Genomic DNA, 110377 nt, shown 5'->3' on the forward strand with positions numbered 1-110377 from the left:
CGGGCTTCGGCAACGAGTACGCGAGCGAGCTGCTGTTCCTGCGGGGCGTCCACCCCGAGACGCCCGCGCGCGATGTGGACGTGGTCGCGCTGCTCGGACTCGGCGTGCGCACGATCCGGCGCAACGTCGAGCTGCCGGTGCGCAACTTCACCGGCATCGCCCGTCGCGGCCAGGACCGCTGGGTCTACGGCCGCGAGCACCAGCCGTGCCGGCGCTGCGGCACCCCGATCCGCCGCGGCGCCCTCGGCGCCGACCCCACGCGCGAGCGCGTCGTGTACTGGTGCCCGCGCTGCCAGCCGGCCGCGCCGTAGCGCCCGGCCCGCGCCGGACGCGCGCTCGGGCGGCCAGGTCGCGCGCTTCGGGCGGAGATCCCCACTCCCGAGGACGAATCCCGCGCAAACCCTCCGCCCGAGCGCAAATCCCCGCGCCAAGCGCACAATCCCACCGCCGCCCCGCGCGGATCCGACGCACCGCGCACTCCGGCGGCCACACCCCACGCCCCGCGAGGAGATCCCCACTCCCGAGGACGAATCCCGCGCAAACCCTCCGCCCGAGCGCGGATCCCCTCGCCAAGCGCGCAATCTGGCCGCCGCACCGCACCACCGCGCCGATCCGACACACCGCGCACTCCGGCGGCCACACCCCACGCCCCGCAAGGAGATCCCCACTCCCGAGGACGAATCCCGCGCAAACCCTCCGCCCCAGCGCGGATCCCCTCGCCAAGCGCGCAAACGCCCGCCGCACCGCCGACCCGCGGCTAGTGCCCGATGTAGCGGCCGGGCCGGTGATTCAGGGCGAGCACGAGGTTGAGGATCACGGCACCGGCCGCCGAGAGCAGCACGAGCGGCCAGGGGGCGGCGACGAACGCGGCCGCGATGATGAGCACGTCGACGATCATCTGCGTCCACCCGGCGCGGAAGCCGGTGCGCTCCTGCACGAGGATCGCGATGATGTTGACGCCGCCCACGCTCGCCCCGTGCCGGAAGAGGATCAGCAGGCCCACGCCGACGAGCAGGTTCCCGCCCACCACGGCGTACACGGGCTGCAGGCCGGCCGCCGGCATCCAGGCCGCGTTCACGACCGACAGGCCGGCGACGCCGCCGACGCAGAGGGCCGTGAGCACCGTGAACCGCACGCCCTTCTTCCACAGCGCCAGTGCCACGAACGGCGCGTTGACGAGGGTGAAGATGAGCCAGAACGGGATGTCCGAGAGCTGATCGATCAGCAGGGCGAGGCCCGCCGTGCCGCCCGTGACCGCGCCGACGGCCTTGAGCAGGTGCAGGCCGAGCGCGACCACGAACGTGCCGGTGACGATGCCGAGCACGTCCTCCGCGATGCTGTGCCGCGTCTGCTCCCACTCGAACACGAGCTGCTGCGGGGCGGGTCGGGGCGATGCGGTCACCCGTCAACGATAGATCGCCGGCGCCTCGGCCCCGCGACGCCGGGGCTCACAGGCGACGTGAAGGCGGCTCCCGGGCGGGGAATAGCCCGGGGAGGCATGGTGTTGTCGTGATCAGCGGCCTCAACCGCTGGCCGCGGAGGAGCACTGTGGGCAAGAACTACGTCGACATCGAGAACGACCACGGCGAGACGCTGCGCTACCGCAAGCACGCCAACGGCCGAGGGCTCGTCGCGCACGGAGCCAAGGTTCACCCCGACGCCATGGTCGAATCGGGTGCCTATATCGAGCCGGGAGCACGCATCGCCGCCGGAGCGCGCATCGCGCGCGGAGCGTGGGTCGAACCGCACGCGCAGATCGGCCCGGGCGCGATCGTCGATGCCAACGCGCAGATCGGACCCGGCGCGATCGTCGGATCGCACGCACACATCGGCGTGCGCTCGCACATCGGCGCGGAGGCGCTCATCCCCGACGGCGCGATCATCCGCGACGACGAGTCGATCCCCGACGGCGCGCGCATCAAGACCGATCGCCGCGGGTTTCATCTCGCCGCCTGACACCCGGCGCTGACGGGCGTCAGCGCGAGGAGCGGGCGGTGCGGCCGCGCGTGATCCCCACGAACGTCTGCACGTCGTCGGAGTCGCGGTCGCGCCGCCACGCCAGCGCCACCGTGCTCGCCGGTCCGCCCGACAGCGGCCGGTAGTCCACGTCGCGGCGGTGATGCAGGCGCGCGAGCGACATCGGCATCACCGCGATCCCGACGCCCGAGGCGACGATCGCGATGGCGTCCTCCGTCGTCTCCGGCGCCTCGAACCGCGGCGGTTCGGTGGGCAGCCCCAGCGGGCCGAGCACGTCGTCGCGCGGCGTGATGAGCACCTCGCCGGCGAGGTCATCGGCCGTCAGCTCGTCGGCCGCGAGGAGCGAGGAGTCCACGGCCGCCACGACCACGGGCACCTCGTCGTAGAGGCGGATCACGTGCACCGCATCGGCGTCGCCGGGCAGCGGCAGCCGCACGAGCGCGGCGTCCACCTCGCCGGCGTTGAGCGCCGCGCGCTGATCGGCCACGGGGATCGGCACGAGCTCCAGCGGGACGCGGGGCATCCGCTCGCGCCACCGCTCGATCCACTTGCCGGGCATGGCGCCCGGGATCGCGCCGAGACGGAACGTGCGCGGCGGGCCCGCGGCGTCGCCGACCTCGGGACGCGGGGCCGGCTTCGGGCGCTTCTGCGGCGTCGGCTGCGGTCGCGCCGGGCGCGGTCCCCTGCGCGCGCCGCCCGCGGCCTTCCCCTTCGCCATACCGACAAGGCTATGCGCTCGGCGTGCGCGTCACCCGTGCGCGCGGCGGGCGCGCTCGCCGCGCAGCAGCACCACGCGCATCGCGACCGACACCGCCGCGAGCAGCGCGGCCATCGCGAAGGCCACCACGCCCACGGGCGCGCTCGCGGGCTCGGCCGTCAGGCGCGCCACGCCGATCCACACGGCACCCCACGCCATCGCGAGCGGCGCGGCGACGCTCCACGCCGTGCGCGCCGACACGACGATGCCCGCCGCGCCCAGCAGCACGAGCGCCAACACGCCCGCCCCGTCGCCGGCCCATCCGCCCAGGTGCAGCCCGGCGATCCACGCGCCGGCGTTGGCCGCGCCCGCGACGGTGGCCCAGCCCAGGTGAGCCCCGGCGAGGCCGTCCAGCAGGATCCCGCCCCGCAGGCTCCGCCCCGTCCGGCTCGCGAACGCCGCGCGGTGCGCGCGATAGGCGACGAACACGAGCAGGGCCATCACGACGACGGTCGTCCACAGGGGCAGCAGCTGCGCGGCGAGGATCCACAGCCCCTCCAGCACGGCGATGGCTGCGAGCCACCAGCCCACGGCCCGGTGCCGGGGGCTTCGCCGCTGCGACGGCAGCAGCTGCCAGACGGCATACGCCACGAGCCCGGCGTACAGCGGCGTCCAGATGAGGAACGCCGGCGACGCGGGCGCGAGCAGCGACCCCGCCGGTCCCAGCGCGCCGCCCTGGGTCTCGTCCACCGATCGCCCACCGAGGGCGCCCGATCCGATGAACCCGCCGATCAGCGCGCCCGCGACGGCGATCGCCACGGCCACCTGCCGCAGCACGTCGCGGCCGTTCGCGGTGCGATCCCCGGATCCGCGGGGCGCGGCGGTCGGGGCATGCTCGGTACGACTCATTCCCCCACCTTCCGCGCTCGCGGGCGGCGGCACGAGGGGCTTGCACGCCGGCGCGCGGGTGTGCTCGCGGCGGTCAGCCGCCGAGGATCATGTCGATCCGCTCGCGCAGGTACGTCTCCAGCGGCATCCGCGCGCCGCCGGAGGTCCACCGCACCGTCACGGTCTCGCCGCGCCCGTCGAGCGGCCCGGATGCCCCGCCGGCCGCGACCGCGGCGAGGTCGATGCGGGTGTGGTCGACGTTGACGGTCGCACCCTCCGCGAACCCGCCGCGGATGCACATCGCGGCGGCCTGCGCCCGCTGCCGAGCGGATTCGGCCGTGAAGCCGCGGCGCCGCTCCGGCGCGGCGCGCAGCACGTCGCCCACCTCGTATACCGCGTCGTCGGCGAGGAGCAGCACGCCCACCCGCCAGGCCTCGCCGTCCGGCACGATCCGCGGCTGCCCGCCGAGCGCCCGCCGCAGCCCGCCGGGCACGACCAGCCGGCCGAGCCCCTCGCGCGGCACCGGCGCCAGCCGCTCCCGCGCCCGCGCGAACACCGACTCGAGGTCCATCAGTCGCCCCGCGGCGCGAGGGCGCGCTCGATGAGGGCGATCGCGCGCCCGGCGTCGGCATCGCGATCGCCCGAGAGGAACGCCGCATGGAAGGCGATCATGCTCACCGCGGTGGCGACGTCGTCCACCTCGACGGCGGCATCGACGCGCCCGTGACCGCGCTCGTGGTCCAGCACGCCCTCGATCACGCCGCGCAGCCGCTCCTCGAGCGCGCGGGCCGCGGGGTCCTCGCCGAGGGTGAGCGCCTCGAGGAGCGACGTCGACATGCGCGCCTGCGCGACGATCAGCTCGAGGAAGCCGCGCAGGTCGTGCGAGCGGCGCTCCAGATCGGCGAGGTTCTCGTCGAACACCGCGACGGCGAGCGCCTGCTTGTCGGGGAAGTGCCGGTACAGGCTCGCCTGGCCAACGCCGGCGCGCTTGGCCACCTGGCTGAAGGGCACCGCGAAGCCCTGCTCGGCGAACAGCTCCCGCGCCGCGTCGATCAGCGCACGGCGGTTCTCCGCGGCGGCGGCGGGGCCGCGATTGCGCTTGGACGGGGCCGGCATGCTCACTAAACTAGTGGGCGAATCCGGACAATCCTGTCCGGATCGCGCCGCCGCCTGACGACGCACCCTCGGTCGCCGGAGACCACACCGGTCGGCCGCGTAACGAAAGGACGCTCGCCATGAGCGATGCAGCTGCCGCCGCAGCCATGGGCCCCCAGATGGCCCAGTGGACCGAAGTGATCACCCCCGGCCGCTTCGACGGGAAGACCATCATCGTCACGGGAGCCGGCTCGGGCATCGGCCGCGCCACCGCGTCGCGCATCGCGCGCGAGGGCGGCACCGTCGTCGCCGTGGACATGAACGAGGCCGGACTCGACGCGTTCGTCGCCGAGCTGCCCGACAGCGCGATCGTCAAGGTCGTCGCCGACATCACCGACGACGCCGCGATCGCCGAGATCGTCGCCGCCGCGGGCGGCACCGTCGACGGCCTCGCCAACGTGGCGGGCATCATGGACAAGATGCAGCCGGTTCACGAGATCGACCCCGCGCTGTGGGAGAAGGTCTTCGCGGTCAACGTGACCGGGTCGTTCAAGCTCATGAAGGCCGTGCTCCCCGGCATGCTCGAAGCCGGCAAGGGCTCGATCGTCAACGTCGCGAGCGAGGCGGGCCTGCGCGGCTCGGCCGCCGGCACGGCGTACACGGCATCGAAGCACGCCGTCGTCGGCATGACCAAGAGCTCGGCGTACCTCTACGCGCTCACCGGCGTCCGGATCAACGCGGTCGCCCCGGGCGCCGTGGCCACCGGCATCGAGGCGCCGTTCGCGAGCGAGTTCGCGGCGCCCCGCATCCAGCGCGGCATGGCGGCGATCCCCTCGATCGCGCAGGCCGCCCAGCTGGCCGCGTCGATCACCTTCCTGCTCACCGACGACGCCACCAACCTCAACGGCGTCATCCTCCCCTCGGACGGCGGCTGGTCGGCCGCCTGATCCGCGCGGCTCGATCCGCGAGACTGCACGCCCGCGCCGAGACAGCTGACACCGCATGCTGTCTCGGCGCGGGGCTGCAGTCTCGCGGGAGGAACGCGGCAGCGCGCGGCAGCGCGGGGCGGCGGCCTAGAGGTCGTCCTCGTCGCGGTCGTCGTGGGCGATGCCGCCGTCGGGGTACGACGCCACCTCGGGCCGGCGCGCGAGGAACACGATCGAGGCGACGAGGCCGCCCCACACGAGCACCGTCGCGATGACGAGGAACAGGATCGCGATCGGGGTCATCGCACTCCTCCCTTCAGGGCGAGCTGATCGGGTCGCGGCCAGGCCTCGAACCGGTCCGGGTCATGCCGCCACCGCAGCTGCGGCAGCAGCACCGCGCCGATGATCATCAGCGCGACCGAGCCCCAGCCGGCCACGCCGAGGTACCAGGCGGGATAGCCCTCGTAGCCGTTGACGAGCAGGTCGATGATCTTCGTCACGAGCATGTACGCGAGCACGGCCGGGGCGAGGATCGAGGTGAACAGCAGCCACGTGCGGCCCACGCGGAACGTCGACACGGCGCTGAGGTGCCGCGCGAGCTCGCGGCCGCGTCGGCGCACCCAGAGCACGATCACCGCCATCGCCACGGCCGAGCCGACGATGCCGATGTTGTTGGCCCAGTTGTCGATCGTGTCGAGGGCCGTCAGGCCCGAGGTCGAGCCGAACAGCACGAGCGAGACGACGGCGAGGATGCCGCCGAAGCCGAGCACCGCCTGCGCCCGCGTGAGCGCGAACTTGTCGCGCAGCGCGGCGATGATCACCTCGAGGATCGAGATGAGCGAGGTCAGGCCGGCCAGGGTGAGCGAGCCGAAGAACAGGGCTCCCACCCACGCGCCGCCGGGCATCTCGCTGACGATCGCCGGGACGGTCATGAACGCCAGGCCCACGCCGGTGAGGCCCTCGAGGTCGCCGATCTCCACGCCCTGCTGGAACGCGAAGAAGCCCAGCGTCGCGAACACGCCGATGCCGGCGAGGATCTCGAACGACGAGTTGCCGAAGGCCACGACGAGTCCCGCGCCGGTCATGTTCGAGCGGCGCTTGCGGTACGAGGCGAAGGTGATCATGATCCCGAACGCCACCGACAGCGAGAAGAAGATCTGGCTGTAGGCCGCGATCCACACGTTGGGATCGGCGAGCGCGGCGAAGTCCGGAGTGAAGAACTCGTTCACGCCCTGCGCGGCGCCCGGAAGCGTCAGGGCATAGATGACGATCGCGACGAACGCGACGACCAGGAGCGGGATGATGATGACGTTCGCCCGCTGCACGCCCTTGACCACACCCGCGGCGAGGATGCCGAGGGTGATGACCCACATGATCACGAGCGGGATCGCGACCGCCGGCACGTAGTCGAGCGTGAACGGCTCACCCGCCGCGCGCAGATACTCGCCCGTGAAGAACGCCGTCGTGTCGTCGCCCCAGCGCAGATCCCACGAGAACACGAAGTAGCTCGACGACCACGCCAGCACGGCCGTGTAGTAGATCGCGATGAACACGCTGATGAGCACCTGGAACCAGCCCAGGCCCTCGCCGAGCCTGCCGCCCAGGCGGCGCAGGGCGAGCGGTGCCGAGCCGCGGAAGCGGTGCCCGATCGCGTAGTCCAGGAACAGGATCGGGATGCCCGCGGTCACGAGCGCGACGAGGTAGGGGATCAGGAACGCGCCGCCACCCGATTCGTACGCGACACCGGGGAAGCGCCAGATGTTGCCCAGGCCGACGGCTGATCCCAGCGCCGACAGGATGAACCCGATCTGCCCGGACCATTGCTCCCGTTCGGGGACGGCCGTGGCCTCGCCATGTGCTCGCGCCATGATGCTCCTCGCTCGCGGTGGATCGTCGGCTTTCGCCGATCACCGAGGTTACGCGGCGCGGGCGCGAGGGCAAACCGACCCGCGTGTCAGGCGACCTGCTCGCCACCGCCCTCCAGCGCGCGCAGCGGACGCACCGGCTCGGGCGTCGCGCCGTGGATCTCGCGGTGGATGCGCTCCATGCGCTCGTCGAGCTCCGCCGCGGTGTAGGCCGCGTCGCGCAGGCTGTCGGTGAGCCGGCGCGGCACCTGGCGCTCGTACTTGTAGTAGATCTTGTGCTCGAGGCTGGCCCAGAAGTCCATTGCGATCGTGCGGAACTGCACCTCGACCGGCACGCGCACGGTGCCCGTCGAGAGGAACACCGGCACCTCGACGATCGCGTGCAGGCTCTTGTAGCCGTTCGGCTTCGGCTGGGCGATGTAGTCCTTGACCTCGAGCACCGTGACGTCGTCCTGGCCGGCGAGCAGCTCGAAGAGGCGGTACACGTCGCTCACGAAGCTGCACGTCACGCGCACGCCGGCGATGTCGGTGATCTCCTCGCGGATCGACTCGAAGTCCGGCTCGATGCCCTTGCGCATCACCTTGGCCAGGATCGAGTCGGGCGTCTTCAGCCGGCACGAGACGTTCTCGATCGGGTTGTACGCGTGCGTGTGCTCGAAGTCCTCGCGGAGGATCAGCATCTTCGTCTCGATCTCGCGCATGCCGAAGCGGTACTCCGACAGGAACCGGGCGAGATCGTCGCGCAGCTCGCGGGCGTGCTCGAGCACCTCGTCGTCGATGGTGAGGGCGTCCGCCGCGTCGCCGGTCATCGGCCGGTCGGCCGCTGAGCTGGTGGTCATGGCCTCACGCTAGGCACGCGCCATTTGGAACGGCTGTGAGATCGGCGCGAGCGCGCGTCACTTCCAGACGTCGGCGGCGATGTCGACCACGTGGCGGACCTTGGCCCACTGCTCGTCCTCGGTGAGCACGTTGCCCTCCTCGGTCGAGGCGAACCCGCACTGCGGGCTCAGCGCGAGCTGGCCGAGATCGGCGAAGCGCGAGGCCTCGTCGACGCGGCGCGTGATCTCGTCGGCCGGCTCGAGCTCGCCCGACTTCGAGGTGACGAGCCCCAGGACGACCGTCTGCTCCCCGGGGGCGAGGAAGCGCAGCGGCTCGAATCCGCCCGCGCGCTCGCTGTCGTACTCGAGGAAGTAGGCGTCGTACGGCACGCTGAAGAGGTTCTCGGCGATCGGCTCGTAGCCGCCGGAGCTGATCCAGGTGGAGCGGAAGTTGCCGCGACAGATGTGCGTGCCCACCACGAGGTCGTCGGGCTTGCCCTCGAGCACGCGCGTGAGGATCGAGGCGTAGCGCTCGCCCAGCCCGTCGGTCTCGATGCCGCGCTCGGTGCGCGCCCGCTCCAGCTCGGTGTCGCTGCACAGGTACGCCCAGGCCGTGTCGTCGAGCTGGAGGTAGCGGGCGCCCTCGGCGTAGAAGGCGGCGATGGCGTCGCGGTAGGCCTGCACGAGGTCGTCGACGTAGTCGTCGCGCGAGCCGTACTCCGCGGCGACGAGGTTGGCCGGCTCCACCCGGAAGTCGAGCACGGTCGGCGAGGGCAGCGAGAACTTCGGCTGCACGCCCGCCGCGTCGGCGAGGGGCTTGAGCGCGCGCCAGTGGGCAAGCATCGGGTGCGCGGAGAACCCGATGCGGCCGTTGACCTGCACGGCCTTCTGCTTGGTGGCCGCGCCCTGGAACGGCAGGCCGTGGTCGGTGTCGATGACCGAGACGCCGTCGAGCCCGTCGAAGAAGTCGAAGTGCCACCACGAGCGACGGAACTCGCCATCGGTGGCCACGCGCAGGCCGCTCTCGGCCTGGCGCGACACGAGCGCGGCGATCTCGCGGTCCTCGACGGCGCGCAGCTCATCGGGCCCGATCCGGCCGGCCTCGGCATCGGCGCGGGCGGCCTTGAGGGACTCGGGACGCAGGAACGATCCGACGATGTCGGCGCGGTACGGGGGGTTCACGGTCACCCGTTCAGCGTAGGCCCGCGCCGGCGGCCGCCCGCAACCCGGCGTCACGCGGCGTCACAACCCCTTCCGCCACGCGGCGCGGCCCGGCAGGGATGGGCCCGCACGGCTACGGTGTGGATATGGGCATTCTCTATTACGGCGGATCAGCCGTCCCGATCCACATCGAGGACCGCGCGCTCGCACACCTGAAGGTCGTGATCATCGCCAAGCTGCGCCGCAACGAGAGCTTCACGGTGTCGTGGCGGCACCCCGAGGGCGAGCCGCAGGGCCGCAGCACCATCTGGATCCACCCGTCGCTGCCGCTGCGCTTCGTGTTCGACGAGCCGGGGGCGCCCGAGCTGAACCGGGCCTGGGTCGAGGAGCTCGCGCACTCGGCGAACGCCCTGGGCGGGATCACGCTCGTCGATGAGCACATCGAGGCGCCCGACGAGTGCGACGACGAGGACCAAGACTCGGGCAAGTGACGCCCGCGCATGAGGAAGGGCCGGTCCCCATCGGGGCCGGCCCTTCCTCATGCGGTCACTCCTCGGGAAGCGCCGACGACGGCTCGGGCGGCTCGGGCGTGATCGTGAGCCCGTTCGGCCCGCTCGCGGCGACCATGAGGTCATCGAGCCAGGCCCGGTTCAGCCGCGGCGCGCGACCGCCGGAGAAGTGGAACTGCAGCGGCACGGCCGGGTGCAGCCAGAAGCTGCGTCGCCCCTCGCCTTCGCCCATCTTCGTGTCGAACATGAACGGCTCGCCACGGCGGAGCTTGTTCATCACGACGAGGCGGAGGTGCGCGAGCGTCCGGTCGTCCAGCTCGACGCTTGTGGCCGTCGCACCGTAGAGGAAACGTCCCATACGGCGACCCTAGCCCACATGCCTGGCAGGTGATATACCGCCTTCCCGGTCGGGCTACCCGGGCCCTCCGGGAAGGCGGTACGTCCGGTCACGCCCCCACGCTGCCGGACTGCTCACCGGGTCGAGAATCCTCGACGCCCCCGTGGATCTCTCCGCGCCACTCCCCGGTCGCGGAGCCACGGTTCTCGATGAACTCCTTGAAGCGGCGCAGATCCGTCCGCGCCTGCGCGTCGTCGATGCCGATCGCCGCGCCCGCCGCCTCGAGCAGCCCCTCCGGCTCCCACTCCATCTCCAGCGCGACGTGCGTGCCCTCGGCGTTGGGGGTGAAGTCCACGCGGCCGGTGTGGAACTTGCCGTCGGTGCTCTGCCACGCGATCTGGCGATCGGGCACCTGCTCGACGATGTCGGCGTAGAAGCTGTGCTCCCGCCCCGCGATGCTCACGTTCCAGAGCGTCCGGACGTCGTCGATCTGGTCGACCGACTTGACCGCCCCGAGGAACTCCGGGAACGACTCGAACTGGGTCCACTGGTTGTACACCTGGCTGACCGGTGCGTCGACGTCGACCTCGGCGCGGAGCTTGGTCATGGTCATGTCGCTGCCTCCCTGCGATTGCTGCGGATGTGTCCGTCGTGCGGGCCACGTTAGGCGCGCCCTTCTGCGCAGCGAACGGGCTTGACCTCGGCGGCACCAGCGGTTATGACCAGACGTCTCGAGAACTCAACCCCTGGCGGAGGGCGCCGCGGCGCGAGAGGGTCTCGTCATGAGCCGACATGATCGACCCACGCCGGCGATGCGATTCGCCTTCAGCATCTGGATGACGATCGTCGTGGCGGGACTGGCCGCGATGATCCTGATCCCCGCGCTGGGGAGGTGACGATGAGCCGCTTCGTGAAGGACGCAGGGCTGAGTCTGTTCTTCCTCGCGATCTTCGTCCTCGCGCTGGTCGGGCAGGCGTTCGCCGGGCACGCGCAGAACAACGAGGAGCTGCTGCGCCACGGGCAGCCACCGGAGTCGATGTGGCAGTTCGTGACCTCCAGCGAGTTCGCCGTGGACGTGGCCGAGAACTGGCAGAGCGAGTTCTTCCAGTTCTTCCTCTTCATCCTCATGACCGTCTGGCTCGTGCAGCACGGCTCGCCCGAGTCCAAGAAGCCCGGCGACGAGGGGCTCGGCTCAGACGCCGATCAGCTGCTCGGCCCCCACGCCCGGCCGGACTCCCCCGCGTGGGCCAAGGTCGAGGGCGCGCGGCGCTGGCTGCTGTCGAACTCGCTGCTGCTCGTGATGGGGGCCGTATTCGTGTTCTCATGGCTGGCCCAGTCGCTGGCGGGCGCCGCCGTCGCGAACGAGGAGGCGATGCAGCACGGCGAGCCACCGATGACCTGGCTGGCCTACCTCGGCACCGCGGACTTCTGGAACCGCACGCTGCAGAACTGGCAGTCGGAGTTCCTCGCGGTCGGGTGCATGGTCGCCTTCTCCATCTACCTGCGCCAACGGGGATCGGCCGAGTCGAAGCCCGTGGGCACCCCGCACCACGTCTCGTCGGAGGAGTCGCAGTAGCGGCACACAGAACGGCCCGGGCCCCCTCGGACCCGGGCCGTTTCCCGTGCGGTGTCAGCCGGCGACGAGCGCCTTCAGGCGCGTCGACAGCTCCTCGCTCGTGTGGATCTCCTGATCGCGGTTCTCCACGAGCAGCTTCACCGCGTCGGGAACACCCATCGCCTCCAGCGGCGTGATGAGCCCCTCGTAGGCGGCCATCTCGTAGTGCTCGTTGCCCAGCGCCGCCGAGAGCGTCACCTGATCGCGCAAGGCGGGGGCGCTGCGGGCAATGAGCGACTCGGCCTGCTTGCCGATCCCCTTCGTGCTCGGCGAGGCGGCGGTCGACTCGGGGATCTCGAGGATCCGGAACACCTCGCGCAGGTTCTCGATCTGCTGCTTGGTCTCATCCATGTGATGCCGGAAGAGCTTCTTGATGTCGGCGGTGACCGCGGCCTCCGCCAGCTCGCCGAGGGCGGCGAGCGAGTCGTCCTCCATGGTCCGCGCGGTGCGCAGCTGCATGCGGAGCAGGTCGTCGGGGGTCTCGAGCTGAAGCTGACTCATGTCCATCCTCCTTCGCGTGCCTCCGGTCCGTCACCGGAGGATCGTCTGCTCCGACGCTAGGAAGACGCGCGCCCGCGCGCACGGGGATTGCCCGGGCGCGGGATCCGCGATATGACGGGGCGACCTTCCCCGCCGCGCGCGCTTTGTCAAGCGTCTACCGGCCGCGGCGGGAGGCGCCCTACCGTCGTGCCCACCACGCACTTCTCACCGGCTGGACAACCAGGAGGTCGGGACATGACGACTGCACGCAGGCGGGGACGCGTCCTCGCCACGATCGCCGGCATCGGGCTGCTCACCACCGGGTGCGCCGTCGGCACCGGCGGGTCGGCCGACGACGCCGACGCGACCTACGACGCCGACGCGTCGCTCGAGGGCGAGCTCTCGGTGATGGGCTTCTCCGGGGTCGACGAGGTGGCCACGAGCCGCATGGACCTCGCGGAGCAGGAGCTCGGCGACGGCGTCGACCTCAACCTCATCGAGGGCGAGCTCGATCTGCAGCAGTTCCTGTCCACGGTCGCGACCGGCGATCCGCCGGACCTCATCTACGCCAACCGCGACCAGATCGGCTCGCTCGCCGCGCGCGATGCGATCCTGCCGCTGCAGCGCTGCATCGACGGCGAGGGCATCGACACGTCGGCGTTCGTCGAGTCGGCGCTCGCGCAGGTGACCCTCGACGGCGAGGTGTACGGGATCCCCGAGTTCAACGTCGTGCAGCTGACCATGGCGAACGGTGACCTGCTCGCGGACGCCGGCCTGTCGATCGACGACGTCAACGGATCGGATTGGGACGCGATGTCGGCCGCGAACGAGGCGCTCGTGAAGCGAGGCTCGACCGGGCTCGAGGTGATCGGGATCGACAGCAAGCTGCCCGAGTTCTTCCCGCTGTGGGCCAAGGCCGCCGGCGTGGATCTCATCTCGGAGGACGGGCGCGAGGCCAACCTCGACGACCCGGAGGCCGTGCGGGCGCTCGAGTGGGCGGTGTCGATCTACGACGCGCAGGGCGGCTTCGCCGACGTGAAGGCGTTCCGCGATTCGGCCGACTTCTTCGGCGAGGGCAACCAGTTCGCGACCGGCGTGCTGGGCGCGATGCCGATGGAGCAGTGGTACATCAACGTGCTCAACGACGTCTCGCCCGACGCGCCGCTCGTGTTCGACACGGTGCGCGACCTGCAGGGCGAGCCGATCGCCTACGCCTCCGGCTCGGCCTGGGCCGTCCCGGCCGGCGCCGACAACCCCGAGGCCGCGTGCCGGTGGGCGCGCGCGATGACCTCGGTCGACGCGTGGGAGGCGGCCGCCCAGGCGCGGCTGGAGCTGCGCGAGGAGGAGGGCAAGCCGTTCACCGGCATCCTCACGGGCAGCGCCGAGGCCGACGAGCTCGTCCGCGGCATGGTGACCTCCGGCGGCGAGCCGTGGGACGCCGGCGTCGAGGCGATGTACGAGGCCAACGAGCACACCTTCACGCTGCCGGCCAACCCCGCCGACGCCGAGTTCGAGCAGGCCATGCAGGACGCCGTGAACGCGGTGCTCACGGGCGAGGCCGAACCGGCCGACGCGCTCGCCGAGGCGCAGCAGGTGGCCCAGGAGGCGCTCGACGAGGCCTGGGCGAGGGTCGAGGGCGAGGGATGAGGCGGCGCGAGTCGCTCGCCGCGTTCGGCTTCCTCAGCCCTTGGCTCATCGGCTTCGCGGTCTTCACCGCCTGGCCGATCCTCTACAGCGCCTACCTGTCGCTGACCGACTACGACGTCATCAACGACGCCCGGTTCGTCGGGTGGAGCAACTACCAGGAGCTGTTCTCGGATCCGAAGGTCTCGCTCGCCCTGGGCAACACGCTGTTCTTCACGATCGTGCAGGTGCCGCTGTACGTGATCGTGTCGCTGGCGCTCGCCCTGCTGCTCAACCGGGCGGGCCGGGCGTCGGGTTTCTTCCGCACGGTGTTCTTCCTGCCGAAGATGACCCCGCCGGTCGCGGTGGGCATCCTCTTCCTGCTGCTGTTCAACGGGCAGAACGGCGTGATCAACTCGGGCCTGGGCGCCGTCGGCATCGACGGACCGTCGTGGACGACCGATCCGGCGTGGGTGAAGCCGGGCCTGGTGATCATGAGCCTGTGGACGGTGGGCTCGTCGGTGCTGATCCTGCTCGCGGCGCTGCGCGGCGTGCCGGAGGAGCTGTACGAGTCCGCGACGCTCGACGGGGCCGGCGCGTGGCGGCGGTTCGTCAGCGTCACCCTGCCCATGATCAGCCCCGCGGTGTTCTTCATCGTCGTGGTCAACACGATCGCGGGCCTGCAGACCTTCGACGAGGCGTACACGGCCTTCTTCGGCGCCGGGAACTCCACCTACAGCAACGACGCCGCGCTGTTCTACGTGATCTACCTGTTCCAGCAGGCGTTCGAGTTCCTGCACATGGGATACGCCTCGGCGATGGCCTGGGTGCTGTTCGTCGTCATCATGGTGATCACGGCCATCCAGATGGTGGTCTCGCGGCGCCTCGTGCACTACGAGGGGGCGGCGTCGTGAGCGCCGTGACCGAGCGGCTCGGCTTCGCCGCACCCGCCGACGCCGCCGTCGGCACCGCGGAGGCCGTGCGCCGGGGGCCGTCGCGCCGGCGCCGGTCGCGGATCGCCGCGGCGGTGTCGATCGTCCTGCTGATCGCCGTGGGGATCGTCTTCGTCTACCCGTTCGTGTGGCTGGTGAGCGCCTCATTCAAGCCCCGCGGCGAGGTGTTCGACAACCGGCTCATCCCCGAGACCTTCACCCTCGACAACTACGTCGCCGTCTGGCAGGAGGCGCCGCTCGCGCTCTGGCTGCTGAACACCGTGATCGTCACGGCGCTCGCCGCGACCGCGGTGACGATCTCGAGCGCCATGGTCGCGTGGGGCTTCAGCCACTTCCGCTTCCGCGGCCGCGGCGCGCTGTTCGCCCTCGTGCTGGGGTCGATGATGCTGCCCGGCGCCGTCACGATGATCCCGACGTTCCTCATCTGGAACGCCCTCGGCCAGGTCGGCACCCTCACGCCGATGTGGGCGCACAACCTCTTCGGCAGCGCGTTCTACATCTTCCTCATGCGGCAGTTCATGATGTCGCTGCCTCGGGAGCTGTTCGACGCCGCGCGCGTGGACGGCGCGGGACCGTGGCAGGTGTTCTGGCGGATCGCGCTGCCGCTGAGCCGGCCCGTGATCGCCGTCACCCTCGTGTTCGAGGTGCAGGCGGTGTGGACCGACCTGATGCGCGGCCTGATCTATCTGCGCGACAACGCGACCTTCACGGTGCCGCGAGGCCTGAAGTCGCTCGTCGACGCCTTCGGCTTCGGCGGCGAGTGGCACTGGGAGATCCTCGTCACCGCGAGCGTGGTGACGACCGTGCCGATGATCATCCTGTTCTTCCTCGCGCAGCGCCACATCATCCAGGGCGTCGCGACGACGGGCCTCAAGGGCTGAGGCCGATCGGTCGTCGACCGGAGCGGCGCAGCCGCGGAGCGGAGACGGGTCGAGCGCAGCGGCGCAGCCGCGGAGCGGAGGCCTGCGATCATCCGAGGGCCCTCACGCCAGCGCCGCGAGCTTCCGCTCGAACACCGCCCGCTCGCGGGCGTTGCCGGTGAGCCGGGACGCGCGTTCGAGCTCCGCCCGCGCCTCCGCCGTGCGCCCGAGCCGGATGAGCAGCTCGGCGCGCACCCCCGGCAGCTGCGCGTAGCCGGCGAGCGCGCCCGACAGCCCGTCGACGATCGTCAGCGCGGCCGCCGGGCCCTCGGCCATCGAGACCGCCACGGCGCGGTTGAGCTCCACGATCGGCGACGGCGCCACCCGGCCGAGCGCCTCGTACAGCAGCACGATCCGCTCCCAGTCCGTGTCGTCGACGGAGGGCGCCACATCGTGGCACTCCGCGATCGCCGCCTGCAGCGCGTACGGACCGCGGCCCCGGCCGAGGGCATCGCAGCGCGCCAGGGCGTCGCGGCCGAGCCGGATGAGGCCGCGATCCCACCGGGTGCGGTCCTGATCGGCGAGCAGCACGGGCTCGCCCGCGGCATCGACCCGCGCCGGGAACCGCGCGGCCGTGAGCGCGAGCAGGGCGACGAGCCCGTGCGCCTCGGGCTCCCGCGGCGCAAGCCCGGCGAGCACGCGAGCCAGTCGCAGCGCCTCGCGGCCGAGGTCGGGGCGCATCCACTGCGGCCCGGCGCTGGCGGCGTGGCCCTCGTTGAAGATCAGGTAGAGCACGCTGAGCACCGCCGACAGCCGCGCGGGGTACGCGTCGGGCGCCGGGACCTCGAAGGGGATCGCCGCGGCGGCCAGCGTCTTCTTCGCGCGCACGATCCGCTGCTGGATCGTCGACACCGGAACGAGGAACGCCCGCGCGATCTCCTCCGTCGTCAGACCGCCCACCACGCGCAGCGTGAGCGCGATGCTGGCCTCGCGCGAGAGCACGGGGTGGCACGCGACGAAGATCAGCCGCAGCACGTCGTCCTCGATCGCCTGGGGGTCCCACTCCCCCGCGTCCGCGTCCTCGAGGTCGCGGGCGAGGGCCGCGAAGCGCTCGTCCTGCCGCGCCTGGCGCCGCCAGTGATCGATCGCCCGCCGCTTGCCGACCGCCACGAGCCACGCGCCGGGGTTGGCGGGGACCCCCGCCTCGGGCCACGACTGCAGCGCCTCGGCGAGGGCCTCCTGCGCGACGTCCTCGGCGAGCGCGAAGTCGCCCGTCACCCGGGTGAGGGTCGCCACGATGCGGGCGGCCTCGATGCGCCACACCGCCTCGACCGCCCGGCGTGCCGAATCGGGCGCGGGGGTCGAGGCGGTGCGCTCGCCGGTCACCGCTGCTCGCGCGCGGCCTGCTCCTCGCGCCAGCCCTCCTCCTTCTGGATCCACTCGTTGTCGGCCGGGAAGTCCTCGGGCCCGGTCACGCGGCGGATCTCGAGCTTGTTGCCGGGCGTGAGCGGCGCCCGCTTCGCCCACTCCGCGGCCTCCTCGATCGTCGGCACCTCGAGCGTCCAGAAGCCGTTGAACAGCTCCTTGGTCTCGCCGTAGGGGCCGTCGGTGACCACGGGCGGCGTCGCCGAGAAGTCCACGACGAGCCCGGGCTCGGGCGCGAGGCCCTCGCCGGCCACGAGCACGCCGGCCTTCATCATCGACTCGTTGTAGGCGCCCATGGCGGCGATGATCTCCTCGAACGGCTTCTCCTCGTACGAGGCGACGGCTTCGTCGGTGGCGCGCATGATGAGCATGAACTTGGACATGACGGTTCTCCTTGGATCAGGGGTCCTGATCAGACCCTTTCACCCAGGCGTCGAACGGGGAACGCCGAGATCGACACGACGACGCGAAATCGCGCCACTCAATTTCTCGATCGGCTCCACCTAGTCCTCTCCGCGGCCGCCGGCGCGCGCGTAGCGTGAGATCGACATCCGGATCACAGGGAGGCGTCGCCATGAAGGCCTGGCAGTTCACGAACACTCACGAGATCTCGTTCGACGAGATCCCCGCCGGCCTCGAGAGGCTGCGGCGCGGCGAGGTGATCGGCCGGCTCGTCGCGATCTTCTGACCCACAACTGAATACCGATTCCCTTTCGGCAACACCTTTCGGCGTGATCGGCCGGGAGCGCGCGGACCCGCCGGGTCCCGCCTCCCGGCCGATCGCCGTCTGGGGTCTGCGGACTGGTCAGTGGTCACTGTATAGTCAGCGTGTGCTGACCCTTGCCTCTCGCCTCGACGTGCTCCATCGCCTCGGGCGGGCGATGGCGGATCACTCCCGGTCGCGCATCCTGCTCGCCCTGCTGGAGGCGCCCGGCTACCCCGCGCAGCTCGCGCACGATCTCGGCCTCACCCGCACGAACGTCTCGAACCACCTCGCGTGCCTGCGCGGATGCGGCCTCGTCGTCGCCGTGCCCGAGGGGCGGCGCACACGCTACGAGATCGCCGACCCGCACCTCGCGGCCGGCATCCGCACGCTCATGGACGCGATGATCGCGGTGGACGAGTGCGCCCCCTGCCTCGACGCGGACTGCGCCTGCTGCGCCGTGGAGGCACCGTGAGCGCCGCGGCGATGCCGGAGCGCGTCCTCGTGCTGCGGCGGCGGATCCGCTGGATCGTCGCGATCACGATCGCGTGGAACGTCATCGAGGGGATCGTCGCGCTCCTGGCCGGGGGTGCCGCCTCGTCCGCGGCGCTGATCGGCTTCGGCCTGGACTCCTTCGTCGAGGTGCTCTCGGCGGCCGCGGTGGCCTGGCAGTTCGCGGCGCCCGACCCCGAGGGGCGCGAGCGGACCGCGCTGCGCGTCATCGCGATCGCCTTCTTCGCGCTCGCGGCGTACGTCACCATCGATGCGATCCTCGCCCTCACCGGCGCACGCGAGCCCGAGCACAGCCCCGTGGGCATCGCCCTCGCCGCGCTGAGCCTGGTCGTCATGCCGATCCTCAGCGCGATCGAGCGGCGCACGGGCCGCGAGCTCGGCTCGGCGTCCGCCGTCGCGGACTCGAAGCAGACGCTGATGTGCGCCTACCTGTCGGGTGCCGTCCTCCTCGGCCTCGTCGCCAACGCCGCTCTCGGGTGGGCGTGGGCAGACGCGATCGCGGCCCTGGTGATCGCCGTCTTCGCCGTGCGCGAGGGCGTCGAGGCGTGGCGCGGCGATGCCTGCACCACCCCCGTCGCCGCCCTCACCGGCGAGCTCGCCGATCACGACGCGCACCACGCCTGACGCCCGCCGCCTGTCAAGCCCCGTGACCGGCCGAGGCGCGCGGGACGATCCTGATCCTGGATCGAAGGAGGAATCATGAGCGATCAGAACATCTTCCGCGACAAGCCGAGCCAGGCCGAGGGCGAGGACCCGGACCGTCTCGACGAGGGCTTCGTCGAGGAGGCCGGCGGCCACCCGTCGCAGGCCGAGGGCGAGGACGAGGACGACCTCTGACCCGCGCGTGACGCCTGAGCGCGCCCGCGCGCACTCGGGCGGACGCGCGGCGCACAACCCCGGAGATCCACGCTCCGGCGGCCGAATCCGGGCACACCCCTCCGCCCAGACGCGGATCACCTCCGCAGCGCGGAAAAGGTCCTCCGCAACGCGCGGGGAAGGCCCCGGTTAACCCCGGCGCGCGGGCGTGAGCCACACGGCGAGCGCGGCGCCCAGGGCGGCACCGACGAGCTGGGCGGCGATGAAGGGCAGCACCGAGGCGGGCGCGATGCCGGCGAAGGTGTCGCTGAAGGCGCGGCCGATCGTGATCGCCGGGTTGGCGAAGCTCGTCGACGCGGTGAACCAGTAGGCCGCACCGATGTACGCGCCCACCGCCGGGGCGGCGAGCGCGCCGCGGCCCGAGCGGACGAGCAGCAGGATGACGAGCAGCAGCCCGGCGGTCGCGACCACCTCGGCAAGCAGGTTCGGGCCGGTCGCCCGGCCGGTGGTGGACCACGACACCGGGGCCGCGCCGAACATCGCGTTCGCGAGGATCGCGCCGCCGATACAGCCGATCACCTGCGCGGCGATGTACGGGACGACGTGACGCCAGGACCGGCCGAGCGCGGCGTCGGCCAGCGTGACGGCGGGGTTGAAGTGCGCCCCGGAGATCGGACCGAGGATCGCGATCAGCACCGCAAGCCCCAGCGCAGTGGCGAAGGCGTTCTCGAGCAGCTGGAGGCCGACGTCGGCGGACAGCCGCTGCGCCATGATCCCGGAGCCCACCACGATCGCCGCGAGCAGCGCGGAGCCCAGGAACTCCGCCACCCACCGGCGCGCGACCCCCGGGCCCGAGACGAGGGCATCGCCCCCGCCCTCGTGCGATTCCACGGGAAGCGCCCTGCCCCCTGGCGATGCCCCTGCGCTCGGCAGCGATCGGGAACCGCCGCTCACGGCGTGAGCACCAGGGCGACGCGCTCGAGCGCGCCCGGCACGAGCGCGAAGTACGCCCAGGTGCCGCGCTTGCTGCGGGTGAGGAAGCCGGCGTCGGTGAGGATCTTCAGGTGGTGCGACACGGTCGGCTGGCTGAGGCCCACCGGCTCCGTCAGGTCGCACACGCACGCCTCCTGCCCCTCGCTCGCGGCGACGATCGACAGCAGCCGCAGGCGCGTGGGATCGGCGAGCGCCTTGATCGTGTGGGCGAGGTCGACGGCGTCGTCGGCCGAGATCGGCTCGCGCACGAGCGGCGCGCAGCACGCGGCACCCGGCGCATCGAGCAGAGGAAGAACCGTGGTCATACATCGACAATAATCGATATTGACAAACTTCGATAGATGGCGACAGGATCGGTCCATCGACATCCTTCGATGGAACCAGGAACGGACCATGACTCTCCTCGACATCACTCCCCGCACCGCCCCGAGCGGCCGCCTCGACGGGCTGCCCGTCGCCATCGTCGGCGCCGGGCCCGTGGGCCTCGCCGCCGCGGCGCATCTGGTGGAGCGCGGGATCGACTTCGTGATCTACGAGCGGGGCGAGTCGATCGCCGACGCGGTCCGATCGTGGGGGCACACCAGGCTCTTCTCGCCCTGGGAGCACCTGATCGACGACGTCGCCGCGCGCCTGCTCGCGCAGACCGACTGGCAGGCTCCCGCCGCCGGGGTGGCGCCCTCGGGCGCGGAGCTCGTGCGCGACTACCTCGCGCCCCTCGCCGCACACCCGGCGATGGCGCCGCACATCGTGCTGGGCACGCGCGTGACGGCGATCACCCGCGAGGGCATGGACCGCACGCGCACCGCGGGCCGCTCGCAGGCGCCGTTCCTCGCCCGCACGTCGGGCCCCGACGGCGTCTCCGAGCACGCGGCGCGCGCGGTGATCGACGCCTCCGGCACCTGGGCGAATCCCGGCCGCCTCGGCTCGCACGGGCTCGACCCCCTCGGGTTCGAGGCCGTCGCCGACCGCGTGACGCCGGCCCTGCCCGACGTGCTCGGCGCCGACCGCGCGCGGTTCGCGGGGCGCCACACCACCGTCGTCGGCGCGGGGCACTCCGCCGCCAACACGCTCATCGCCCTCGCCACCCTCGCCCAGCTCGAGCCGGGAACGCGCGCGACCTGGCTGATCCGCAACGCGAAGGCCGCGCGGGTGAGCACGGCCGAGGACGAGCTCGAGGGCCGCGGCAAGCTCGGCTCGCGGCTGGAGGCGCTCATCGCGAGCGGGCGGATCGCGGTGGTCGACTCGTTCGAGATCGCCCGCCTCGAGCCCGCCGGCGACGGGGTGCGGATCCATGGGCGCCGCGGCGACGGCATGCAGACGCACGAGACCGACCTGATCGTCAACGCCACCGGCTTCCGCCCCGACCTCGACATGCTGCGCGAACTGCGGCTCGGCCTCGACGAGATCGTCGAGGCGCCGCGACGACTGGCGCCCCTGATCGATCCGAACCTCCACTCGTGCGGCACGGTGGAGCCGCACGGCTACCGCGAGCTCGCCCACCCCGAGTCGGGCTTCTTCATCGTCGGAATGAAGAGCTACGGACGCGCGCCGACCTTCCTGCTCAAGACCGGCTATGAGCAGGTGCGCTCGGTCGTGGCCTGGCTCGCGGGCGATGCCGAGGCGGCGGGCCGCGTGGAGCTCGTGCTGCCGGCGACCGGCGTGTGCAGCACCGACGCGGGCGGGTGCTGCGCGTGACGGGCGGCGTCGCGATCCGGTCGATGACGCCGGAGGACTGGCCGGAGGTGGAGCTGATCTACCGCGCCGGAATCGACACCGGCAACGCCACCTTCGAGACCGAAGCCCCCGCGTGGGACCGCTTCGACGCCACCCGCCTGCCCCATCCGCGACTGGTCGCCGAGGTCGACGGCGCGGTCGCGGGCTGGGTGGCGGCCTCCCCGGTGTCGGCGCGCCCGGTCTACCGCGGCGTCGTGGAGCACTCGATCTACATCGATCCCGCCGCCCAGGGGCGCGGCGTCGGACGGGCGCTCCTCGAGGCCTTCATCGCGCAGGCCGAGGCGGCCGGGATCTGGACGATCCAGTCGTCGATCTTCCCCGAGAACGAGGCGAGCCTGCGGCTGCATCGGGCCGCCGGGTTCCGCGAGGTGGGCCGCCGCGAGCGCATCGCCCAGGCCACCGCCGGCCCGTACGCCGGCCAGTGGCGCGACACCATCCTCATCGAGCGCCGCTCCGCATGACGGACGCGCCGGCGATCGAGGCGCCCGCCGCCCATCCGCATCGCCGCCGCGGACTCGTGGCGCTGTGCCTCACGCAGATCGTGATGTGGGGCGTCCTCTACTACTCGCTGCCGGTGGCGACCGCCGAGATCACGGCCGACACCGGCTGGCCCGACTCGCTCGTGATGGGCACGCTCAGCGCGGCGATGCTCGTGCAGGCCGCGGCGGCCATCCCCGCCGGGCACGCGATCGCGCGATTCGGGCCGCGCACGGTGATGACCGGGGCGACGATCGTGGCGGCCGGCGCGCTCCTGCTCAGCGCGTCGGCCGCCCATCCGGCCGCGTTCGTCGGCGGGTGGCTGATCGCCGGTGCGGCGATGGCGGGCACGCTGTACCAGGCCGCGTTCACGGCGATCACGGAGTGGTTCGCGCCGCGCGCGATCGGTGCGCTCACGGTGGTGACGCTCGCGGGAGGCCTGGCCAGCACGGTGTTCGCACCCGTGGTGAGCGCGCTGCTCGACGCGACGGACTGGCGCACGGCCTACCTCGCGCTCCCCGCCATCATCGCCGCCGTCGCCCTGCCGCTGCACGCGACGCTGCCCGCCCGACCACGCCGCGCCCACGCTCGCGCCCGCGGCGAGCGCGCCCCGGCGGCCGAGACGGCCCGCATCGCGCGGTCGCCGCTGTTCCTGGCGCTGGCCGCCGCGATCTCGCTCTCGACCCTCGGCGTCTCCGCCGCGCACCTCAACATCATCGCGTTCCTGCAGGAGCACGGCTTCGACCACGCGGTGGGCGCGCTCGCGCTCGGGCTGGTCGGACTGGGGCAGGTGCTCGGCCGCCTGGGCTACCCGCGGCTGTCGGCCGCCGTGCCCGTGCTGCCGCGGGCGATCCTCTCGATCGCGGCGTCGGCGATCGCCCTCGCGCTGCTCGTGGCGCTGCCGATCTCGGTGGCGCTCGTGATGACCTTCGCGCTGCTGCTCGGCGCGGCTCGCGGGCTGACGACCCTCATCCACGCCAGCGGCCTGTCGGAGCTCTGGGACGCGCGGCACTACGCCGTGCTCGCCGGCCACCTGTCCCTGCCGGTCACCGCCGCCGGGGCGATCGCGCCGTGGGCCGGCGCGTTCCTCGCCGAGACGACGGGCGGCTACGGCCCGGCGTTCGTCATCCTCACGGCCGTCACGGCGCTGTCCGCCGTGGCGCTGCTCTTCGCCCTCCGCGGCTCCCGCCACGCATAGACTCGGGTCTATGGAATCGCTGGCGGCCCTCGCGGATCCGACCCGCGCGCGCATCGCCCGGCTGATCCTCGACGCGCCCGATCGCCGCGCATCGGTGACCGCCCTCGCCGAATCGCTCGGCCTGCGCCAGCCGACCGTCAGCCACCACCTCGCCACCCTGCGCGAGGCCGGCCTCGTGGTGTCCGAGAAGGAGGGGCGGCGGGTCTGGTACTCCGTCCCGCAGGAGCGGATCGATCGCGTGCTCAGCATCATGGGCGACGCAACCCCGGACGCGCCGCACACCTTCGACATCGAGCGCACGGTGGATCGACTGGCCGAGCGCTTCCGCGGCGTGCATTCGCGCGAGACGATCGACGCCTGCCTGCGCGAGAGCATCGAGCTGCTCGCGCCGCAGGGCGCGGCGCCGCGCGAGCTCGGCTCCCGCGCCGCGGCGTTCACGACCACGCGCCTCGAGGCCCTCGCCCGCACGCAGGACCGGGCGGCGGACGGGCCGCTCGAGGTGCTGTACGTGTGCGTGCGCAACGCCGGTCGATCGCAGCTGGCCGCCGCGCTCACCCGGCAACTGGCGGGCGAGCGGGTCCGGGTGCGCTCCGCCGGCTCCGCCCCCGCGTCGTGGCTGTCGTCCGGCGTGGTCGCGAGCCTCGACGAGATCGGCGTGCCACTGGGCGGCGAGTTCCCCAAGCCGCTGACCGACGAGGCAGTGCGCGCCGCCGACGTCGTGATCACGATGGGCTGCGGCGACGCCTGCCCCGTCTACCCCGGCAAGCGCTATGAGGACTGGGATCTGCCCGACCCCGCCACGCTCCCGATCCACGGCGTGCGCGAGGTCCGCGACGAGATCGAGCGGCGGGTCCGGAACCTCCTCACCGAGATGGGCGCGCTGGCGCGATAACTCCCGGTAGCGCGATTCATAGATCGCGGTCTATGCTTTAGCCATGACCGAGACCTCGAAGCCCACCGTCCTGTTCGTCTGCGTACACAACGCGGGCCGCTCCCAGATGGCGGCCGGCTGGCTGCAGCACCTGGCGGGCGACCGCGTCGAGGTGCTGAGCGCCGGCTCCGAGCCCAAGGACCAGATCAATCCCGTCGCCGTCGAGGCGATGGCCGAGGTCGGCGTCGACATCGCGGGCAACACCCCGAAGATCCTCACCGTCGACGCCGTCAAGGAGTCGGACGTCGTCATCACGATGGGCTGCGGCGACGCGTGCCCGATCTTCCCCGGCAAGCGCTACGAGGACTGGGCGCTGCAGGATCCGGCCGGGCAGGGCATCGAGACGGTCCGCCCCATCCGCGACGAGATCCGCGACCGCGTCGAGGCGCTCATCGCCGAGATCGCCCCCGCCTGAGACGAGACGCGCCATGACCATCCAGCCGCACGGCCTGCTCGACCCTCACGCCGCGCTCACCCGCGCGGCCGATCGCCTCGCCCACCGCTTCGCCGGCATCGTGAACGCCGAGACGGTCGAGCGCGTGGTGTTCGAGTCGTACGCCACGCTCGGCCGGACGGCGAAGGTCACCGATCTGCTGCCCCCGCTCGCCGAGCACTTCGCGAACGAGCGCCTCACGGCGCTGGCGCAGTCGAAGGGCCTGATCGCGAAGCCGCACCCCGAGATCCTGTTCGTCTGCGTGCAGAACTCCGGGCGATCGCAGATGGCGGCGGCGCTTGCGACGCTGCTCGCGGGCGATCGCGTGCACGTACGGTCGGCGGGCTCGCAGCCGGGCGAGTTCATCCTCCCCGCGGTGCGCGAGGCCCTGCTCGAGATCGGCGCCGACCTGTCGCAGGAGTACCCGAAGCCGCTCACCGACGACGTGGTGCGCGCGGCCGATGCCGTGATCACGATGGGCTGCGGCGACGCCTGCCCGCTGTACCCCGGTAAGCGATACGAGGACTGGCAGCTGGAGGATCCGGCCGATCTCGACCTCGACGGGGTCCGGCGCGTGCGCGACGAGATCCGCAGCCGCGTCGAGAAGCTGGTGTCGGAGATCGCGCCTTCCTGAAGGGATCTCGGTCCACGACGGCCGATTCGGCACGAAGTACTGGTAGCGCCGATTGTTGATTAGTCGCGAATTGACCAAATACCGACTGATCTTCTGGATGGCGGCGGGGTGCTGATGCATCCGTGATTGATCAGCGCACACTGTATAGTGCAGTGCATGCTGACCATTGCTTCGCGCCTTGACGTCATGAACCGGCTCGGCCGGGCCATGGCCGACCCGACGCGCTCCCGAATCCTGATGACCTTGCTCGAAGGCCCGAGCTACCCCGCGATGCTGTCGCGGGGGCTTGAACTGACCCGCTCGAACGTGTCGAACCATCTCACGTGTCTGCGGGATTGCGGGATCGTGGTCGCTGAGCCGGAGGGCCGTCAGACTCGTTACGAGATCGCCGACCCGCACCTCGCGGCGGCGCTCATCGCGCTCGTGGACGTGACGCTGGCTGTCGATGAGCACGCGCCCTGCGTGGACGCAGCGTGCACGGTGGCTGGCTGCTGCGGGACGAGGGCTGACGCGTGAGCGCGGCGTGCGGTTGCGAGCACGAGCCTGCCTCGACGGCGGGCGAAGAGATCGAGGAGGCGGAGCGGCCCTGGTGGAGAGACCGCGGGGTCATGGTGCCGGTTTTCTCCGGCGTTGCGCTTCTGGCCGGTCTGATCTTCGAGTGGTCCGGGCTCGAGGTCCCGGCGTTGGTGCTGTTCTGGGTCGGGCTGTTGCTGGGCGCGTCGACGTTCACGCCCGGCGCGATCCGGAAACTGTTCAAGGGCAAGCTCAGCATCAGCTTGCTGATGACGATCAGCGCGATCGGCGCAGTCATCCTCGGCTACGTCGAAGAGGCCGCCGCGCTGGCGTTCCTGTACTCGATCGCTGAGGCGCTCGAGGACAAGGCGATGGACCGCGCCCGCGGCGGGCTGCGGGCACTGCTGAAGCTCGTGCCGGAGACCGCGACCGTGATACAGGGTGGCGTCTCCGCGCAGGTGCCGGCGAGGGAGTTGACGGTCGGCCAGGTCATGGTGGTCCGCCCGGGTGAGCGGATCGCGACTGATGGGGTCGTGCGTTCTGGTCGTTCGAGCCTCGACACTTCGGCGATCACTGGGGAGTCGATCCCCGTCGAGGTTGAGCCCGGTGATGCGGTGTCGGCCGGTGCGATCAACAGCGCTGGCGTGCTGGAGGTCGAGGCGACTGCTGCGGGCACCGACAACTCACTCACGACGATCGTGGAGCTGGTGGAGAAGGCGCAGACCGAGAAGGGCGAGCGTGCTCGTCTGGCGGACAGGATCGCCCGCCCGCTCGTGCCCGGCGTTCTGATCCTCGCTGCGCTCGTCGCGATCATCGGGTCGCTGCTGGGCGACCCGGAGGTGTGGATCACCCGTGCACTCGTCGTGCTGGTCGCCGCTTCTCCGTGTGCGCTGGCGATCTCGGTGCCGCTGACGGTCGTCGCGGCGATCGGTGCGGCGAGCAAGTTCGGCGTGATCATCAAGTCCGGTGCCGTCTTCGAGCGCTTCGGCACGGTCCGACACATTGCCGTCGACAAGACCGGCACCCTTACCCGCAACGAACCGGCGGTCACCGCCGTGCTCACTGCGAACGGCGTGACCGAGGCTCAGGCGCTGGCGTGGGCGGCCGCGTTGGAGCAGCACAGCACGCATCCTCTCGCCTCAGCGATCACCGCCTCGGCCCCGGGGACTCCGGCAGCTGCAGATGTGACCGAGCAGGCCGGGCACGGCATCGACGGCACCGTCGACGGATCGAGAATCACCGTCGGCAGTCCCCGCTGGCTGGACGCCGGCGACCTCGCGGAGCGGGTCGCGACGCTGGAAGAGCAGGGCATGACCGTCGTGATCGTCCACCGCGACGGATCCCCCGTCGCCGCGATCGGCGTCCGTGACGAGCTACGCCCTGAAGTCCCCGAGGTCGTCCGGACACTCACCGGCCAGGGCATCGGTGTGACGATGCTCACGGGCGACAACGCCCGCACTGCGCGCGCGCTGGCGGCGCAGGCCGGGATCAGCGACGTGCGTGCGGAGCTGCGTCCCGAGGACAAGGCGACCGCGATCGGGGAGCTGTCGAAGGCGGGGCCGGTCGCGATGATCGGCGACGGCATCAACGATGCCCCGGCCCTTGCTGGCGCGGACATCGGTATCGCGATGGGAGCGACCGGCTCCGACGCGGCGATCGAATCCGCGGACGTGGCGTTCACCGGTCATGATCTGCGTCTCATCCCGCGGGCATTCGACCACGCCCGCCGGGGACGGCGGATCATCAACCAGAACATCATCCTGTCGCTGCTGATCATCACCGCACTGCTCCCGCTCGCTCTCTTCGGAATCCTGGGACTCGCCGCTGTCGTCCTGGTCCACGAGGTCGCGGAGGTCATCGTGATCCTCAACGGACTGCGCGCCGCCCGCACCCGCACGCCACGGTTGGAGAGCTGATGCTCGCGACCATAGGGTCAGCGATCGGCCTGTTCGCGGCAACCAATATCGACGACATCGTCGTGCTCACCGTGCTGTTCCTCGCCTCCAGTCGAGGGAAACCCCGGCAGTGGCAGATCGTCGCAGGCCAGTACCTCGGGTTCATCACCCTCGTCGTGATCAGCGTGATCGCCGCCCTCGGTCTCACCATCGTCCCGGACGAATGGGTAGGCTTCCTCGGTCTCATCCCGCTCGGCATCGGCATCTGGACGCTCATCCGCGGCCTGCGCCGCAACGGCGATGACGATGACGACGACTCCAAGATCACCGCGGTCGGACTATGGGGCGTCGCAGGGATCACGATCGCCAACGGGGCCGACAACATCTCCCTCTACACGCCGATCTTCCGCACCAGCACACCCGGCGACGTCGCGATCATGATCGTCGTGTTCCTCATCCTCGTCGCTGTCTGGTGCGCGGCCGGACGGCTGATCGGGACCCACAAGGCCGTCACCGAGACGCTCGAACGCGTCGAGCACTGGCTCGTCCCGGTCGTGTTCATCGGCCTGGGCCTGTTCATCCTGATCGAGTCCGGCGTCATCGTCCGCCTCGTCGAGGTCCTCACATGATCCCGGACGCGAACACCGACGTCGAGCCGACGTCGGGAGAGCCGCCGCAGAGAGGTCGCTGGCGGCTCACGGCTTGGGCTCTCCTGATCGCCGTGGTCGTCGTCCTGATCGATCAGGGGTCGAAAGCATGGGCGGAGGCCGTTCTGTCGGAGCACGAACGCATCCCGTTGATCGGCGACCTGCTGGGCTTGCAGCTCGCGTACAACCCCGGAGCAGCGTTCTCCTTCGGCGAGGGCTCCACCTGGGTATTCGCTCTCATCGCCGTCGCCGCCACTGTCACCGCCATCGTGTTCGCGTTCCGGGTCCGACGCCCTGGGTGGGCGATCGTGATCGGAGCGCTCGGCGGTGCTGCCGCGTCACATGCCGGCGACCGGCTGTTCCGCCAACCAGGATTCGCTCGGGGGCACGTCGTGGACTTCCTCGCCTACGGCAACTGGTTCATCGGGAACGTCGCCGACATCGTGATCGTCACCGCCGCGATCGCCGGAGCGCTCCTGATGCTCCGCAGTACCGAGAACTGAGAGGACCAACCATGGAGATCACCCTGCAGTACTTCGACGGCTGCCCGAATTGGGAGATACTCGACCGCCGGCTTGCTGAGCTGCTCGATGGGCGATCAGATGTCCGCGTCACACGTCAGTTGGTCGAGAGCTTCGAGGATGCCGAGCGCCTCGGGTTCCATGGGTCACCGACCGTCCTCGTCGACGGCGTCGATCCCTTTGCCGACGAGCACGCCCCCGTCGGGCTCGCCTGCCGGGTTTTCCGTATCCCTGCCGGGCTGGCGGGGTCTCCGACTGTCGAGCAGCTGCGCGAAGCGCTATCCGGGCCGGGCTCGGACGGCTGATGCTCGATCAGGCGAGAGCGGAACGGAGAGCCGGGTAATCGGACCATTCGCCGCCGGCGAGACGCGACCATGAAGCGGCGGACGCCGTTGTGATGCCAAGGAGATCCGAGACGATCCGGGGATGCAATTGCCGAGTGAGCTCGATGAGCGCTGTCGTACGGGCGCTCCCGGCAAGCAGGCCTTCGGCGCGAAGGCGACGGCTGAGCGGCCCCGGGGTGAGGTGACGGCCCGGGTTCCTGCCGGGGAACAACCACCCTTCGGGATGGTGCTGGGCAGCATCGACAAGTTCGACGATGGCGTCGCCGAGGATCTCGGGGAGCTCGATCGGCTCGGCTCCGACGGTGAGTGTCACGGGCTGCGAGCTCGTATCGACCTGTGTCCGTGTGATCGTGACGATGCGGGTCAGTTGGATCCCGTAGAGCAACACGAGGAGACCCGCGGCCCGGGTCTTCGGATCCAGGTCGGGATCGGACAGGAACCAGCGGGCCATCTGCCAGCGGTGGTCGGAGGCGTAGTCTCGCCCTTCGAGGCGATGGGCTCGGAATTCGACCCGAAGGGTGCTCAGTCGGTGCTTTCGGAGCCAGCGAGTGAACGGTGCCAGCGCGTCGCGTTGGCTGGGCGAATCGGTCAGATAGGCGTCGAGCCGGCGCTGCGGGAACGTGGCCAGCGTCTTCTGCTGCGCCCGGATCTCCCTAAGGAGCGCGGCACAGTACTTCAGCGCGGCCCGTTGCCTTTGAAAGCCGGCGGCGGGGCTGGATTGACTACGTGTTCGAGTGGACCGGAGGAGCTCCCAGGTGCAGTAGCGACGAAGGATCAGCCGGTCCTCGGAGTGGTCGATGTCGTCGAGCCAGTCGTTGAACCAATGGTTGAAGCGTGTTGCTTCGACGTCGAGCTCCGGGAGCACTCCCGAGCGGACCAGAAGCGAGAGGAGGAACGCGACGGCCTGTCCTGACTGGGCTCGGGTAATGATCGCCTCGGCGGTGAGCGGCAGTGCTCCGTCCGCGAGCTCGCGGAGCACGCTCGCGCACTTGCTCCTGTGCAGCCAGCGTTCGAGCGATGCCGCCTTGCTGTGATGCGTGAGCAGGTAGTCCGCAAGGGGGTGAAGGTCCGTCCGAATCTCTCCCGCGTCGTCGGCGAGCAGCTGCTGGATTGCAATGGGCCGGCGGCATTCGACGCAGAGGTGATGCTTGCGGATCTCCTCGATCGAGCCGCAGCCAGGACAAGCCATCGTCACCGGCGCACCCGCGCAGTCAGCACAGACCTTCTGGTCATTCATGAACCCGGTGAGGAACACCCTGCGCCCACACTCGGGGCAGGGCTGGGGTCTGCGCATCGCGTAGTAGCAACGCGCGCAGACCCGTCGCCCGTCAAGGTGGGAGGCGACGCGGCCAGGCTCTCCGCAGAGCCCACAGGTCTTGATCGGTGCGGTGTAACAGGCCAAGCAGACAAGTTCCGGGCGGCGGACGATGATCGTCGCATGCTGACCGCACCGCGAGCAGTCGCCGAACGATCGAGGGTCGGCTCGCCAGCAGTCGCGGCAGAAGCGCTGCCCGTCGATCGTGCGCTGCACGGGTCTGACCCGGCCACAGGAAGCGCAGGATACCGACCGGGCGTTCCGCTCGCATCGGGAGCAGTGCCGACCACCGTTCGGTGTCTTGTGTGGAAGACGGACCGCGCGGCTGCACGACTCGCACGTGGGCAGCACAACCCGGCCTGCTCCTTCGTCGACCAGCGCGTGGGCCAGGTCCTGGACGGTCGCCGGCACGTTCGCATGCCGCCCCTCGAGAACGCCGGGCTGCTTGAGCAGCGCGAGCTCGAGAAGCCGCTGCGTCAGCGGTACCGGCGCGACCGAATGCACGATCTCAGCGAGACGCTCGGACGAGATCTCGGGAACAAGGGGGTGGATGAGGTCGACGACTTCCGCGACTCGCGGCTGCTGCGGAGGCTTCGCCACCATCGCTACTTCGTACGTGGCCGGCGGATCGTCGCGCGAACGGGGCGGAGATCGCCGATCGACCCGCGCGTCGCTTCTTCGCCCACGGCCACAGGGGCCGATGCCTCCCGGCGAGTGATCGTCACGAGATCGTCGAGTGAGCACTCCAGTGCATCGCACAGAGCAGCGAGGACGTCGAGACGCACCCGCTGGGGTGGCTGCGTCACCAGCCGATACACCTGCTCTCGGGACAGGTCGATGCCACGCTCCTCGAGCAGAGGCTTCAGCTTGGAGGTCTGGAAGATCCCACGCGAGGCCATCACACTGCGAAGATTCCATCCGGTATCGAGCTCAACGGTCATCAGCTTCTCCTTCGATGAGGGCCTTCAGGGCTTCGGCGAGCACCCGGTTCTTGTAGTCCGAGCTGACAGAGGCGTAGATCGAGGTCGTCGACGCGTGCATGTGTCCGACCTGCTCCTGGACGAATCGATCGGCGTAGCCGAACTCCAGCAGATGCGTCACATAGGAATGCCGGAGGCTGTGCAGCGTCAGATCCTTCGACAGGCCGGCCTCGTCCCGCAGCTCCGCGAATCTTCGGTCGAGATAACCGGCGGACAGACGAGTGTGGCGCTCGGTCACCCAGAGCGCGTCGAGGTTATCTCCGGGCGCGAAGCGCTCCCGGGCCTGCTCGAGCCATTGCTGCATGCCGGGCACCCACCAATCGAACTCCGGCACCAGCAGCACGGTGCGCCGTCGTGGCGCGCCGCCGCCCGCGGCCTTCGCCCACCGCACGTGGATCGCACCAAAGTGCCCCCACTGGCGCATCTTCGCGTTGTGGTGCAGATCGACGGTATCGAGCATCACCGCCTCGGTGCGGCGCAGACCGAACGCGTACACCGTCTTCAGCAACTGGGCATCCCTCAGCGCGCCAAGCGCACCCTTGCGACCCGACGCCACGAGTAGCTCAACGCGCGCATCGGCGTGTCGAACAGGCGCTCGATCTCCTCATAGGTGAACGGGCGACGCTTCCCATCGCCTTCGAACTCGAACCGGTGCGCCACCGTGTTCCACGGCAGACACACTTGCGAGGGGACGTCCCCAAACTCGCGATCGCAGATCTCCATCCAGTCGTACAACGGGTTCGTGAGGTAGTCGCAGAACCCACGGATCGACCCATGATTGGCGCGCATCGTCGATAGCGTCCGAGTGCGGCCACCGGACTCCGCAGTGAACTCATCCACATCGGCCACCGTCCACCTCCACGGCGGCTTGTCCACGAAAGCACGGAACCGGGTCACCGTCGCTGTCCGATTTCGGATCGTCTGCTCACGAAGCCCCCGGGACAACTGCTGGTTCTGCCAGCCCTCGATCATCGCGTTGAAGACCTGTGCCTCAGGGTTCGCCATAGCGACGTTCGAGGCTGAAGTGATCAGTCGAAGCGCCGCTGGAGAAGCCCCAAAGTCTTGCATTAGATGCAACAAAGTATGGGACAGTGCATCACCATGTCAACCCCGCACTCGGCATCCGCAAGATCGCGCTGTTATTGTCAGAGCAGTTCGGCACCAAGCAAGACGAATAGGCGTCGTTTGCAAGCGTGAACAGTTGCATTCACTGCAACACGCGATGGTTCGCCGCACTTCCTTTCTCACCACCGTAAATCCGCAACTTCTTTACGCGGGATTTCGGTGTTTCGCCTCTTGCGCCCGGCGCATCCTGGAGGCAGGACAGGAAGGAGGCACATCATGTCCATGACCGTGAATCTGATCGAAGACGAGGATGCCCTCGACCACGTCGGTCGCCCCTACTGGTTCGACCGTCACCCGTCGCAGGCCGAGGGCGAAGACGTCTGAGCGCACCGCGAACGACAGAGACCCCGCCGACGTCGGCGGGGTCTCTTCGCGTGCGGGCGGAGCCGATCAGGCGCTCACGGCGCCGAGCACCTCTCGCTCGAGGCGGGCATAGCTGGTCTCCATGCCCTCGACCATGCCGGTGTCGAGGATCATCTGGCGCGTGTCGGCGTCGGGATAGGTGATCACGATCGACAGCAGCGTGCCGCCCTCCACCGGGGTGAGCGTCAGCTCGTTGCGCGTCGGCTCGCCGGGCATGCCGATCATCGCCTCCGTGGTGACCTCGCGATGCGGCGAGGCGGACTCGATGAGCTCGCCCTCGAAGCCGAAGCCGTCGGATCCGTCCTCGCGGGTCCACTCCTGGCGGTAGCGGTCGCCCACGTTCTGCGCGACGTCGGCGACGGTCATGACCCAGCCGTCGGGACCCTTGAGCCACTGCTTCACGAGCTCGGGTTCGTGGTGGGCCCGCCAGACCTGCTCGACCGTGCCGCGAATCACCCGGGTGACGCGCGCCTGGGTGTCGCCGATCAGCTGCAGCGAGGCCGGCAGGTCGGCGGCGAAGCTCTGCAGGTCGGCGAGGACGTCGTCCATCTGCCCCATCGCCTCCTTCGTGCCCTCCTCCATGCCCATCTCGATGAGCTGCTCGAGTTCCTCGAGGGACGGGAAGGTCGTCACGCTCACGACCCGCGACCCGCCCGGGGTCTCCTCGAACGAGAAGGTCATGAGCATGGTGGGCATGTCGGTGTTGAGCGATCCATCCTCGCGGGCGAAGCCGTCGCGCACCGTGAACGATCGGCCCTCGTCGACCGCCTGGAAGTGCCACAGGCCGCCCGAGCGCTCGCCGTCGGGGCCGGTCATGTAGTAGTTCGAATAACCGCCGGGGAACACGTCGTGCCGGGTGAAGGTGGCCGGCCATCCGGGAGGTCCCCAGAACCGCTCGATCTGCCGCGGATCGACATACGCGTCCCACAGCCGGCGGACCGGCACGGGGAAGTCGGCCGTGATGGTCATCGTGAGTGCGTCGAGGTCCTTCTCGACGGAGGTGAGGGGCATGATGCGCCTTTCGTGGATTCTGTGATCAGTCTTCGGCGAGCAGGGCGTCCAGCCGGGCGATGCGGCCCCGCCAGATCTGCTCGTATCGGTCCAGCAGCGCCTGCGCGCGCCGGATCCGGTCGGGGTCTCCGCGGACGATGCGTTCGCGGCCCTGCGGGTGCTTCGTCACGAGGCCCGCTCCCTCCAGCACCGCGACGTGCTTCTGCACGGCCGCGAAGGACATGTCGTAGGCGGCGGCGAGCTGCGACACCGTGGCCTCACCCTCGAGGGTGCGGCGGAGGATGTCGCGGCGCGTCGCGTCGGCGAGGGCCCGGAAGATCCGATCCACCTCGTCGTCGGAGAGCTCAAGTTGTGCAACCATTTGGTTGTAGGTTACTCCGTCCGGAGCGCTTGTCAAGAGGGGATCTCGCGCCCCGGAGATCCCTCTGATCAGCCGCTTTTCGCCGCCCGTTTCCGCGACCGCCCAGGAACGCGGCCTACCCTGGAAAGGTTGGCATCGCCCCACGGGCGGTGCCCGAGAGGGGGAGACAGATGTCCGACCAGACCGATTTCGAAGCCCGCGGCGACGAGCGCCCCACCCCGACGGCGGCCACGATGCCCGCCTGGCGGCGCGTGCTCGGGCGCTTCATCCCGGCCCTGCGCGGACCGCGCCGGCTCACCGTCGACGACGTCACGGTGGTCGACCGTCCGATGCTGCGCCGCGCAGTGGCGGGCACCGTGGTGGGCAACCTCATGGAGTGGTACGACATCGGCATCTACGGCTACCTGGCCGTGATCATCGGGCGCATGTTCCTGCCCGACGCCTCGGAGGGCGCGCAGTCGCTGTTCTCGCTCGGCGTGTTCGCCGTCACGTTCGTCGCCCGCCCCGCCGGCGGCGTGATCCTCGGCCAGCTGGGCGATCGCCTCGGCCGCCAGCGCGTGCTCGCCTTCACGCTGATCATGATGGCCTCGGCCACCTTCCTCATCGGCGTGCTGCCGGACTACTCGGTGATCGGTGCGTGGGCGCCGATCCTGCTCATCGTGCTCAAGCTGGCGCAGGGCTTCTCCACCGGCGGCGAGTACGCCGGCGCGACCACGTTCATCACCGAGTACGCACCCGACAAGCGCCGGGGCTTCTACGCCTCGCTGCTCGACCTGGGCTCGTACATGGGCTTCGCGATCGGCGCCGCGTTCGTCTCGGTGCTGCAGGTCACGCTGTCGGAGGACGCGATGGAGGGCTTCGCTTGGCGCATCCCGTTCCTCGTGGCGCTGCCGCTGGGCCTCATCGCGATCTACTTCCGCCTGAAGATCGAGGACACCCCGGCCTTCCAGGACGCCAAGACGCACGCCGACGAGGCCTCGGCGGCCGCGCAGGCCTCGCCCGATGCGCCGAAGGGCGTGCTCGACCTCATCCGCTCCTACTGGCGCGAGCTGCTGACCGCCTTCATCCTCGTGGCCGCCGCCAACACGGTCGGCTACGCGCTGACGTCGTACATGCCGACCTACCTCACCGGCACGCTCGGCTACGACGAGGTGCACGGCACGCTGCTCACGCTGCCGGTGCTCGTGCTCATGTCGCTGTGCATCCCGCTCACGGGCGCCCTGTCCGACCGGATCGGCCGCCGGAAGGTGCTGTTCATCGGATCCGTGTCGGCGATCGTGCTCGCGGTGCCGTCGTTCCTGTTCATGATGCACGGCGCCATCTGGTCGACCCTGCTCGGCCTCGTGCTGCTCGCGATTCCCGTGACGTTCTACGTCGCGAACCTCGCGTCGTCGCTGCCGGCGCTGTTCCCCACGTCGTCGCGCTACGGCGGCATGGGCATCTCGTACAACGCCGCGGTGGCGATCTTCGCGGGAACCGCTCCCGTGATCATGGAGTCGCTCGTGCAGCTGACCGGCTCGTCGCTGGCGCCCGCGTTCTACGTGATCGGCACCTCGATCGCCGGCTTCATCGCGGTCGTCGTGCTGCGCGAGTCGGCGCGCCAGCCGCTGCCGGGCGCGATGCCGAGCGTGGCCACCGAGGAGGAGGCGATCGAGCTCGTGCGCACGCAGGACGACAATCCGGATCTCGACCTCGACGAGCTGTTCCCGGAGCGCCGCGAGGGCTGATCGGGACCGGCGGCGAACGTTACGCCGCGTTTCGCGCGGCTTCGCCCTGACGGGCGGGCGGCCTAGCGTGGTCGGAACGTCATCGATCCGAGAGGAACCGCCGTGTCCACGCCGCTGCCGCACATCCGCCCCGCCGAGGTGCGTGAGCGTGTGGCGTGCATGTGCGCGACCGGCGGCGCCTGCTCGTCGTACGCGCCCGGCCATGCGCTGCACCTGATCCAGGCGCGCATCGCGTCGGCCACGCCGGCCGAGTGGGTCGACGGGATCGTCGAGGCCGCGGATCCGCTCGCGGGCACGCTCGTCGTTCGCTCGCTCGACGGCGACGTGCTCGAACTGTGGAACGGATCCGGCGCCGCGCTGGAGGCACCGGCCGGCACCCCGGTCGCGGTGCACCGCCGGTACAGCGTGCTCGCCGCGGGCCGGGCGCGCTTCAACGTCGCGGCCGCGTGACCCGGAGCGCGGCGGGCGCGTGAGCGGGCTAGCCGCGTGATCCGGAGCGCCGCGGGCGCGTGAGTGGGAGCGGGCTAGCCGCGTGATCCGGAGCGCCGCGGGCGCGTGAAAAAGGCGGCCTACAGCCGCTCTTGACGGGCTCCGCCGCCGGGCGGATCATGAGAGCCACATCGGGCCGTTCGGCCCGACTGCCCACGGCGCACCACCCGGATGACTCCCGAGGCACACGATGACGGACCCCGAACCGCATGATGAGCAGGAGGGGGCGGCCGCGGTCGCGGAGCAGTTGCGCGATATGAGCCGCTCGCTCCGGAACACCGACGACGAGATCGACACGGATGCGCTCGCCGGCGAGCTGGATCGTCTCGCCACGTTCGTGGGTACCGGCGCGAGGTGGGAATGCCAGGTGCAGTCCCCCTTCGCCGAGATCTATGCGGTGGGCCTGAAAGACCATGGGCCCCTCGCGTACCTCTGCCGCCACCCCGAACCTCACACGTTCACGGGATGATGACGACGGCGCTGCTGTCGACTCCCGCTCTCGGATTCGCCTTCGCGGCGGGCGGGGCAGGACTGGCGTGGCTGTGGTTCACCGGGCTGGGCTCCGTCGCCCTGATCGTGGTCGTCGCTCTGCTGCTGCTCGGATATCTCTTCGGCCGGTGGGCGGATGAGGCGCTGCCGGAGCACCCGGTGCGGGCGGTCAGGCTCATGGACGGGCAGGTGCTGGCGATTGCGGCCCTTACTGCCGCGGCGACCGCGATCGCGATGGTTGCGGCGGCGAGCATCGTGGCGCCGGAAACGCCGGCGGGAGCCGGCCCCGACGTCGCGCGGGCAGCCGCCGAGCTCCGGTCCGTGCTCACCGCGCTCGCGACGGCGCTCACCGCCTTCATCACCGGGCTGGCGTATCGGGCCGAGAACGTCGATACGTCCATCGGCAACCGCGTGCGGGCGATGTTCTACGACGCGTACCCCGGCGAGAACCCCACACCGGAAGCCCGCGAGGCCGCGGCCCGCCGCGTGCGGAGGCGGCGCGTGCTGCCGGCGGGGTCCGCGGCTGAGACGGCCGTGTACTCCGATGGCGCGATCCCCGACTGGAGTCGCGCCAACCGGCTCCTGCGGGCGCAGCGACTGGAAGCCGCGCTCCGCCCCGTCCCCGAGCCCCCGGCGGCCTGAGGACGGACACGAAAAAGGCGGCCTATGCGGCCGCCGTCATCTTGTCCTTCATCGCCATGCAGGCGTCCATGCACGCCTGGCACGCCTGCATGCACATGCGGCACACGTCGCTGTCGGTGTGCGGCGCGCAGGCATCCATGCAGGCCTGACACATGGCGATGCACGCGTCGAGCATCGCCATCATCGAGTCCGCGGTCATGCCCTGCATGCGCAGCATCGATCGCATCGTCGTGTGGCACATGTCGGCGCAGTTCATGCACGTCGGCGCGCAGTCCATCATCTGCGTCGCGCAGATCGTCGTGGCCTGCTCGGCGGCCGCGCACGCGTCCATGCACTCCTGCATGGTGGCCATGTCCATCGACGCCATTCCGGGCATCGACATCATGTCCTTCGACATCGCATCCATCATCATCGCGTCCATCTCGCACCTCGTTCCTTGTGGTCGCAAGGCGAGCGGGAGCGCCCGTCTCGCGGCCAGGATAGAGCGGGCCGGCGCGGGTGCGGAAGGGGTTGCGGCGGGGCGCTCAGGTCGTGGGCGCGGCTGGCCCGATGCTCGCCGACCGTGGTGTCAGATCGACGCGACCATCGAGATCACGAACCCGCGTCGAGGCGGTGATCGTGCACGGCGGAGCTCAGGTGCGTGCCGTTGATCTCGAGGTAGAGCTGACCCTCGGTGACCGAGAGCGAGACGGTGTTGCGGCGGGCGAGCGCGGCGACGGCGTCGTCCACGAAGCCGGCGTCGAACGCGCGCACGAGGAGCTCCTCGGCGCGGTGGATGCGCTTGCCGGCCCACGCGACCATGAGCTTCTCCGGGTCCCGCTGCGTGTAGACCACCGCGCGGTCCGCGAGCTTGCTGCCGAAATGGAGGCGCTCGGCGTCGGGCGCACCCACCTCGATCCACGCCGTGACGCGGCCGGTCAGGTCGCGCACGAGCACGGCCGGCTCATCCGTCGAGGAGATGCCCTCGCTGAAGGCGATTCCCTCCTCGAACTCGAGGCAGTACGCCAGCAGGCGCATGATCATGTTGGCGTCCGTCTCGGACGGATGCCGTGCCACGCGCAGCGTGAGGTCGTCGTAGACCCCGCGATCCACGTCCGCCAGCTGCACGTCGAACGTGTACATCGTCGCTCCGAGGGCCATGAGGTTTGAGCCTACGCGGCCCGATCCGGCACGCGGCGCTACGCCGCGAAGGCGGCGGGCGTGGTGCCGAGGGTGCGCCGGAAGTGGCGCGTCAGGTGCGCCTGATCGTGGAAGCCGACGGCGACGGCCGTCTCGGCCGGCGACAGTCCGCCCAGCAACAGCCGCCGCGCGCGATCGACGCGGCGGCCCGTCACATACCGGTGCGGCGCGATCCCGTAGGCCCGCGAGAAGGCGCGCACGAGGTGGCTCGGGTGCGCGCCGAGGATGCGCGCCGCCTCGGCGATCGTGAACGACTCCGTCAGGCGGTCATCGAGCAGCACGCGCAGCCGCCGCGCGAGGGGCGTGTCGCGGGCCGATCCGCTCGGCGACCCGAACCGATCGCGCACGATGTCGGCGAGCGCGAGCACGCCTCCCTCGGCGGCCATCGCGTCGCCGGGATTCCGCAGCGCCTCGTGCACGCCGCGGACCACGCGGAGCGCGCGCGGATCACCTAGCGCAGGACTGTGCACCGCGGCATCGACCGCGGAGGCCGGGAGCCAGTCGGCGTCGAGGTACAGCACGCGCTTGCGGAACGCGGTGCCCGCGATCGCGGATCGGCCGTCGTGCGGCACGTGGGGCGGCAGGATCGTCAGCGCGGACGGTTCGGCATGGTGCGTCGCGTGACCCAGGTCGTACACGACGGCGCCGGAATCGATCAGCAGCACCGCCCAGTCTCCGTGGGTGTGGGCGGGGTAGCTGTGCTGCTCGAAGCGGGCGTGCAGCACCTCGCTCACGAGCGGCACGTCGGGATGCCACGCCTCCACGCGATCGGCCATGCAAGAAACGTACAAGACCCCCGGGTGGGGGCGGCAACGGTACCGTGGGCGCATGCCGAACGAGAAGCTCGCGAGATCGTTCGAGTCCACGGGCGAGGACTATGACCGATACCGCCCGGGGTTTCCGATCGAAGCCGCGGACGCGATCGCACCGATGGGAGTGCCGGTCGCCCTTGACCTCGGAGCCGGTACCGGCAAGTTCACGGAGCGGCTGGTGGATCGCGCCGACCGAGTGCTCGCGGTCGATCCGTCGGCACGGATGCTCGCGGTGCTCCGCGCGAAGCTGCCCTCCGTCGAGACGCACATCGGCACGGCCGAGCACATCCCGGTACCGGATGACTCGGTCGATCTCGTGACGGTCGCGCAAGCATTCCATTGGTTCGACCGAGAGCGGGCATGCGCCGAGATCCTCCGAGTGCTGGTGCCGCACGGTCGGCTGGCATTGCTGTGGAACGGCCCCGATCCCGCGTGCGCCTGGGATCAGGCCTGCTATCGCGTCGCTCACCCATGGGTGAGCGACTCATCGCTCGCGCCCGCCCCGGCCGACGATTCGCTGCCCGGATTCGAGCTGCGGGCTCGCACGGCGATCTCCTGGACGGATCAAGTGACCCGCTCGGACTATCTTGCGCGCTGGCAGACCGTGAGCACGTTCCTCGCTGCGGAGCCTGCGGAGCGCGACGCCATGACCAGCGAGATCGAACGGATTCTCGACACGGATCTCGACGTCGCGGGGCGCGAGACCTTCGACCTCCCGCACGTCACCGACGTCTACGTGTACGGCGCGCTCTGACGGCCGGGCGTCCGGCGGCCATGCAAGAAACGTACAAGACCCGCGGGCAGGCGCGGCGCGAGACTGACGCCATGACCGATCCCTCCGTCACCACCGATGCGCCCGCTGCCGTCCGCTTCGACACGAAGGTCGTCGTCGTCCTCCGCGCCGGCCTGCTGCCGTGGCAGGAGCTCAATGTGACCGCGTTCCTCATGAGCGGGATCTCGACGAGCGCCCCGGGCCTCACGGGCGAGCCCTACCGCGACGCCGACGACACCGAGTACCTGCCGATGCTGCGCCAGCCGGTGGTCGTGATGACCGCCGACGCCGCCACGCTCGCCGCCGCCCGCGCCAAGGCGATCGCGCGCGAGATCCCCGCGGCGATCTATACGGAGGAGCTCTTCGCGACGGGACACGACGCCGCCAACCGCGCCGCCGTCGCCACGGTCCCCGCCGCCGACCTGAACCTCGTGGGGATCGCGCTGCGCGGCCCTCGGAACGTCGTGGATCGGATCGTGAAGGGCGCCCGGATGCACGACTGACCGGGAGTCAGCCGCGCTTCCGGGACAGCTCTCCCCAGGATCCGAGGGGCATGTCGATCGCCCTCTCGTACGTGGCGACATCGATCAGCCCGCGGTCATGCAGCACGTGCAGCGCGATCGTCCGCTCCTTGAGGCGAAGGGCCTCCTCCCGGCTCGCCTCCTCGGCCTCACGCTCCACCGCCTCCTCGGTCTCCGGTCGCGACGCGAGGAACACCAGCGCACACAGGATCACGCTCAGCACGGCGCTTGCGAGGTTTCCGACGAACACCGCGGTCGTCACCGGCAGACCGGGGGTCCACAGCAGCGCCGTCGCGGCGATCGACACCACCGGCGCGACGACCGCGACCGTGGTCACGAACACGCTGCGCCGACGCTTCTGCGCCCACAGCATCAGCGCGGTCAGCGGGAAGGCGACACCCGCGGGCGACGCCACACCGGCCCCGATGAGCAGCGCGTCGGCGACATCGGAGTCGGTCTCGCGCGACGCGCCCCACAGCAGCCCGAACGCCAGAAGCGGGGCGACCGCCGGCACCAGCATGAAGAACACTCCGGCGACGAACTGAGCGACCGGCATCCCTTCGCGCGACCGACCCCTCGCCTCGGGCAGCGGGCGCGCGAGGATCTGCTGCTCGACGAGGCCCAGATCGATCGGCTCATCGAAGCGCGCCGTCCGCGCCCACGCGCCGACGGACTCGGTTCGCTGCATCGGGGTTCCTTTTGGTGTCCTTTTCGGGTGTGCGGCTACGCCTGTGCCGATTCGAGCATGTCATTCACGATGCGAGTCGCGGCGATCAGCTGGGCCACGGAAAGGTCGGGAACCTTCACGTACCGGTAGACGAAGGCGGGTGCGAAGTGTCCGAATCGGTCCGGGGGCCGCACCACGTCGTCAAGAGGCGCGAGGGCCTCTCGCAGGGGCGAGAAGTCGAACAGCTCGGGGTGGGCGGCCGCGAACTCCTCGCGTGCGCGCTTGTCCGAGTCGGAGCGCCCCGCAAGGTGGGGGGTCACGACGAACAACCGGAACTGCCCCTCCTGGTACTGCCAACCGGCTTCGATCGGGACGTCGTCGCCGACGCCATCAAGACGGACGACGCGCTGCCACTCGACGAGTGGATGCCCATGGGTGATGGTGGCGCCGGTCCATCCGATCCGTGGACCTTCGACGGCGATCCTCTCCTCCACCCGCCGCGCCCGCAGCTTTCGAAGTGCCATGCGGGTCTGCTTCGAATCGATCTCGGCGAGCTCCGAGTCGTCGAGCCACGCGGATTCGTCGGGCGCGCGAACGATCGTCGTGTCGAGCAGAGCGCTCAAGAGCCGGACGACCCGCGAATACCGCCTGACCGATTCGATCTCGTAGCTGCTCCGGTCGCCGCTCTCGGCGAGAGCAACGTCGATCCGCTCGGACAGCTCCTGATAGCTGAGGTACGTCCAGCCCTCCACCGTTTCGCGCGGCGGCGACATGCTCAGGAGCACGTGCTGCGCAGGCGCGCCCTTCCATCGGGCGGTCTTGCCACGGTATGCGTCGAGCTGTGCCCGCTCGGGCAACGAGAACACCTTGTTTTCGATGACCAGCGGCGCAGCACCGGGCCAATGCATCACGAGGTCGAGATTCTCGCGCTCCCGTTCGACGTGCCTCTCGGTGATGGCGCTCGAGGGGTCGTCGGTCGTCAGGTCCCGGAAGACGGCAGCCGCCAGGTCTGGGAGCGCGTCGAAGAACCAGGCGAGGAAGTTGCTGTGGAAGAGTTCCCGCTGGCCGTACATGATCCGTGCGAGCGGCTCGAGGTTGAGCTCGTGAGCGATCGCCGCCAGCGGCTTCTTCTGTGCCCGAGGGATGCCATCCAGATAGAGGCGCACCGGGTTCGCCGCGCCGCGCGGCGGCGCGAGCCGCTCAACGCTCGTGCCGACGACGCCCAGTTCGGGAGCCGGCACACCATCGAAGCCCCATCGCCCCTTCTCGGGCCCCGCGTGCCACGCCTCGATCCGGTACGCGCCGCGGACGACACCACCCGCGACTCCGAGCGCGTACACGGCCCGCTCCCGCGTCTCTGCTCCTACTCGCCAGTACATCCGGGTCGCGTCGTACGTTGCCCGCGCGTCCGCGTCCGGCGACCAGGCACGGTTGATCACGAACATCACGGTGGGCTCGGAGATCGCGGGGATCGGGTCAGGCGTCGCCACGATCGCAATCTATCCGGCCCGGGTCAGGCCCGCCTCAACGCGACCCTTCCGCCGCCATCTCCGCGCCGGCGTCGGAGCTGGTGCGCGGCGTCCGCGCCGGCGTCGGAGATCTGCGGGTTGCAGCCCCGGCAGACGCGCCCCGGGGGCGAATTCTCCGACGCTGGCGCAGCGCCGCACCAGAGGCTCCGACGCCGGCGCGGAACGAGCGCAGCTCCCGGACAGCAGAAAACCCCTGGCGAGCCAGGGGTTTTCGGTGGCGGTGACGGTGGGATTTGAACCCACGGTAGGGGGTTACCCTACACAACTTTTCGAGAGTTGCACCTTCGGCCGCTCGGACACGTCACCGGGATCGAGTTTACGCGACGTTCTCCTGCGACGCCAATCGACGCCTGCCCGCACCGATGTCGCCGGCCCGGCGTAGCCTGAGCGCATGTCGCCCACGCCCACGCGAGTGCTGTGGATCGCCGTGCTCGCGTCGTTCGTCGCGTTCCTCGACGGGACGATCGTGAACGTCGCGCTGCCGGCGATCGATCGCGAGCTGGGCGGCGGGCTGTCGACGCAGCAGTGGGTGGTCGACGGGTACCTCGTCACGCTCGGCGCGCTGATCCTCGTCGCCGGCTCGGTGAGCGACGCGTTCGGGCGGGCGCTCGTGCTGCGGATCGGACTGATCGGGTTCGGGATCGCCTCCCTGGCGATCGCGCTGGCGCCGGATCCGCTCATCCTCGTGATCGCGCGCATGCTGCAGGGCGCCGCGGGCGCGTTCCTCGTGCCGAGCTCGCTCGCCCTCATCACGTCGACGTTCGAGGGACCGGCGCAGTCCCGGGCGATCGGCACGTGGACGTCGCTGACCACGGGCGCGATGATCGCGGGTCCGCTCATCGGCGGGCTGCTCGTCGACCTCGCCAGCTGGCGGCTGGCGTTCCTCATCAACGTCATCCCGATCGGCATCACGCTGTGGCTCATGCGCGACCTCGCCGATCCCCCGCGGCACGCCGATGCCCGCATCGACCTGATCGGCGCCGCGCTGTGTGTGCTTGGCTTCGGCGGGCTCGTGTTCGGGCTCATCGAGCAGCCCAACCTCGGCTGGTCGCATCCGGCGATCATCGGCTCGCTCGCCGCCGGCACCGTCCTGTTCGCCCTCTTCCTGTTGCGCCAGCGCACCGCGCGCCACCCGATCATGCCGCTCGACGTATTCCGCGTGCGCAACTTCTGGACCGGCAACGTCGCGACCGCCCTCATCTACGGCGCGCTCTCGCTCAACGGCTTCGTCGTGGCGATCTACCTCCAGCAGGGCGCCGGCCTGTCGGCGACGCTCGCGGGCCTCGCCAGCCTGCCGACGACGATCCTCATGATCCTGCTGAGCTCGCGGATCGGTGCCCTGTCGGGCCGCTGGGGCGCGCGGATCTTCATGACGGTCGGGCCGATCGTCATGGGCGTCGGATCGCTCCTGCTGCTGAGCGTCGCCCCCGCGTTCGACTACTGGTGGCAAGTGCTGCCGTCGATGATCGTCTTCGGCCTCGGCCTGTCGATCACCGTGTCACCGCTGACCGCCGCGATTCTCGGGGCGATCGAGCCGGCCCGCAGCGGCATCGCGAGCGCCGTCAACAACGCCGTCTCGCGCGTCGCGGGGCTCGTGGCCGTCGCGGCGATCGGCACGATCGTGGGCGGCACGCTCGACCTCGACGGCTTCCACCGCGCCGCGATCGTGGTGGCGGCCCTCATGGTCGCCGGCGGCGTGGTGTCGTGGCTCGGGATCCGCGACCGGGGGTCCTCGCCCGTCGACGGCTGACGGGAATGTCGGAGGGCGACCGTAGCCTGGATCCATGGCCTCGAAACGACCCGCCCCCGCCGCCTTCCGCTGCACGGAGTGCGGCTGGACGGCCGCCAAGTGGGTGGGCCGCTGCGGCGAGTGCCAGCAGTGGGGCACGGTCGTCGAGGCGGCGCAGCCGCAGGGGATCACTCGCCGCGTCGAGTCGATGATCCCCACGGCCGCCGCGATGCCGATCACCCGCGTCGAGACCAAGGACGCCCCGCGCCGGCCCAGCGGCATCGGCGAGTTCGATCGGGTGCTCGGCGGCGGCGTCGTGCCCGGCGCGGCGATCCTGCTGTCCGGCGAACCCGGCGTGGGCAAGTCGACGCTGCTGCTCGAGGTCGCCGCCCGCGCCGCGGTCGAGGGGCGCCGCGTGCTCTACGTCAGCGCCGAGGAGTCCCCGGCACAGGTGCGACTGCGGGCCGAGCGCACCGGCGCGCTCCACGATGAGCTCTTCCTCGCCAGCGAGACGGATCTCGCCACCATCCTCGGTCACATCGACTCCGTGCAGCCGGAGCTCGTGATCGTCGACTCCGTGCAGACCGTGTCGTCGTCGCTGTCGGAGGGCGCGGCCGGCATGCCGGGGCAGGTGCGCGAGGTCGCCTCCACGCTCATCCGCGTGGCCAAGGAGCGCGATCTGCCGATCATCCTCGTCGGGCACGTCACGAAGGACGGCCAGGTGGCCGGCCCCCGGCTGCTCGAGCACCTCGTCGACGTCGTGTGCCAGTTCGAGGGCGATCGGCAGACCGCCCTGCGCTTCGTCCGTGCGCTGAAGAACCGGTTCGGCCCGACCGACGAGGTCGGCTGCTTCGAGATGACCGGCGACGGCATCGCGGAGGTGCCCGATCCGAGCGGGCTGTTCCTCTCGCAGGGTTCCCCCGAGCCCGGCACGTGCGTCGCCATCGCCCTCGAGGGCCGCCGCGCGCTCCCGGTCGAGGTGCAGGCGCTCACCATCCCGACGAGCGCCCCGAACCCGCGGCGCGTGGTGCACGGCGTCGACTCCTCGCGCGTGGCCATGGTGCTGGCGATCCTCGAGCGACGGGCGGGCATCAAGACGAGCGATCAGGACGTGTACGTCTCCACCGTGGGCGGGGTGCGGTTCACCGAGCCGGCGGCCGATCTGGCGATCGCGGTTGCCGTGGCCGGGTCGGTGCTGGGCTTCAAGGTCGCGCGCGAGGTCGCGGCCGTCGGCGAGCTCAGCCTCGCGGGTGAGGTGCGGCCCGTGACCCAGGCGGCGCAGCGGCGCACCGAGGCCGCGCGCCTGGGCTATCGGCACGTGGTTGACGACGGCGCCAAGCGCCTGCGCGCCGCGCTCGAGCAGATCCGCGCCCACGCGCCGCGGACCCTCGACGACGTGCCCGCGTTCTGACGGCGGGCGGCCACGGCCGGGAGCCGCTTAGCGGGAGCGGCGCGCACGCCCCCGGCGCGACGTCCAGAACGTCAGCAGCGGGATCAGCACGCCGGCCAGGCACACGGCGAAGACGAGCCAGTCGTTCATGCCGTCAGTGTCTCAAAGCTCGAGCGCACGCAACAGGTCGTCGGGCGAGGCCTGCATCGGGTGCGGGCCGGCGATGTCGATGAACACCGTGGTGATCTCGTCGCCGTGCACCGTGAGGAAGGTGCGCAGCCAGTCGGGCGAGTACACGCCGAACGCCGGCGGCAGGTTGGCGGGCTTGTGGCGCACGTCGCTGAACAGCAGCAGCGCCACATCGCCGGTGGCCGGATCGCGGAAGGTCCAGACCTCGCCGCCCTCGAGGGGGTTGTCGCGCGGGCCGGCCTTGATGAGCGGCACGATCGTGTTGCCGTGGCGCAGCGCGAGCGCGACGGCGGCCATGTCCTGCTTCTCCAGGGCGAGCGCGAGGGCCTCCGAGCGGACGTCCTTGTCGGTCAGCTTGGCGGGCTTGCGCTTCTTGGCCATGCGTTCCAGCGTACGCGGCGGGCGCGGCGATCCCTCAGTACGTGGCAGCCGACGGCAGCCCGAAGAACTCCTCGAGCGTGTGGTATCCGCCCTCGTGGTAGGCCGTGGCGAGCTCCACGCCCACGTACCGCAGGTGCCACGGCTCGGCCACGTAGCCCGTCGTGCCGGTGGCGCCGTCCTCGTAGCGCACGATCCAGCCGAAGCGCCACGCGTTCTGCGCCGTCCACTCCGCCTGCCGCGTGCCGCCGAACTCCCCCAGCGTGCCGCAGCCGGGATCGCACGCCACCACGTCGGCGGCGAGCCCGGTCTGGTGCTCGCTGTACCCGGGGCGCGCCGAGACGTCGTCGGCGCCGTCGCGTCCGCGCATCGCCACCTGCGAGCCGTAGGCCGACACCTGCGTCTGGTACGAGCGGAACCCGCTGTCCAGCGCGATGCGGCCCGCCCCCTCCGCGGCCGCGGCCTGCACGAGCGCATCGAGCGCACCGGCCGCCTCAGCGGCGAGGGAGCGGCCCGACACGGCGGGCGCCGCCGGGTACCCCATCGCGTCGGGGGCGTAGTCGATCGGCACGAGCGGGCGCTGCTTGTTCACCACCACCCACGGCCAGCGCGCGTCGTCGAGCGGCACACACGGCGCCGCGCCGGCCGCCACCTGCTCGCGGAACGACTCGGCCCCGCCGAACGCGGCGACCACGGCCGGGGCGTCACCCGACTGCAGTGCGTCGGTCACGGCCGTCTGCGCGCACGGCTCCACCGCCGCGACCTGCGCGATCGCGGGCACGGGCAGCTCGCCGACCCCGACCGGTGCGGGCGGCGCCGCGACCTCCGCGTCGGCCCCGGTCGTGCCCATCCCGCCCGCGACGCCCGCGCCGAGCACGACCCCCGCCACGGCCGACAGCGCCAGCGCGCCGAGCAGCCAGCGGCGACCGCCGCGCGGGGCGCGGTGCTGGGCCAGCGGAGAGGTCATCGGCGCTCGGTCACCCCAGGATGAAGTACGCGGTCCACGGCGAATCCACGCCGCCGATCGAGACGTTCAGGTGATACGACGCGCCCCCGCCCGGCGCCCGCGGCCGGTCGGCGGAGTCACACGTGTCCTCGCGCGAGCGGGTGCGGTCCCACACCAGCGGCTCGGAGCTCGTGACCTCCTGGCCCGCCGCGAGCGTGACGATCATCTCGGCCGGGTCGCTCTGGCAGTGCGTGGAGTTCCACCACAGGTCGCTGCCGCTGGTGATCTCGAACCGCTGCTGGTTGGTGCCGACGTTGAAGGTGCAGTCCACCGATCCCGTGTTCTTCAACCGGATCGACAGCTGCGGATTCTCATCCCAGGCGTACCACTCCTTGTCGGTAACCGGAGAGACCTCGATCACCTTGGGGTCGCACGGCTTCGGCCCCGTATCCTCCGTCTCGGTCGGCTTGGGCTCGGGGGTGGGCGAGTCGGTCGGCGCCGACGTCGGATCGCCCGTGGGCAGCGGCGTGCTCACCGTCTCGTCGCCCTCCGGCGCCGCGAACATATCGGCGATCAGCCGCCACGGCTGCGCGATCACCGCCCACACGATGCCGCCGATCAGCGCGAGCGCGATGAGCAGCACGAACAGCCGTCTGCGCCGGTAGACGGCGGGGGTGGGACGGCGGGTGGCGGTCACGGTTCCAGGGTATGTCGGCGGCTCGACCGGCGAGCCCTACAGCCGCTTGAGCATGCGCGTGTTGCCGAGGGTGTTCGGCTTCACGTGCGCCAGGTCGAGGAACTCCGCCACGCCCTCGTCGGGACTGCGCACGAGCTGCGAGTACACGTCGGGGTCGACGATCTGCTCGGCGATCGGCGCGAAGCCGCGCCGAGTGAAGAAGTCGACCTCGAAGGTCAGGCAGAACAGGCGGGTCACGCCGAGCTCGCGCGCGTTGTCCTCCAGGCGCTCCACGATCCGCCGGCCGACGCCGCGGTGCAGCCAGTCGTCGCGCACGATGAGCGTGCGCACCTCGGCCAGGTCCTCCCACATCACGTGCAGGGCGCCGCAGCCGATGACGCGCCCCTCGGCCTCCGCGACGACGAACTCGTGCGTGGCCTCGTACAGCACCACGAGGTCCTTGCCGAGCAGGATGCGTCGCTGCACGTACGGCTCGAGCAAGTCGCGGATCTGCACGATGTCGGCCGTGCGGGCGGGCCGCACCAGGAACTCGGTCATCGTTCCAGCGTATTGGCCGGATCCTCGACGCCACCTGCGCGGGGCCGGGGGATGTCGCGGATAGAGTCCTCGGGTACGTCCCCGCCGTCGAAGAGGTCTCATGTCGTCACCGGAACCGCAGCCAGGGCAGCGCGTGGTGATCCGCTATTCCGACAACGGATCGCCGACCGATGCCGTCGGCTCCGTCGCCGGGACGTCCGCGGACGCCGTCACGGTCACCACCAAGCGGGGGCCGGTCACGATCGCCCGCGACGCGATCCTGCTCGTGCACGAGCTGCCGCCGGCGCCGACCCGGCCCGGCGCGCTGCACCAGATCGTCTCGGCGGAGGACCTGCAGCGCATCGCCGCGAGCACGTGGCTGCCGGCGGACTCCGCCTGGCTCAACGCCGAGAACCTGCGCCGCGAGGAGCTGGACGACGATGCCACCCCGCTGCAGGCGGGCTGGCTGCTGCGCGCCAACGGCGGCGTCACCCATCGCGCGAACTCCGCGCTGCCGCTGGCCGATCCCGGCCTGCCGCCGGAGACCGCACTGGATCTCGTCACGGCCTGGTACGCCGAGCGCGACGCGAAGCCGGCGTTCCTCATCCACTCCTCGGCCGGCACGACCGATCTGGCGCCGGCGTGCGCCGCGATCGCCGGCCACTTCCGCGGCGCGGGGCTCGTGCCCTCGACGCCGTCGCTCGTGCTCACGGCCGCGACCCGCGAGGTCGCCGCCGGCGCCGGCCGCCCCTCGGAGGCCGCGCCGTCGGGCCTGGAGATCGTCGAGCACGACGAGCCGCACGACCTGCACTTCGCGGCCTGGGGCCGCCCCCGCGGGTCTGCGGAGCACGACGCCTACCGCACGCTGCTGCTCAGCCCCGAATCGCGCACGTTCTTCTCGGCCGTCGCGCGCCGGCCCGACGGATCGTCGTCGCTCGTCGGCGTGGTCCGCCTGGCCGTGTCGCACAAGTGGGCCGTGATCTCGGATCTCGTGGTCGCGCCGGAGCTGCGGCGGCGCGGCGCCGGCCGGGCGCTCGTGCGCGCGGCCGCGGCCGGGGCCGCCGTGCGCGGGGTGCGGTCGGCGCTCGTGCAGGTCGACGCCGCGAACGAGGCCTCGCTCGGGCTGATGGCCTCGCTCGGCTTCACGGAGCACCACCGGTACTGGTACGCCGTCGCGGGGTGAGGCCGGGCGGTCTCGACTCGCTTCGCTCGCTCGACCCGTCTCCGCTCCGGCGCTGCGCGCCTCCGGTCGACGAGCCGCGGGTCCCGGTGCCGTCGACCACCGGAGGCCCGGGGAACGCCGAAGGGCGGCCCCGGATGGGACCGCCCTTCGTGCGTGCGGGTGGGATCAGCCGTTGACGGCGAGGTCCGGCGTGCCGCTGATGCCACCGCGGGTGTCGACGCCCACGGCCACGCGCTCACCGCGGGGCGCGTTCTCGAACGTGAAGGCGTTGTCGGCGACATCGACCTTGACGTGGTGACCGGCCTCGAGCGTGCCGGCGAGGATCCGCTCGGAGAGCTGGTCCTCGATCTCGTGCTGCATCGCGCGGCGCAGGGGGCGGGCACCGAGGGCCGGGTCGAACCCGATCTCGATGAGGCGCTCCTTGGCGGCCAGCGACAGCTCGATCGTCATGTCGCGGTCGAGCAGGCGGTCGTTGAGGCGCTTGGTGAACAGATCGACGATCTGCACCAGCTCGTCCTTCGACAGCTGCGGGAACACGATGATGTCGTCCACGCGGTTGAGGAACTCGGGCTTGAAGTGCCGCTTGAGCTCCTCGTCGACCTTGCCCTTCATCCGCTCGTAGGTCGTCTGCGCGTTGCCCTCGATCTGGAAGCCGACCGGGCCACCGGCGATCGCCGACGAGCCGAGGTTCGTCGTCATGATGATCACGGTGTTCTTGAAGTCGACCACGCGGCCCTGACCATCGGTCAGACGACCCTCCTCGAGGATCTGCAGCAGCGAGTTGAAGATGTCGGGGTGCGCCTTCTCGATCTCGTCGAACAGCACGACCGAGAACGGCTTGCGGCGGACCTTCTCCGTGAGCTGGCCGCCCTCCTCGAAGCCGACGAACCCGGGAGGGGCACCGAAGAGACGCGAGACGGTGTGCTTCTCGCCGAACTCGCTCATGTCGAGCGAGATCAGCGCGCCCTCATCGTCGAACAGGAACTCGGCGAGCGCCTTGGCGAGCTCGGTCTTTCCGACGCCCGTGGGGCCGGCGAAGATGAACGAGCCCGAGGGACGCTTCGGGTCCTTGAGGCCGGCGCGCTGGCGGCGGATCGTCTTGGAGAGGGCCGCGATGGCCTCCTCCTGGCCGATGACGCGCTCGTGCAGCGCCTTCTCCATGAAGACCAGGCGGCTGGTCTCCTCCTCGGTGAGCTTGAACACCGGGATGCCCGTGGCCTGAGCCAGGACCTCGGCGATCAGGCCCTCGTCGACGACCGCGTGGGACTCGATGTTGCCCGAGCGCCACTGCTTCTCGAGGCGCAGGCGCTCGCCCAGGAGCGCCTTCTCCTCGTCGCGCAGCGCGGCGGCCTTCTCGAAGTCCTGCTCCTCGCTGGCGGCCTCCTTCTGCTCGCGCACCTTGGCGATCTTCTCGTCGAACTCGCGCAGCTCCGGCGGGCTCGAGAGGATCGACAGGCGCAGGCGGGCGCCGGCCTCGTCGATCAGGTCGATCGCCTTGTCGGGCAGGAAGCGGTCGCTGATGTAGCGGTCGCTGAGGTTGGCCGCGGCGACGATCGCGCCGTCGGTGATCTGCACCTTGTGGAACGCCTCGTAGTGGTCGCGCAGGCCCTTGAGGATGTTGATCGCGTGGGGCAGCGACGGCTCCGCGACCTGGATCGGCTGGAACCGGCGCTCGAGCGCGGCGTCCTTCTCGAAGTGCTTGCGGTACTCGTCGAGCGTCGTGGCGCCGATCGTCTGCAGCTCGCCGCGGGCGAGCAGCGGCTTCAGGATCGACGCGGCGTCGATCGCACCCTCGGCGGCACCCGCACCCACGAGGGTGTGGATCTCGTCGATGAAGACGATGATGTCGCCGCGCGTGCGGATCTCCTTGGTCACCTTCTTGAGGCGCTCCTCGAAGTCACCGCGGTAGCGCGATCCGGCGATCAGCGATCCCAGGTCGAGCGAGTACAGCTGCTTGTCCTTGAGCGTCTCGGGCACCTCGCCCTTGACGATCGCCTGCGCGAGGCCCTCGACGACGGCGGTCTTGCCGACGCCGGGCTCGCCGATCAGGACGGGGTTGTTCTTGGAGCGGCGCGAGAGGATCTGCATCACGCGCTCGATCTCCTTCTCGCGCCCGATGACGGGGTCGAGCTTGTTCTCGCGCGCGGCCTGCGTGAGGTTGCGGCCGAACTGGTCGAGCACCTGCGAGCCGCCCTGGCCCTGCACCTGCTCCTGGTTGCCGCCGCCCACGGCTGCGGGCTCCTTGCCCTGGTAGCCCGAGAGCAGCTGGATGACCTGCTGGCGCACCTTGTTCAGGTCGGCGCCGAGCTGCACGAGCACCTGGGCCGCCACGCCCTCGCCCTCGCGGATGAGGCCGAGCAGGATGTGCTCGGTGCCGATGTAGTTGTGGCCGAGCTGCAGCGCCTCGCGCAGCGACAGCTCGAGCACCTTCTTGGCGCGCGGCGTGAACGGGATGTGGCCGGTCGGCTGCTGCTGACCCTGGCCGATGATGTCCTGCACGCGCTCGCGGACGGCGTCGAGCGAGACCCCGAGCGACTCGAGCGCCTTGGCGGCGACGCCCTCGCCCTCATGGATGAGACCGAGCAGAATGTGCTCGGTGCCGATGTAGTTGTGGTTGAGCATCTTCGCCTCTTCTTGGGCGAGCACAACCACACGACGAGCACGGTCGGTGAATCTCTCGAACATGTCACTCCTCCGGGCACTAAGCCATATCCGGCACTTGGCCTTCGGGACGAGGGGTGCACGACACGCACCTCACGCCATGGATCCACCGTAACCACGGATCATCAGGCGGGCGCTCGTGTTCGCCGTGGGCATATCCAGGCTCGATCCTGCGTTGAGGGTCCACGCAATGTTCCGTCACATGGCGCCGACAGGCCGTGATCGGATCTACCGTTGTCGATCGTGCCCTTGCGCACGTCCGTGCCTCTGCGCACTTCCCGAACCAGGAGAACCATGAGCACCACCACCACCGCGAGAAAGGCGCGCGCGAAGCGGCCCTTCTACGCGTCCTTCGGATTCCAGGTCATCGCGGCCCTCGTCGTCGGCATCGCGCTGGGCCTGCTCGCCCGCCAGCTTGGAGCGACGGCGGAGAACCCGAACCCCCTCTTCACGACGCTCGACACGATCGGCAGCTCGTACGTCACGATCCTGCGCGCGGCCGTCGTGCCGCTCGTGTTCACGGCGATCGTCGCGAGCATCTCGAACCTGCGTCGCGTGCAGAACGCCGCCCGCCTGGCCGGCCAGACGCTGCTGTGGTTCGCGATCACCGCGTTCATCTCGGTCGTCATCGGCATCGCGCTGGGCCTCGTGATCCGCCCGGGCGAGCGCGCCGGCGGCGACCTCGAGGCCGCCGAGCCGAGCCACGTCGGCACGTGGTGGGACTTCCTCATCGGCCTCGTCCCGCAGAACTTCCTCGGCCTGGGCGTCTCCGGTGGCGTGGACCCCGAGACCGGGGCCTTCAGTGGCTCGGTGTCGTTCAACATCCTGCAGATCATCGTCGTCTCGGTCGTCGTCGGCCTGGCCGCGCTGCGCGCGGGCCGCAAGGCCGAGCCGTTCCTCGCCTTCACCGAGTCGCTGCTGCGCGTGATCCTGCGCGTGGTGTGGTGGATCATCCGCATCGCCCCGATCGGCACGCTCGGCCTCATCGGCGCCGCCGTCGTGAAGTACGGCTGGGAGCGCCTCACCTCGCTCGCGTGGTTCGCCGGCGCGATCTACATCGGCCTGGCGCTGGTGTTCTTCGTCGTCTACCCGCTGCTGGTGAAGTTCCACGGCCTGTCGGTCAAGCAGTACTTCTCGGGCGTGTGGCCGGCGACGCAGTTCGGCTTCGTGAGCCGCTCGTCGCTCGGCACCCTGCCGCTCACGCAGCGCGTGGCCGAGCGCAACTTCGGTGTGCCGCGCGAGTACGCGTCGTTCGCCGTGCCGTTCGGCTCGACGACCAAGATGGACGGCTGCGCCGCGATCTACCCGGCGATCGCCGCGATCTTCGTGGCCCAGTTCTTCAACATCGAGCTGTCGTTCATCCAGTACGTGCTCATCGCGCTCGTCTCGGTCGTCGGCTCGGCGGCCACGGCCGGCACCACCGGCGCGACCGTGATGCTCACGCTCACGCTGTCGACGCTGGGCCTGCCGCTCGAGGGCGTCGGCCTGCTGCTGGCGATCGACCCGATCCTCGACATGGGCCGCACCGCGGTCAACGTCACGGGTCAGGCGATCATCCCCGCGATCGTCGCCAAGCGCGAGGGCATCCTCGACCTCGACCTCTACAACGCTCCGCGGGAGGGCCTGCCCTTCCAGGACGAGGACGAGGACGAGTCGGAGGCCGTCTCGGACGCCGAGGCGACCGGCACCGCGGAGCCCGTCGCGGCCCGCTGATCCCGCTCACGCCGATGGCCCGTCTCCTCCGGGAGGCGGGCCATCCGCGTTCCGGGCGGGGGCCGGAGGGGCGGGTTCGCGATCCCTGCCCGAGAACCGAGATCTCTCTCGATCCGTCGCACGCCGGCACCGATCCGGTTTACTGGCTCGATGGATCCGTTCGTCATCCGCACGGGGCGCCTCCTCCTCGATCAGCCCGAGGAGTCGGACATCGACGCCATCGCCGAGTATTGCGCCGACCCGCTGTTCGAGCGCTACATGGTGACCCCATGGCCCTATTCGCGTGACGATGCGGAGCGCTTCGTCCGCGAGTTCGTCCCCGCCGGGTGGCGCGCCGATGACGAGTGGACGTGGGCGGTTCGTCCAGGCCACGGTGCTCCCCTGATGGGGATGATCGGCGTGCGCTTCGCGCTCCCGGACGTCGGCTACTGGCTCGGAGCGCCGCACCGCGGGCGCGGCGTGATGAGCGAGGCGCTCAGCGCCGTGGTCGACGCGGTCCTCGAGCGAGGATCGGCGGACCGGATCCATTGGGAGACGCGCATCGGCAACCACGCCTCCGCGCGCACCGCGGAGAAGGCAGGCTTCGCCTTCACCGGCTCCGGCCCCGGACATGTGCCGGGACGCGACGGCCGTCGCGTCGACTCCTGGCACGGCATCTACTCGCGGGGGATGACGCACGAGCCGAAGCCCGGATGGCCGCCGGCCCCGTGACCCAACGCCACCGCCGCCTCGCGGAGGACCGGGGCGCCTCCGGCGATCTGCTCGTCCGCGCCGACTGATCACTCACCGCGGAGGAAGCTGCGGGTGTCGAGGGCGAGCTCCTCGGCGTCCATAGCGACGAACAGCTCGCGCATGACCTCCTCGCTGAGGTTGCCCGCGCGGCACTCGTCCAGCAGCACGCGGCGTCGCACGGCGAGCCAACCCTTCGACAGCTCCACGAGGTCGTCGTAGCCGACGGCGCCGGCCTTCTGCGCCGCCTCGAGGTCGCGATCGGCGTTGTCGGCGCCGCGCTCGACACGCACCATGGCGCGGGCGAAGCGCTTGAAGCCCTCGACGCTGTCCTCACCATGCCGATCGATCCACTGCTGCTGCTGCTCGCGCAGGTACTCGAGACCGGCGTCGCGCGAGAGCTTGCGCATGCGGGCGACCTCCGCCTCGTCCGATCGCCGCTCGGCCTCGGCCGTGACGCCGAGCCCGCGGATGAGCGGCGTGAGCGTGAGCCCCTGCAGCAGCAGCGTGCCGACCGTGACGACGAACGCGACGGCGACGAGAACCTCGACGTGCCCATCGACCATGCGGTGCTCGGTCAGGTCGGGCAGTGCGGCCGCCATCGCGAGCGTGACCACGCCGCGCATGCCCGCCCACGAGATCACCACGCGCTCGCGCCGCGACAGCACCGGCTCGACCACGCGCCGCCGCAGCGCCTCCCTCGTCGGGGTCGCGCCGCCGAGCCGCGCGAGCGCCCGCTCCTTCCGGCGGCGGATGGCGCGGGCCCGCGGGCTGTCGGGGTTGGCACGGTACTCCTCGGCGGCGTGCTTGAAGCGCATGAGCCGCATGCGCTGCCACAGCTGGCCCCAGGCGTACGAGGCGAAGACGAAGATCGGACGCACGACGATCACGACCAGCAGCACGGCGATCGCGATGAGGATCGTCCGCGATCCGCTGGTGCTGGACAGCTCGGCGATCACCGTGGGCAGCTGCAGGCCGACGTACGCGAAGACGAAACTCTCGAGCAGGAAGTCGACGGAGTGCCACAGCGGGGTGTCCTGCTGCCGCGTGGTGTAGGCCGTGCGTGGGGCGTGGTAGCCGACGTAGAAGCCCATGGCGACGACCGCGAGCACGCCGGATCCGTGCAGGTGCTCCGCGATCGCGTAGGCGCCGAACGGCATGAGCAGGCCGAACGTGCCGGTGACGGTGGCGTCGTCGAAGCGCATGCGCAGCTGGTGCAGCACGATGCCGAAGACCAGCCCGATCCCGACGCCGAGGCCCACCGCGAGCACGAACTCCCAGATGCCCTGCCACACCGTCACGGTCGCGCCGGCCACGATCGCGGCGAACACCCGCACCAGCGTGAGCGAGGTGGCGTCGTTGATGAGGCTCTCGCCGCTCATGACGTTCATCACCCGCCGCGGCAGGCCCAGCTTGCGTCCGATCGACGCGGCCGAGACGGCGTCGGGCGGACCCACGATCGCGCCGAGCAGCAGCGCGCCCGCGAGGCCGAGCTCGGGCATGATCCACCACGCCACGAGCCCGACCGCCACGGCGGTGACGAGCACGAGGCCGATGCCCAGGCGGCGGATGTGCGGCAGCGAGTACTTGAAGCTGAGGAACGATGAGTCCAGCGCGGCCGAGTACAGCAGCGGCGGCAGGGTGAGGTTGAGCAGCAGGTGGCCGTCGATCTCGACCTCGGGCACGAACGGCAGCAGCGAGACGACGAGCGCCACGGCCGTGACGAGGAGCGGGGCGGGCCAGCCGCGCCATCGGGCGAACGCCGCCACGGCGACCGATCCGACCAGCACGTAGAACAGCTCCACACCCATGGATCGACCCTATCGGCGCCCTCCTGCGCGCCGCCCTGGGCCGGTCGGTCTCCGCGCCGCGATCGGTCGGCGTTGCAGCGCAGATCGGCGATTCGGCGCAGACGCGGGGGCGATGCGATGCGCCGAATCGCAGATCTGCGCTGTTGCGTCGCACACCGCGGCCGGGCCGGGGAATGCACGCGGGGGCGGGGCGGTTGGATGATCGTGATGCCTGAGATCGCCGCCCCCGCCCTGTCCGTCCTCGACCTCGTGCCGGTCCGCACGGGGCAGACCAGCGCACAGGCGGTGGCCGCCTCGCTCGCGCTCGCCCGCCGGGCCGACGAGCTGGGCTTCCGCCGCTACTGGTTCGCCGAGCACCACAACATGCCCTCGGTGGCCTCGACGTCGCCGCCCGTGCTGATCGCGGCCGCCGCGGGCGTGACCGAGCGGATCCGCGTGGGCTCGGGCGGCGTGATGCTGCCCAACCACTCGCCCCTCATCGTGGCCGAGCAGTTCGCGGCGCTGTCCGCGCTGGCCCCGGGACGCATCGACCTCGGCATCGGCCGCGCCCCCGGCAGCGACCCGGTGATCACGCAGCTGCTGCGCCGATCGGGCACCACGAGCGACGTCGAGCGCTTCCCCGAGCACGTGACCGACATCATCTCGCTCGCCAGCCCCCAGGGCGCCACGGTGCGCTTCGTCTCGGGCGGCGAGTACGCCGTGCACGCCACGCCGAACGCGACCGACGTGCCCGAGGTGTGGCTGCTGGGCTCGAGCGACTACTCCGCGCAGCTGGCGGCGCAGCTCGGGCTCCCCTACGTGTTCGCGAACCACTTCGCCGGCGACGGCCTCGAGCGCGCGATGGCGCTGTACCGCAGCGGCTTCCAGGCCACCGAGGAGCGCCCCGCCCCGCGCTCGTTCATCACCGCCAACGTGATCGTCGCGCCCACCGCCGAGGAGGCACGCGAGCGCGCGCTGCCCCAGGCGCGGCAGTTCGCGCGGATGCGCACGAACAAGCCCATGACGCCGCTGCCGACGGTCGAGGAGGCGATCGCCGAGCCGACCGATGCGCTCGAGCAGTCGATGATCGATCAGACCACGCAGCGCTGGTTCATCGGCACCGCCGACGAGGTGGCCACGACGCTGCGCGAGTTCGCGGCGAAGCACGAGGTCGACGAGGTCATGATCTCGCCCGTCGCCGGCTCGTACGAGCGCGAGGGACTGGACTCCCCCGCCGGCCGCCTGCAGACGCTCGAGCTGCTCGCCGCCGCCCTGCGGTAGCGCCGCGGCTCAGGCGTCGGGCTCGCCCGAGAGCAGGCCGCGCAGCCAGTCGCGGGCGTCGGCGAACGCCTCGTCGCTGTAGCGGTCGGGGTACTGCACGATCTTCCGATCGGCCCGCGGGTACGAGCCGAGGAAGATGACGTTCGGGCTGAAGCGTTTCAGGCCCATGAGGGCGTCGGCCATGCGCTCGTCGGCGATGTGCCCGTCGGCGTCGATGACGAAGCGGTAGCGGCCCATCCGGTCGCCGATCGGCCGGGACTGGATGAGGCTGAGGTTGATGCCGCGCGTGGCGAACTGCTCGAGCATCTCGAGCAGCGCGCCCGATCGCTCGGCCGGCAGCTCGGCGATGAGCGACGTCTTGTCGGCACCCGTCGGCTCGGCCGGCGCGACGGTGCGGGTCACGAGCACGAAGCGCGTGACGGCGTGCTCGTTGTCGCCGATGTTCTCGGCCAGCACCTCGACGTCGTAGTGGTCGGCCACGCCGGGGGCGGCGATCGCCGCCTGCGCGGGCAGCGAGCCGTCGAGCACCCCGAGGGCGCTGGCGACGTTGCTCCCCGCGACCACGGATCGGTGCCCCGGCACGTTCCGCCCGAGCCAGGCGAGGCACTGCGCGTAGGCGACGGGGTGCGCGGCGACGTCCTGCACGTCCTCCAGCCGCGTGCCGCGCGGCGCCACGAGCACGAACGAGACCGGCACGAGGTACTCGCCGATGATCCGCAGGCCCGGCGTCTCGGCCAGCGCGTCCTGCGCGCTGGAGACCCCGCCCTCGACGGTGTTCTCGATCGCGATCATCGCGGCATCGCTCGTGCCCTCGGCCACGTCGGCGAGCGCCTCGCCCACGTTGTGCACGGGCTTCCACACCTGACCGCGCGCCTCGGGCACCTGCGCGAGCGCGCTCTCCGTGAAGGTGCCGGCGGGCCCGAGGTAGCTGTAGGTGCGGCGTTCGGGTGCATCCGTCGACATGCACGCAAGCGTATCCCGGGCGCCCCGCGGGCGCAGACGACGGCGGCGGACCCGGTTGCCCGAGCCCGCCGCCGTCGGTCGTGAGGTCAGCGCGCGGCGCCCGCGAGGGTGCCGGTGACCTGGACGATCTCCTGGCCCTGCTCGTCGGAGGCCTCGTAGATGAGGCACTGCACGAGGCGGTCGCCGTCGCCCCACGTGCCCTCGGTGGGCGTGAAGTTGTTGTACCAGAGCGTCGCGGAGTCCTGGAACGCGATACCGGCGAAGTTCTCGAACTCCGCCTCGCAGCCGGCGTTGGCCTGCTCCCACACGGCCTCGTTGCCGGGCCACTCGCCCTCGGGCAGATCGAACTCGTGGAAGAACTCGTAGTCGTGGGGCTCGTCGCACGGCACGACCGTGACGTCGGAGACCTCCTCGCCGTCGGGCTCGAGCAGGCAGTCGCCCACCGAGATCTCGAAGACCGAGTCGGTGCCCTCCTCGGTGACCTCGTTGGTCTCCTCGTCACGCTGGGCGCCGCCGGAGTCGAGCAGGTCGGAGACGGCGGAGCAGCCGGCGATCGATGCCGTCGCGAACAGGATCGCGCCCGTGGTCAGGACGGTGCGCATGAGGGTGGGTCGAGGCATCAGGTGGTTCTCCGATCGTGCGTGTGATTGCGCGGCCAGGCTATCGATCACGCTGCCCACGCGATACGGGGAGATCTGCCCGACCCGCACATCGCCCCGGGCACTCCGCGGCACGGGATCCACAGGCAGCCGATAACCGTTCGGTAACGAACCCTGGCAGACTGGAGGCATGACGAGCCGCGCAGGACAGCCCGCCGAGGCCAGCGACCTCACCGACATCGACGCACTGATCGGCGCGTACTACGACGTGAAGCCCGACCCGACCGTGCCGGCCCAGCGGGTGGTGTTCGGCACGAGCGGCCACCGCGGCTCGAGCCTGAACGGCGGCTTCAACGAGGTGCACATCCTCGCCACGACGCAGGCGATCGTGGACTACCGCAACCGCGAGGGCATCGCCGGCCCGCTCTTCCTCGGGCGCGACACCCACGCGCTCTCGCTGCCCGCCGAGCGCAGCGCGATCGAGGTGCTCGTCGGCAACGGCGTCGACGTGCGCATCGACTCCCGCGACTCCTGGGTGCCGACCCCGGCGCTCAGCCACGCGATCCTCACCCACAACCGCGGCCGCGACGCCGCCGATCCGGCCCGCGCCGACGGCATCGTCGTGACGCCCAGCCACAACCCGCCGGCCGATGGCGGCTTCAAGTACAACCCGCCGCACGGCGGCCCCGCCGACACCGACGCGACCGACTGGATCGCCGCGCGCGCCAACGAGCTCATCGAGGCGGGCCTGGAGGGCGTGCGCCGCGTGCGCTTCGCCGACCTCGACGCCGACGCGCTCGACGGCTACGACTTCCGCGACGCCTACGTGCGCGACCTCGCGACGATCATCGACATGGACGCGATCCGCTCGGCGGACGTCCGCATCGGCGCGGACCCGCTCGGCGGGGCGTCGGTGGAGTACTGGCAGCTGATCGCCGAGATCTACGGGCTCGACCTCACCGTCGTGAACCCCGACGTCGATCCCACCTGGCGCTTCATGACCCTCGACTGGGACGAGAAGATCCGCATGGATCCGTCGTCGCCGAACGCCATGGCCGCGCTCGTCGCGCGCCGCGACGAGTTCGACCTGCTCACCGGCAACGACGCCGACGCCGACCGCCACGGCATCGTCACCCCCGACGCCGGGCTGATGAACCCGAACCACTACCTCGCCGTCGCGATCGACTACCTCTACGCGCACCGGCCCGGCTGGCGCGCGGACGCCGCCGTGGGCAAGACGCTCGTGTCGTCGATGATGATCGATCGCGTCACCGAGGCGCTGGGACGACGCCTCGTCGAGGTGCCCGTCGGGTTCAAGTGGTTCGTGCCGGGTCTGCTCGACGGTTCGGTCGCCTTCGGCGGCGAGGAGTCCGCGGGCGCCTCGTTCCTGCGCCAGGACGGATCGGTGTGGACCACCGACAAGGACGGCATCCTGCTGTGCCTGCTGGCCGCCGAGATCACGGCCGTGACGGGCAAGACGCCGTCGCAGCGCTACGCGGAGCTCGAGGCCCAGTTCGGCGCCTCGTCGTACGCCCGCGTGGACGCCCCGGCGAGCGCCGAGCAGAAGGCGATCCTCAAGAAGCTCTCCCCCGAGTCGGTCACGGCGACCGAGCTCGCCGGCGAGCCCATCACGGCCAAGCTCACGGAGGCGCCGGGCAACGGCGCCGCGATCGGCGGCCTCAAGGTGCAGACCGAGCACGCGTGGTTCGCCGCGCGCCCGTCGGGCACCGAGGACGTCTACAAGCTCTACGCCGAGTCGCTGCGCGGCCCGGAGCACCTGGCGCAGGTGCAGGCCGAGGCGCGCGCCGTGATCGACGCGGCCTTCGGCTCCTGAGCCACAAGTCCGCAAGTCTCTGCTGAATCCGGGCGCGATCGCGCGCAGATTTGACAGAGACTTGCGGATTTCCCGGGCTCAGCCCGCGGCGGGGACCTCTGCCCGATGGGCAGCACTCCCCCCGTGCCGGCCCGCATCGGATCGTCCCTCGCTGCTTGAATGAGGCGGCGCGCCCACGCGCGCCCGACGAGCGGAGTTCGAGCCATGTCGCTGCCCCCGAACGGCCCCAGCGCCGTCCTGCCCCCGACGATGACCGCGGCGGAGCTGACGCAGCTCGCGTCGACGCGCCCCGACCTCGGTGCCGCCGTGGCGTCGCACCCCAACGCGCACCCCGAGCTGGTCGCGTGGCTCGCGCAGCACGGCGCGCCCGAGGCCCGCGCCGCCGCGGCCCGGCGCCTGGCCGGACCGGCCCCGGCGGCTCCCGGCGCAGCAGGGCGCGGACCGGCGCCGGCGGCTCCCGGGGCTCCCGACGCGCCGTCGCCCGCCTCTCCCGCCCCGGCACCCGGCACCGCGGCTTCCGCGCCCGGCACCCCGGCTCCCGCCCCGGCACCCGGCACCCCGGCACCCGGCACCCCGGCTCCTGCCCCGGCACGGAAGCGCCGGCGCGGTCTGCTCATCGGCGCGATCGCCGCCGGCACGGTGATCGTCCTGGGCGGTGGCGGGGCGATCGCGTGGAGCCTCTTCGCTCCGCGCGGCGCCGCCACCCCCACCGGCGCCGTGGAGAAGCTCGTCGACGTGGTCACGGGCGACAACCTGCTCGGCGCGCTGTCGCTGATCGCCCCGAGCGAGGCGGAGGTGTTCTCGGGCATCGCCGAGTCGGCCGCCGGCATCCGCTTTGGCGACATCGCGTACGACGACTACCTGGCCGACGCCTACGCCGCCATCTCGATCGACGCCGAGGATCTCGTGTACGACGAGACCACGATCGCCGAGGGCGTGGCGCGGGTCGGCATCGTCGACGGCTCGCTCACCATCGACGCGGACGTCGAGGCCCTGGCCGACGTCATGGAGGCGTTCGCGCGGGCCCACGCCGAGACGTTCGCCGAGTACTCCGGCATGGATCCCGACCAGATCGAGGCGGAGCTCGAGCGCGGTCGCGCCGATCTCGTCGCCGGGATCGACGATGCCTTCCCGGTGTCGATCGACTTCGCCGACGAGGTGGATGCCGACGGCATCACCCCGGCCCAGGCGATCGTGGTCGACGAGGGCGGCTGGTACCTCAGCCCGCTCCTCACGCTCGCCGACGGCGGGCTCACCGGCTTCGCGGGAGCGCAGCGCGACGACGTCATCGGCGACGCCGTGATCGACGCCGTGCCGTCGGCATCGGCGGAGGCGGCGCTGGACGACGCGATCGCCGGCTTCAACGCGTGGCAGAGCACGGGCGAGATGGAACCGTTCGTCGAGCGGCTGCCGCTGGCCGAGCGCCGGCTGCTGTCGCTGTACGGGCGCGGCCTCTCGCTCGATCTGCCGTCGGGGTACGAGGTCACCGATCACCGCGAGACGTGGGTCCCCGGCTCGGGCGACGCGGTGTTCGCGATCGACGCGGTCTCGCTGGCGCAGCACGGCCTCGACGTGGGCAGCTACGAGGACGGCTGCGTCACCGCGCGCGACGCGCGGCCGTCGTGCCTGGACGAGCTGCCCTTCGCGGCGGAGCTGGGCCTGGACACCCCGGTCGGCATCGTGTCCGAGGTCGACGGCGGCTGGCAGTTCAGCCCGCTGGCCACGCTCGGACGGGCGATCGAGCGGGCGCTCGACGGGTTCGCGGCGGCGGCCGAGGACGGCGACCTCAGCGAGCTGATGGAGCCCTGAGCCGCGCGGCTCAGCGCGCGGTGCGCTGCTTGCGGCGCGCCCAGCGGGCCGGGAGGTCGGGGCCGTCCCAGACCTGCACGATGCCCCACGCGACGGCGGCGATCGGCACGGCGAGCACCGCGCCGAGGATGCCCGAGAGCACGGTGCCGATCGTCAGCGCGAACAGGATCACGAGGCTGTGCAGCTTGAGGGCGCGGCCCATCAGCACGGGCTGCAGGAAGTTGCCCTCGAGCTGGTTCACGACCACGACGATCGCCACGATGATCACCGCCGTCCAGATGCCGCCGTCGACGAGCCCGACCAGCGCGGCCAGGATGCCGGCCGCCGTCGCGCCCACGATCGGGATGAACGCCAGCAGGAACACCACGAGGGTCAGCGGCAGCGCGAGCGGCACCTGCAGCACGAATAGGCCGATGCCGATGCCGATCGCGTCGACGGCCGCCACGGCCGCCGTGCCGCGCACGTACGAGCCCAGGGTGTCGATCGTCTTGCTGCCGATGCGGCGCATCCGCCCGTAGGCCTCGCCCTCGAACGGGCGCAGCAGGAACGACCAGATCGCCGGCCCGTCCTTGAGGAAGAAGAACAGCACCACGATCATCAGCACGAAGCCGGTGACGAAGTTCGCCACCACGCCCACGCCCGCCACCGCGCCCGAGCCCACGCTGCTGCCGAACTGGGCGCTCGTGAGGAACTCCTGCAGCGACGTCATCCACTCGTCGATCTGATCCTGCGAGGGCGCGAACGGCAGCGTGTTGACCCAGGCGATCACCTGGTCGATGCCCGCCTGCGCGCTGGCGTAGAGGTCGGCCCACTGGCTGCGCACGGCGGCCACCATCGCCCAGACTATCCCGCCGATCACCACGACGATCGCCAGCAGCAGGATCACGGTGGCCAGCACCGAGGGGATCCGGGGGCGCAGCCAGGCCATGACCGGCTCGAACGCGGCCGCGAAGATCAGGGCGAGGATCACAGGGATCACCACGACGGTCAGCGATTGCAGGCCCCAGATGATGCCCGCCGCCAGGAGCACGATCGCGATGATCTGCACCGAGCGGATGGCGATCAGCCCGAGGCCGTCGGACCACGCGGCGCGGGCGCGGCTGGGCGGCTGCGTCGGCACGACGACCGGGGCCGGGGCGGAGCGCTTCCTCGTGAACACCATGCGCCCATCCTGCCGGTTTCCGGGTCGGGTGTGGGCTGGGGAGGTCGTGCGAATCGCCGAGCCCAACCCTGCCCGGACACGATCTGGGGAGCGGACACGCGGATCGCGCGGTGGTCACCCCTGGTTCACCGTCGGTTCACTCGCCGGTCCGTCGCGGATAAGAATCCGCGGATCACCATGGGCCACATGAGCCTTCTCCTGGAACCCCCCACGTCCTCACCCGCCGACGACCAGGGCGGCGCCACGCCGCAGCCGGAGCGCCGACCGCTGCTCAACCTCCTGATGAGCGGCCGCACCCACGGCAAGCGCAGCGCCGTGACCTGTCTGTACAAGTGCGACAACGCCTGCTTCCACCCCGCCCCGAACACGAGCGAGAACGGCTACTTCCGCGACATCGCGAACGCGGTGCTCAGCCGCCGCGCGGCGCTGACCGGCGGTGCCGCCGCGGCGGCCGCGATCGTCATCGGCGCGAACGTGGTCGGCGGCGGCCAGGCGGCCTCGGCCGCGGTGCCGGCCGGCAAGGGCGGGGCCGCGTTCGGCTTCACGCCGATCGCCCCGGTGCCCTACACCGTCGACGCCTTCACGGTGCCCGAGGGCTTCCGCTGGGACCCGATCATCCGCTGGGGCGACCCGATCTTCGACGCGGCCGACGCATTCGACCCGATGCAGCAGACCGCCGAGAAGCAGGCCCGCCAGTTCGGCTACAACTGCGACTACCTCGACATCATCGCCCACCCGAACGGCAAGCGCGCGGTGCTCGTGGCCAACAACGAGTACACCAACGCGCCGATCATGTTCCCGCCCGCGGCGACCGAGGAGGAGCGCCTCGAGCAGCTGCGCGTGACGATGGCCGCGCACGGCATGTCGATCGTCGAACTCGAGCGCAAGCACAAGGGCAGCACGTGGCGCTATGTCGTGGGCGCGCCGCGCAACCGCCGCATCACGGCGTCGACGCCGTTCGCCGTCGACGGCCCCGCGGCGGGCTCGGACCTGCTCAAGACCCAGGACGACCCGGCCGGCACGACGATCCTCGGCACGTTCGGCAACTGCGCCGGCGGCACCACCCCCTGGGGCACGGTGCTCTCGGGCGAGGAGAACTTCAACGGCTACTTCCGCGCCGAGAACACGGGCGACTCGCTCACCGCGCGCGGCCGCCGCCGCTACGGCCTCACGCCGAACGCGTCGAGCTACGGCTGGGAGGCCGTGGACGCGCGCTTCGACGCCCGCCAGCCCGGCTACGAGAACGAGCCGCACCGCCACGGCTGGATCATCGAGGTCGACCCGGAGAACCCCGACGAGCCGCCGGTGAAGCACACCGCGATGGGCCGCATGAAGCACGAGGGCGCGAACGTCACGATCTCGGCCTCGGGCCACGCGGTCGCCTACATGGGCGACGACGAGCGGTTCGACTACCTCTACAAGTTCGTCTCGCGCGACACGTTCCGCCCCGGCAAGAGCGCCAAGGCCCGTGCGCACAACAAGACGCTGCTCTCGAACGGCAGCCTGTACGTCGCCCGCTTCTCGGGCGACTCGCCGGCGTCGGAGATCACCGGCACGGGCGCGCTGCCCGCCGACGGCCAGTTCGACGGCACGGGCGAGTGGGTGCCGCTCGTCGTGGACAACGAGAGCGTCGTGCCCGGCGTGACGACGGACGAGGTGCTGGTCTTCACGCGCCTCGCCGCCGACGCCGTGGGCGCCACGAAGATGGACCGCTGCGAGGATGTCCAGCCCAGCCCGCGCAGCGGCCGCGTGTACGTGGCGTGCACGAACAACACCGCGCGCGGCACCGGCACGAACGAGGGCGCCACCGAGGTGAACCCGCGCAACGTGAACCGCGACGGTCACGTCATCGAGATCACCGAGGCGGGTGAGGACGCCGCCGCCACGACGTTCGGCTGGAGCATCCTCATCCTCGCCGGCGACCCGTCGGTGAACGCGCTGACGTACTTCGCGGGCTTCCCCGCCGACCAGGTGTCGCCGATCTCGTGCCCCGACAACCTCGCGTTCGACTCGGCCGGCAACCTGTGGATCTCGACCGACGGCCAGCCGGGCACGATCGGCTACAACGACGGCCTGTTCCGCGTGCCGCTCGAGGGCGCCGAGCGCGGCAACGTGCAGCAGTTCCTGGCGGTGCCGCGCGACGCCGAGACGTGCGGCCCGGTCATCCACGACACCGACCAGAGCGTGTTCGTCGCCGTGCAGCACCCGGGCGAGGAGGGATCGTGGGAGGCGCAGAACTCCTACTTCCCCGACTACGTCCCCGCCGGCGCACTCGAGGGCGGCAAGTGGGGCGGCCCCCGTCCCTCGGTCGTGCAGGTGACGCGCGCCTGACGCGCGCTCGACCACGATGGCCCGGGCCTCACGGCCCGGGCCATCGTCGTGTCACGCGGTTGTTCGGCCGTCCTCGGCACCGGCCGGCTCCACCCCGGCGGCCGGGGCGCTCGCCTCGTACTGGCGGGCCAGCAGCCGGTACTGCGGCGTGAGGAAGGCCAGCAGCGCCAGCACGGTGCAGATCGCGCCGCCGATGAGGAACAGCAGCGCGATGCCGCGCGACTGGCCCGTGCCGAGCAGCCACTCCCACTGGGCCTGACCCGCGTCGGTGCGCATGTACGGGATGATCCAGACCTGCGCGATCGGCGCGATCAGCAGCGCAGTGATCGGGGCGGATGCGGCCTCGAACGTCATGGCGAAGCCGAACACGCGGCCCTGCTTCTCGTAGGGCACCACGCGCTGGATGACGGTCTGCTCGGCGGCCTCCACGGCGGGCACGAAGGCGAAGTACACCCAGATGCCCACGATGAACAGCCAGCCCCACTCGCGGATGCCGAACAGCGCCCCGACCACGCCGATGCCGGCGGCGACGATGAGCATCGTGCGGATGGGCTGCCGGCCGAGGCCGCGGGCGCCGATGATCGAGCCGCCGACGATGAAGCCCGTCGACGCCACCGCGAACCAGATGCCCCACCCCTGCACGCCGAACAGGTCGATGCCGTAGGGGTCCATGAGCGCCATGTAGATGCCGCCGACGAAGTTGTTGAGCGTGGTGAACAGCACGAGCGCCAACAGGCCCGGCGCCGCGAGCACGGCGCGCCAGCCGCCGCGGATGTCGACCCACTTGGTCACCTGCTCCACGTGCACGATCTCGCGCTCGGGGATCCGCAGCGTCAGCAGGTGCAGCATCGTCAGGGCGAGCGCCGTGACGCCGATCACCAGGGTCCACCCCATGCCGAGGAACCCGACCGACAGGCCGCTGAAGACGCTCGTGACGAGCATGGCGAGGCCCTGCACGGTGCCGACGAGGCCGTTGGCGTTGGCGTGCTTGTCGTCGGGCACGAGCAGCGTGACCGTCGTGGACAGCGCGATGTTGCGCAGCTGCTCGACCACCGCGCCGGCGAGCATCACGACGGCGAAGATCCAGAAGGCGGGGCCGGTGAGATCGGTGATCGCGCCCTCGCCGACCCAGAAGAAGTAGGCCGAGTCGAGGATGAACACGATGAGCGCGATGAACGTGGCCCACACCATGACCGGCTTCTTCCGGAAGCGGTCGACGAGCGTGCCGAAGAACATGCTGAACACCGACACGAACAGCATGTAGGCGCCGCCGATCACGCCGGTCGCGATGACGTTGCGGGTCTCGGCGTAGATCCAGAAGGTGAGCGCGAACCACAGGAAGCTCGTCGTGATGTTCGCGACGGCGGTGTTCACCAGCACATGCAGGAACATGCGGAACCCGTTCTCGGGAACCGCAACGTGGGCGGCGGGCGGGGCCGGCTCGCCCTGGCCGGGGTGGATGGGGTCGGACACGGCGCGTCACTCCGTTTCGTGCGAGGGTCGTCTGCCGCCACAGTAGGGCCCACGACCGACATTCGAAACGGCGAGGACCCCGAGCGCCGCGCGCCCGGGGTCCTCGACAGCAAGCCTCAGCCGAGCGCCGGGATCACCTTCTGCTCGAACAGCTCCATGCCGGAGGGGTCGTAGGCCGCCTCGGGGAAGTACGTGATCGCGTAGGCGAGGCCCGCCTCGCCCACCGCGGCGAGCTTCTCGGTCACCTGCTCGACGGTGCCGACGAGCGCCCCCGGGGCGCGGTAGCCGGCCATCACGCCCTCGAGCTTGTCGCCCAGGTGCGGGGCGAGCCGCGCCTCGATCGCGGCGAGGCGCTCCTCGACCTCGGCCTCGGTCTCGCCGATCACCGTGTTGTAGTTGGCCGAGCGCGTGATCTCGGAGAAGTCACGGCCGATCCGGTCGGTGTGGCCGCGCAGGATCGCGCTCTTGGCCTGGAAGCCCTCGAGGTCGCCCGAGAAGTTGGTGTACGAGGCGTACTGCGCCGCGATCCGCAGCGTGACCTTCTCGCCACCACCCGCGATCCAGAACGGGATGCCGCCGTCCTGGAGCGGCAGGGGCTGCACGATCGCACCGTCGACCTGGTAGAACTCGCCGTCGAGCGTGGCCTTGCCGGTGAGCCACGCCTGCTGCATGATGTCGACGCCCTCGCGCAGCATGCGCAGGCGCTCGGGGGCCTCGGGGAAGCCGTAGCCGTAGGCGCGCCACTCGTGCTCGTACCAGCCGGCGCCGATGCCCATCTCGACGCGACCGCCCGAGACGTGATCGACGGTGGCGGCCACCTTGGCGAGGTAGGCCGGGTTGCGGTAGCCCATGCACGTGCACATCTGGCCGAGGCGGACGCGGCTCGTCGACGCGGCGAAGGCCGACATCAGGGTCCAGGCCTCGTGCGTGGCCTCCGCGCTCGGAACGGGCGTGGTGTGGAAGTGGTCGTACACCCAGATCGACTCCCACGGACCGGCGTCGGCGCGCTGCGCCAGGCCGTTCATCGTGCGCCAGTGCTCGGCGGGATCGATCCCCACCAGATCGAAGCGCCAGCCCTGGGGGATGAAGATTCCGAAACGCATGCGAGTCCTTCCGTCGCGTGATCTGGGGGTCGGGATCAGACTATGCCCGCCGCGTCGGCCCGGCGCGGCATCACGAGCGTGCCGAGGTGGGCGTGGGGGATCCGCTCGCGCATGACGCGGATCGCCTCCGGGTTGTCGTCGACGAGCGTCGCGTGGCGGCCGAGCGCGCTGGCCACCGCGCCCGTCGTGCCGCTGCCGGCGAAGAGGTCGAGCACGTGATCGCCCGGCCGCGAGGAGGCCTGCACGATGCGGCGCAGGATGCCCTCGGGCTTCTGCGTGGGGTAGCCGGTGCGCTCGCGCCCGGTGGTCGGCACGATCGTGTGCCACCACACGTCGGTGGGCAGCTTGCCGCGGGCGGCCTTGTCGGGCGTGACCAGGCCCGGCGCCATGTAGGGCTCGCGATCGACGGCGTCGGAATCGAACCAGTAGCGCTCGGGATCCTTGACGTACACGAGGATCGTGTCGTGCTTCGTGGGCCAGCGGCGGCGGGTCTTGGCGCCGTAGTCGTAGGCCCAGATCAGCTCGTTGAGGAACCGGTCGCGGCCGAAGACGGCATCGAGCAGCACCTTCGCGTAGTGCGCCTCGCGGTAGTCCAGGTGCACGTACAGGGTGCCGTCGGCGGCAAGCAGCCGCCACGCCTCGGTGAGCCGCGGCTCGAGGAACGACCAGTAGTCGTCGAACCGATCGTCGTACTCCCGCAGGGCTCCCCGCACGCGGGCGTACTCGCGCCCGCGGAAGCCCGCGTGGACGGGCTCGGCAGCGCCCGACGGCGCGGGGGCCTGCGGGCGGTGGGAGCGCGAGCGCCCCGTGTTGAACGGCGGGTCGAGGTAGATGAGCGTGAACGCGCCATCGGGGAGCGCGCGGGCGACGTCGAGGTTGTCGGCCTGGTGGATCGTGACGCGGCCGGGTTCAGGGGACACGGTGGAGCCACGCGTCGGTCGAGAACTTCGTGCGCACCAGCTCCTCGGCGGCCGCATACTCCTCCGGCGTGATCGTGCCGCGGGTCGCGCCCGCGTAGCTCGCGAACGTCTCCATGAAGCGATCGATGATCGCCCGGCGGGGCAGTCCGGTCTGGCTGCGCAGCGGGTCCACGCGCTTGGCGGCCGAGACGGTGCCCTTGTCGCTGAGCTTCTCGCGCCCGATCCGCAGCACCTCGTTCAGGACCTGGCCGTCGATGTCGTAGCTCAGCGTGGCGTGATGCAGCACGCCGCCGTTGGCGAGCCGCTTCTGCGCGGCGCCGCCGATCTTGCCGCTGGGGCTCGTGATGTCGTTGAGCGGCTGATACGTGGCGTCGATGCCGAGCGATCGCAGCGCCTGCAGCACCCAGTCGTCGAGGAACGCGTAGGAGTCGGCGAACGTCAGCCCCGCGACGAGCGAGGCCGGCACATAGAGCGAGTACGTGACGATCTGCTCGGCACCCATGAGCATCGCCCCGCCGCCCGAGATCCGGCGCACCACCTGGAAGCCGTGCTTGGCGGCCCCCTCGGGATCGACCTCGTTGCGGTACGACTGGAACGATCCGATCACCACGGCCGACTCGTCCCACTCCCAGATGCGCAGGGTCGGCTTGCGCCGCCCGTCGCCCACGCGCTCGGTGAGCACCTCGTCGAGGGCGAGGTTCATCATCGGAGAGACGGCGGGGTCGTCGACGATCTCCCACGCGAAGTCGTGCCAGTCGGCGGCGGTCACGAGCGCGCGGCGCACCGCGGTGCCGACCGACTCCGGCGTGAAGCCCAGCAGCTGCGCCCCGTCGGGCAGCGCGCCGCGCACCGCGGCGGCGATCTGCGCGACGTCGGCGGTGTCGGGCAGCCCGTTCACGGCGGCGTTGATGTCGAGCAGCGCGTCGTCGGGCTCGAGGAAGAAGTCGCCCGCGAGGTGGAAGTCGCTGATCCGCCCGTCGGCGACCTCGAGGTCGACGACGACGAGCTTTCCCCCCGGGACCTTGAACTCACCGTGCATGGTCCCAGCCTAGAACCGCGAAACTGCACCGCGGCGCCGAGACGGCGGGCGGTGTCAGCAGTCTCGGCGCGGGCGTGCAGTCTCGCGGTTCCCGGGCCGGACGGATGCGCCTCAACGGGGCCGGGTCGCGGCGCCTCAGGGGGGCGGGAAGCGGGCGTCGAGCCAGGCGAGCAGGTCGGCGCGGGCCTGCGGCCAGCTGACGTCGTTGAAGATCTCGTGCCGCGCGCCCGGGTAGACCAGCGTGGTCACATCGTCGAGGCCGGAGCGGGTGCGGTAGGCGTGCGCGAGCCGGTGCACCGCGCGCGGTCCGCCGACGCTGTCGTCGCGGCCGACCATCAGCAGCACGGGGATGTCGTGGCCGGCCGCCTCGCGCAGCCCGCGCCGCGGCCGGCCGAACAGTCGCGCGGCATTGAGCGGCCCGAACAGCCGCAGCAGCGGGGTGGAGGTGGTGAGCGGGTCGGCGTGGAAGGCGCTCGCGACCGCGGGGTCGGTCGACAGCCACTCCAGGCCGTTGGCCTCGGGGCCGGCCCACCGCCGGTTCAGGTCGCCGGCGTTGAGCGATCCGGGCCACCGCAGCGACGAGCCGCTGAGCGCGACACCCGCGAAGTCGGCGGGGTCGAGGTCGAGCAGGATCTGCGCGAGGAACGATCCCCACGAGTGGCCCAGCAGGACGAGGGGCAGCTCCGGGTGAGCATCGCGGATGATGCCGCTGAGCTGCCGCACCGCGGCGACGGCGGCCACGTGCCCGCCCACCCCGAGCCGGCCCAGGCGCCGCGCATCGCCGTGCTGCTTCAGGCCGGTGCGACCGTGACCGCGATGATCGTCGGCATAGACGACGAAGCCGGCGCCGGTGAGCGCCTCGACGACGTGCGCATACCGGCCCGCGTGCTCGCCGACCCCGTGCAGGAGCTGGACCACGCCGCGCGGGGCGCCCGCGGGCTCGTGGATGTCGTAGACGATCGCGACGCCGTGCGCATCGATGAACTCGGGCATGTGAGGACCCTAGCCGCAGCGGATGACGCGCGTCGTCACGGCGCGTAACCGATATCGGCGATCGCGATTTCCTTTAGCAAAGCTAATGAGCTAGACTAATGATTCGCATGACTAACGAATCTCTCCCCTCCGACGCCTCCGAGATCCGTGCCGCCGTCTTCCGCCTGTCGCGGCGTATGCGCCAGCAGCGGGCGGTCGCCGAGATGACCGACGGCCAGTTCGCGGTCCTCGCCCACCTCAACTCGCTCGGGCCGCACACGCTCTCCGCGCTCGCCGACCGCGAGGGCATCACGGCGCCGTCGATGAACCGCACCGTCAACGGCCTCGAGGAGCTCGGCTTCCTCACGCGCACCGAGGATCCCGACGACCGTCGCCGCGTGAGCATCGCGATCACCGACGCGGGGCGCGAGGTCGTGACCGAGACGACGCGGCGCCGCGACGAGTGGCTCGCCCGCGTGCTCGCGGGCCTCAACGCCGACGACCGAGCGGCCCTGCGCCGCGCCGCCGAGGTGATCCTCCGCGAGGTCGAGCGCGACCCCCGACTCACCGCCGAGCAGAAGGAGGCCCAGAAGTGAACGCGATGTTCCGATCCTTCGCCTCGTTCAACTACCGCGTCTGGTTCCTCGGCGCGCTCGTCTCGAACATCGGCTCGTGGATGCAGTCGACGGCCCAGAGCTGGGTCGTGCTCACCTACCTCACCCACAACGATGCCGGCGCGATGGGCCTGACGATGGCGCTGCAGTTCGCGCCGCCGCTGCTGCTCGTGGGCGTGACGGGCTGGGTGGTCGATCGCTTCGACCGGCGCAAGCTGCTCATCCTCACGCAGGTGCTCATGGGCATCGTCTCGGTCGTGATCGGCACGCTGCTGCTGACCGGCGTCATGACGCTCGGCCTGATGTACGTGTTCGCCTTCCTCACCGGGCTGATCGTGGCCTTCGACAACCCCGCGCGTCAGACCTTCGTCACCGACATCGTCGACCGCGAGCTCGCCTCCAACGCCGTGGCGCTCAACGCGGCGTCGTTCAACAGCGCGCGCATGATCGGCCCCGCCGCGGCCGGCGTGCTGATCGTCGTGATCGGCTCGGGGTGGGTGTTCCTCATGAACGCGATCACCTTCGCCGGCATGATCATCGCGCTCTCGCTCGTGCGCGTGCACGAGCTGCAGCCCCGCGCCGTCTCGTCGGGCCGCTCGCGCCTGAGCGAGGGCTTCCGCTACGTGCGCACCCGGCCCGACCTCATCGTCATCTTCGTCATGGTGTTCCTCATGGGCGCGCTGGCGATGAACTTCCCGATCTACGCCTCGACCATGGCGCTCGAGTTCGGCCGCGAGGCCGACGGGTTCGGCCTGCTCAGCTCGATCATCGCGATCGGCTCGCTCGCCGGAGCGCTCATGGCCGCGCGGCGCGATCGCGCCCGGCTGCGCGTCGTCGTCGCCGCGGCGGGCGCGTTCGCCGTCGTGGCGTTCCTGTCGTCGCTCATGCCGACCTACACGCTGTACGCGATCGTCATCGTCGGCATCGGCTTCGCCACGGTCACCCTGCTGACCACCGCGAACGGGTATGTGCAGACGAGCACGCCGCCCGACGTGCGCGGCCGGGTCATGGCGATCTACATGGCGATCCTCATGGGCGGCACCCCGGTGGGCGCGCCGATCGTGGGCTGGGTGGCGGCCGAGTGGGGCCCGCGCGCGGCCATCAACGTGGGAGCGGTGGGCGGCCTCGTGGCCTGCCTCATCGGCCTGACGTGGATGCTCGCCTCCGGCCGCGTGCACCGGCGCAAGCTGTCGTTCTCGATCGACGAGACCGTGTCGATCCCCGTCGTGAAGCCCGGGCCCGAGCAGTTCAGCGACGAGATCGCCAACACCACGCCCATCCCGATCGTGCCCGACCCCGAGCAGGACGCCGACGGCCCCGCCGCTCCGCGGCGCTGACGGGGGTTCCGGTAGGGTTTTCGCGCCCGCTCCGGAGAGGATCCCCATGGCCCAGTTCGACCTGCCGCTCGATGAGCTGCGCGCCTACCGTGCCACGCACGAGGCCCCGGCCGACTTCGACGACTTCTGGCTGACGACGCTCGCCGCGGCGCGCGAGAAGGGCTGGGAGACGCGCGTGGAGCCCGTCGACAACGGGCTCGCGATCGTCGCCTCGAGCGACGTGACGTTCGCCGGCTTCGCGGGCGATCCGATCCGGGCCTGGTGGCACCGGCCGGCCGATCGCGAGCCGATCGGCGTGGTCGTGGAGTTTCTCGGCTACAGCGGCGGGCGCGGCCTGCCGCACCAGCAGGGCACCTGGCCGCTGGCGGGGTACGCGCACCTGCTCGTCGACTCGCGCGGGCAGGGCTACGGCCAGCAGTGGCCGGGCGCCACCGCCGATCCCCACGGCAGCGGCGGCTCGGCGGCGCCGGGCCAGATGACCCGCGGCATCGAGGACCCCGAGACGTACTACTACCGGCGCCTGTACACCGACGCCGCGCTCGCCCTCGACGTCGCCCGCGGCCTCGCCGGCACGGGTGTGCCGCTGTTCGTCGCGGGCATCAGCCAGGGCGGCGGGCTGACGATCGCCGCCGCCGCGCTCGACGCCCTGGCCGGTCGCGGCGCGATCGCGGGCGCCCTGCCCGACGTGCCGTTCCTGTGCGACTTCCCGCGCGCCACGACGCTCGTGGCCATCCACCCCTACGGCGAGATCGTGACGTATCTGGCGGCGTTCCGCGATCGCGTCGACCAGACCTTCCGCACGCTGTCGTACTTCGACGGCGTGCACCTGGCCGCCCGCGCCCAGGCGCCGGCGCTGTTCTCGGCCGCCCTCATGGACGAGGTCTGCCCGCCGTCGACCGTGTTCGGCGCCTACAACGCGTGGCCATCGGACGACAAGGCGATCGAGGTCTACCCGTTCAACGGCCACGAGGGCGGCGGCGTCTACCACCGCGCCGCGCAGCTGGAGTGGCTGCGCGCCCGGGTGGGCTGAGCCGGGCGGCCCCGGGCTCGTCGACCGAAGCGCGAAGCGCGGAGCGGAGACGGGTCGAGCGCAGCCGCGCAGCGGCGGAGCCGAGACCAGGGCCCGCGATCTCGACTCCGCTGCGCTCCGCTCGATCCGTCTCCATTCGCTTCGCTCAGTCGACGAGCGGTGAGTGGTCAGGCTCGCCGGCCGGAAGCGCGCGCCGGCGGACAGCCCGCGCACAGCGCAGGAGATCCACGCCACGGCGGCGAGATCACCCGGATCCCGCCCGCCCGTGCGCGAATCCCCTCCCCAGGGCGCAATCCATCCGCCCCACCGCGCCCGCACGGCGCAGAGCGCGCGGGCGCTACGGCAGCTGCAGGAGGGCGCCCTCGGCGCGGCAGGTGGCCGCGGCGATGAGGAGCGCGCGGTCGAGCAGGGCCGGCCAGTCGGGCGACGGATCGGCGGCCAGCGCGGCGACGACCGTCGCGAACATCGCGTCGCCGGCGCCCATCGTGTCGACGATCGGCCCCGGCAGCTCCGCGACGGGGCGGGTGATCTGGCCGCCCGCCGTGAGGATCGTCGCCCCGGCGGCTCCGCGCGTGGCCAGCACGGCGGGGACCGCGTCGGCGCGGAGCCCGGCGGCGAGCTCGTCGACCGTGCCGAGATGCAGCAGCGCGGCGTCGTCCTCGCCGATCTTCACGAGCGCCGCGCGCTCGGACAGGCGCGAGAAGCCGTCGACGAACCGCGCGCGGTCGTGCATCATGCCCGCCCGCGGATTGGGGTCGAGCGCGAACCGCACGCCCGCGAGCGCGCGGTCGAGCTCGGCGAGCTGAGCGGGCGCATCGAGGGCCACGCAGCTGACCGCCACGAGCGGCGCGGCGGCGACGGCCGCGAGCGCCTCGTCGCCGAACGCGATGTGCCGGCGCCACGCCGCCTCATTGAACACGTACTGCGGCTCGCCATCGACGCGCGTGCTGACGGCGCGGGCGGTGCCGTGCGGCGCCGGGGTCGCGATGAGCTCGACGCCGTGCTCGGCCAGGAAGGCGCGGATCCGCTCGCCCGGCTCGTCGTCGCCGACCATCGCCACGAGCGTCGTCGGCGCGCCCAGCCGCGCCGATCCCACCGCGACGTTGAGCGCGGCACCGCCGACGAACTCGCGCGCGCCGTCCTCGTCGCGGATCTCGTCGATGAGCGCGTCGCCGACCACCACGATCCGGTTCATGCCCCCGATCGTATGCGCTCCGGCGTCGGAGCCCTGCGGTGGCCGCCGCGCCGGCGTCGGAGGGCATCCCCCTGCGGGCCCGGAAAGCCCCCGATCCGCCCGTGCGGACGCGGCGGATCCGACGCCGGCGCGGGGCCACGCGCAACGAGTTCGACGCCGGCGCGTGGCCAGCAGCCGGCGGAGCGTCAGGCCTCGCGGGTGATCGTGACGGTGACGTGCAGCTCGCTCTTCGGCGACCCGGAGTACACCCCGCGCAGCGGCGGCACGTCCTCGTAGTCGCGGCCGCGGGCGACGAGCACGTGGCGATCGCCGATGTCGATGCCGTTGGTGGCGTCGAAGGCCTGCCACGTGCCGCCGGCGAACCACTCCACCCACGCGTGCGACTCGCCGGCGACCGTCTCGCCGATCACCGGATCGACCTGCGGGTGCAGGTAGCCCGAGACGTACCGCGCCGGGATGCCCGCCGCGCGCAGCGCGCCCAGAGCCACGTGCGTGATGTCCTGGCACACCCCGGTGCGCGCCGTCCAGGCCTCGGCGGCGGTGGTCTGCACGGTCGTCACCCCGAACACGTACTCCATGGCCTCCCCCACCGTCGTCGCGATCTCGAGCGCCGCATGGTCGGGGTTCTCGTGTCGCGCCGCGATCTCGTGCGCGAGCGCGGCCACCTCGGGATGGGGGCGGGTGCGATCGGTCTGCTGCAGCATCTCGACGACGTCGACCGCCGACTGGGCATCCGTCCGCAGCGCCTCCCACGTCGTGTCGATCTCGGTGCGCCCGCGCGCCCGCACCTCGACGAGGCTGCGGGCGACGATCGTGAGGTCGTCGTGGCTGGTGAGCACGTCGAAGGCCGACACCTGTGTGCCGAAGTAGTCGACGTACGTGCTCACCGCGGTGTGCGGGGAGATGTCGAGGGCGGCCATCAGCACGAACTGTCCCTCGCACGTGACCGGGAGCATGCGCGCCTCGTTGTACGACGCCGTGACCTCGCCGCCCATGTAGCGGAATCCGGTCTGGTGCTCGATGCGCAGCCGCTTCATCCGATCTCCCCGATCCAGCTCGGTTCGGCCTGGGTGGGGAAGAAGCGCTGGCGGATCGCCTCGCTCGCCTCACGGGCCACGGCCTGCACGTGCTCCATGCGCGCCGGCAGATCGTCGACGATCTCCGCGATCTGGGTGTACTCGAGTTCGTTCCGAATGCGCCCGAGCGCACGCAGGATCGCACTGGTGTACCCGGTGCGCTCGGTGCCGGGATCGATCGCACGCATGCAGCTCTCGGCCTCGGCGATCGAGTAAATGATCGAGCGCGGGAACAGGCGATCGAGCAGCAGGAACTCCGCGGCGGCGAGTGGGCGCGGCGCGCCCTGGTAGGTGCGCAGGTAGGGCTCGTAGGCGCCGCACGAGCGCAGGATGGTCGTCCACGAGGGACCCGAGTCGCTCGTCAGCGACCGCGTCGCGAGCAGGCGCGCCGTCATGTCGGTGCGCTCGATCGCACGGCCGAGCGCGAGGAACTGCCATGCCTCGTCCCGCGCGGCGGTCGATTCGAGCACCCCGTACGCGAGGGCGCAGCGCTCGCGCACCCACGTGAACGTCTGGTGCGTGTTCGCCCCGTGCAGCCGGCGGGGCATGCGGCGGCTCGTCGTGTTGAGCACCTCCCACAGCTCGCTCGAGACGATCTCGCGCGCCCGCCGCGCATTCTCGCGCGCCGCACGGATCGAGAACGCCAGGCTCGAGGGATGCTCCACCTCGGTGGCGAGCATGCCGACGATGTCCTCGCGGTTCGTCGCGCGGTCGGGAGCGGGCGCGCCCATGACGGCGAGCAGCGAGCGGCAGGCGACGTCCTCATCGATCCACGGGTCCTCCAGCAGCAGCTGCAGGTGGACGTCGAGGATCCGCGCGGTGCCGTCGGCGCGCTCGAGGTAGCGTCCGATCCAGAACAGCGATTCGGCGATCCGGCTCAGCATGCCATCCCGCCGCTCTGCTGCTGTTGCTGCTGTTGTTGCTGCTGCCCCTCCACCGGGTCGTCCTGCGGCGAGTGCATGACCGCCGGCTGCTCGTCGTACAGCAGCACGGGAGCCGCCTCCGCCGTCGCGCTCTGATCGTCCACGAGCTGGGCCACCCCGCGCGCGTGCCCGTACTCGCCGTGGACCGCGGCGGGCCCACCGAGGATCCAGGTGTCCTTCGTGCCGCCGCCCTGACTCGAGTTGACCACGAGCTCGCCCTCCGGCAGCGCCACTCGGGTGAGCCCGCCGGGTTGCACCCAGACCTCGTGGCCGCTGTTAACGGCGAAGGGGCGCAGGTCCACGTGCCGCGGGCGCAGTCCGGCGTCGGTGACGGTCGGGATGGTCGAGAGCATGATGAGAGGCTGAGCGATCCAGCCGCGCGGATCCGCGATGAGCTTCGCCCGCAGCTCGTCGAGCGCCTTCCTCGAGGCATCCGGGCCGACCACGAGGCCCTTGCCACCGGATCCGTCCACCGGCTTCACGACCAGCTCGTCGAGCCGATCCAGCACCTCCTCGAGGGCCCCGGGATCCTCCAGCCGCCAGGTGTCGACGTTCTTGAGGATCGGCTCCTCGCCGAGGTAGTACCGGATGAGATCCGGCACATAGGTGTAGGTGAGCTTGTCGTCGGCGACGCCGTTGCCGACGCCGTTCGCGATCGTGACGTTGCCCAGGCGGGCCGCGAGCATCAGTCCGGGCGCCCCCAGCACCGAGTCGGCCCGGAATTGCACGGGGTCGAGGTAGTCGTCGTCGACGCGCCGGTAGATCACGTCCACCCGGCGCGGACCGCGCGTGGTGTGCATGTAGACCTTGCCGCCCATGCACACGAGGTCGCGTCCCTCCACGAGCTCCACCCCCATGAGCCGGGCGAGGAGGGTGTGCTCGAAGTAGGCGGAGTTGTAGACGCCGGGAGTGAGCACGACGATGTTCGGGTCGTCGACACCGGCGGGCGCCGCGGCACGCAGCGCGGCCAGCAGCCGGTCCGGATACTCGCCGACCGGGCGGACCGCCAGCTTCTCGAACATCTCCGGGAAGGTCTGCGCCATGACCCGGCGGTTGGAGATCACATACGACACCCCCGAGGGCACGCGCGCGTTGTCCTCGAGCACCCGCAGCTCGCCGCGCTCGTCGCGGATCAGATCGATCCCGGCCACGTGCACGCGCACGCCGTTGGCGTAGCGGATCCCGGCCGCCTGCCGCGAGAAGTAGCGGCTCGAGGCGATCAGTCGTGCCGGGATCACCCCATCGCGCACGGCGGCACGGGCTCCGTACACGTCATCGAGGAATGCCTCGAGGGCGCGCACCCGCTGGACGACGCCGGCCTCGGCGTGCATCCACTCGCGGTAGTGGATGATCCGCGGCACCGGATCGAGCGGCATCGCCCGCTCCTCGCCCGCGAAGTCGAACGTGACGCCCTGCGCCAGGTACGAGTTCGCGAGGGCGTCGACGCGGCCGCGCAGGTCGTCCTGGGCGGTCAGCGAGAGCCACTCGTACAGCTCGCGATAGACCTCGCGGACCTCGGCGCCGCCTTCGACGTGATGGAACATCTCGTCGAAGGGCGGCTCACCCGCAGCCGTCCTGCGGGGCGCGAGCGTGGCGCCATATCCGTCGAACAGGTGCGGCATGCGATGAGCGTAGCCCTCGGCCTGTTGCCGACATGTTTCCGCCGATCGCCCCGCGAGAGCGCCTGTTCACGCCGAAACCGCATGTTTGCGCCGAGACCGGGAGCGCGCGCCACGGTCTCGGCGCAAACATGCAGTCTCGCGGGACCCCAGGCCGAGGCCCGGGCGCGACCCGGGTCAGCGCCCGAGGACCACCTGCAGCTGCTCGACGGCCCAGTCGATCTCGGTGGCGCGGATGACCAGCGGCGGGGCGATGCGGATCGTCTGGCCGTGCGTGTCCTTCACGAGCACGCCGCGCGCCAGCAGGGCCTCGGCGATCTCGCGGCCCGTGCCGACGGCGGGGTCGATGTCGACGCCGGCCCACAGGCCCGCGCGGCGGTAGCCGGTGACGCCGTGGCCGGTCAGCGCGTCGAGGCGCCCGCCCAGGTGCTCGCCGAGGGCGGTGGCGCGCTCCTGGAAGCGGCCGTCGCGCAGCAGCTCCACGACGCGCAGGCCCACGGCCGCCGCGAGCGGGTTGCCGCCGAACGTGGAGCCGTGCTCACCCGGGCGGATCACGCCCAGCACGTCCTCGTCGGCCACGACCGCCGAGACGGGGAGGATGCCGCCGCCGAGCGCCTTGCCGAGCAGGTACACGTCGGGCACGACGCCCTCGCGGTCGCACGCGAAGGTCGTGCCGGTCCGGCCCAGGCCCGACTGGATCTCGTCGGCGATGAACAGCACGTTGCGCTCGCGGGTGAGCTCGCGCACGGCGGTGAGGTAGCCCTCGGGCGGGATGATCACGCCGCCCTCGCCCTGGATCGGCTCGATCAGCACCGCGACGGTGTCGTCGTCGATCGCCGCGGCGATCGCGTCGGCGTCGCCATACGGCACGGCGGTGAAGCCGGGCGCGTACGGCCCGAAGTCATCGCGCGCGTCCGGGTCGTCGCTGAAGCCGACGATCGTCGTGGTGCGGCCGTGGAAGTTGCCGTGCGCCACGATGATCTTCGCGCGGTCCGCGGCCACGCCCTTGACCCGGTAACCCCACGCGCGCGCGACCTTGATGCCGGTCTCGACGGCCTCGGCGCCGGTGTTCATCGGCAGCACGAGGTCCTTGCCGCACAGCTCGGCCAGCGCGGCCGCGAACGGCTCGAGCCGGTCGGAGCGGAACGCGCGGCTGGTCAGCGTGATCCGGTCGAGCTGACCCCGCGCGGCCTGCAGGAGCTCGGGGTGCCCGTGACCGAAGTTCAGCGCCGAGTAGCCCGCGAGCAGGTCGAGGTAGCGCTTGCCGTCGACGTCCGTGACCCAGGCGCCCTCGCCGGAGGCGATGGTGACGGGCAGCGGGTGGTAGTTGTGGGCGACGTGGGGCTCGGCGCTCATCGCGCACCGCCGCGCAGCTCGAGCGTGCAGCACTTGATGCCGCCGCCGCCGAGCAGCAGCTCCGACAGGTCGACGAGCACGGGGTTGTAGCCCCGCTCGCGCAGCTGCGCCTCGAAGCCGGTCGCGCGCGGCGAGATGAACACGTTGCGGCCATCGCTGGCGGAGTTCAGGCCGAACACGGCGCCGTCGGCGTCGGCCACGAGGATCGCGTCGGGGAAGCGGCGCTCAAGCTCGGCGCGGCTGGCCTCGTCGAAGGCGCCCGGGAGGTAGGCGATCGTCGGGGTCTGGCCGGGCTCCACCACGGGGTCGAGCACGCTCAGCGCGGTGTCGAGGTGGTAGAAGCGCGGGTCGACGAGCGTGAGCGAGACGACCTCGCGATCGAAGATGCGCGCGATCTCGCGGTGGCTGTCATCGGTCGAGCGGAAGCCGCGGCCGGCGAGGATCACGTCGCCGGCGAGCAGGAAGTCGCCCTCGCCCTCGTTGGTGAACTCGGGCTCGACGACCTCGAAGCCGTTCTCGCGCGCCCAGGCGATGAACGCGGGCTCCTCGCCCTGGCGCTCCTCGAAGCGGAAGCGCGGCGCGTAGAAGACGCCGTCGATCACGAAGCCGCCGTTGGCGGTGTAGACCATGTCGGGCAGGCCGGGGAGCGGATCGATCAGCTCGACCTCGTGGCCCAGCTCGAGGTAGGTGTCGTACAGCTTCTGCCACTGCCGCACCGCCAGCGCGGTGTCGGTGGGGTTGGCCGGCTCCATCCAGGGGTTGATGGAATACGACACCGTGAAATGCTCAGGCCGGCACATCAGGTAGCGGCGCTTGTGCTGAACGCGCTCGGCCGCCGAGATCGGTGCAACGGACATCTGGGACATGGATCGCTCCTCGCCGTGAAACGGGTGGCGGACGCTGTCCTCGGGCATTGCGGAGTGACTCAACACCTACGCGAATGCACGCCTGGGACATTCTGCCACGCGCCGGCGATCGACCCTGAGCGGACGCGCAGAGCGCCGCCTCAGACGGTCGGCGGCGAGTACGCCAGCTGCAGCACGACGTTGCCGCGGTCGCGCGAGATGAACTGCGCGCGGCCCGGCACCGCCGGGCGCGGCCTGGCGTTGCCGATCAGCTGCCCCTCCTCCGCCGGGCCCGAGAGCAGGATGCCCGGCGCGGCGAGGTCGCGCAGCGTCTGCGTGACGGGCTCGTAGAGGCTGCGCGAGGCGCCGCCGATGCGCCGCGTGAAGATGAGGTGCAGCCCCACGTCGGACGCCTGCGCGAGCAGCGGCTGCAGCGACGCGAGCGGGTTGCCGCTGGCGGTGGCCACGAGGTCGTAGTCGTCGACGAGCACGAACGCCTCGGCCCCGCTCCACCACGACCGGTCACGCAGCTGCTGCGGCGTGACGTCCGGGCCGGGCATGCGCGTCTTCAGATACTCCGCGAGGCCGGCCAGCTCGCTCGTGGCCTGGTCGGCGGTGGTGAAGTACCCGGCGAGGTACTCCTCCGGCACCTCGGCGAGGAGGGCGCGCCGGTAGTCGACGATGAAGATCTGCGCCTGCTTCGGCGTGTAGATCCGCCGCACCTCGCTGGCGATGCCGCGCAGGAACGAGGTCTTGCCCGAGCCGGAGTCGCCGAACAGGTACAGGTGCGAGTCGGCCCGCGGATCGAACCCGACCGGCGCGAGACCGGCCTCGTCGATGCCGAGCAGCAGCGACGACTGCAGGCGGGCATCGGTCGCCCGCGCGCGCAGCTCGTCGAGGCCGAGCATCTCGGGCAGCAGCCGCAGCTTGGGCCCCGGCCGCCCCTTCCACGCCGCTCCGACCCGGGCGATGAGGTGCTCCACGCCCTCGGACAGCGAGGCGTCGTCGGCCACGCCGTCGATGCGGGGCAGCGCGCCGATCATGTGGTGTGCCGACATCGTCAGGCCGCGGCCGGGGCGCTCGGCCGGCACGTTCTTGGCCACCTGGCGGTTGATCTCGGAGTCGGTCGGGTCGCCCAGGCGCAGCTCGAGCTTGCTGCCGAAGGTGTCGCGGATCTGGGTGCGGAAGTCCATCCAGCGCGACGTGGTCGCGATGATGTGCAGACCGAATGTGAGTCCTCGCGCGGCGAGCGCCTGGATCTGGAACTCCATCTCGTCGAACTCGGCGCGCAGCGTGGGCCAGCCGTCGACGACGAGGAAGATGTCGCCGTAGCCGTCGTCGACGCGCCCCTCCGCGCGCCAGCGCCGGTAGGTCTCGATCGAGTCGATGCGGTTGGCGGTGAAGTACTGCTCGCGGGCGTTGATGATCCCCAGCACCTCGGAGTACATCCGCCGCAGCACGTCCGGCTCGTTGCGGCCGGCCACGCCCGCAACGTGCGCGAGGCGCGACAGGGGCGTGAACGTGCCGCCGCCGAAGTCCATGATGTAGAACTGCACCTCGGCCGGCGTGTGGGTGAGGGCCAGGCCGGTCACGATCGATCGGGCCAAGGTGGACTTGCCGCTGCGGCCACCGCCGACGATGCCCACGTGACCGCCGGCGCCGGACAGATCCATCTCGAGCACCTCGCGGCGCTGCTCGAGCGGGCGATCCACGAGCGCCAGCGGGAAGCGCAGCGGCCCGCGCGCCCGCCACGACGGCGAGATCAGCCCGAGGTTCGGGTCCTCGCGCAGGTCGCCGAAGAGCTGGTCGAACGTCGGCGGCGTCTCCAGCGGCGGCAGCCACACCTGGTGCGCGGGCGGGCCCTGCCCCTTCATGCGCTGCACCGCGATGTCGAACGTGACGCGGGTCTCGGCCGGCTCGCTCGGATCGACGTCGGGCTCGGGATCGTCGGCCGCCTGCGTGGGGGCGATCACGGGGGCGGCGGTGAACTGGCGCACCGAGATGTCGCGGATGGTCTCGTCGGCGCCGCGCGTCGCGCGACGGCGGGCCTTCGGCGGGGCCGAGACGTAGGCCGCGCGGAACTGGGTAAGCGTGGTCGCGTCGGACTTGAGGATGCCGTGACCGCCGCCGCCCGGCAGCTCGAACGCGTCGGGCACGCCGATGACGGCGCGCGAGTCGGCCGCCGAGAACGTCTTCAGGCCGATCCGGTACGACAGGTGCGAGTCGAGGCCGCGCAGCTTGCCCTCCTCGAGGCGCTGCGTCGACAGCAGCAGGTGCATCTGCAGCGAGCGGCCGAGGCGTCCGATCGCGACGAAGAGCTCGGTGAAGTCGGGCTTGGCCGCGAGCAGCTCCGAGAACTCGTCGGCGACGATGAACAGCGCGGGAAGGGGCGCGAGATCGGTGCGGCCGCCCTTGCGCGCCTTCTCGTAGTCGGCCACGTTGGCGAAGTTGCCGGCGTCGCGCAGCAGCTCCTGCCGCCGCACCATCTCGCCGGTGATCGCGTCCTGCATGCGGTCGACGAGCGTCAGGTCGTCGCCGAGGTTGGTGATCACGGCCGCCACGTGCGGCATGTCGGCCATGCCGGCGAACGTCGCGCCGCCCTTGAAGTCGACGAGCACGAAGTTGAGGGCCTCGGACGAGTGCGTCATGGCGAGGGCCAGCACGAGCGTGCGCAGCACCTCGGACTTGCCCGAACCGGTGGCGCCGATGAGCATGCCGTGTGGGCCCATACCCTGCTGCGCCGATTCCTTGATGTCGAGGATCATCGGCTGGCCCGACGCGGTCAGGCCGATCGGCACCCGCAGGCGGTCGCGCGCGTTGCGGGGCCGCCACGCGATCTCCGGGTCGAAGTCGCGCACGTCGGGCAGGCCGAGCAGGTCGGTCAGCTCGGCCGAGACGGCCTTCTTGGGGCCGGTGCCCTCCTCCTCCTGCACCTCGAGCAGCGGGGTGAGGCGGCGGGCGGTGGCCTCGGCCACGCTCACGCTGATCCGGTCGGGGATCGCCAGGTGCGGCGACGCGCCACGGCGCGCGATGTGCATGATCTCCTGCCCCCGCACGTCCGACAGCAGGAACCGCAGCGTGTAGGGGTCGGACAGCTCGTCCCACTCCTGGGGCAGGTCCAGCACGGTCACGCCCTGCAGGCCGTCCTCCGACATGAGCGGGTGGTCCGCGGGGACGTGCCCGCCGTCGATCACGAGCAGCAGGTGGCGCTCGGTGGTGGCCGTGCCGGGCGAGAAGCGCGGGCGCTCGGCGATCCCCGCGTCGACGAGGCCCTCGATGTCGGCCCACGTCTCGCCGACGAGCCGGGCCTGTCCCACGGCGTCGCGCTCGCGCGACGAGTGGGCGTGCGGCAGCCACTTCATCCACTCCCAGTACGGGAGCGCGTCGGGGTCGGCGAGCACCGCGATCTGCAGCTGCTCGGGGTGCACGAACGTGGCCAGGTGCGCGATCATGGCGCGGGCCAGGCCGCGGGCGCGGGCCTCGGGCCCGGCGATCTCCATGCGGCAGGTCGAGAGCATGTCGACCGCGTGCGGCAGATCGGGCTGCACCTCGTGCGTCAGCACGAACCGGTGGGCCGCCGATGCGCTGACGGGATCGAGCTGCGCGAGCGCCGGGACGGGCGCCTCCTCGAGGTCGAGCGAGAGCGGCTGCGCGGAGCGGCCGATCCGCACGACGTAGCGATCGATCTGGTCGGCATGGCGCTCCCAGACGCGGGAGCCCTCCTCGACGATGAAGGGCAGGGCCGCGGGATCGGGCAGCACGTACTCGGAGAACTCGCGCTGACGGCGGGCCGTCTCGCGGACGGTCTCGCGCGTCTCGGCCAGGTAGGCGAGGTACTCGCGGCGCACGTTGAGCACGTTCTCGGAGTGCGTCGCCTTCTGGCGCCAGATGTTGCCGCCGACCATCGCCAGCGCCATGAACAGGAACATGCCGCCCATGAGGTACGTGCGCGTCGGGTCGCCGCCCTGGTTGAACGACATCAGCGCGATCGCGCCCATGCTGCCGACCATCGGCAACGCCATCATGAGCGTGTTCGACATGCCCTCGGGCTTGGGGAGCTCGGGCGGCGGCTGCAGCACCAGCTGACCGCCGGGAGGTGCCTGCGGCGGACGCTTCGTCGGCGCCGTCATGCTCACTAGGGTTCCCTCCTGCCCGTGGACGACCCTGCCATAGTATTGCGAGGGGCGGGGCGCGTCGGCACGCGCCAACGAGGATCGGATCGGAAGCGTGGCGAGAGCGAGCGTGAATCTCGTGCTCGCTGGGGCGGGCAGAAGGCGTGATCTCGCCGTGCCCGCCGACGTCACGGTCCGCGAGCTGCTGCACGCTTCGGGACTCGACTCCTCGCGCGTGGGCGTGATCGGTCCGGCGGGCGACCCGCTGCCGCTCGACACGGCGGTGGGCGATCAGGCACCCGACGGCTCGCTGCTGTGGGTGTTCGACACCGCGGCGGCCGTGTCCGCCTCTCGTGCCGCCGACGAGGCGCAGCGCCGCCGCCGCGCCCGCACCGACGTGCCCGCGGCCGTGCGGATCGCCCTGGTCGCCGCCATCGCGACCGCCCTGACCGTCTCGGCCCTGCTGCAGCCGCACTCCTCGTGGATCGCCCTGGCCGTCGGCCTGCTCGCGCTCGGCGCGGCCGCGCTCGTGTTCCACCCGGCGGCCGCGTCGTCGGAGGTGCTCGCCATGCTCGCGCCGGCGGTCGCGTTCGCTGCCGGCGCCGTCGCGTTGTCGGGCAGCCGCTCGCCGCAGGCCATCCTGTCGGTCGGCGCGATCGGCGCCGCGACCGTCGCCTGCCTGCGCCACGGGTACGCGCGGCTGCGCGCGCAGCCGGTGGCGACGATCACCGGCGGCGGGGCGTTCATCTGGGCCGCGATCGCCGTGGTGCTCACCACCTGCTTCCTCGCGGGCATGCCGGCCCACGCGCCGGCCTCCCTGCTGCTGGCCGCCTCCCCGCTGGCCTTCCGGGCGCTCACGCCCGCGTCGGTGCCGATCGAGGAGGAGGACCTGCTCGACATGCCCTTCCTCGTGCGCGACGCCCCCGGCGTGCGCGGGGGCCTGCCGCGGCCGCCCCGCCGCGTCGACCGCCGCGAGGTGTCCACTACGATCGTCGAGGCCGGGCGCAAGCGCGACTCCGCGGCGGTCCTGCTCGCGATCACGACGGCCGCCTCGGCGTGGGGTCTGCTCGCCGCCGTGCCGGCCGGAACCGTGTCGGAGTGGTGCGCGATCGGCGGCACGGCGGGCGTCGCGGCGTTCCTGGCGCTGTGGTCGCGCACCGCGCACCAGGGCGTGACGAAGGTGGCCTCCGGCCTCGCCGCGATCGCCGCGGCGGCCGCCGTCGTGGTCACGGTCGCGCCGATGTGGTCGTTCCTGCCCGCCGCGCTGGCGCTCGGGCTGTTCGTGTGCGGCGCGATCGCCACGCTGCTCATCCGGGCGGTGCAGAAGGGCTGGCGATCGCTGGGCTGGTCGCGCGCCGGCGACCTGCTCGAGGGCGCCCTGGTGGCGCTCACCCCGGCGGTCCTGCTCTACGCATCCGGGATCATCGACGAGATCGGCAGGAGGATCGCATGACGATCGACCCCCACACCGTCGCCCCGAGGCGCTTCCCGCTGCGCCCGCCCGCGCGTGCGCGGCAGCCGCGGCAGGAGCTCGCCCCCGCCGGCGTGGGCTCGCGCCTGCTGGCCTGGCTGATCGACCTCGTCGCCGTCGCGGCGGCCGCGGCGGTGGCCTGGCTGCTGACGTCGTCGCCCCTGGTCGCGGCGATCGTCGCCCTGGAGCTCCTCATCGGTTTCGTCGTGTGGGAGGGCCACACCGGCTGCACCCCCGGTCAGCTGGCGCTCGGGCTGCGCACGGTCCGCGTGGGAACGCCGGTCTCGGCCGGCGCCGCGGCGGTCATCCCGCGCGCCCTGATCTTCGGCGCCGCGCACCTGCTCGCCGTCGTCGGTGCCCCGCTCCTCATCCTCACCGCCCTCGCCGATCCCCGCCGGCGCGGCCAGGCCTGGCACGACAAGGTCGGCGGCCTCCAGGTGGTCGATGTGCGCCGCAGCGTGCGCGGGGCCACGCTGCCGCACCTGCCGCCCGCCTACCCGACGGGCGTCCCGGGCTTCACGCCGTCGATGCCGCAGCCCGTGCCGGTGCGCGCCGACGGCCCCGCACCCGAGTCGCCCCTGCTGCCCCGCGACGCCGTGACGCGCATCGAGAACCCCGAGCGGCCGCCGGTGCCGCCGACGCCCGCTCCGGCGCCGGCGCCCGCGCGACCCGCGTTCGCGTTCCGCCTCGACGACGGCACCGTCGTGCCCGTCGACCGCGGCGGCTACCTCGGCCGCCGCCCGTCCGCGCCCGAGGGCCAGGCCGGCGCCCTGCTCGTGGCGGTTCCCGACCCGGAGCGCTCGATGTCGCGCACACACGCCCGCTTCGGCGTGACCAACGGTCAGCTCTGGTACGAGGACCTCGGATCCGGCAACGGCACCATCGTGCAGATCCCCGACGGCCGCAGCGTCGATCTCACGCCGCACTCCCGCGTCGCCCTGCAGCCCGGCGCGACCCTGCTGCTCGGGACCCGCAGCGTGCAGGTCATCCCCTACGAGGGCTGATCGGCGGGGCCGTCACTTCCCGGCCGTGATGCCCTGTGGCACGGCCGGCACGTCGCCCGGCCAATCGCCCAACCGCTCGCGGTGGGACGCGCCCGTCGTCGTGCTCACATCGATGTTCGCGGTGCCGAGCTTGTCGGGAGTCGCGATCGACGAGGCCCCGGGCTCCATCCATCCGGCCTCCGCGGCCGCGGCGGCGATGTCGACCTGTGACGACGGGTCGGCCGTCGTCAGGTAGATCGTCACGAGGGCGTTGGGCTGCCATCCTTCTCGCACCGACCACGCGGACTCCACGAGGAACGTCACCAGGGCGGGACCGTCGACGAGCGTGTGGCCCGCCTCGAGCTCAACCGTGATGACGTAGCCGGTGTTGCCCTTGACGTTGGGCCTGCCGCCACCCTCAGCCGTGATCTCGAGGCCCGGGATCCGCTGCAGGGACTCCTGCATCTCCGCGAACGTCTGCCCACCGCTGTCGGCATCGTGCGGGACGTCGTCGTCGAACGTCTGCGGCCCGGCCGAGCATCCCGCCACCGTCGCGGCGAGGAGCCCGATGATCGCCGCGGCGACCCCGCGTCTGCGGCCCATTCGCATGTTCCCTCCACACGCCGATGCCCCGAGGATCGTCAGATCCCCGGGGCATCGGTCTCGCGTCACCAGCCGAGCTCGTCGGCGATGTCGTTGTCTCCGCGACCGCCGGCCCGGCCCAGCTTGCCGAGGTCGACGGTGATCTCCTCGTCCTCGAGCTGCATGGCGATCAGGTCGAGTCCCTTGCGCTGGCGCTTCTTGTCGTCGCGCCCCCCGGCTCCCGGTGCGCCGCCGACGACGCCGCCCATGCCGCGCGCGCCGACGCCGCGGCCCGCCGCGCCGGCGCCCCGGCCGGCCGCGCCCTTGCCCGAGCCCGCGGCACCCGTACCGCCACCGGCGACCACGCCGCCCGCGCCGGTGCCGGCCACGCCGGCGCGACCGCCGACACCCCGTGCCGCCGCCCCGGCACCGCGTGCCGCCGTGCCGGCGCCTCGGCCCGTCGCGCCCTTGCCGTTCTGGGCACCGGCCGCACCGGGCGCGACCATGCCACCGAGGCCGCCTCGCGCTCCCGCGGCACCGCGCAGGCCCGCACCGCGGCCGTTCGCGCCGGAGCGGCTTCCCGCACCCGCCGCGCCGTTGGCCGCCGGCACACCGACCGCGCCGCCGAGGCCGCGCGCCCCGGCGCCGCCACGGAGCCCGGCTCCGCCCTTGCCCGCCGCACCCTTTCCGGCGGCGCCAGGCGCATTGCCGCCGGGCGCGAAGATGCCGCCCAGGCCGCCGCCGAGGCGTCCCCCGCCGAGCCGGCTCGCGACGCCGGCGCCGATCGCACCGCCGCCCAGGGCCGCACCGATGTTCGGGGCACCCGAGCCGCCGGGCGTGTAGCCCGAGCCGCCACCGATGGTGCCGCCCCCGATGCCGCCCGGCGTGTAGGTTCCGGGCGTGATGTCGCCGTCCACCGAGATGTCGTTGTCACCGATCGGCGGGTAGTCGTACACCGGCGGCTCGTACACCGGGTAGTCGCCGTTGCCGCTCGGCGGCGGCGTGTAGGTGGGCGGGGTGTACGTGGGCGAGTCGTCGTCGGGGCTGGGCAGATCCGGCACCGGCAGCTGCGGAGTCTCGTTGTCGGGCGTCGGCAGATCCGGCGTCGGGATCGTCGGCGTCGGCTGCTGCGGGCCGTTCGGCAGCGTGGGAACGCCGCCACTGCCGCCGCCCGGCAGGCCGCCGCCGCCCGGCGTGCTCCAATCGAGTTCCGGGGCCGGCGTCGAGTCCGGGACATCGTTCGGATTCGGGAAGTCGTCGATAGCCGCTTGCGGAAGCTGCCGCGCCGCGTTGTTCATCGACTGGCTGAACGCCTGGAGCGCCGCGCGTGCGGCATCCTCGCGCCGCTGGCGGTTGTTTCCGAGGAACCAGTCGGCGATCTTGTCGGCGGCGAGGAAGCCGACCGGACCGCCGACCACGAGGCCCCCTGCCTCGATTCCTCGTTCGACCCACCACTCCTGAGTCGGGTCGAGATCGGCGCCCGGCAGGCTCTCGAGCGCCCGCTTGGCGTCGGCGAGCGCGCCCGTCGCGGAGGACCAGCCCGGCGCCATCTGGCCGATACGCGTCTCGAGGTTGTTGAGATGGGTCACGAGCGCGCCCAGCCGCTCGTCCGCTGCCGTCGCGATGTCGCCCGTGAGCCCGCCGTTGCCGCGCACCTTCTGGATCGCGTCGACGACGTCGCTGAGCGTGGCCTTGGTGTCGTAGACCCTGCCATCGAGCGCCTCGCGCGCGTCGTGATTGTCGTAGGTCGCCGCGACCGCCTGCAGCCGCTCCTCCCACGTCTGCGCCGTGCACACGTCCATCTCAGACCCCCAGGTTCTTGATCGCCGCGTTCAGCGCGTTGCGCAGCTGCTGCGCCTGAGCCGCGTCCGTCTCGTCGATGTCGTCGACCGCGGCGAGCAGCTGCCGGGCCATGTAGTCCGCCTCGACCTTCGCGGCCGTGAGGATGCTCTTTCCGCTGGCGATGTTGTTGCTGAATGCCTGACGGAACTCCGCCGCTGCGGGGTCGCTCGTCCAGACCGCACCGATCTGGCCCTCGTCGGCGCCGCTGAGACGCTCATGCGCGGTCTCGAGGACGCCGACCAGTTCCTCGAGACGCTTCACCTGGCCCGAGATCACCTCGGCGCGATCGGAGCTGAACTCCCCTGCCATATCTCCCCCTGTAGATCAGTCGACGCGGCCCATGTTATGTGCGCCGCGCGATCCGCGACATGGAGAGAACTCCCCACGTGGCTACCGGCGGCGGGTGGCGAGCACGATGATCAGCACCACCACGCCGATCACGACGATCGCCGCGAGCACGAGCAGCACGACCAGGAGGATCGGCACCCCGTCCCCCATCGGCGCAGGGGTCGGCGCTCCCTCCGGGTCGTCCGAGGCACCGTCGTCCGGCGTCACCGGCTCCAGCGGGTAGGGACCGAACTCGTCGGAGAACACGCCTTCGTCGTACATCGCCGGCGTCGGGATGCCGTCCTCGCGAATCAGCGGATTCTCGTCCGGGAACTGAGACGGATCGGTCGCCATCAGGCGCGGGACGTCGATGCGTCCCCACCCCTCCTCATCCGTGTGCACCGGATCGGGCTGCGCATGCGAGGCCGTGTGCACCAGAGACTGCAGCACCTGATTCGGCGTCGCCTCCGGATACGCCTCCATCACCAACGCCAACACCCCCGCCACAAACGGCGTCGCAAGCGAGTTGGACGCCCCCAGGATGACCGGCTCCGACCAGGACAGATCCTCGCCCGGCTCGTATGAGAGGAACTTGTCGCCCGGGGCGACGATCGACAACCATGGACCGACCACCGGGTCATCACGCTCACCCTCGGGACCGAAGTTCTCCACCGACACCACACCGTTGAACTGCTCGACCCCGGGGGCGTTCGGACTCACCGGGTCTGCCATGGCAGAGTCATTCGGGTTGCCGGCGACGACGATCACTCCGGCCTTGATGGCCTGCAGCAGAGCCGTTGCAGACACCGTGTCGAAGATCTGGAGGGACGTGAACACCAGCATGTCGGCGCCGTTCGCCACCGCGTCCTGCACGACGGTCGCCAGATATCCCGACGGGTCATCGGGGCACGGAGTGGTCAACCAAGATTCCCCGCTGTCGACCTCATCCGTGCCCAGGGAATACACGAGCACCTCCGCCCCCGGGGCAACGCCCTGGATCCCAGGGTTCCCGCCCACCGGCTGACCATTCCCGACGATCACCGCGGAGACTCCCGTGCCGTGCCGGCTGCCCGGGTCGTCAGAGATCACCGGGACCGGGGTGCCGTCGGGGCAGGAGTCGACGCCGCCCGGACGGATGTTCGCGCCCACCAGCGTGTGAGCCTCGGTGTTCACCGAGCTGTCGATGACGGCGATCGTGACGCCCTCGCCGGTCGCCGTGGCCTGCGCCTCGCGCACGCCCGTATCCTCGAACCACCAGTTGCCCGCCGCGTAGTCCGTCGCCGCCGCGGCCGGCAGCGCCGACCCCACCAGCAGCGCACCCGCAACGACCGCAGCCGTCCTCCGAAGTCCCCGCTTCATACCCCCGACGCTACCCGAGCGGCGATTCCTCCGCCCGTGGGCAGAACTGCCCACGTGGCTACCGGCGGCGGGTGGGATCCCACGCCAGCCCATATGATCCGATCATGGCGGAGGGGGCACCGACCGGGCGCGCGGCAAGCGCGGCGCCCGCACAGGGCGGCGACCCGTCCGCGCCCGCGCGCCGTTCGGCACGCGTTCTCGCACGCGCGGCCGCGAGCAAGCTGCCCACGAGATACCTCACCGCGATCCTCACCGGCCTGTTCCTCGCCGCCACCGCCGCCTTCGGGGGACTGAACGACGCTCCGCCCGAGGCGGCCCCCGAGCCGGTCGTGATCGCGACGGATGAGGCGCACAGCACCGGCCGCTACACGATCACCTTCCGCGGCGCCTACCTGGCGGACTTCTGGGAGGACTCGGGCGTGTACCCCGAGGAGGGGCAGCGATCGATCGTCCTCCTCGCCGAGGTGGTGTGCGATGGGCCGACCTCGATGACCACGAGCGACTTCATCGCGTCCCTTTCGGGCGACGCGCTGCCCGTCGACGAGTACTTCGGCGGAGCGGACACCACCATCGTCCGCGCCGACGATCACCTCGTCTCGCCGACGATGCCGCCGCACGTGACGGTGCCGCTCGTGTTCGGCTGGGAGGTCCCCGCCGACGCGTACACCGCGGGCGACACGATCGAGCTCACGCTGCGGGGCGAGCGGCGCGAGGAGACCTCGTTCCTGGGCCACGCGACGTTCTGGAACGAGACGGGAGAGGACGCCACCGTGCGCCTCGTGCTCGAGGACGTGGACGCATGACGGGCCGCGCCCGCGCGGCGACGGCCTGGCTCGCGGCCGCCGCGCTGATCGCGGCGGGATGGATCGTGCTGCAGGTCGCACCCGGTCCCGAGGTGTACTGGGAGACCTTCTACCGCAGCGCTTCGATCGGCGAGACCGCCGCGACCGCGAAGTCGCGGGTGACCGTGCTCGAGGTGCGGGCGGCCGAGGCCGTGTCAGACTCGACGGGCTGGCGAAGCGACGTCGCAGGGAGCGCAGGCAACGACAGCGTCTGGATCCTCGTCGACCTCGAGGTCGAGGGCCGGTACCGCGAGCCGGACCCCGACCCGGGCCTCGACGAGGGGCTGTACGACATCGCCCCGTTCGGCATGAGGGACATCGAGGCCGGGGGCGAGAGCTACCGGGCGAGCGAGCGGCCGCAGCAGAGCCTGGGCTCGTTCGGGAACTCCTATCCCTTCGATACGGTCACGACGGGCACGCTCGCGTTCGAGGTGCCCGCCGACGTGCTCGACCTGCACGACGCCCGCGTCGTGCTCGCCCACACCGGCGTCCCGTCGATGGAGGAGGCGATCATCGTGCCGCTGTGGCCGAGCGAGCTGGACGTCGCCGCCCACGCCGCGGTGCACGACACGATCACGGAGCCGGCCTCATGATCGCCCCCGCGCTCGACATGCTCCGCACGGCGGGGCTGATCCTGTTGCGTCGCGGCTGGCTCATGGCGCTGATCTACGCCGTCGGCGCGGCGGCCCAGTTCGGACTGCTGCAGGTGGTGGGCCGCATCGGCGCCTATGACGCCGTCGCCGGCATGCTGCTGCTGCCGCTGCCCATCCTCGCCCGCCTCACGGCGCTGGTTGGCATGCTGCTCGTGGTGCGCGGCGAGCTGGAGTACCTGGGACGGCTCGCGCCGCTGCCGACCGATCGGCGCGAGCGCCGGGCGGCGCTCGGACGGGCACTGCTGGGCGGCATCGTCCCGTTCATGGCGTTCTACCTCACGTGGGGATACCTGGCCGGCGATGTCGCCGACTACGCGAACATCGCCCTGCTGGAGCGCGAGCGCGTGGACTTCGAGGCGTTCGCCGAGCACATGAACAGCGGCAGCACCGAGGAGTTCGCTCCGCGCGATTGGGGCTTCATCGCCGGCGATCTGCCCCTCGGACCCGTCGCGATCGGCATCCTCGTCGTCGCGTTCTCGCTGCGGTGGGCGCTGGGACGCTGGGGCCAGCGTTTCGGCGCGTGGGGCACCATCGCGAAGATCTACCTCGAGGCGCTGTGGGTGCTGATCACCGCGCTGACCGTCGCCGACCTCGTCGAGCTGCTCACCGCGTGGGTCGATGGGCGCCTCGGCATGGTCTGGCTGCGCGACGTCACCGGCTGGATCGCGGAGTTCCTCGCGCCGGTCGCGTGGGCATGGGAATCGCTGCTGTGGCTCATCGAGCAGATCGGTCTGGTGCTGCTGGAGCCCGCCGCGTGGTTGGCGATCGCCGGAACGATCTACGGGCAGGCGGTCAAGGCGCAGGCGCCCGAGCTCTCGGGCCGCTACGTCGACCGGTGGAAGCGGCTCGACGGCACGATCAAGCGCTGGCTGAGCGAGGTGTGGAACCAGGTGGCCGGGCGCTTCACCCCGATCTGGAACGCCGTCGTCCTCGCCTGGCGCGCGGGCCCGGTGCTGATCGCCGCGTACGCGTTCCTCAACACCCTGACGGCGCCCCTGGAGCCGTACCTCTCGCGGTTCGCGATCGGCCTCGTCGGGCCGCACGACGAGGCCTTCTGGCGCGTGTGGGCGCCCCTGCTGAGCGCCGTGCCGTCGATGGTCGTGCAGACGGTGCTGATCACGCTCGCCGCGGCCGCCTACGACTCCGCGCTCGAGGCTCGGGCCCTGCGCGACGCGGCGGCCGCCGGGCCCGCCCTGCCAGAGAACGCGCCGATGCCCGCGAACACGCCGCCGCGCCCGAGGCTGCCCGGCGCGACGGAACCGCTGCTGCTGCCGGCCGGCGCGCCGTTGCCGCCCGGCGTCCCCGTGCCACCGAGCAACCCCGACGGCATCGGGCAGCCGCACGGTTGACCGACCGACCAACGAAGACCTCGATCGAGAGAGAGACCTCCATGAGCACGGGACAGACCCCTCCCCCGGCCGGCTGGTACCCGAGCGAGCGCGCCGGCGTCTTGCGCTACTGGGACGGCATGCGCTGGACCGATCACTATCACCCGCAGGTGCCCCCCGCGGCCACCGGCGCCACGGACGCAACGGCCTGGGCGCCGCAGGGCGCGGCGGCGGGTGAGCCGATGCCATCGGCGCAGCACGGCACGTGGACGACGCAGGCCTCGGCAGCCCCCGCCCCGCGTCGTCGGCGCCTGGGCGCCGGGGCCACGATCGCGATCATCGCCGGCGCGCTCGTGCTGGTCGCCGCGGCCGGCCTCGGGATCGCCGCGGCGCTGGGCGCATTCGGCGGCGAGCGCCCGGGCGAGGCCACCGGCGAGCGCCCGAGCGCGGCGCCGGTCACGACGCCCGAGCCCGGCACGCCCGAGCCGGGCACGCCCGCCCCCGGCACGCCGGCGCCCAGCGCGCCGTCGACGGACGCATCGGCCGAGGAGCAGTGCACGACCGGCGCGGCGCAGCAGGAGGCCCTGATCTCGCTGATCAGCGGTCTCTCCACGAACGCATACACGGAGAACCCGATGGACGTGCAGTTCGGCTATGTCTACGCCGACGAGATTTGCTTCGTCTCGGTGATCGCCACGCCCGCGACGGCCGATCAGTTCAACAGCAACGACATGCTGGGACTGCTCACGCTCGTCAGCGAGAACGCCTCGGTCCTGCCCGAGAACGTCACGTACGTCCTCATGCGCGGCATGGACGGGAGCACAGGCGAGTACTTCTCGCTCGCGCCGGCCTACGCCGAGCTCGGCGCGCCCACCGAGGGCATCACCGCCGAGTCGGGCATCAAGTGGCCCATCGCCGCCATCGCGGCCGAGTGACCGCGCGCGGGGTTCAGCGCGCGATCCGCCCCGCCCTCATGGCGCGCGCGAGGCAGATGAGAGCGACGACCATGAGAGCATCCACCCCGAGCGCGCTCATCCAGACGGCGGGCACGATCGAGACCCCCTGCACGGTGCCGGAGATCAGCACCCCGAGGTGCCCCAACATCACCAGCGCGACCGCCGACGTCAGCACCACGGCGAAACCCGACATGGTGCCGCGGGCTCCGAGAGCCGCGACAACGATCACCGCGACCGCCGCGATCAGCATCACGACGGCATGCACCTGCGTGGTCGCGACGACGAGCGGGCCGGCCGCCTCGTCGCGCGCGATGCCGGCAAGCGACCCGATCATCACGAGCTGGAACGCGGTCATGACCGCGGCAGCCACCGCCACCACGATCGAGACGATGCGCAGCGCGCCGGCGCGACCTGTCGAGTTCGAACTCATCGCGTGCCGTCTCTCGCGTCCGCGATCGCGCGCCTCGTTGCGGCGGCCATGTCAGCGCGCCTCGTTGCGGCGATCGCTGATGGCGCGGCGCAGCTGGAAGCTCGTCAGCAGCAGGATCACCAGCTGCAGCGCCGGCATGAACCACACGCCCAGCTGCGACTGCGCGGCGGGGACGACCAGTCCCTCGACGACGAGCACGAGGAGATCGATCAGGCCGATGACGACCCCGATGATCGTCAGGAGCATCACGGCCCCGCTGCTGGACGGCCGCGCACCGGCGGCGGCAATGAGCACGAGCATCAGCGACACCGCGAGGAGCACACCGGCGCCGATGGAGCTCGCCGGCAGCGCATAGGAACCGGTGATCACGTCGCCCAGCGCCGTGAGGGCAAGTCGCACCCCGGCGAGAGCCGCCCCGAGCAGGCCGGCCGCGATGGCGGCGGCCCGCCGAGAGATGGCTGCTCGGCTCATCGGGTCAGGCAACGAACTGGGGCCACGACACGACCTTCGTGTCGGTGATCGTGGCAAGCATCGTCGTCTGGCCGGTGTTCACGGCACCCTGGAAATCGAAGTACCCCTTGCCGATCGCCACGATCGCCACGACGACGGCACCGATGATGATCGCCACTCCCGGCGGCAGCCCGAGGATCGTCGCGCTGGACCCCAGGCCGCTGATGATGCCGGTGGCGAGGGCCGCGAGCGCGCCCGCCAGCATCCAGTACAGCGTGATGACGGCGCCCTTGAGCGTGACGAGCGACGACGACATCGTCGTCGCGATCTTGTCGTTGATCGCCGCGATCGTCGCCTGCTGATCCCCCACGCGGCCGCGATAGGCCATCGCGGTCGAACCGGACCAGATGCCGGGGTCCTCGGCGTACAGCTGCCCGCCCGTGACCGTGGTCGCCGCCGTCGACGCGGCCACGCCCAGGTCGTGCCACGAGTCGGCGGCGGCCTGGATGGCGCCGGGATCGCCGACGAAGGAGAAGAACTCACCGAGCTTGTCCCACAGCTCGCCGATCTTCTTCATCAGCTCGTCCCACGCGGACGTCACCTTGTCGACGACCCACTGCAGGAAGTCGGGCACCTGACCGAGCACCGCGTTGATGATGTCGGCCAGCCGCTGGATCGCGTTCTGGATTCGCGTGATGAGATCTTGGATCTTCTGAATGATGGGATGCATCACATCTCCCTGTCTCGTGGACGCCGGCTCAGCCGGAGAACGTCCACTCCGTCGCGTAGCGCCGCCGGGCGGCCTCGTCGTCGTCCTTGTAGGCGTTGTAGATGTCCATGAGCGTGCTGCCCGCGGCTCGAGCCTCCTCGGCGCCGGCGGTGAGCAGCGCTTCGGTGTGCGCTCGAACCGTCTCATGCGCCTCCGCCGCGGCGCGGCCGAGGAAGGTGAAGGCGTTCATGTCGAGCGTCAGGCCCGCGACCGTCGCCGCCATGGCCGCGAGGTCGTCGCCGACGCCCGTCCACGCGCTCGCGTCGTCGTCGAGGAGGTCGAGATTGACCTCGAATTCGTTGCCCATCGCTCAGTCCTTTCTCGGTTCGAACAGCTCCGCGGTGCGCTGCGGGTCCTGCATGCGCGCGACGAACTCCGTCAGCTCGGTCAGCGCGTCGCGTGACGGATTCGCCGCGGCGTCGATCGCTCCGCGGATGGCGGTGGTGAGCGACTGTCCGAGCGTCGTGCCGGTGCTGCGCTCGGCGAACTCGGGGTCGATGTCGAGCGACACCAGGTTGCCCGACGAGTCGCAGGTCGCCTCGATGCGGCCGTGACGGTCCTGAGCGGACGCGCGCTGGCTCGCGACCGACTGCACCTCGGTCGTGGCGCGGTCGATGAGCACCTCGAGGTGCTCGAGGTCCGCGAGCATCGCGTTCAGGCCGGCGTCACTGATGTCGACGTGCTCGAGGCTCAGCACCTCGTTCAGGCGGCCCGACGGTGTGTTCGCCGTGTCCGCCGGCCGGGTCATCGGCCGGGGCGCCTCCTCGGCGGCGCTGATCCAGTTGCCGAGCCGAAGCGACGCGGCCATCGTGTAGGCGGTCATCACGACGCCGGCGATCTCCTCCGGCTCGTAGTACGTGAGCCAGTCGTCGGTGACGCGGACGTCACGGAACGAGCCGTCGCCTTCGAGCGTGACGGTCACGACGCCGTCCTCGTCGAAACCGGAGACCGGCTCCAGGCTCCGCTCCGCCTGCTCGTACCTCTGCGCCATGCGATCCATCTCGTCGCGCAGGTCATAGAGGTCGTCCAGATCCCCCACCGTCGGTTCCCTCTCTCATCGTCAGGCCGAACGCATCGGGCGGCACCCGCGAACCCGCGAATGCCGCCCGATCAGCGTCGGTCAGACGAAGCGCTTCTCGTTCGCGTGCTCGGTGTTGCCGAACTGCTCGTTGTCGCGGCCGACCTGCGTGCCGATCTGCGCGAGGAGCACCTTCATGTCGGCGATCGCCTGGTTCCAGTTGCGCTGGCTGATCTGGTACGCCTCCGAGGCGGCACCCGACCAGTCAGAGCGCAGCGGAGCGAGCGCCTTGTCCATGTCGGCGAGGTGCTGCTCGATGATGTTGGCACCGTTGGTGATGTCGAGGCCGGCGGTTCCGACCTGCTCGAAATTGACCTTGAACATGTCTTCTCCCTATGCCTTTCAGGCGCCCATGCGGCCCTGGAGGGCCTGCAGTGCGGCCTTGGCCGCGTCGTCGTCGCTGGTGTAGCTGGTCTGCGAAGCCTTCAGGTTCTGCTCGAAGACGTCGAGGTTGTCCGTGATCTTCTTCGCCTGTGCGCGCCACGCGGTCATCAGGTTGGTGAACGCGGTGGCCGACTGGCCCTGCCACGAAGCGCCGATGCCCGCGAGCTTGCCCTCGAGGGCCGAGATGTCCGAGTTGAGCGTGTTCTTCGCTTCGGCGACGATCTTCGCCCCGCGATCGATGGCACCGTCTGCGGCGGAAACCTCAGTAGCCATGTGCACCTCCAAGTGTCGTGGGCGACGATTGCCACCCGGTTCTGAATCCCTTGGACCCCCCGCGGGATCCATCACCGATTTCCGGCGACGTGTTCACCATACGAACAGCCCGAGGCGGATCCAATGGGTACCAGTCCCCATCGGGGTCGTCTTTATACTGAGTGCGGCGTCGGCACACGGGGGAGCGCATGAACGAACGCACGGGGGGCACCGCGACCGCGACGGCGCAACTGCTGAAGCTCACGGTGCAGTCCGGCGACCGTCGCGTCGATGTCGCTCTGCCCGGCAGCGTCCCCGTTGCGGAGATCGTGCCGTCGGTGGCCCGACGGCTGGGCGTGCTCGACGCCGTCGAGGCCCACGCCGGCTACTGGTTCGTGCGTCCCGACGGCGATCGGCTCGATCCCGATCGGTCGCTGGTGGCGCAGGGCATGCTCGACGGCGACGTCGTCGCGCTCGAGATCGGCGCCGACGCCCCGCCCGCCAAGACCTACGACGACATCGTCGAGGCGGTCGCCGACGCGGTGGAGGAGCGCGCGAAGCCGTGGACGCCGGGCGACACGGTGACGACCACGACGGTCGTCGCCTCGGTGCTGCTGACCCTGGCGCTGCTGCCGGTGCTCGTGTCCGAGACCGTCGCGCACAGCATCATCGTGCCGGTCGGGACGGGGCTGTCCGGGCTGCTTCTGCTCATCTGCGCCGCCGTGCTGGCCCGCATCGGCACGCCGCCGCAGGCGCCCGTCGCGCTCGTGCAGGTGGCCGCGGCGCACGCCGCCGTCGCCGGCTTCACCGCGACGGGGCTGCCCTGGAGCTGGGGCGTTCCGACGGCGCTGGCCGGCGCCGGCGCCGCCCTCGTCGGCGGCATCGCGATGCTGCTCGTCACCAAGCCCCGCGAGTACTCGCTCGTGCCGCTGGTCATCGGCGTCGTGCTGGGCCTCTCCGGCCTCATGATCACCCTGACGGGCGCGGAGCCCGCGGCGATCCTGGCGATCGCCCTGGCCCTGTCGGGCATCGCCGGGCTCGGGATCCCGTGGCTCGCGCTCGCGTCGACCTCGCTGCGCGTGGTGTCGGCGCGCGGCGACTCCGAGATCTACGCCGCGCCCGAGAGCATCTCGCGCGCGGAGGTGGCGGAGCGGTTCGCGACCGGCCACCGCTTCCAGGTCGCCCTGCGCATCGCGGTGAGCGCGATCGCGCTCCTGGCCACCGCGCCGGTCGTCGCCTCGGGCGCCTTCGGCCTCGCGCTCGCGGTGCTCACCTACCTGGGCCTCATCCTCGGCGTGCGGCAGGTGTTCGCGCGCACCGACATCGTCATCGTCACGGCCACGTCGATGGTGGGATCGGTGCTCATGATCGTCGTCGCCGTGGCGGCGTTCCCCGACTGGAGCACCTGGATCATCGTGGCCCTGGCGATCGTCGCCGCCGCGGTGATCGGGCTCGGGCTGCTCGCACCGAAGCACCGGCTGTGGATCGAGCGGGTGATGGATCCCGCGGAGCTCGTCGTGATCGCCCTGCTCCCGCCGCTGGCGATCCTCGTGGGCGGATGGTTCTGAGCGGATGGCGTCCAAGCAGGAACTGATCCAGGCCCAGCGGTTCAGCCGCCAGCGCCTGCTCACGGCGTTCACGAGCGGGGCGCCCGGCGGGCGGGAGCTCGCCCCGGCCAAGCCGCTGCGCGGCGTCGTCGTGGGCGTCGCGCTGGCCGTGATCACCGCGGTCGGCACGCTCCTCATCGGCTCGTTCACGGGCACGCTGCCGACCGGGTGGCAGAACTCCTCGGTCGTCTTCGTCAAGGGCGAGGGCACCCGCTACGTCGCGATCAACGGGACGCTGTACCCGTTCCTCAACCTCTCCAGCGCCCGCCTGGCGACCGGCTCCACCGAGATCCTCGAGGTCACCCCCGATCAGCTCGCCGGCATGCCGCGCGAGTCGACGCCGGTGGGCATCGAGGGCGCGCCGGACGCCCTGCCCGAGGCGGCGCGCCTCATCGACGCCGCCTGGACGTCGTGCGTGTCCGACGACATCAGCGCCGCGCTGGCGGGCGAGACCGTCTTCGACGACGAGGGCAAGCCGGTGCCGCCGCTGCCCTCCACACGGATCGCGAGCACGGGCGTGCCGGGCACCGCCCCCGTGTCGGACATCGTCGTCGACCAGGAGGGCACCGCCTATCTCGTGACGGGGTCGATGCGCTACGAGATCCCGACGCAGGTCGAGGCGATGGGGCTCGCGCTGCAGATCACCCACACGCCCCGCACGGTCAACGCCAACTGGCTGAACCTGCTCGGCCAGGGCACCCCGCTCACGCCGATCGCCTTCGAGCGCCTGGGCCGCCCCGCGCCAGGCATGGACCTGCGGATCGGGCAGATGGTGCAGACCCAGGACGCCGAGGGCGCGGTGACGGGAGACTACGTCGTCACCCCCGACGCGCGCCTCGTGCGCCTGAACGCGTTCGCCCGCGAGATCGTCGCGATGTCGGTGGGCGACGACCCCACGCTGCAGGAGCCCGTCACGATGAGCGTGACCGAGGCGGGGCCCCTCATCGACGACGAGTCGACGATGATCCCCGACGACTGGCCGACCTACCTCGCCGAGCCCGCCGACGACGCCACGTGCGTGCGGGTCGCGCCGACGCCGGCCGCCGAGGAGGAGGGCCCGCGCCCGGAGGTCACGGTCAGCGAGGCGCCCGCCGAGCTGACGCCCGGCCCGGTCGTCGAGCCCGGCGGCGGCGCCCTCATCGACGCCGTCTCGTCGGGTGGCGGTCACGCGTACGCCTACATCTCCGAGAACGGCGTGTACTTCCCGATCGCCACGCTCGCCGACGTCGAGCGGCTCGGCTACACCGCCGAGGACATCGTGCAGGTGCCCGGCGCCTGGGCCCGCCTGTTCCCCACCGGTCCCGAGCTGAGCCAGAGCGCCACGGGAGTGGTGGCCCCGGAGAGCCCGTGATGCGCCGCCTGCGGGCCGCCGCGGCCGTCGTGGCGATCGCCGGCGCGCTGCTGGCGGCGCCCGGCACCCCGGCGCAGGCGCAGGCGCAGACGGACGAACCGTGCCTGCAGATCCAGCCGCTCATCGACGGGGCGGGCAACGCGCTCATCGAGCGCCTCGGCCTCGAGCAGGCCTGGCAGCACACGCGCGGCGCCGGCGCGACCGTGGCCGTCATCGACAGCGGCGTGGACGGCGACAACGTGCACCTGCAGGGCGCGATCGCGGGCGCGCAGACGATGTTCCGCCCCACGGCCGAGCAGGCGCAGTCGTCCGATCCCCGCGAGGACCTGCTCGGGCACGGCACGGCGGCGGCCGGCATCATCGCCGCGCGTCCCGTCGAGGGCTCCGACGTGGTGGGCATCGCGCCGGAGGCCGACATCCTCGCGATCCGCGCGTTCCAGACGAACGACGCCGACTCCGATCGCGCGGTGGGCCCGACCACGCGGGCGGTCGCCGATGCCATCCGGCTCGCCGCCGATCGCGGCGCCGACGTGATCAACCTCTCGCTCTCGCAGCCGCAGCCCGACCCGGCGATGCAGAGCGCGATCGCCTACGCGCAGGCCCGCGGCGCGCTGATCGTCGCGAGCGCCGGCAACCGCGGCACGAGCGAGGACGACCCGGCCCAGCCGCGGTATCCGGCCGCGTACGACGGCGTGCTCGGGGTCAGCGGCGTCACGGCGGAGGGCGAGTGGGACGCCGCGTCGTCGTTCCTGGGCGCCTCCGTCGACGTCGTGGCCCCCGGGCAGGGGCTGCTCGCGCCGTGGTGCGGCGGCGGCGACACCGTGCTCGGCGAGCAGGTGTCGTCGAGCTGGGCGACCGCGGTGGTCTCGGGCATCGCCGCGCTCGTCGCCGCCGAGCACCCCGACGAGAGCCCGCAGGAGTGGGCGTACCGGATCATGGCCACCGCGCTGCGCACCACCCCGGGCGAGCGCAAGGACACCGTGGGATGGGGCGAGGCCCGCCCGTACGAGGCGCTCGTGTTCCTCGACGACGGATCGGCGCCCGGCCCGGAGTCGCCGACGCACGACCGCCCCACCGATCTCGTGGTCGACGACGAGGCGGTGCGGATCGAGGCGCCGCGCGATCCGCTGGCCGGCACCCGCGCCGCCGTGGCGTGGACGCTGCTCGGCGGGGTGACCGTCTCGCTCACCGCCCTCGTGATCGGCAACCTCCGCACCCGCCGCCCGGCGCGCCGCGGATCGCGCTGACGGCCGCTCAGATGACGTCGCGGAAGGTGGCGTCGGGGGTGCCGAAGCGGTGCGCGGTGATCGAGATCGACTGCTCGCGCAGGAACGGCAACAGCTCGATCCGCCCGGCCGTCGTGACCTCGCCGGCGTAGATCGCGAGATCGGGGTCGCCCTCGACCGCCCGCGCCAGGGCGAGGTGCAGCTCGCGCACCGCGGCTCGCGGCCCCACGAGGCGCACGCGCGGCGCCCGGGCGATCACGGCGGGGTCCACGAGGTCGACGATCTCCGCCTCGGCGTCGGCCGGCTCGCCGTCGCCCGCTCCCGGCGCGGCCGCCGCCCCGGGCTCGACCGCCGTCTCGGCCTCGGCGGGCGCCGACATGCGCTGGATCCACTCGTCGTCGCTCTCGACCGACACGGGGATCCGCAGGTCGCCGAGCACGCGCCGCACGGCGGCCGGCAGCCCCACGGGCGTCGACAGGGTGAATCGGCCGCCCGTGCGCAGGCCGGCGATGATCACGCGCAGCACCTCCTGCCACGCCGCGTCGGCCGTCGCGCGCACCGCGACGGGCACGGGCCGGTAGCGGAACAGGTTGCGCTCCACGCCCAGCCCCGAGACGTCCTTGACGCGCCCGAACTCGCGATCCCATGCCACGGCGTCCGAGAGCGCCGCGCGCCGCAGCCAGTCGAACTCCGCGTACGTCAGCGACGGCTGTGCCGCCTCGATGACGGCCGCCAGCCGGGTGTCGAGGCCGCGCAGGTGCACATTGCGCCCGCCGCCGGCGCCCGCGGTGGCCCGCCACTCGCCGAGCCCGATGAGGTGGTTCGGCCCGCCGGCCTTCGCGCCCGTGCCCACCGAGGATCGCTTCCATCCGCCGAACGGCTGGCGCTGCACGATCGCGCCCGTGATGCCGCGGTTGACGTAGAGGTTGCCGGCCTCGACCCGCGCGAGCCACAGGGCGAGCTCGTCGGGGTCCTGCGTGTACAGGCCGGCCGTGAGGCCGTAGTCGACGGCGTTCTGCAGGCGGATCGCGTCGTCGAGCGTCGGCGCGTACATGACCCCGAGCACCGGCCCGAAGAACTCCTCGGTGTGGAACCGGGAGCCGGGCTTGACGCCCACGCGGATGCCCGGCGTCCACAGCCGGCCGTCGTCGCCGGGCAGCTGCCGCGGCTTCACGAGCCACTCCTCGCCCGCGTCGAGCGTGGTCAGCGCCCACTCGAGCTTGCCCTGCGGCCTCTCGATCACCGGGCCGACCTCGCTGAGCGGGTCGGCGGGCCAGCCCACCCGCAGCGAGCGCGTGGCGTCGACGAGCTGACGGGCGAAGCGCTTCGAGCGGCCGACCGGCCCCACGAGGATCGCGAGCGACGCGGCCGAGCACTTCTGCCCCGCATGCCCGAAGGCGCTGCGCACGAGATCGGCCACGGCGAGGTCGAGGTCGGCCGAGGGCGTGATGATCATCGCGTTCTTGCCGCTGGTCTCCGCCTGCAGCGGCAGGTCGGGCCGCCAGCTGCGGAACAGCGCCGCGGTCTCCCACGAGCCCGTGAGGATCACGCGGTCGACGGCGGGGTGGGTGATCAGCTCGCGCCCGAGCATGGCCTCGTCGAGGTCGACGAGCGCGAGCAGCTCGCGCGGCACCCCGGCGTCCCACAGGGCCTCGGCCACCACGGCCGCGCTGCGGCGCGCCTGCGGGGCGGGCTTGAACACGACGCCCGAGCCGGCGGCGAGCGCCGCGAGCACCCCGCCGGCCGGGATCGCGAGCGGGAAGTTCCACGGCGGGGCGACGACGGTCACGCGCGACGGCTCGAACCGCGCCCCGGGGATCGCGTCGAGCTCGGCCGCGTTCGCGGCGTAGTAGCCCGCGAAGTCGACCGCCTCGCTCACCTCGACATCGGCCTCGGCGAACACCTTGCCGGTCTCGGCCGCCGCGACCTCGATGAGCTCGGCTCGGCGCGCCTCGAGCGAGCGGGCGGCGCGGCGCAGCACGTCGGCGCGATCCGCCGCGGGCATGCGTCCCCACGCCTCGGCCGCCGCGCGGACCGCCTGCACCGTGCGGTCGAGCGCGTCGGCGTCGGTCACCCGCGCCGCCTCGATCGTGGCCGATCCGGCCTGGGAGCGCGGGATGCGCGCGAGCACCTGCCGCGCCCACTCGCGGCTGGCGGGCAGCGACGGATCGGTGTCGGCGGCGTTCACGAATCCGGGCGCCCCCGCGGCCTCGCCGGTCTCGACCGTCTGGAACACGGCGGTCTCGACCCAGGTGTCCTGCGCGAACCGCTGCGCGGACTCGTCGTGGCCCCGCGCGATCCCCACGACCGCCTCGGTGAGCGCATCGGCCTGCTCCTCGATCGGGATCGGCGCTCCGGGCTCGAGACGACGCCCGCGGCGGCGGGGCCCGGTGGGAAGCGTCGGATCCACCGAGCGACGCACCGACGCGACGAAGCGCTCCCGCTCGCGCTCGAAGAGGGCGTCGTCGTGGGCCATCTCGAACGCGGCCGAGAGGAAGTTCTCGCTCGATCCGTTCTCCTCCAGCCGGCGCACGAGATAGCTGATGGCGACGTCGAACTCGGCGGGGGCGACGACCGGCACGTACAGCAGCACCGGTCCGACCGTGTTCGACACGGCCTTGACCTGGCCCTGCGCCATGCCGAGCAGCATCTCGAACTCGACGGCGTCGGCCAGCCCGCGGCGGGTGGCCAGCAGCCACGCGTAGGCGATGTCGAACAGGTTGTGCCCGGCCACGCCCAGCTGCACGGCGGCGACCCGCTCCGGGCGCAGCGCCTCGTCGAGGCACCGCAGGTAGTTCGCGTCGGTGTCGAGCTTGGTGTCGTAGGTGGCCAGCGGCCAGCCGTGCATGGTCGCGTCCACGCGCTCCATCGCGAGGTTGGCGCCCTTGACCAGGCGCACCTTGATCGGCGCACCGCCGCCCGCCACGCGCTGCTGCGCCCACGCCGTGAGCTCGTTCAGCGCCGGCAGCGCGTCGGGCAGGTAGGCCTGCAGCACGATGCCGGCCCGCAGCCCGCGCAGCTCCGGTTTGTCGAGCAGCCGCGTGAACACCGCGATCGTCAGGTCGAGATCGCGGTACTCCTCCATGTCGAGGTTGAGGAACGTGCCGTTGCGCGCGGCCGTGAGGTAGAGCGGGGTGAGACGCTCGACCACGCGATCGACGATCTCGTCGAACGCCCACATCGACAGGTGCGAGGCGATCGCCGAGACCTTGACCGACACGTAGTCGACGTCGTCGCGCTCGACCAGCTCGGCGATGCCGGCGAGCCGGTGCTGCGCCTCCTTCTCGCCGAGCACGGCCTCGCCGAGCAGGTTGAGGTTCAGCCGCGCGCCGCCGGCCCGCAGGCGCTCGATCGTGGGGCCGAGCTTCTCGGGGCGCGCGTCGACGATGAGGTGGCCGACCATGGCCCGCAGCACGCGCCGCGCGATCGGCACCACGGCGGCCGGGGCGACCTGCCCCACGACCCCGCCGGCGCGCACGGCCGCCCGCAGCGGCAGCGGCAGGAACCCCGGGGCGAGCGGGGCGATGCGGGCCAGATTGCGCGCCGCGGCCGTGAGGCTCTCGGGGCGCATCACGCCGTCGACGAAGCCGACCGTGAACGCCATCCCGTTGTCGTCCTTCAGCACCCCGGCCAGCCGGCGCGCGGCCGGATCGTCCTCGACCTCGGCGGCCTGCATCACCCACGTGCGGGCGAGCGCGATGGCGTCGTCGACGAGGTCGCCGTGCGGCAGAGGAAGGTCGGCGGACATGTCGTCCAGCCTACGGATGACGGCGAGCTACGGCCCGATTTCCCTCCGTTCCCGGTCTGGGGTTAGTGTCTGGCCATGGAAGCCACCGACGTGCTGATCCGCCCCATCCGAGACGTCGACGCCGAGGCGATGGGCCGTGTCCACGCCCAGGTGTGGCACGAGACCTACGACGGCATGGTGTCGCGCGCGGCCCTCGAAGCCGTCTCGCCCAGGCGACTGGCCGATCTGTGGACCCACTACGCGCAGCGGGGACCCGAGCACCGTCACGCGGCGGCCCTCGTGAACGGCGAGATCGTGGGCTTCGCCGCGTCGGGACCGGCCCGCGACGCCGACGCCCCCGCCGAGCGCGAGCTGTACTTCGTGTACCTGCTGGACTCGTGGCACCGCAAGGGCATCGGCCGACGGCTGTTCGACGCCGTGGTCGACGACGGCGAGCCGCTGTACGGCTGGATCGCCAAGGGCTACCCCGGCGGCACCGGCTTCTACGAGAAGCGCGGATTCGTGCTCGACGGCGCAGAGCGCGACGAGACGTTCCTGGGCGAGACGCTCACCGAGGTCCGCTTCTCCCGTGGCTGAGGCCCTTCAGGTCTGGGCCCTCGAGGGGATCGGTGAGATCCGGTCGGGCGACGACCTCGTGGCGATCATCGCCGATGCCGCCGGCGACACCCTGCGCGACGGCGACGTCCTCGTGGTGACGAGCAAGATCGTCTCCAAGGCCGAGGGGCGCTTCGTCGAGGCCGACGACCGCGAGGACGCCATCACGGCCGAGACCGTGCGGGTCGTGGCGGAGCGGACGTGGCCGAACGGCTCGCGCACGCGCATCGTCGAGAGCCGCCTCGGGATCATCGCCGCCGCCGCCGGCGTGGACGCCTCCAACACCCCGGACGGCACGGTGCTGCTGCTGCCGGTCGACCCCGACGCCTCGGCGCGGGCCCTGGCCACCGGCCTGCGGCAGCGCACGGGCGCCGAGGTGGGCGTGATCGTCTCGGACACCCTGGGCCGGGCCTGGCGCGACGGCCAGACCGACTGCGCGATCGGCGCCGGCGGCGTGCACGTGTTCGAGGATCTGCGCGGTCAGGTCGACGCGCAGGGCCGACCGCTCGTGGTCACCCAGCCGTGCGTGGCCGACGAGCTGGCCGCGGCCGCCGATCTCGTCAAGCGCAAGACCACCGGACGCCCGGTCGCCGTGGTGCGCGGGCGGGCCGATCTGGTCGGTCCCCTGGACCTGCCCGGCGCGCGCTCGATCCTGCGCCCCGGCGAGCGCGACATGTTCCACACGGGCGCCGAGGAGTCCTACGCGGCCGGCTACGCCGCCGGCCGCGCCTCCCGCCCCTGACCGGGCCACAAGCCTCGATCTCGACTCCGCGGCTGCGCCGCTCCGCTCGATCCGTCTCCGCTCGCTTCGCTCGGTCGACGAGCCGTGACCCTTACGGCTCGTCGAGCAGAGTGAGCGCAGCGAACGACGCCGAGACGGATCGAGCGAGCGCAGCGAGCCGAGATCAGCGCGCCTGCCGCCGTGCCCGGCTCAGCGCGCGCACGGCCTCGAACCCGCCCTCGATGAACGCCTGCCGCTTCGCGTGGCTCCAGGTCTGGATCCGCTTCTCGAGGTCGTAGGCGTCCTCGATCCGGTCGAACTCACCGCACCACGCGAGCTGCACCGGC

At 71.6% G+C, this 110377-nt stretch carries 112 protein-coding genes and 1 tRNA gene (2 of these 113 only partly in view); 51 read left to right on the forward strand and 62 right to left on the reverse strand.

Features of this window, described 5'->3' with window-relative positions:
* Positions 1 to 311, forward strand: partial view of a DNA-formamidopyrimidine glycosylase family protein gene (locus E3O41_RS11890; RefSeq protein WP_067024942.1) — the final stretch only. The gene continues 472 nt to the left of window position 1, outside the view; the window shows 311 of its 783 coding nt (coding positions 473-783); its start codon lies off the left edge, out of view; its stop codon occupies positions 309 to 311.
* Between the two features lie 446 nt (positions 312 to 757).
* Here E3O41_RS11890 and E3O41_RS11895 read toward each other — a convergent pair whose 3' ends face one another.
* Positions 758 to 1402, reverse strand: coding sequence for a YitT family protein (locus E3O41_RS11895; RefSeq protein ID WP_135012443.1), 645 nt, complete (start codon positions 1400 to 1402; stop codon positions 758 to 760).
* Positions 1403 to 1548: 146 nt separating this feature from the next.
* On the opposite strand from E3O41_RS11895, the gene E3O41_RS11900 reads away from it, so the two are divergent.
* Positions 1549 to 1956: a transferase gene (locus E3O41_RS11900; RefSeq protein WP_067025340.1), complete on the forward strand. Its 408-nt coding sequence runs from the start codon at positions 1549 to 1551 to the stop codon at positions 1954 to 1956.
* A 19-nt stretch (positions 1957 to 1975) separates the two neighbouring features.
* Here the strand turns inward: E3O41_RS11900 and E3O41_RS11905 are convergent, their stop codons facing one another.
* From E3O41_RS11905 to E3O41_RS11920, 4 genes are all read right to left on the reverse strand, one after another.
* Positions 1976 to 2695 carry a LysR family substrate-binding domain-containing protein gene (locus E3O41_RS11905; RefSeq protein WP_067024948.1) on the reverse strand — a complete coding sequence of 240 codons (720 nt, stop codon included), beginning with the start codon at positions 2693 to 2695 and terminating at the stop codon, positions 1976 to 1978.
* A 30-nt stretch (positions 2696 to 2725) separates the two neighbouring features.
* Positions 2726 to 3583: a hypothetical protein gene (locus E3O41_RS11910; RefSeq protein WP_083990858.1), complete on the reverse strand. Its 858-nt coding sequence runs from the start codon at positions 3581 to 3583 to the stop codon at positions 2726 to 2728.
* Between the two features lie 73 nt (positions 3584 to 3656).
* Positions 3657 to 4133, reverse strand: coding sequence for a hypothetical protein (locus tag E3O41_RS11915; protein WP_067024951.1), 477 nt, complete (start codon positions 4131 to 4133; stop codon positions 3657 to 3659).
* Positions 4133 to 4678, reverse strand: a complete 546-nt coding sequence (locus E3O41_RS11920) for a TetR/AcrR family transcriptional regulator (protein WP_067024954.1) — start codon at positions 4676 to 4678, stop codon at positions 4133 to 4135. Before E3O41_RS11920 ends, E3O41_RS11915 begins: the two co-directional genes overlap by 1 nt.
* 119 nt (positions 4679 to 4797) lie before the next feature.
* Here E3O41_RS11920 and E3O41_RS11925 point away from each other — a divergent pair, with 119 nt between their 5' ends.
* Positions 4798 to 5604 carry an SDR family NAD(P)-dependent oxidoreductase gene (locus tag E3O41_RS11925; protein ID WP_067024957.1) on the forward strand — a complete coding sequence of 269 codons (807 nt, stop codon included), beginning with the start codon at positions 4798 to 4800 and terminating at the stop codon, positions 5602 to 5604.
* 126 nt (positions 5605 to 5730) lie between these two features.
* Here E3O41_RS11925 and E3O41_RS11930 read toward each other — a convergent pair whose 3' ends face one another.
* The 4 genes from E3O41_RS11930 to E3O41_RS11945 form a co-directional block, all read right to left on the reverse strand.
* A complete protein-coding gene (locus E3O41_RS11930) occupies positions 5731 to 5886 on the reverse strand; it encodes a MetS family NSS transporter small subunit (RefSeq protein ID WP_135012445.1) in 156 nt (51 codons plus the stop codon).
* A complete protein-coding gene (locus tag E3O41_RS11935; RefSeq protein WP_067024961.1) occupies positions 5883 to 7451 on the reverse strand; it encodes a sodium-dependent transporter in 1569 nt (522 codons plus the stop codon). The genes E3O41_RS11930 and E3O41_RS11935 overlap by 4 nt, the downstream gene beginning before the upstream one ends.
* A gap of 86 nt (positions 7452 to 7537) precedes the next feature.
* Positions 7538 to 8257: a GTP pyrophosphokinase gene (locus E3O41_RS11940; RefSeq protein WP_067025346.1), complete on the reverse strand. Its 720-nt coding sequence runs from the start codon at positions 8255 to 8257 to the stop codon at positions 7538 to 7540.
* Positions 8258 to 8344: 87 nt separating this feature from the next.
* Positions 8345 to 9454, reverse strand: a complete 1110-nt coding sequence (locus E3O41_RS11945; protein ID WP_067024964.1) for a 5-methyltetrahydropteroyltriglutamate--homocysteine S-methyltransferase — start codon at positions 9452 to 9454, stop codon at positions 8345 to 8347.
* A 119-nt stretch (positions 9455 to 9573) separates the two neighbouring features.
* On the opposite strand from E3O41_RS11945, the gene E3O41_RS11950 reads away from it, so the two are divergent.
* Entirely contained in the window at positions 9574 to 9918 is a 345-nt protein-coding gene (locus E3O41_RS11950; protein ID WP_067024967.1) for a DUF7882 family protein, read from the forward strand.
* A 55-nt stretch (positions 9919 to 9973) separates the two neighbouring features.
* On the opposite strand, the gene E3O41_RS11955 is transcribed toward E3O41_RS11950, so the two are convergent.
* Together E3O41_RS11955 and E3O41_RS11960 are read right to left on the reverse strand one after the other, a co-directional pair.
* Positions 9974 to 10294, reverse strand: a complete 321-nt coding sequence (locus E3O41_RS11955) for a DUF7882 family protein (protein WP_067024970.1) — start codon at positions 10292 to 10294, stop codon at positions 9974 to 9976.
* Positions 10295 to 10382: 88 nt separating this feature from the next.
* On the reverse strand, positions 10383 to 10886 hold the full coding sequence (locus E3O41_RS11960) for an SRPBCC family protein (RefSeq protein WP_240482308.1): 504 nt from the start codon (positions 10884 to 10886) through the stop codon (positions 10383 to 10385).
* Between the two features lie 285 nt (positions 10887 to 11171).
* Here E3O41_RS11960 and E3O41_RS11965 point away from each other — a divergent pair, with 285 nt between their 5' ends.
* Entirely contained in the window at positions 11172 to 11849 is a 678-nt protein-coding gene (locus E3O41_RS11965; protein WP_067024973.1) for a DUF6766 family protein, read from the forward strand.
* 54 nt (positions 11850 to 11903) lie between these two features.
* Here the strand turns inward: E3O41_RS11965 and E3O41_RS11970 are convergent, their stop codons facing one another.
* Positions 11904 to 12389, reverse strand: coding sequence for a YciE/YciF ferroxidase family protein (locus E3O41_RS11970; protein WP_067025351.1), 486 nt, complete (start codon positions 12387 to 12389; stop codon positions 11904 to 11906).
* A gap of 234 nt (positions 12390 to 12623) precedes the next feature.
* Here E3O41_RS11970 and E3O41_RS11975 point away from each other — a divergent pair, with 234 nt between their 5' ends.
* From E3O41_RS11975 to E3O41_RS11985, 3 genes are read left to right on the forward strand one after another with little or no spacing between them, the layout of a single operon-like run.
* Complete coding sequence (locus E3O41_RS11975; RefSeq protein ID WP_135012448.1) at positions 12624 to 14015, forward strand: ABC transporter substrate-binding protein; 1392 nt, start codon at positions 12624 to 12626, stop codon at positions 14013 to 14015.
* Positions 14012 to 14905, forward strand: coding sequence for a carbohydrate ABC transporter permease (locus E3O41_RS11980; RefSeq protein WP_135012450.1), 894 nt, complete (start codon positions 14012 to 14014; stop codon positions 14903 to 14905). Before E3O41_RS11975 ends, E3O41_RS11980 begins: the two co-directional genes overlap by 4 nt.
* Entirely contained in the window at positions 14902 to 15825 is a 924-nt protein-coding gene (locus E3O41_RS11985; RefSeq protein ID WP_240482309.1) for a carbohydrate ABC transporter permease, read from the forward strand. The genes E3O41_RS11980 and E3O41_RS11985 overlap by 4 nt, the downstream gene beginning before the upstream one ends.
* A gap of 102 nt (positions 15826 to 15927) precedes the next feature.
* Here the strand turns inward: E3O41_RS11985 and E3O41_RS11990 are convergent, their stop codons facing one another.
* Positions 15928 to 17190, reverse strand: a complete 1263-nt coding sequence (locus E3O41_RS11990) for an RNA polymerase sigma factor (RefSeq protein WP_067024982.1) — start codon at positions 17188 to 17190, stop codon at positions 15928 to 15930.
* Positions 17187 to 17612 (reverse strand): YciI family protein, encoded by a 426-nt coding sequence (locus tag E3O41_RS11995; protein ID WP_067024986.1) that lies wholly within the window; start codon positions 17610 to 17612, stop codon positions 17187 to 17189. The genes E3O41_RS11990 and E3O41_RS11995 overlap by 4 nt, the downstream gene beginning before the upstream one ends.
* Positions 17613 to 18059: 447 nt before the next feature.
* Here E3O41_RS11995 and cmtR (E3O41_RS12000) point away from each other — a divergent pair, with 447 nt between their 5' ends.
* From cmtR (E3O41_RS12000) to E3O41_RS14165, 3 genes are all read left to right on the forward strand, one after another.
* Entirely contained in the window at positions 18060 to 18407 is a 348-nt protein-coding gene (cmtR, locus tag E3O41_RS12000) for a Cd(II)/Pb(II)-sensing metalloregulatory transcriptional regulator CmtR (protein WP_067024990.1), read from the forward strand.
* 11 nt (positions 18408 to 18418) lie between these two features.
* Positions 18419 to 19069 carry a cation efflux transmembrane domain-containing protein gene (locus E3O41_RS12005; RefSeq protein ID WP_067025358.1) on the forward strand — a complete coding sequence of 217 codons (651 nt, stop codon included), beginning with the start codon at positions 18419 to 18421 and terminating at the stop codon, positions 19067 to 19069.
* Positions 19070 to 19144: 75 nt separating this feature from the next.
* The gene (locus E3O41_RS14165) at positions 19145 to 19282 is read left to right on the forward strand and encodes a hypothetical protein (RefSeq protein WP_158231517.1); all 138 of its coding nucleotides are present in this window, start codon (positions 19145 to 19147) and stop codon (positions 19280 to 19282) included.
* 168 nt (positions 19283 to 19450) lie between these two features.
* Here E3O41_RS14165 and E3O41_RS12010 read toward each other — a convergent pair whose 3' ends face one another.
* Together E3O41_RS12010 and E3O41_RS12015 are read right to left on the reverse strand one after the other, a co-directional pair.
* On the reverse strand, positions 19451 to 20152 hold the full coding sequence (locus E3O41_RS12010) for an aquaporin (RefSeq protein WP_135012452.1): 702 nt from the start codon (positions 20150 to 20152) through the stop codon (positions 19451 to 19453).
* Positions 20153 to 20211: 59 nt separating this feature from the next.
* The gene (locus tag E3O41_RS12015) at positions 20212 to 20559 is read right to left on the reverse strand and encodes an ArsR/SmtB family transcription factor (protein ID WP_067024993.1); all 348 of its coding nucleotides are present in this window, start codon (positions 20557 to 20559) and stop codon (positions 20212 to 20214) included.
* 88 nt (positions 20560 to 20647) lie between these two features.
* Between E3O41_RS12015 and E3O41_RS12020 the strand changes: the two genes are divergently transcribed.
* The 11 genes from E3O41_RS12020 to E3O41_RS12070 all read left to right on the forward strand — a co-directional run bounded on the left by E3O41_RS12020 (position 20648) and on the right by E3O41_RS12070 (position 29542).
* Complete coding sequence (locus tag E3O41_RS12020) at positions 20648 to 21949, forward strand: FAD-dependent oxidoreductase (RefSeq protein WP_135012454.1); 1302 nt, start codon at positions 20648 to 20650, stop codon at positions 21947 to 21949.
* 23 nt (positions 21950 to 21972) lie between these two features.
* On the forward strand, positions 21973 to 22449 hold the full coding sequence (locus tag E3O41_RS12025) for a GNAT family N-acetyltransferase (protein ID WP_067025363.1): 477 nt from the start codon (positions 21973 to 21975) through the stop codon (positions 22447 to 22449).
* Positions 22446 to 23663 carry an MFS transporter gene (locus E3O41_RS12030; protein WP_067024999.1) on the forward strand — a complete coding sequence of 406 codons (1218 nt, stop codon included), beginning with the start codon at positions 22446 to 22448 and terminating at the stop codon, positions 23661 to 23663. The genes E3O41_RS12025 and E3O41_RS12030 overlap by 4 nt, the downstream gene beginning before the upstream one ends.
* 10 nt (positions 23664 to 23673) lie before the next feature.
* Positions 23674 to 24555: a metalloregulator ArsR/SmtB family transcription factor gene (locus E3O41_RS12035; RefSeq protein WP_083990862.1), complete on the forward strand. Its 882-nt coding sequence runs from the start codon at positions 23674 to 23676 to the stop codon at positions 24553 to 24555.
* Positions 24556 to 24598: 43 nt separating this feature from the next.
* On the forward strand, positions 24599 to 25009 hold the full coding sequence (locus E3O41_RS12040) for an arsenate reductase ArsC (protein WP_067025002.1): 411 nt from the start codon (positions 24599 to 24601) through the stop codon (positions 25007 to 25009).
* Between the two features lie 13 nt (positions 25010 to 25022).
* Positions 25023 to 25661 (forward strand): arsenate reductase ArsC, encoded by a 639-nt coding sequence (locus E3O41_RS12045; protein ID WP_067025005.1) that lies wholly within the window; start codon positions 25023 to 25025, stop codon positions 25659 to 25661.
* Between the two features lie 156 nt (positions 25662 to 25817).
* Positions 25818 to 26177 (forward strand): Cd(II)/Pb(II)-sensing metalloregulatory transcriptional regulator CmtR, encoded by a 360-nt coding sequence (gene cmtR / locus E3O41_RS12050; RefSeq protein WP_135012456.1) that lies wholly within the window; start codon positions 25818 to 25820, stop codon positions 26175 to 26177.
* The gene (locus E3O41_RS12055) at positions 26174 to 28090 is read left to right on the forward strand and encodes a heavy metal translocating P-type ATPase (protein WP_067025011.1); all 1917 of its coding nucleotides are present in this window, start codon (positions 26174 to 26176) and stop codon (positions 28088 to 28090) included. Before cmtR (E3O41_RS12050) ends, E3O41_RS12055 begins: the two co-directional genes overlap by 4 nt.
* Positions 28090 to 28698 (forward strand): cadmium resistance transporter, encoded by a 609-nt coding sequence (locus tag E3O41_RS12060; protein ID WP_135012458.1) that lies wholly within the window; start codon positions 28090 to 28092, stop codon positions 28696 to 28698. The genes E3O41_RS12055 and E3O41_RS12060 overlap by 1 nt, the downstream gene beginning before the upstream one ends.
* Positions 28695 to 29219, forward strand: coding sequence for a signal peptidase II (locus E3O41_RS12065; RefSeq protein ID WP_067025016.1), 525 nt, complete (start codon positions 28695 to 28697; stop codon positions 29217 to 29219). The genes E3O41_RS12060 and E3O41_RS12065 overlap by 4 nt, the downstream gene beginning before the upstream one ends.
* An 11-nt stretch (positions 29220 to 29230) precedes the next feature.
* On the forward strand, positions 29231 to 29542 hold the full coding sequence (locus E3O41_RS12070) for an alkylmercury lyase (protein WP_067025018.1): 312 nt from the start codon (positions 29231 to 29233) through the stop codon (positions 29540 to 29542).
* A 7-nt stretch (positions 29543 to 29549) separates the two neighbouring features.
* Here E3O41_RS12070 and E3O41_RS12075 read toward each other — a convergent pair whose 3' ends face one another.
* The 6 genes from E3O41_RS12075 to E3O41_RS12095 form a co-directional block, all read right to left on the reverse strand.
* A complete protein-coding gene (locus tag E3O41_RS12075; protein WP_240482310.1) occupies positions 29550 to 31499 on the reverse strand; it encodes a zinc finger CCHC domain-containing protein in 1950 nt (649 codons plus the stop codon).
* Between the two features lie 2 nt (positions 31500 to 31501).
* On the reverse strand, positions 31502 to 31837 hold the full coding sequence (locus tag E3O41_RS12080) for a helix-turn-helix domain-containing protein (RefSeq protein ID WP_067025022.1): 336 nt from the start codon (positions 31835 to 31837) through the stop codon (positions 31502 to 31504).
* Positions 31827 to 32384, reverse strand: coding sequence for a tyrosine-type recombinase/integrase (locus E3O41_RS14450; protein ID WP_276204025.1), 558 nt, complete (start codon positions 32382 to 32384; stop codon positions 31827 to 31829). The genes E3O41_RS12080 and E3O41_RS14450 overlap by 11 nt, the downstream gene beginning before the upstream one ends.
* An 11-nt stretch (positions 32385 to 32395) precedes the next feature.
* A complete protein-coding gene (locus E3O41_RS14455) occupies positions 32396 to 32881 on the reverse strand; it encodes a hypothetical protein (RefSeq protein WP_240482311.1) in 486 nt (161 codons plus the stop codon).
* A gap of 510 nt (positions 32882 to 33391) precedes the next feature.
* A complete protein-coding gene (locus tag E3O41_RS12090) occupies positions 33392 to 34375 on the reverse strand; it encodes an SRPBCC family protein (protein ID WP_067025025.1) in 984 nt (327 codons plus the stop codon).
* A 25-nt stretch (positions 34376 to 34400) separates the two neighbouring features.
* Positions 34401 to 34736 carry an ArsR/SmtB family transcription factor gene (locus tag E3O41_RS12095; RefSeq protein WP_135012461.1) on the reverse strand — a complete coding sequence of 112 codons (336 nt, stop codon included), beginning with the start codon at positions 34734 to 34736 and terminating at the stop codon, positions 34401 to 34403.
* 233 nt (positions 34737 to 34969) lie between these two features.
* Here E3O41_RS12095 and E3O41_RS12100 point away from each other — a divergent pair, with 233 nt between their 5' ends.
* The 4 genes from E3O41_RS12100 (at position 34970) to E3O41_RS12115 (ending at position 38083) form a co-directional block, all read left to right on the forward strand.
* Entirely contained in the window at positions 34970 to 36463 is a 1494-nt protein-coding gene (locus tag E3O41_RS12100; protein WP_179954888.1) for an MFS transporter, read from the forward strand.
* 102 nt (positions 36464 to 36565) lie between these two features.
* The gene (locus tag E3O41_RS12105) at positions 36566 to 36913 is read left to right on the forward strand and encodes a hypothetical protein (RefSeq protein WP_173849895.1); all 348 of its coding nucleotides are present in this window, start codon (positions 36566 to 36568) and stop codon (positions 36911 to 36913) included.
* A gap of 229 nt (positions 36914 to 37142) precedes the next feature.
* Positions 37143 to 37421 carry a hypothetical protein gene (locus E3O41_RS12110; RefSeq protein WP_067025031.1) on the forward strand — a complete coding sequence of 93 codons (279 nt, stop codon included), beginning with the start codon at positions 37143 to 37145 and terminating at the stop codon, positions 37419 to 37421.
* Positions 37418 to 38083 (forward strand): hypothetical protein, encoded by a 666-nt coding sequence (locus E3O41_RS12115; RefSeq protein WP_067025034.1) that lies wholly within the window; start codon positions 37418 to 37420, stop codon positions 38081 to 38083. Before E3O41_RS12110 ends, E3O41_RS12115 begins: the two co-directional genes overlap by 4 nt.
* A 22-nt stretch (positions 38084 to 38105) precedes the next feature.
* Here E3O41_RS12115 and E3O41_RS12120 read toward each other — a convergent pair whose 3' ends face one another.
* From E3O41_RS12120 to E3O41_RS12130, 3 genes are all read right to left on the reverse strand, one after another.
* Positions 38106 to 38504 (reverse strand): four-helix bundle copper-binding protein, encoded by a 399-nt coding sequence (locus tag E3O41_RS12120; protein ID WP_067025037.1) that lies wholly within the window; start codon positions 38502 to 38504, stop codon positions 38106 to 38108.
* A 170-nt stretch (positions 38505 to 38674) separates the two neighbouring features.
* A complete protein-coding gene (locus E3O41_RS12125; RefSeq protein WP_067025041.1) occupies positions 38675 to 39223 on the reverse strand; it encodes a YaeQ family protein in 549 nt (182 codons plus the stop codon).
* A 38-nt stretch (positions 39224 to 39261) separates the two neighbouring features.
* Complete coding sequence (locus E3O41_RS12130; RefSeq protein ID WP_067025044.1) at positions 39262 to 40038, reverse strand: helix-turn-helix transcriptional regulator; 777 nt, start codon at positions 40036 to 40038, stop codon at positions 39262 to 39264.
* 52 nt (positions 40039 to 40090) lie between these two features.
* Between E3O41_RS12130 and E3O41_RS12135 the strand changes: the two genes are divergently transcribed.
* Entirely contained in the window at positions 40091 to 40828 is a 738-nt protein-coding gene (locus E3O41_RS12135; protein ID WP_067025047.1) for a class I SAM-dependent methyltransferase, read from the forward strand.
* 71 nt (positions 40829 to 40899) lie between these two features.
* Complete coding sequence (locus E3O41_RS12140; protein ID WP_067025050.1) at positions 40900 to 41349, forward strand: DUF2000 family protein; 450 nt, start codon at positions 40900 to 40902, stop codon at positions 41347 to 41349.
* Between the two features lie 7 nt (positions 41350 to 41356).
* On the opposite strand, the gene E3O41_RS12145 is transcribed toward E3O41_RS12140, so the two are convergent.
* From E3O41_RS12145 to E3O41_RS12155, 3 genes are all read right to left on the reverse strand, one after another.
* Entirely contained in the window at positions 41357 to 42055 is a 699-nt protein-coding gene (locus tag E3O41_RS12145) for a hypothetical protein (RefSeq protein WP_067025053.1), read from the reverse strand.
* A gap of 35 nt (positions 42056 to 42090) precedes the next feature.
* Positions 42091 to 43524 carry a PD-(D/E)XK nuclease family protein gene (locus E3O41_RS12150; RefSeq protein ID WP_067025056.1) on the reverse strand — a complete coding sequence of 478 codons (1434 nt, stop codon included), beginning with the start codon at positions 43522 to 43524 and terminating at the stop codon, positions 42091 to 42093.
* Between the two features lie 254 nt (positions 43525 to 43778).
* A tRNA-Ser gene (locus E3O41_RS12155) sits at positions 43779 to 43869 on the reverse strand.
* An 85-nt stretch (positions 43870 to 43954) separates the two neighbouring features.
* On the opposite strand from E3O41_RS12155, the gene E3O41_RS12160 reads away from it, so the two are divergent.
* Both E3O41_RS12160 and radA read left to right on the forward strand, forming a co-directional pair.
* A complete protein-coding gene (locus E3O41_RS12160; protein WP_067025059.1) occupies positions 43955 to 45313 on the forward strand; it encodes an MFS transporter in 1359 nt (452 codons plus the stop codon).
* A gap of 34 nt (positions 45314 to 45347) precedes the next feature.
* A complete protein-coding gene (gene radA, locus E3O41_RS12165; RefSeq protein WP_067025062.1) occupies positions 45348 to 46703 on the forward strand; it encodes a DNA repair protein RadA in 1356 nt (451 codons plus the stop codon).
* Positions 46704 to 46844: 141 nt separating this feature from the next.
* Here radA and E3O41_RS12170 read toward each other — a convergent pair whose 3' ends face one another.
* From E3O41_RS12170 to E3O41_RS12185, 4 genes are read right to left on the reverse strand one after another with little or no spacing between them, the layout of a single operon-like run.
* The gene (locus E3O41_RS12170) at positions 46845 to 47252 is read right to left on the reverse strand and encodes a dehydrogenase (RefSeq protein ID WP_067025065.1); all 408 of its coding nucleotides are present in this window, start codon (positions 47250 to 47252) and stop codon (positions 46845 to 46847) included.
* A 34-nt stretch (positions 47253 to 47286) separates the two neighbouring features.
* A complete protein-coding gene (locus tag E3O41_RS12175) occupies positions 47287 to 48216 on the reverse strand; it encodes a M15 family metallopeptidase (RefSeq protein WP_067025068.1) in 930 nt (309 codons plus the stop codon).
* 10 nt (positions 48217 to 48226) lie between these two features.
* Positions 48227 to 48892 carry a hypothetical protein gene (locus tag E3O41_RS12180; protein ID WP_083990864.1) on the reverse strand — a complete coding sequence of 222 codons (666 nt, stop codon included), beginning with the start codon at positions 48890 to 48892 and terminating at the stop codon, positions 48227 to 48229.
* A 36-nt stretch (positions 48893 to 48928) separates the two neighbouring features.
* Complete coding sequence (locus tag E3O41_RS12185) at positions 48929 to 49429, reverse strand: amino-acid N-acetyltransferase (RefSeq protein ID WP_067025070.1); 501 nt, start codon at positions 49427 to 49429, stop codon at positions 48929 to 48931.
* Positions 49430 to 49529: 100 nt separating this feature from the next.
* Between E3O41_RS12185 and E3O41_RS12190 the strand changes: the two genes are divergently transcribed.
* Positions 49530 to 50591 carry a GNAT family N-acetyltransferase gene (locus tag E3O41_RS12190; RefSeq protein ID WP_135012465.1) on the forward strand — a complete coding sequence of 354 codons (1062 nt, stop codon included), beginning with the start codon at positions 49530 to 49532 and terminating at the stop codon, positions 50589 to 50591.
* Positions 50592 to 50756: 165 nt separating this feature from the next.
* Here the strand turns inward: E3O41_RS12190 and E3O41_RS12195 are convergent, their stop codons facing one another.
* Positions 50757 to 53276: an ATP-dependent Clp protease ATP-binding subunit gene (locus tag E3O41_RS12195; protein WP_067025076.1), complete on the reverse strand. Its 2520-nt coding sequence runs from the start codon at positions 53274 to 53276 to the stop codon at positions 50757 to 50759.
* A 270-nt stretch (positions 53277 to 53546) separates the two neighbouring features.
* On the opposite strand from E3O41_RS12195, the gene E3O41_RS12200 reads away from it, so the two are divergent.
* Both E3O41_RS12200 and E3O41_RS12205 read left to right on the forward strand, forming a co-directional pair.
* Positions 53547 to 54965 (forward strand): dicarboxylate/amino acid:cation symporter, encoded by a 1419-nt coding sequence (locus E3O41_RS12200; RefSeq protein WP_135012467.1) that lies wholly within the window; start codon positions 53547 to 53549, stop codon positions 54963 to 54965.
* Between the two features lie 150 nt (positions 54966 to 55115).
* Positions 55116 to 55676: a GNAT family N-acetyltransferase gene (locus tag E3O41_RS12205; RefSeq protein WP_067025083.1), complete on the forward strand. Its 561-nt coding sequence runs from the start codon at positions 55116 to 55118 to the stop codon at positions 55674 to 55676.
* A 68-nt stretch (positions 55677 to 55744) separates the two neighbouring features.
* Here E3O41_RS12205 and E3O41_RS12210 read toward each other — a convergent pair whose 3' ends face one another.
* Entirely contained in the window at positions 55745 to 57505 is a 1761-nt protein-coding gene (locus tag E3O41_RS12210) for a cation:proton antiporter (protein WP_135012469.1), read from the reverse strand.
* A 207-nt stretch (positions 57506 to 57712) separates the two neighbouring features.
* On the opposite strand from E3O41_RS12210, the gene E3O41_RS12215 reads away from it, so the two are divergent.
* Entirely contained in the window at positions 57713 to 58765 is a 1053-nt protein-coding gene (locus E3O41_RS12215; protein ID WP_135012471.1) for an LLM class flavin-dependent oxidoreductase, read from the forward strand.
* Positions 58766 to 58774: 9 nt separating this feature from the next.
* Here the strand turns inward: E3O41_RS12215 and pheA are convergent, their stop codons facing one another.
* Both pheA and E3O41_RS12225 read right to left on the reverse strand, forming a co-directional pair.
* Entirely contained in the window at positions 58775 to 59728 is a 954-nt protein-coding gene (gene pheA, locus E3O41_RS12220; protein ID WP_135012473.1) for a prephenate dehydratase, read from the reverse strand.
* An 86-nt stretch (positions 59729 to 59814) separates the two neighbouring features.
* Entirely contained in the window at positions 59815 to 60348 is a 534-nt protein-coding gene (locus E3O41_RS12225) for a septum formation family protein (RefSeq protein WP_158231518.1), read from the reverse strand.
* A gap of 169 nt (positions 60349 to 60517) precedes the next feature.
* On the opposite strand from E3O41_RS12225, the gene pgm reads away from it, so the two are divergent.
* Both pgm and E3O41_RS12235 read left to right on the forward strand, forming a co-directional pair.
* Entirely contained in the window at positions 60518 to 62161 is a 1644-nt protein-coding gene (gene pgm / locus E3O41_RS12230; protein WP_067025099.1) for a phosphoglucomutase (alpha-D-glucose-1,6-bisphosphate-dependent), read from the forward strand.
* Between the two features lie 204 nt (positions 62162 to 62365).
* Positions 62366 to 63970 (forward strand): variant leucine-rich repeat-containing protein, encoded by a 1605-nt coding sequence (locus tag E3O41_RS12235; protein ID WP_135012475.1) that lies wholly within the window; start codon positions 62366 to 62368, stop codon positions 63968 to 63970.
* Positions 63971 to 63980: 10 nt separating this feature from the next.
* Here the strand turns inward: E3O41_RS12235 and E3O41_RS12240 are convergent, their stop codons facing one another.
* Positions 63981 to 65132, reverse strand: a complete 1152-nt coding sequence (locus E3O41_RS12240) for an AI-2E family transporter (RefSeq protein WP_067025106.1) — start codon at positions 65130 to 65132, stop codon at positions 63981 to 63983.
* Between the two features lie 186 nt (positions 65133 to 65318).
* Here E3O41_RS12240 and E3O41_RS12245 point away from each other — a divergent pair, with 186 nt between their 5' ends.
* Positions 65319 to 67463: a PhoX family protein gene (locus E3O41_RS12245; protein WP_083990866.1), complete on the forward strand. Its 2145-nt coding sequence runs from the start codon at positions 65319 to 65321 to the stop codon at positions 67461 to 67463.
* Positions 67464 to 67514: 51 nt separating this feature from the next.
* On the opposite strand, the gene E3O41_RS12250 is transcribed toward E3O41_RS12245, so the two are convergent.
* The 5 genes from E3O41_RS12250 to E3O41_RS12270 all read right to left on the reverse strand — a co-directional run bounded on the left by E3O41_RS12250 (position 67515) and on the right by E3O41_RS12270 (position 72991).
* Positions 67515 to 68855: an MFS transporter gene (locus E3O41_RS12250; RefSeq protein WP_067025386.1), complete on the reverse strand. Its 1341-nt coding sequence runs from the start codon at positions 68853 to 68855 to the stop codon at positions 67515 to 67517.
* A gap of 197 nt (positions 68856 to 69052) precedes the next feature.
* On the reverse strand, positions 69053 to 70039 hold the full coding sequence (locus E3O41_RS12255; RefSeq protein WP_067025109.1) for an LLM class F420-dependent oxidoreductase: 987 nt from the start codon (positions 70037 to 70039) through the stop codon (positions 69053 to 69055).
* A gap of 35 nt (positions 70040 to 70074) precedes the next feature.
* Entirely contained in the window at positions 70075 to 70959 is an 885-nt protein-coding gene (locus tag E3O41_RS12260; RefSeq protein WP_244927247.1) for a DNA-methyltransferase, read from the reverse strand.
* On the reverse strand, positions 70949 to 71998 hold the full coding sequence (gene lplAB / locus E3O41_RS12265; protein WP_135012480.1) for a lipoate-protein ligase LplAB: 1050 nt from the start codon (positions 71996 to 71998) through the stop codon (positions 70949 to 70951). Before lplAB ends, E3O41_RS12260 begins: the two co-directional genes overlap by 11 nt.
* Positions 71999 to 72133: 135 nt before the next feature.
* Positions 72134 to 72991 carry an alpha/beta fold hydrolase gene (locus E3O41_RS12270; RefSeq protein WP_135012482.1) on the reverse strand — a complete coding sequence of 286 codons (858 nt, stop codon included), beginning with the start codon at positions 72989 to 72991 and terminating at the stop codon, positions 72134 to 72136.
* Positions 72992 to 73098: 107 nt separating this feature from the next.
* Here E3O41_RS12270 and E3O41_RS12275 point away from each other — a divergent pair, with 107 nt between their 5' ends.
* Genes E3O41_RS12275 through E3O41_RS12285 form a run of 3 tightly spaced genes read left to right on the forward strand, consistent with a single transcriptional unit; the run spans position 73099 to position 75951 of the window.
* Positions 73099 to 73566, forward strand: a complete 468-nt coding sequence (locus E3O41_RS12275) for a MarR family winged helix-turn-helix transcriptional regulator (RefSeq protein WP_083990868.1) — start codon at positions 73099 to 73101, stop codon at positions 73564 to 73566.
* A gap of 5 nt (positions 73567 to 73571) precedes the next feature.
* Entirely contained in the window at positions 73572 to 74921 is a 1350-nt protein-coding gene (locus tag E3O41_RS12280) for an MFS transporter (RefSeq protein WP_067025389.1), read from the forward strand.
* Positions 74922 to 74967: 46 nt separating this feature from the next.
* A complete protein-coding gene (locus E3O41_RS12285) occupies positions 74968 to 75951 on the forward strand; it encodes an acetylxylan esterase (RefSeq protein ID WP_067025125.1) in 984 nt (327 codons plus the stop codon).
* Positions 75952 to 76288: 337 nt separating this feature from the next.
* On the opposite strand, the gene E3O41_RS12290 is transcribed toward E3O41_RS12285, so the two are convergent.
* The 7 genes from E3O41_RS12290 to eccCa all read right to left on the reverse strand — a co-directional run bounded on the left by E3O41_RS12290 (position 76289) and on the right by eccCa (position 87095).
* Entirely contained in the window at positions 76289 to 77146 is an 858-nt protein-coding gene (locus E3O41_RS12290) for a PfkB family carbohydrate kinase (RefSeq protein ID WP_067025128.1), read from the reverse strand.
* Positions 77147 to 77331: 185 nt separating this feature from the next.
* Entirely contained in the window at positions 77332 to 78183 is an 852-nt protein-coding gene (locus tag E3O41_RS12295) for a transglutaminase family protein (protein ID WP_067025131.1), read from the reverse strand.
* The gene (locus tag E3O41_RS12300; RefSeq protein WP_067025135.1) at positions 78180 to 79106 is read right to left on the reverse strand and encodes an alpha-E domain-containing protein; all 927 of its coding nucleotides are present in this window, start codon (positions 79104 to 79106) and stop codon (positions 78180 to 78182) included. The genes E3O41_RS12295 and E3O41_RS12300 overlap by 4 nt, the downstream gene beginning before the upstream one ends.
* Positions 79100 to 80767, reverse strand: coding sequence for a circularly permuted type 2 ATP-grasp protein (locus E3O41_RS12305; RefSeq protein WP_135012484.1), 1668 nt, complete (start codon positions 80765 to 80767; stop codon positions 79100 to 79102). The genes E3O41_RS12300 and E3O41_RS12305 overlap by 7 nt, the downstream gene beginning before the upstream one ends.
* 174 nt (positions 80768 to 80941) lie before the next feature.
* On the reverse strand, positions 80942 to 82120 hold the full coding sequence (rocD, locus tag E3O41_RS12310; RefSeq protein WP_067025142.1) for an ornithine--oxo-acid transaminase: 1179 nt from the start codon (positions 82118 to 82120) through the stop codon (positions 80942 to 80944).
* Positions 82117 to 82977 (reverse strand): dimethylargininase, encoded by an 861-nt coding sequence (gene ddaH / locus E3O41_RS12315; RefSeq protein WP_067025392.1) that lies wholly within the window; start codon positions 82975 to 82977, stop codon positions 82117 to 82119. The genes rocD and ddaH overlap by 4 nt, the downstream gene beginning before the upstream one ends.
* Before the next feature lie 149 nt (positions 82978 to 83126).
* A complete protein-coding gene (eccCa, locus tag E3O41_RS12320; protein WP_135012486.1) occupies positions 83127 to 87095 on the reverse strand; it encodes a type VII secretion protein EccCa in 3969 nt (1322 codons plus the stop codon).
* 157 nt (positions 87096 to 87252) lie between these two features.
* On the opposite strand from eccCa, the gene E3O41_RS14170 reads away from it, so the two are divergent.
* Entirely contained in the window at positions 87253 to 88530 is a 1278-nt protein-coding gene (locus tag E3O41_RS14170) for a hypothetical protein (RefSeq protein WP_067025148.1), read from the forward strand.
* Positions 88527 to 89552 carry an RDD family protein gene (locus tag E3O41_RS12330; RefSeq protein WP_067025151.1) on the forward strand — a complete coding sequence of 342 codons (1026 nt, stop codon included), beginning with the start codon at positions 88527 to 88529 and terminating at the stop codon, positions 89550 to 89552. Before E3O41_RS14170 ends, E3O41_RS12330 begins: the two co-directional genes overlap by 4 nt.
* Positions 89553 to 89564: 12 nt before the next feature.
* Here the strand turns inward: E3O41_RS12330 and E3O41_RS12335 are convergent, their stop codons facing one another.
* The 4 genes from E3O41_RS12335 to E3O41_RS12350 form a co-directional block, all read right to left on the reverse strand.
* Positions 89565 to 90134 carry a hypothetical protein gene (locus E3O41_RS12335; protein WP_067025153.1) on the reverse strand — a complete coding sequence of 190 codons (570 nt, stop codon included), beginning with the start codon at positions 90132 to 90134 and terminating at the stop codon, positions 89565 to 89567.
* A gap of 65 nt (positions 90135 to 90199) precedes the next feature.
* On the reverse strand, positions 90200 to 91915 hold the full coding sequence (locus E3O41_RS12340) for a hypothetical protein (RefSeq protein WP_135012488.1): 1716 nt from the start codon (positions 91913 to 91915) through the stop codon (positions 90200 to 90202).
* Between the two features lies 1 nt (position 91916).
* Positions 91917 to 92264, reverse strand: a complete 348-nt coding sequence (locus tag E3O41_RS12345) for a hypothetical protein (RefSeq protein ID WP_067025162.1) — start codon at positions 92262 to 92264, stop codon at positions 91917 to 91919.
* Between the two features lie 81 nt (positions 92265 to 92345).
* The gene (locus E3O41_RS12350; RefSeq protein ID WP_067025165.1) at positions 92346 to 93641 is read right to left on the reverse strand and encodes a S8 family peptidase; all 1296 of its coding nucleotides are present in this window, start codon (positions 93639 to 93641) and stop codon (positions 92346 to 92348) included.
* 104 nt (positions 93642 to 93745) lie between these two features.
* On the opposite strand from E3O41_RS12350, the gene E3O41_RS12355 reads away from it, so the two are divergent.
* From E3O41_RS12355 to E3O41_RS14180, 4 genes are read left to right on the forward strand one after another with little or no spacing between them, the layout of a single operon-like run.
* Positions 93746 to 94444: a hypothetical protein gene (locus tag E3O41_RS12355; protein ID WP_067025168.1), complete on the forward strand. Its 699-nt coding sequence runs from the start codon at positions 93746 to 93748 to the stop codon at positions 94442 to 94444.
* Complete coding sequence (locus E3O41_RS12360) at positions 94441 to 95076, forward strand: hypothetical protein (RefSeq protein WP_135012490.1); 636 nt, start codon at positions 94441 to 94443, stop codon at positions 95074 to 95076. The genes E3O41_RS12355 and E3O41_RS12360 overlap by 4 nt, the downstream gene beginning before the upstream one ends.
* Positions 95073 to 96485: a hypothetical protein gene (locus tag E3O41_RS14175; protein ID WP_162303972.1), complete on the forward strand. Its 1413-nt coding sequence runs from the start codon at positions 95073 to 95075 to the stop codon at positions 96483 to 96485. Before E3O41_RS12360 ends, E3O41_RS14175 begins: the two co-directional genes overlap by 4 nt.
* A gap of 41 nt (positions 96486 to 96526) precedes the next feature.
* Positions 96527 to 97399 carry a DUF2510 domain-containing protein gene (locus E3O41_RS14180; protein WP_067025177.1) on the forward strand — a complete coding sequence of 291 codons (873 nt, stop codon included), beginning with the start codon at positions 96527 to 96529 and terminating at the stop codon, positions 97397 to 97399.
* A gap of 13 nt (positions 97400 to 97412) precedes the next feature.
* On the opposite strand, the gene E3O41_RS12370 is transcribed toward E3O41_RS14180, so the two are convergent.
* From E3O41_RS12370 to E3O41_RS12400, 7 genes are all read right to left on the reverse strand, one after another.
* Positions 97413 to 97850 carry a hypothetical protein gene (locus E3O41_RS12370; protein ID WP_067025180.1) on the reverse strand — a complete coding sequence of 146 codons (438 nt, stop codon included), beginning with the start codon at positions 97848 to 97850 and terminating at the stop codon, positions 97413 to 97415.
* Between the two features lie 51 nt (positions 97851 to 97901).
* A complete protein-coding gene (locus tag E3O41_RS12375) occupies positions 97902 to 98321 on the reverse strand; it encodes a hypothetical protein (protein WP_067025183.1) in 420 nt (139 codons plus the stop codon).
* Positions 98322 to 98325: 4 nt separating this feature from the next.
* On the reverse strand, positions 98326 to 99030 hold the full coding sequence (locus E3O41_RS12380; protein WP_135012494.1) for a hypothetical protein: 705 nt from the start codon (positions 99028 to 99030) through the stop codon (positions 98326 to 98328).
* 28 nt (positions 99031 to 99058) lie between these two features.
* Positions 99059 to 99376, reverse strand: coding sequence for a hypothetical protein (locus tag E3O41_RS12385; protein WP_067025189.1), 318 nt, complete (start codon positions 99374 to 99376; stop codon positions 99059 to 99061).
* Positions 99377 to 99379: 3 nt separating this feature from the next.
* Positions 99380 to 100108 carry a YbaB/EbfC family nucleoid-associated protein gene (locus tag E3O41_RS12390; protein ID WP_135012496.1) on the reverse strand — a complete coding sequence of 243 codons (729 nt, stop codon included), beginning with the start codon at positions 100106 to 100108 and terminating at the stop codon, positions 99380 to 99382.
* Positions 100109 to 100189: 81 nt separating this feature from the next.
* A complete protein-coding gene (locus tag E3O41_RS12395; protein ID WP_067025195.1) occupies positions 100190 to 100471 on the reverse strand; it encodes a WXG100 family type VII secretion target in 282 nt (93 codons plus the stop codon).
* A gap of 18 nt (positions 100472 to 100489) precedes the next feature.
* Positions 100490 to 100804 carry a WXG100 family type VII secretion target gene (locus E3O41_RS12400; protein WP_067025198.1) on the reverse strand — a complete coding sequence of 105 codons (315 nt, stop codon included), beginning with the start codon at positions 100802 to 100804 and terminating at the stop codon, positions 100490 to 100492.
* A 188-nt stretch (positions 100805 to 100992) separates the two neighbouring features.
* Here E3O41_RS12400 and eccD point away from each other — a divergent pair, with 188 nt between their 5' ends.
* From eccD to E3O41_RS12415, 3 genes are read left to right on the forward strand one after another with little or no spacing between them, the layout of a single operon-like run.
* Positions 100993 to 102351: a type VII secretion integral membrane protein EccD gene (gene eccD / locus E3O41_RS12405; RefSeq protein WP_135012498.1), complete on the forward strand. Its 1359-nt coding sequence runs from the start codon at positions 100993 to 100995 to the stop codon at positions 102349 to 102351.
* A 4-nt stretch (positions 102352 to 102355) separates the two neighbouring features.
* The gene (gene eccB, locus E3O41_RS12410) at positions 102356 to 103741 is read left to right on the forward strand and encodes a type VII secretion protein EccB (RefSeq protein ID WP_135012500.1); all 1386 of its coding nucleotides are present in this window, start codon (positions 102356 to 102358) and stop codon (positions 103739 to 103741) included.
* Positions 103741 to 104988 (forward strand): S8 family serine peptidase, encoded by a 1248-nt coding sequence (locus E3O41_RS12415; RefSeq protein ID WP_135012502.1) that lies wholly within the window; start codon positions 103741 to 103743, stop codon positions 104986 to 104988. Before eccB ends, E3O41_RS12415 begins: the two co-directional genes overlap by 1 nt.
* A gap of 7 nt (positions 104989 to 104995) precedes the next feature.
* On the opposite strand, the gene E3O41_RS12420 is transcribed toward E3O41_RS12415, so the two are convergent.
* Positions 104996 to 108715, reverse strand: coding sequence for a proline dehydrogenase family protein (locus E3O41_RS12420; protein ID WP_135012504.1), 3720 nt, complete (start codon positions 108713 to 108715; stop codon positions 104996 to 104998).
* Positions 108716 to 108790: 75 nt separating this feature from the next.
* Between E3O41_RS12420 and E3O41_RS12425 the strand changes: the two genes are divergently transcribed.
* Entirely contained in the window at positions 108791 to 109291 is a 501-nt protein-coding gene (locus E3O41_RS12425; protein WP_067025212.1) for a GNAT family N-acetyltransferase, read from the forward strand.
* Positions 109284 to 110051: a coenzyme F420-0:L-glutamate ligase gene (gene cofE / locus E3O41_RS12430; protein WP_067025215.1), complete on the forward strand. Its 768-nt coding sequence runs from the start codon at positions 109284 to 109286 to the stop codon at positions 110049 to 110051. Before E3O41_RS12425 ends, cofE begins: the two co-directional genes overlap by 8 nt.
* Positions 110052 to 110214: 163 nt before the next feature.
* On the opposite strand, the gene E3O41_RS12435 is transcribed toward cofE, so the two are convergent.
* Positions 110215 to 110377: the 3' portion of a GIY-YIG nuclease family protein gene (locus tag E3O41_RS12435; protein WP_067025218.1), read on the reverse strand. The gene runs 125 nt beyond the window's last position; 163 of the gene's 288 nt are visible here — the last part of the coding sequence; the start codon falls outside the window, past its right edge; its stop codon occupies positions 110215 to 110217.

The sequence above is a fragment of the Microbacterium sediminis genome, assembly GCF_004564075.1.
Lineage (GTDB): Bacteria > Actinomycetota > Actinomycetes > Actinomycetales > Microbacteriaceae > Microbacterium > Microbacterium sediminis.

Coding starts and splice junctions, on each gene's coding strand:
- E3O41_RS11905 (WP_067024948.1), bottom strand. CDS start 2,695: ATGGCGAAGGGGAAGGCCGCGGGCGGCGCGCGCAGGGGACCGCGCCCG.
- E3O41_RS11910 (WP_083990858.1), bottom strand. CDS start 3,583: ATGAGTCGTACCGAGCATGCCCCGACCGCCGCGCCCCGCGGATCCGGG.
- E3O41_RS11915 (WP_067024951.1), bottom strand. CDS start 4,133: ATGGACCTCGAGTCGGTGTTCGCGCGGGCGCGGGAGCGGCTGGCGCCG.
- E3O41_RS11920 (WP_067024954.1), bottom strand. CDS start 4,678: ATGCCGGCCCCGTCCAAGCGCAATCGCGGCCCCGCCGCCGCCGCGGAG.
- E3O41_RS11925 (WP_067024957.1), top strand. CDS start 4,798: ATGAGCGATGCAGCTGCCGCCGCAGCCATGGGCCCCCAGATGGCCCAG.
- E3O41_RS11930 (WP_135012445.1), bottom strand. CDS start 5,886: ATGACCCCGATCGCGATCCTGTTCCTCGTCATCGCGACGGTGCTCGTG.
- E3O41_RS11935 (WP_067024961.1), bottom strand. CDS start 7,451: ATGGCGCGAGCACATGGCGAGGCCACGGCCGTCCCCGAACGGGAGCAA.
- E3O41_RS11940 (WP_067025346.1), bottom strand. CDS start 8,257: ATGACCGGCGACGCGGCGGACGCCCTCACCATCGACGACGAGGTGCTC.
- E3O41_RS11950 (WP_067024967.1), top strand. CDS start 9,574: ATGGGCATTCTCTATTACGGCGGATCAGCCGTCCCGATCCACATCGAG.
- E3O41_RS11955 (WP_067024970.1), bottom strand. CDS start 10,294: ATGGGACGTTTCCTCTACGGTGCGACGGCCACAAGCGTCGAGCTGGAC.
- E3O41_RS11960 (WP_240482308.1), bottom strand. CDS start 10,886: ATGACCATGACCAAGCTCCGCGCCGAGGTCGACGTCGACGCACCGGTC.
- E3O41_RS11965 (WP_067024973.1), top strand. CDS start 11,172: ATGAGCCGCTTCGTGAAGGACGCAGGGCTGAGTCTGTTCTTCCTCGCG.
- E3O41_RS11970 (WP_067025351.1), bottom strand. CDS start 12,389: ATGAGTCAGCTTCAGCTCGAGACCCCCGACGACCTGCTCCGCATGCAG.
- E3O41_RS11975 (WP_135012448.1), top strand. CDS start 12,624: ATGACGACTGCACGCAGGCGGGGACGCGTCCTCGCCACGATCGCCGGC.
- E3O41_RS11980 (WP_135012450.1), top strand. CDS start 14,012: ATGAGGCGGCGCGAGTCGCTCGCCGCGTTCGGCTTCCTCAGCCCTTGG.
- E3O41_RS11995 (WP_067024986.1), bottom strand. CDS start 17,612: ATGTCCAAGTTCATGCTCATCATGCGCGCCACCGACGAAGCCGTCGCC.
- E3O41_RS12005 (WP_067025358.1), top strand. CDS start 18,419: ATGCCGGAGCGCGTCCTCGTGCTGCGGCGGCGGATCCGCTGGATCGTC.
- E3O41_RS14165 (WP_158231517.1), top strand. CDS start 19,145: ATGAGCGATCAGAACATCTTCCGCGACAAGCCGAGCCAGGCCGAGGGC.
- E3O41_RS12015 (WP_067024993.1), bottom strand. CDS start 20,559: ATGACCACGGTTCTTCCTCTGCTCGATGCGCCGGGTGCCGCGTGCTGC.
- E3O41_RS12020 (WP_135012454.1), top strand. CDS start 20,648: ATGACTCTCCTCGACATCACTCCCCGCACCGCCCCGAGCGGCCGCCTC.
- E3O41_RS12025 (WP_067025363.1), top strand. CDS start 21,973: ATGACGCCGGAGGACTGGCCGGAGGTGGAGCTGATCTACCGCGCCGGA.
- E3O41_RS12030 (WP_067024999.1), top strand. CDS start 22,446: ATGACGGACGCGCCGGCGATCGAGGCGCCCGCCGCCCATCCGCATCGC.
- E3O41_RS12035 (WP_083990862.1), top strand. CDS start 23,674: ATGGAATCGCTGGCGGCCCTCGCGGATCCGACCCGCGCGCGCATCGCC.
- E3O41_RS12040 (WP_067025002.1), top strand. CDS start 24,599: ATGACCGAGACCTCGAAGCCCACCGTCCTGTTCGTCTGCGTACACAAC.
- E3O41_RS12045 (WP_067025005.1), top strand. CDS start 25,023: ATGACCATCCAGCCGCACGGCCTGCTCGACCCTCACGCCGCGCTCACC.
- cmtR (WP_135012456.1), top strand. CDS start 25,818: ATGCTGACCATTGCTTCGCGCCTTGACGTCATGAACCGGCTCGGCCGG.
- E3O41_RS12060 (WP_135012458.1), top strand. CDS start 28,090: ATGCTCGCGACCATAGGGTCAGCGATCGGCCTGTTCGCGGCAACCAAT.
- E3O41_RS12065 (WP_067025016.1), top strand. CDS start 28,695: ATGATCCCGGACGCGAACACCGACGTCGAGCCGACGTCGGGAGAGCCG.
- E3O41_RS12070 (WP_067025018.1), top strand. CDS start 29,231: ATGGAGATCACCCTGCAGTACTTCGACGGCTGCCCGAATTGGGAGATA.
- E3O41_RS12075 (WP_240482310.1), bottom strand. CDS start 31,499: ATGGTGGCGAAGCCTCCGCAGCAGCCGCGAGTCGCGGAAGTCGTCGAC.
- E3O41_RS12080 (WP_067025022.1), bottom strand. CDS start 31,837: ATGACCGTTGAGCTCGATACCGGATGGAATCTTCGCAGTGTGATGGCC.
- E3O41_RS14455 (WP_240482311.1), bottom strand. CDS start 32,881: ATGGCGAACCCTGAGGCACAGGTCTTCAACGCGATGATCGAGGGCTGG.
- E3O41_RS12090 (WP_067025025.1), bottom strand. CDS start 34,375: ATGCCCCTCACCTCCGTCGAGAAGGACCTCGACGCACTCACGATGACC.
- E3O41_RS12095 (WP_135012461.1), bottom strand. CDS start 34,736: ATGGTTGCACAACTTGAGCTCTCCGACGACGAGGTGGATCGGATCTTC.
- E3O41_RS12100 (WP_179954888.1), top strand. CDS start 34,970: ATGCCCGCCTGGCGGCGCGTGCTCGGGCGCTTCATCCCGGCCCTGCGC.
- E3O41_RS12110 (WP_067025031.1), top strand. CDS start 37,143: ATGACGGACCCCGAACCGCATGATGAGCAGGAGGGGGCGGCCGCGGTC.
- E3O41_RS12115 (WP_067025034.1), top strand. CDS start 37,418: ATGATGACGACGGCGCTGCTGTCGACTCCCGCTCTCGGATTCGCCTTC.
- E3O41_RS12120 (WP_067025037.1), bottom strand. CDS start 38,504: ATGGACGCGATGATGATGGATGCGATGTCGAAGGACATGATGTCGATG.
- E3O41_RS12125 (WP_067025041.1), bottom strand. CDS start 39,223: ATGGCCCTCGGAGCGACGATGTACACGTTCGACGTGCAGCTGGCGGAC.
- E3O41_RS12130 (WP_067025044.1), bottom strand. CDS start 40,038: ATGGCCGATCGCGTGGAGGCGTGGCATCCCGACGTGCCGCTCGTGAGC.
- E3O41_RS12135 (WP_067025047.1), top strand. CDS start 40,091: ATGCCGAACGAGAAGCTCGCGAGATCGTTCGAGTCCACGGGCGAGGAC.
- E3O41_RS12140 (WP_067025050.1), top strand. CDS start 40,900: ATGACCGATCCCTCCGTCACCACCGATGCGCCCGCTGCCGTCCGCTTC.
- E3O41_RS12145 (WP_067025053.1), bottom strand. CDS start 42,055: ATGCAGCGAACCGAGTCCGTCGGCGCGTGGGCGCGGACGGCGCGCTTC.
- E3O41_RS12160 (WP_067025059.1), top strand. CDS start 43,955: ATGTCGCCCACGCCCACGCGAGTGCTGTGGATCGCCGTGCTCGCGTCG.
- radA (WP_067025062.1), top strand. CDS start 45,348: ATGGCCTCGAAACGACCCGCCCCCGCCGCCTTCCGCTGCACGGAGTGC.
- E3O41_RS12170 (WP_067025065.1), bottom strand. CDS start 47,252: ATGGCCAAGAAGCGCAAGCCCGCCAAGCTGACCGACAAGGACGTCCGC.
- E3O41_RS12175 (WP_067025068.1), bottom strand. CDS start 48,216: ATGACCTCTCCGCTGGCCCAGCACCGCGCCCCGCGCGGCGGTCGCCGC.
- E3O41_RS12185 (WP_067025070.1), bottom strand. CDS start 49,429: ATGACCGAGTTCCTGGTGCGGCCCGCCCGCACGGCCGACATCGTGCAG.
- E3O41_RS12190 (WP_135012465.1), top strand. CDS start 49,530: ATGTCGTCACCGGAACCGCAGCCAGGGCAGCGCGTGGTGATCCGCTAT.
- E3O41_RS12195 (WP_067025076.1), bottom strand. CDS start 53,276: ATGTTCGAGAGATTCACCGACCGTGCTCGTCGTGTGGTTGTGCTCGCC.
- E3O41_RS12200 (WP_135012467.1), top strand. CDS start 53,547: ATGAGCACCACCACCACCGCGAGAAAGGCGCGCGCGAAGCGGCCCTTC.
- E3O41_RS12205 (WP_067025083.1), top strand. CDS start 55,116: ATGGATCCGTTCGTCATCCGCACGGGGCGCCTCCTCCTCGATCAGCCC.
- E3O41_RS12210 (WP_135012469.1), bottom strand. CDS start 57,505: ATGGGTGTGGAGCTGTTCTACGTGCTGGTCGGATCGGTCGCCGTGGCG.
- E3O41_RS12215 (WP_135012471.1), top strand. CDS start 57,713: ATGCCTGAGATCGCCGCCCCCGCCCTGTCCGTCCTCGACCTCGTGCCG.
- pheA (WP_135012473.1), bottom strand. CDS start 59,728: ATGTCGACGGATGCACCCGAACGCCGCACCTACAGCTACCTCGGGCCC.
- E3O41_RS12225 (WP_158231518.1), bottom strand. CDS start 60,348: ATGCCTCGACCCACCCTCATGCGCACCGTCCTGACCACGGGCGCGATC.
- pgm (WP_067025099.1), top strand. CDS start 60,518: ATGACGAGCCGCGCAGGACAGCCCGCCGAGGCCAGCGACCTCACCGAC.
- E3O41_RS12235 (WP_135012475.1), top strand. CDS start 62,366: ATGTCGCTGCCCCCGAACGGCCCCAGCGCCGTCCTGCCCCCGACGATG.
- E3O41_RS12240 (WP_067025106.1), bottom strand. CDS start 65,132: ATGGTGTTCACGAGGAAGCGCTCCGCCCCGGCCCCGGTCGTCGTGCCG.
- E3O41_RS12245 (WP_083990866.1), top strand. CDS start 65,319: ATGAGCCTTCTCCTGGAACCCCCCACGTCCTCACCCGCCGACGACCAG.
- E3O41_RS12250 (WP_067025386.1), bottom strand. CDS start 68,855: ATGTTCCTGCATGTGCTGGTGAACACCGCCGTCGCGAACATCACGACG.
- E3O41_RS12255 (WP_067025109.1), bottom strand. CDS start 70,039: ATGCGTTTCGGAATCTTCATCCCCCAGGGCTGGCGCTTCGATCTGGTG.
- lplAB (WP_135012480.1), bottom strand. CDS start 71,998: ATGCACGGTGAGTTCAAGGTCCCGGGGGGAAAGCTCGTCGTCGTCGAC.
- E3O41_RS12270 (WP_135012482.1), bottom strand. CDS start 72,991: ATGCCCGAGTTCATCGATGCGCACGGCGTCGCGATCGTCTACGACATC.
- E3O41_RS12275 (WP_083990868.1), top strand. CDS start 73,099: ATGACTAACGAATCTCTCCCCTCCGACGCCTCCGAGATCCGTGCCGCC.
- E3O41_RS12280 (WP_067025389.1), top strand. CDS start 73,572: ATGTTCCGATCCTTCGCCTCGTTCAACTACCGCGTCTGGTTCCTCGGC.
- E3O41_RS12285 (WP_067025125.1), top strand. CDS start 74,968: ATGGCCCAGTTCGACCTGCCGCTCGATGAGCTGCGCGCCTACCGTGCC.
- E3O41_RS12290 (WP_067025128.1), bottom strand. CDS start 77,146: ATGAACCGGATCGTGGTGGTCGGCGACGCGCTCATCGACGAGATCCGC.
- E3O41_RS12295 (WP_067025131.1), bottom strand. CDS start 78,183: ATGAAGCGGCTGCGCATCGAGCACCAGACCGGATTCCGCTACATGGGC.
- E3O41_RS12300 (WP_067025135.1), bottom strand. CDS start 79,106: ATGCTGAGCCGGATCGCCGAATCGCTGTTCTGGATCGGACGCTACCTC.
- E3O41_RS12305 (WP_135012484.1), bottom strand. CDS start 80,767: ATGCCGCACCTGTTCGACGGATATGGCGCCACGCTCGCGCCCCGCAGG.
- rocD (WP_067025142.1), bottom strand. CDS start 82,120: ATGAGCGCCGAGCCCCACGTCGCCCACAACTACCACCCGCTGCCCGTC.
- ddaH (WP_067025392.1), bottom strand. CDS start 82,977: ATGTCCGTTGCACCGATCTCGGCGGCCGAGCGCGTTCAGCACAAGCGC.
- eccCa (WP_135012486.1), bottom strand. CDS start 87,095: ATGACGGCGCCGACGAAGCGTCCGCCGCAGGCACCTCCCGGCGGTCAG.
- E3O41_RS12330 (WP_067025151.1), top strand. CDS start 88,527: ATGACGATCGACCCCCACACCGTCGCCCCGAGGCGCTTCCCGCTGCGC.
- E3O41_RS12335 (WP_067025153.1), bottom strand. CDS start 90,134: ATGGGCCGCAGACGCGGGGTCGCCGCGGCGATCATCGGGCTCCTCGCC.
- E3O41_RS12340 (WP_135012488.1), bottom strand. CDS start 91,915: ATGGACGTGTGCACGGCGCAGACGTGGGAGGAGCGGCTGCAGGCGGTC.
- E3O41_RS12345 (WP_067025162.1), bottom strand. CDS start 92,264: ATGGCAGGGGAGTTCAGCTCCGATCGCGCCGAGGTGATCTCGGGCCAG.
- E3O41_RS12350 (WP_067025165.1), bottom strand. CDS start 93,641: ATGAAGCGGGGACTTCGGAGGACGGCTGCGGTCGTTGCGGGTGCGCTG.
- E3O41_RS12355 (WP_067025168.1), top strand. CDS start 93,746: ATGGCGGAGGGGGCACCGACCGGGCGCGCGGCAAGCGCGGCGCCCGCA.
- E3O41_RS12360 (WP_135012490.1), top strand. CDS start 94,441: ATGACGGGCCGCGCCCGCGCGGCGACGGCCTGGCTCGCGGCCGCCGCG.
- E3O41_RS14175 (WP_162303972.1), top strand. CDS start 95,073: ATGATCGCCCCCGCGCTCGACATGCTCCGCACGGCGGGGCTGATCCTG.
- E3O41_RS14180 (WP_067025177.1), top strand. CDS start 96,527: ATGAGCACGGGACAGACCCCTCCCCCGGCCGGCTGGTACCCGAGCGAG.
- E3O41_RS12370 (WP_067025180.1), bottom strand. CDS start 97,850: ATGAGTTCGAACTCGACAGGTCGCGCCGGCGCGCTGCGCATCGTCTCG.
- E3O41_RS12375 (WP_067025183.1), bottom strand. CDS start 98,321: ATGAGCCGAGCAGCCATCTCTCGGCGGGCCGCCGCCATCGCGGCCGGC.
- E3O41_RS12380 (WP_135012494.1), bottom strand. CDS start 99,030: ATGCATCCCATCATTCAGAAGATCCAAGATCTCATCACGCGAATCCAG.
- E3O41_RS12385 (WP_067025189.1), bottom strand. CDS start 99,376: ATGGGCAACGAATTCGAGGTCAATCTCGACCTCCTCGACGACGACGCG.
- E3O41_RS12395 (WP_067025195.1), bottom strand. CDS start 100,471: ATGTTCAAGGTCAATTTCGAGCAGGTCGGAACCGCCGGCCTCGACATC.
- E3O41_RS12400 (WP_067025198.1), bottom strand. CDS start 100,804: ATGGCTACTGAGGTTTCCGCCGCAGACGGTGCCATCGATCGCGGGGCG.
- eccD (WP_135012498.1), top strand. CDS start 100,993: ATGAACGAACGCACGGGGGGCACCGCGACCGCGACGGCGCAACTGCTG.
- eccB (WP_135012500.1), top strand. CDS start 102,356: ATGGCGTCCAAGCAGGAACTGATCCAGGCCCAGCGGTTCAGCCGCCAG.
- E3O41_RS12415 (WP_135012502.1), top strand. CDS start 103,741: ATGCGCCGCCTGCGGGCCGCCGCGGCCGTCGTGGCGATCGCCGGCGCG.
- E3O41_RS12420 (WP_135012504.1), bottom strand. CDS start 108,715: ATGTCCGCCGACCTTCCTCTGCCGCACGGCGACCTCGTCGACGACGCC.
- E3O41_RS12425 (WP_067025212.1), top strand. CDS start 108,791: ATGGAAGCCACCGACGTGCTGATCCGCCCCATCCGAGACGTCGACGCC.